This is a genomic window from Micromonospora fulviviridis, from assembly GCF_014648395.1.
Lineage (GTDB): Bacteria > Actinomycetota > Actinomycetes > Mycobacteriales > Micromonosporaceae > Micromonospora > Micromonospora fulviviridis.
Genome location: NZ_BMRA01000008.1, coordinates 1 through 115,343, shown reverse-complemented (window position 1 = coordinate 115,343; position 115,343 = coordinate 1). Strand labels below are relative to the sequence as shown.

Here is a 115,343-nt window from a genome sequence, read left to right as displayed (position 1 = left end):
CGGCTTGGGGCGGGCGACCTGGTCGCCGCCGAGGACGACCCCGAAACGGCCGAGCAGGCCGACCCGGTCGAGCAGGATCTCGGCCGCCCGGTGGCTCGCGCCGGTGAACAGGCCCACCGGCACCCGGGCGGCGACCTCGGCGAGCACCTCGGCGACCCCGGGGTAGACGGTGACCCGCTCGGCGAGCGACGCCAGGTGGGCGTGGTAGGCGGCCAGGTCCGCGTCGGTGGCCGGCCGCCCCAGCAGGTGGGTCAGCAGGTCGACGGGCGCGCCGAGCGAGTAGCCCGCGATGACCTCGGCGTCGGTGCGCTCCGGCCCGCCGCCGGCCCGCACGGCCGCGCGGTAGGCCGCCGGCACCACTTCGTGCGACTCGATCAGCGTGCCGTCCATGTCGAAGACGATCCCGGCCAGCGGCCCGGTCATCCGGCCTCCGCCCGGTGGGCCGCCGCCAGCCCCTTCGGGGCGCGCGCGTGCCAGGCCTCGGTGACCAGCTCGGTCAGCTCCTCTACCCCGATCCGGTCGAGCCGGACCAGCACCGCCGGGTAGCCGTCGAAGTGCGGCGTGGTGAAGTAGACCTCGGGGTCGTCGGCGAGCAGCGCCTCCTTGGCGCCCAGGTCGGGCACCCGGGCGCCCAGGATCGGGCCGTCGGGCGCGGCGTTGCCCAACGCGTCGAGGTCGGCGCGGCGCAGTGGCCGCTCCCAGACGAAGAGCTTGTCGCGCACCCGCCAGGCCGGCAGGTCGTCGTGCGAACCGCGCTCGGTGGTCTCCGGCAGGGCGAGCGCGATCCGCCGGACGTCGTCCCAGGTCGCCATGAGCCGACCCTACGCCGACCCACCGACACCGGCGCCGAGCTGGCCGCCGCCTTCGCCCGGCCCGGCCGCGCCGGGACCTGCGGGCCGGCCGCGACCGGGTCAGGCCGGGGTGGAGGCCACCGGTTCCGCGGCCGGCCGCTCGGCCGGCGGGCGGCTCAGCAGCAGCGGCGCCACGGTCAGCACCAGGCAGGCCGCCGCCATCACCAGCAGCGCCGGCGTCAGCCCGAGCACCGCCACCGACCAGCCGCCGAGCAGCGCCCCGATCGGCAGGCCGAGGAAGGCCACCGAGCCGGAGATGCCCAGCACCCGGGTCTGCAACGACTCCGGCACCCGCTCGTAGAGGGCCGCGCCGAGCAGCGGGTTCACCGCCGCGATGGCGATGCCCGACACGAACGTCACGACGAGCACCACCACGAGGTCGTCGCTGAGCGCCAGGGCGAGCAGCCGGGGCGTGCCGCTGAGCGCCAGCCCCAGCGCGAACGTCGCCCGCCGGGGCAGCCGGGTGCCGGCCACGGTGAAGAGCAGGTTGCCCAGCAGCGCGCCGGCCGAGAACACCCCCAGCAGCAGGCCGAACCCGGCCGGGTCGCCGAGCACCCGGTCCACCCAGAGCGGGATCCAGACGGCGACGCTGGCGTTGGCGAACATGTTCGACGCGCTGACCACGATCAGCATGGTCAGCAGCGTGCGGTCGGTGCGCAGGTAGGCGAAGCCACCGCGCAGCGCCCGCAGGTAGCTCTCCCGGGGCGCGGGCTGGGCCGGCGCGGGAGGGCGGACCAGAACGCCGATCAGCAGCGCGCAGGCCGCGAAGGTGGCCGCGTCGATCCAGATCGCCCGGGTCACCCCCACCCAGTCGATGAGCAGCCCGCCGAGCACCGCGCCGAAGAGCGTCATGCCCCGGGCCAGCCCGTCGTAGGCCGAGGTGAGCCGGATCAGCGGCACCCCGGCCCGCTCGGCGGCCGGCTTGAACAGCACGTGCTTGACCCGGTCACCGATCCCGCGCAGCCCGCCGGCCACCGCGACCAGCATCAGCAGCGTGCCGAACCCCAGCCAGGGCGCCAGCGCCACCACGGCCATCGCCGCCGCGCTGGCCGCGTCCACGGCGACCGAGGTACGGCGTACCCCGAACCGGTCCGCCCACGGGGTGGCCAGCGCGCTGGAGAGCATGTACGGCAGCGTCTCCGCCGCCGCCACCAGGCCCATCCGGGTCGGGCTGCCGGTGGTCTCCAACACCAGCCAGGGGATGGCCACCACGGAGATGCGGGTGCCCAGGTTGGACAGCAGGTCGGCGCCGACCAGGGTGTAGAGCTCCCGGCGCGGGGTCACGCCGGGCTGCCGATGGCCGTGCCCAGCGACTCGGCGTCGGCCGGGTGGGCGGCGGCGTACCGGGCGCGCAGGGCGCGCTTGTCGACCTTGGCGGAACGGTTCAGGGGCAGCGCGTCCAGGAACTCCACGGCGCCGGGCGCCCAGGTCTCGCTCAGCTCCCGAGTCACCAGTGCGATCAGCTCGTCTCCGGTGACCGTGGCGCCCGGCGCCGGCACCACGTACGCGTGCGGCAGTTCCCCGGCGACCGGGTCGGGCACGCCGATCACGGCGGCGGCGCGGACCTCGGGGTGGGCGGCGAGCACGTCCTCGATGGGCCGGGAGTAGATCGGCCAGCTGCGCTGGCGGGTGAGGATGCGGTCCTGGAGCCGGTCGACCAGGTAGAGGTAGCCGTCGGCGTCGAGGTGGCCGACGTCGCGGGTCCGCACCCAGCCGTCGACCAGCGTCTCGGCGGTCAGCTCGGGCTGGCCGTGGTATCCCGCGAAGCTCAGCTTCGTGCGCACCCACACCTCGCCGTCCGTGCCGGCCGGCAGCACCCGCCCCTCGGCGTCGCGGATCTCCACGGCCACGTCCCCGTACGGGCGGCCGCAGGAGCGCAGCCGCTCCGGGTGCTCCGGGTCCTCGGTGAGCCCGGGCAGGGCGCAGATCACCACGGCCTCGCTGAGCCCGTACACGATGCGCAGGCACGGCCCGAAGCGGGCGATCGCCTGGCGCAGCCGGGCCGGCGCGGCGGGCCCGGCGCCCACGTTGAACATGAACATGGCGGAGAAGTCGGCGCCGTCGAGGGCCGGGTGGTCGAGCACCTCGTAGAGCATCGGCGGGGTGACGAAGGTGGAGGTCAGCTTCTCGGCGTCGACGGTCCGGATGAACGCCGCCGGGTCCCACTGCTCGCGCAGGAACAGCACCCCGCCGGTGAACAGGTTGAACAGCGTGGTGATCTGGCCGCTGGCCAGCCACATCGGCGAGTGCGACAGGTGCCGCAGCAGCGGGAATCCGGCCGCCCGGAAGTCGGCGGCCAGGGCGAGGATCTGCCGGTAGAAGCTCTCCCGGTGGTGCACCAGCTTGGGGGTTCCGGTGGTGCCGCTGGTCTGCAGGAACGACTCCGGCGCGGGCGCCGCGGCGGGCAGGTCGGCGGACTCGCCGTCGGTGGCGGTGAGGTCCGTTCCCGCGCCGCCGGGCCCGAGGCACAGCACCGGTACGCCGGTCAGCCCGGCCGCGATCCGCGCGCCGAGCGGGTCGCGCGGGTCGTGCACGAAGGCGTCCGGGCCGGCCAGGGCGACGAACTCGTCGACCTCCCGCCGGGAGGTGACCGGGGCGACCCACATGCTCCGACAGCCGAGCAGGTGCAGCGCGAGCTGGAGCAGGGGCCCTTCCAGGGTGTTGCCGAGCATCACGAGCACCGCGGCCCCGGGGCGTACGCCGTGCCGCAGCAGCGCGCCGGCCAGGCCGCGCACCTCGGCGGCGACCTGGAGGTAGGTGAGCCGGCGGCCCCCGCCGACGAGCGCTTCCCGGTCGCCGAACCCGGCGAACAGGTCCAGCGCCTCGTGCACGTAGTTCGGCCGGTCGGTCATCGGGCAGCCCCCATCGTGGTCCGGGGACGGTCGACGGTGGCACCGGCGAGCGGGGCCACGACTACCGTCGGAAGCGGCGTCCGGGCAGGTCGGAGCCGGGACGCGACGGCAGGTGCCAGGGTCGGCGACCGCACCGCCGCCAGTGCCGAGCCTAGGCAGTCGGGGTCCTGAGAGGACAGCGCCCGAACGGCGTTCGGTGGCACCCCGAAGACATTCGATCATGTCGATCAGGTTGATTGACGCTCGTCACCGCCGACGGTTAGTTTCCGGTCCATCGCCCGGCGGCGTCGCCGACCGCGTCGCGCCCGGGGCTGCCAACGATGGAGGATCAATGCCGACCCCGAAGAGATGGCACGTCATAGCTTCCGCCGCGACACTGCTGATCGCCGGCACTCCCGCGGTCACCGCGAGCGCCGGCCCCACCGACACCGACGCCGCCCGGCACGGGCGCACGGAGTGGGCCGGCACCTGGGCGGCCGCGGTGACCCGCGGGAACACCGTCGGCCTGACCAACACCGGCCTGAACAACCAGAGCATCCGGATGCCCGTGCAGACCACGGTCGGCGGCGACCGGCTGCGGGTCCGGCTCACCAACCTCTACGGCGAGCAGGCCGTCAAGGTCGGTCACGCCACCGTCGCCCGGCCGAACACCGCCACGGCCGACGACCTGTCCGACATCGACCCGACAAGCGTCCGCGAGCTGACTTTCCAGGGCGCCTCGTCGGCCACCATCAACAAGGGTGCCGAGCTGCTCAGCGACCCGCTCTCCTACCCGGTGGCGGAGCAGGAGGACCTGGTGGTCACCCTGTACTTCCCGGTGCTCACCGGCCCCGTCACGTTCCACGGCCAGTCGCGGGTCACCAACTTCATCGGCGCCACCGACCTCACCACCGCGGCCGGCGGCGCCGGCTTCGCCATCAAGCCCAACTGCTGCTGGATGTTCCTCTCCGGCATCGACGTGGAGCGCCGGCTCAGCCCCGGCTCGGTGGTCGTGCTCGGCGACTCGATCGGCGACGGCAACGGCAGCACCGTCAACGCCGACCGGCGCTGGCCGGACCTGCTGGCCGAGCGGCTCATCGACGCCCGCCCCGAGGTGCGCACCCCGGGCGTGCTCAACCTGAGCCTCTCCGGCAACCGGCTCAACCACGAGGGCACCGAGCCCGGCGCGGGCGGCTTCCCCGGCTACTACGAGCTGGGCCCGAACGCCCTGGCCCGGCTCAACGAGGACGTCTTCCCGCAGACCGGGGTGCGGACCGTCATCACCCACCTGGGCATCAACGACATCTGGATGAACGGCGACAGCGCGGAGGCCATCATCGCCTCGCTGCGCCAGCTCAACCAGCAGGCCCGGGAGCGCGGCCTCACCAGCCTGGTCGGCACCATCACCCCGTACGAGGGCAACGGCGGTCCGGGGGTGTGGACCGAGGAGAAGGAGGCCACCCGGCAGGCGGTCAACACCTGGCTGCGCGGCGCCGGCGGCGCCGAGTTCGACGGGGTGATCGACTTCGACGCCGTGCTCCGTGACCCGACGCACCCGAGCCGGCTGCTGCCGGCGTACGACGCCGGGGACCACATCCACCCGAACGACGCCGGCGCGCAGGCGATGGCCGACGCCGTGCCATTGCGACTGCTCGGTCTGTGACACCGGTGGGGGCGGCGTCGGCACCACGCCGCCCCCACCGTCTTTCCTGGGGAGGAACTGTGGACGTCGACGAGATCCTGACCGGCCTGTACAGCGAGCAGGGCCGGCAGAACCCGTACCCGTGGTACGCGGCCCTGCACGAGCACGGGCCGATCAACGCGGTCCCGAAGCGGGCCGAACACAGCACGATCACCGCCGTGGCCGGCGGCTACGACCTGGTCGACCAGGTGCTGCGCGACCCGGGCTGGTACAAGGGCGCCCCGCCCGACTGGCAGGACCAGGAGATCCTGCGCACCTTCCTGACCTCGATGATGTTCGTCAACCCGCCGGACCACACCCGTATGCGGGCGGTCTTCGCCAAGACGTTCACCCCGCGCCGGCTGGGCGCGCTGGAGCCGGTGATCGTCCGGATCGTCGAGGACCGGCTGGACCGGATGGCCGAGGCCGGCGCGGACGGCGCCGAGGTCGACTTCGTGGCCGACTTCGCGTACCCGGTCCCGGCGCTGGTGATGGCCGAGTTCATCGGCCTGCCCGAGGCGGACCTGGCCTGGTACCGGCAGCGGGTCGACTGGATCGACGAGTACATGGACGTGGCCGGCAAGACCCCGGAGCGGCTGGCCCGGGCCAACCAGGCCGCCGACGAGCTACGCGGCTACTACCGCGAGCTGCTCGCCCACCGGCGGAAGCAGCCCGGTGAGGACCTGATCAGCGGGCTGGTCGAGGTGCTGGACGCGGGCGGCGTCGACCTCACCGAGGAGGAGCTGATCAGCAACCTCATCGTGCTGTTCAACGCCAGCTTCGTCACCACCGTCTACATGTTCAGCAACGGCCTCCCGCTGCTGCTGGCCCACCCGGACGTGGTCGCCGCGTTGCCCGGCGACGACGCGCTGGCCCGGGGCTGCGTGGACGAGGTCCTGCGGATGGAGAGCCCGGTGCACTTCCTGGCCCGCGCCGCCCCGCACGACACCGAGGTGGGCGGCGTGCCGGTCGGGCGCGACGAGAACGTGCTGCTGCTGATCGCCGCGGCCAACCGCGACCCGGCCCGCTTCCCCGACCCGGACCGCTTCGACCCGCACCGCGCGGGCCCCCCGTCACTGGCGTTCGGCGTCGGGCTGCACTTCTGCCTCGGCTCGGCCGTGTCCAGGCTGGAGGGTCGGCTCGCCCTGCCCCGGCTCTTCGCCCGCTTTCCCGGGCTGGCGGTCACCCAGCCCTACACGTACAGCGGCAGCCTCTTCCTGCGCGGCATCGACAAGCTCTTCGTGACCACCGGGGAGGCCCGATGACCCTCGATCCGCAGGTGGTCGCGTGGCGGGCCGCGCGCGCGGCCACCGGCACCGCGCCGCTCTACACCCAGACCCTGGCCGAGGCCCGCGCCGCCGACCTCGCCGCGATCCGCGCCGGCTCCGGCGCGGTCGAGCCGGTCGAGGAGGTACGCGACACGCAGGTCCCCGGCCCGGACGGGCCGCTGCCGGTGCGCATCCACCGGCCGCCGGGGGACGGCCCGCTGCCCACGCTGGTCTACTTCTTCGGCGGCGGCTGGACGCTCGGCAGCGTGGACACCGCCGACGGGATCTGCCGCCGGCTGGTCAACCTCGCCGGCTGCCAGACGGTGACCGTCGGCTACCGGCTGGCCCCCGAGCACCGCTTCCCGGCCGCCGTGGACGACTGCCACGCGGCGCTGCGCTGGCTGGCCGGGCACGCCGACGAGTTCCGCGTCGACCCGGACCGGCTGGCCGTCGGCGGGGACAGCGCCGGCGGCAACCTCGGCGCCGCCGTCACCCTGCTGGCCCGCGCCGACGGCGGCCCCCGGCTCGCCGCCCAGCTGCTCGTCTACCCGAACACCGACCAGCGGCCCGGCCGCGGGCCCACCGGCGCGGAGGACCCGCTGCTGTTCAACCGGCACTCGGTCGAGTGGTACCGGCGGCACTACCTCACCGACCCCGGCGACGCCGCCCACCCGCTCGCCTCGCCGCTGCTCGCCGAGGACCTCGCGGGCCTGCCCCCGGCGCTGGTCATCACGGCCGAGCACGACCCGCTGCGCGACGAGGGGGAGCGGTACGCCGAGCGGCTCGCCGAGGCCGGCGTCCCCACCGAGGCCACCCGCTACGACGGCATGGTCCACGGCTTCTTCGCCATGCCCGGGGTGTTCGACGCCGGGCGGCGGGCCCAGGAGCAGGCGGCCGCCTTCCTGCGGGCACGGTTCGGGCTCACCCCGGCCGTCGCCACGACCGGCACGGCGGCGGGCGGACCGGACCGTGGCTGACCTCCGGACGACCGCCCCGGAGCCGGCGACGCCTCACCCGCTCGACCCGCCGGACGCCACGCCGACCGGCCCTCCACCGGACGCCGTCGTCGACCCGGGCGTGCCGGGGCGGCACCCGCACGACCCGGCCGGCCCGATCGTGACGGACGCTCCGACGCCGGTCGGTCCGGCGGCCGGGCGGGGACTCGCTGAGCCCGGCGAACCCGCGTTCGTGCCGCCGGCCAGCCTGGCCGACTTCGCCGAGCTGGCCAGGGCCGCGCTCCCCGCCGAGGTGTGGGACTTCGTGGCCGGGGGCAGCGGCACCGAGACCACGCTCGCCGCGAACCGGGCCGCCCTCGACCGGGTGGCGGTGCTGCCCCGGATGCTGGCCGGGGTGGACGCCCCGTCCACCGAGGCGCCCCTGCCCGGCGGCCGGTACGCCCTGCCGGTGGCGGTGGCGCCCATGGCGTACCAGAAACTGCTGCACCCCGACGGCGAGGTGGGGCTCGCGGCGGCGGCCCGCGCGGCCGGCGTGCCCTATGTGGCGAGCACACTGGCCAGCACGCCCATCGAGGACGTCGCCGCGGTCGGCGGCACGGTGTGGTTCCAGCTCTACTGGCTGCGCGACCGCAGCATGGTGGCCGACCTGCTGGACCGGGCGCTGACCGCGGGCTGCGCCGGGCTGATGGTCACCGTCGACGTGCCGGTGCTCGGCCGGCGGCTGCGCGACGTGCGCAACGGCTTCGCCCTTCCGCCGCACGTCACCGCCGCGAACCTGCCCGGGGGGCGGAACGACCTGGCCCACCAGGGCACGCCCGGGGTCTCGGCGGTCGCCGCCCACACCGGCGCGGTGTTCGCCCCCGCGTTGAGCTGGGCCGACCTGGCCTGGCTGCGGGAGCGTACCCCGGTGCCGTTGCTCGTGAAGGGCATCCTGGACCCGCGCGACGCGGTCCGCGCGGCGGACCTCGGCGTGGACGCCGTGGTGGTCTCCAACCACGGCGGCCGGCAGTTCGACGGCGCCCCGGGCAGCGCGGCCGTGCTGCCCGAGGTGGTCGCCGCGGTGGGGGAGCGCTGCACGGTGCTGCTGGACAGCGGCGTGCGCGGCGGCACCGACGTGCTGCGCGCCCTCGCCCTCGGCGCGGCCGGCGTGCTGGTCGGCCGGCCGCTGCTCTGGGCCCTGGCGGCCGGCGGGCGGGCCGGCGCCGAGGCGGCCCTGGCGCTGCTCGCCGCCGAGTTGCGCGACGCGTTCATCCTCAGCGGCTGCGCCGACCCGGCCGCCGCCCGCGAGCTGCGCACCCTGATCGGAGGCTGACGTGGAGCCGGTGGACCTGGCCGTCACGGCCCTGCATCCGAGCGTGGACGACCCCGCGTTGAACTCGATGAACTTCCTCAACGAGGTGGCGCAGCACTACCCGGACGCGGTGTCGCTCGCCGCCGGCCGGCCGTACGAGGAGTTCTTCGACTCGGCGGTGCTGCACGAGCACCTGGACGCCTTCCGCCGCCACCTCGCCGACGACCTCGGCCTGAGCCCGGCGCAGGTCGACCGGACGCTGCTCCAGTACGGCCGGACCAAGGGCATCGTGCACCACCTGATCGCCCGCAACCTGGCCGTCGACGAGCAGCTCACCGTCGACCCGGAGGCGATCGTGGTGACCGTCGGCTGCCAGGAGGCGATGTTCCTGGTGCTGCGCGCGTTGCGGGCCGGGCCGCGCGACGTGCTGCTCGCCGTGGCCCCCACGTACGTCGGGCTGACCGGCGCGGCCCGCCTCGTGGACCTGCCGGTGCGCCCGGTCACCGGCGGCCCGGACGGCATCGACCTGGCCGACCTGCGCGACCAGGTGCACCGCGCCCGGGCCGAGGGGCTGCGCCCGCGCGCCTGCTACGTGATGCCCGACTTCGCCAACCCCTCCGGGGTCCGCATGGACCTGGCCCAGCGGCGGCGGCTGCTCGACCTGGCCGCCGAGGAGGAACTGCTGCTCATCGAGGACAACCCCTACGGTCTCTTCCCGGCCGCCGGCGCCGAGCGGCTGCCCACCCTCAAGGCGCTGGACACCCGCCGCCGGGTGGTCTACCTCGGCTCGTTCGCCAAGACCGTGCTGCCCGGCGCCCGGGTCGGCTACGTGGTCGCCGACCAGCGGGTGGCCGGCTCCGACGGCACGATCGGCCCGCTCGCCGACCAGCTCGCGAAGATCAAGAGCATGGTCACCGTGAACACCTCGCCCATCAGCCAGGCGGTGATCGGCGGCGCGCTGCTGGCCCACGACTGCTCGCTGGTCGCGGCCAACGTCCGCGAGCGGGCCGCGTACGCCCGCAACCTGCGGCACATGGTCGACGGGCTCGCCCGCCGCTTCCCGGCCGGCGGCCCGGTGCGCTGGAACGTCCCGGCCGGCGGCTTCTTCGTGGTGGTCACCGTGCCGTTCGGGGTGGACGACGCGCTGCTGCACCGCTCGGCCCGCGGGTACGGCGTGCTCTGGACCCCGATGGCGCACTTCTACGACGCGGGCGCCCCGGTGAACGCGCTGCGGCTGTCGGTCAGCGCGGTCACCCCGGAGCAGATCGACCTGGGCCTGGACCGGCTCGCCGCGCTGATCGCCGACGAACTGGCCACGGTGGGCGCGCCGGCCTGACACCGCACTGTCGTCGTTCCGCCACCACCCGTGTTCCCGGGCGGGACGGCCACCGTTGATAATGGACGGATGGTTGCCTGGGAGTACGCGTTGCTGGTCCGCCGCTATCAGGGGCAGGGCCGCAATTTCCACGTCTCGTTCGTCTGGTACGCCCCCGACGGGTCGCGCACCGACGTGACCGCGTACGGCGACACCGCGATCGCGCACCTCAACCGGGTCGGCCGGGAGGGCTGGGAACTGGTCTCCGCCGCCGAGGACGTGAACAACGTGCAGGGCAGCACCGAGGTGCACCGCTACCACCTCAAGCGCCCCCTGCGCTGACCGGCTAGCGTGATCCTCCCAGGTCGGGGGAGGAGCAGCGGGTGGGCCGGTACGTCGTCGGGGTGGACTTCGGCACGCTCTCCGGGCGGGCCGTGGTGGTCGACGTGGCCGACGGCGCGCAGCGGGGCAGCGCGGTGCACGCGTACCGGCACGGGGTGATCACCGCGCGGCTCCCCGGCGGGCGGGCGCTGCCGCCCGGCTGGGCGCTCCAGGACCCGGCCGACCACGTCGAGGTGCTGCGCACCGCCGTGCCCGCCGCCGTCCGCGCCGCCGGGATCGACCCGGCCGAGGTGGTCGGCGTCGGCCTCGACGCCACCTCCTCCACGGTGCTGCCCACCCGCGCCGACGGCACCCCGCTCGCCGAACTGCCGGAGTTCCGGGACCGGCCGCACGCCTGGCCGAAGCTCTGGAAGCACCACTCGGCGCAGCGGCAGGCCGACCGGATCAACGCGCTGGCAGCCGCCCGCGGCGAGCCCTGGCTGGCCCGCTACGGCGGGCGGGTCTCCGCCGAATGGCAGCTCGCCAAGGCCCTCGAACTGCTGGAGGAGGACCCGGAGGTCTTCCGCCGCGCCGAGCGCTGGGTCGAGACCGCCGACTGGCTGGTCCGCCGGCTCTGCGGCCGGGAGACCCGCAACGCCTCGGCCGCCGGCTTCAAGGGGCTCCGGCAGGACGGCAGCTACCCGACCCCGGACTTCCTGGCCGCGCTGCACCCGGACCTGCCGGACCTCCTGCCCAAGGTCGACGGGCCGCTGCTGCCGCCGGGCGCCCGGGCCGGCGGGCTGACCGCCGAGGCGGCCGACTGGACGGGGCTGCCCGCCGGTACCCCGGTGGCCGCCGGGGCCATCGACGCGCACGTCACCGCGGCGGCGGCCCGGTCGGTCGCGCCCGGCCGGATGCTCGCCGTGCTCGGCACCTCCACCTGCCTGATCATGAACGCGGAGACCTGCCACGAGGTGCCCGGCGTCTGCGGCGTCGTCGAGGACGGCGTCACCGCCGGCCGGTGGGGCTACGAGGCCGGCCAGAGCGGGGTCGGCGACATCTTCGCCTGGTACGTCGAACGCGCCCTGCCCGCGTCGTACGCCGAGGAGGCCGCCCGCCGCGGGGTGCCCGTGCCGGACCTGCTCGACTCGCTCGCCGCCGACCAGCCGGTGGGCGGGCACGGGCTGCTCGCGCTGGACTGGCACAGCGGCAACCGGTCGGTGCTCATGGACCACGAGCTGAGCGGGGTGCTCGTCGGGCTCACCCTGGCCACCCGGCCCGAGGAGATCTGGCGCGCCCTGCTGGAGGCGACCGCGTTCGGCGCCCGCACCGTGGTCGAGGCGTTCGAGGCCGCCGGCGTACCCGTCGACGAGCTGACCGCCGCCGGCGGGCTGACCGCCAACCGGCTGCTGCTGCGCATCTACGCCGACGTGCTGCGCCGCCCGCTGCACGTGGTCGACGCCGCGCACCCGGCGGCGTTGGGCGCGGCCATCCACGCGGCGGTGGCCGCCGGGGCGTACCCGGACGTGGAGACCGCGTCGGCGACCATGGGCGCGTCGCACCGCGAGACCTGGCACCCGGACCCGGCCCGCGCCGCCGCCTACGACGAGCTGTACGCCGAGTACCGCGCCCTGCACGACCACTTCGGCCGCGGCGGCACCAACGTCCTCCACCGCCTCCACGCCCTCCGCCACCGCACCCTGCACACCCCCTGACTCCCGCGCCCGCCCCCGCCCCCGCCCTCTCCCGGCCCATCCCGGCCTCGCCCCGCCTCGTTGATCAAGAAGTTTGCGTCGGGGAACGCGCTTGCCGCTGACGCAAACCTCTTGGTCAACGCTCTCGGAGGCTCACGCCCCTGCCGTCGCCCCGGTTGATCAAGGAGTTTGCGTCCGGGAACGTGCGTGCCGCTGACGCAAACCTCTTGATCAACCGCTCTCGGAGGCTCACGCCCCTGCCGTCGTCCCGGAGTTTACGTCCGGGAACGTGCTTGCCGCTGACGCAAACCTCTTGGTCAACGCATCTCGGATGCTCGCCCCTACCGTCGCGGCGGTTGATCAAGAAGTTTGCGTCGGGGAACGCGCTTGCCGCTGACGCAAACCTCTTGGTCAACGCTCTCGGAGGCTCGCGCTCCCTGTTCGCGCCCGTTGATCGCGCCAGCTCGCCGTTGATCATGAGGTTGGCGGCAACGAGAGCGCGTTCCAAGGCGACAACTTCATGATCAACGAGGCTGGGCGAGGCAGGGAGAGGCGAGGCGGGGCGAAGCGGGGCGGCGACAGGTCGAGGCGCAGTGCGGGGCCGAACGCGATGGAGGAGCGCGACGCCCCGCTCGGCCGGGGGCCGGGCGGGGCGTCGAGGGAGGCGGTTGGGTCAGCCGAGGTCGACGGCCGGGTAGAGGGGGAAGCCGGTGAGCAGGTCGCTGGCCTGCTTGCTCACCGTCTCGGCCAGGGCCGGGTCGAGGACGTACTTGGCCTTGGACGGGGTGCCGTCCGCGTTCGCGCCCGGGGTGGTCTGGCTCAGCACGGTGTGCATCAGCTCGGCGGTGGTGTCCATCTCGCTGCCGCCCAGCCCGCGGGTGGTCAGCGCCGGGGTGCCGATCCGGATGCCGGAGGTGTACCAGGCGCCGTTCGGGTCCTGCGGGACGGCGTTGCGGTTGGTCACGATGCCCGAGTCGAGCAGCGCCTGCTCGGCCTGCCGGCCGGTGAGGCCGTACCCGGACACGTCGATGAGGACCAGGTGGTTGTCGGTGCCGCCGGTGACCAGCTTCGCGCCGCGGCGCAGCAGCCCCTCGGCGAGGGCCTGGGCGTTGTCGACGATGCGCTGGGCGTAGTCGGCGAAGTCGGGGCGGCGGGCCTCGGCCAGGGCGACGGCCTTGGCGGCCATGACGTGCGGCAGCGGGCCGCCGAGCACCATGGGGCAGCCCCGGTCGACCTGGTCGGCCAGCTCCGGGCCGCAGAGCACCATGCCGCCGCGCGGACCGCGCAGCGACTTGTGCGTGGTGGTGGTGACGATGTGCGCGTGCGGCACCGGGTCGAAGTCGCCGGTGAAGACCTTGCCGGCGACCAGGCCGGCGAAGTGCGCCATGTCGACCATGAAGGTGGCGCCGACGGAGTCGGCGATCTCCCGCATGATCCGGAAGTTGACCTTCCGGGGGTACGCGGAGTAGCCGGCCACCAGGATCAGCGGCTTGAACTCGCGGGCCGCCGCGGCGACCTTGTCGTAGTCGATCAGGCCGGTGGCCGGGTCGGTGCCGTAGCTGCGCTGGTCGAACATCTTGCCGGAGATGTTCGGCCGGAAGCCGTGGGTGAGGTGGCCGCCGGCGTCGAGCGACATGCCGAGCATCCGCTGGTTGCCCAGCTCGCGGCGCAGCGCGAACCAGTCCGCCTCGGTGAGGTCGTTGACGTGGCGTACCTGGGCCTTCTTGAGGGCCGGGGACTCGACCCGGTCGGCCAGGATCGCCCAGAAGGCGACCAGGTTGGCGTCGATGCCGGAGTGCGGCTGCACGTACGCGTGGGCCGCGCCGAACAGCTCCTTGGCGTGCTCCGCGGCGAGCGCCTCGACGGTGTCGACGTTCTGGCAGCCGGCGTAGAAGCGGCGGCCGACGGTGCCCTCGGCGTACTTGTCGCTGAACCAGTTGCCCATGGCCAGCAGGGTGGCGGGGGAGGCGTAGTTCTCGCTGGCGATGAGCTTGAGCGATTCGCGCTGGTCGGCCAGTTCGGCCCCGATGGCGTCCGCCACCCGCGGCTCGACGGCCCGGATCACCTCCAGCGCGCTGCGGAAGGCGGTGGATTCGGCGTTCAGCGACATGCGACCTCCTGGTGACGTGCGGAAGGCCCAGGCGCTCGGCATGCGTCCTCATGACGGGGCCGCTCCCCGATGGTTCTCCATCCCCACGCGCCAGTCACGGCCCGCGCCGATCCTACCGGGTTGCGCCGGGGCCGGACCGGCGCACCTCCGCCGCGCGCCGGCGGGGTTGGGCCGTCCGGGGCTGGGCAAACCCCTCGGGTGTGGGGGCGGGGCCGCGCGGCCCGCGCCCGGGAAAGAGGAGGCACGAGGATGAGCACACCGACGACCGGCCGTCCGCTCGCCGTGGTGACCGGTGCGTCCAGCGGCATCGGGTACGAGTTGGCCGCGCAGTTCACCGGGCACGGGTACGACGTGGTGGTGGCCGCCGAGGACCCGGCGATCGCGACGGCGGCGCGGAACCTGCGCCGCGACAACGGCCCGGAGGCGTACCCGGTCCAGGTGGACCTCGCGACGCCCGAGGGGGCGGAGCAGCTGGCCGGGGCCGTGACGGAGCTGGGCCGCCCGGTCGACGCGCTGGCGCTCAACGCCGGCCGCGGCGCCGGCGGTGACTTCGTGGGCGGGACCGACCTGCGCGACGAGCTGACCGTCGTCGACCTGAACGTGCGCTCGACGGTGCACCTGGCCAAGCGGCTGCTGCCGGGCATGGTCGAGCGGGGCCGGGGGCGGGTGCTGTTCACGTCGTCGATCGCCTCGACCATGCCGGGGCCGTACCAGGCGGTCTACAACGCCTCGAAGTCGTTCGTGCAGTCGTTCGCCGAGGGGTTGCGCAACGAGCTGAAGGACAGCGGCGTCACCGTGACGTCCCTGATGCCCGGGCCGACCGACACCGAGTTCTTCGAGCGGGCCCACATGGAGGACACCCGGGTCGGCCAGGGGAGGAAGGACGACCCCCGCACGGTGGCCGAGGACGCCTTCGCGGCCCTCATGAAGGGGGAGCACAAGGTGGCCGCCGGCTCATTCGTGAACAAGCTGCAGACCGCGGCTGGCAAGATCGTCCCGGACCGGTTGAAGGCGGAGCAGCACCGGAAGATGGCCGAGCCGGGCTCGGGCAGCTGAGCGGCGGCACCGACGGCGGGACTCGGCCTCGGCCGGGTCCCGCCGTCACGTCGCGCCGGGTCAGGCGATCACGGCGTCCAGCGACTTCTTCAGCGCCTTCGGGGCGGTCGGGGCCTTCGGCGCCTTCGGGCGCAGGTCGATCATGCGCTGGCCGATCTCCTGGAGCTGGTTACGGCCGAGCGCCTCGCGCACCTTGGGGAACCACTCCTGCTCCTCCTCCTCGACGTGGTGCAGCACGTTCTCGATGAGCACCGTCGTCTTGGCGTTGTACCGCTCGTCGTCGGCGTCCATGGTGAAGAGTTCGAAGCAGAGCACGTCGGCGACGTGGTGCTCCTCGTACGACTCCAGGATGTCGTCCTCGACGTCCGGCACGAGCTTGCGGACCTCCGGGTACATGACCTCGTTCTCGAGGTAGGTGTGCACCGTCAACGCTTCGAGGATCTGCTTCACCAGCTTCTGCCGCTCGCTCGCCGGACCCTCCTCGGCGTCCTGGAAGGCCTTGAACAGGCGGCGCATCTCCTTGTGGTCCTCCTTGAGCAGGACGATCGCATCGGTGGACACCGGGGTACCTCCTAGAGTCGGTTGATGTCGCCCCCCTACCCCCGTCCCGACCAGGGCAAACGAATGGGGCCCGGCGACACCTCGCCGGGCCCCACTCGTCTGGCTGCTACTGCTACTTCACCGCGTTGTACGCGTCGACGATGCCGGCGCCGTAGAACCCGTTACGGGTTCCGCCGGAGCAGGTCGCGTCGTATGCGTGCGGACCGGCCGTCGGGTGCAGCGGGGCCGGGTTGTAGACACCCTCCGGGCAGGACTGCGCGACCGACGTGCGCTCCAGGAACGACGCCAGCTGGCCCGGGGTCATCCCGGGGTGCGCCGACAACGCCAGCGCCGCGACGCCGGTGGCGTGCGGGCCGGACATCGACGTGCCCTGCTTGTACCCCCACCCGTTGGTCCGGGTGGTGGTGTTGAAGGTCGTCGACAGGATCTGGTCCGCGGTGGTCGGGCTGGCGCCCAGCGTACGGATCCGGCTGTCGCCACCCGGCGCCGTCACGTCGATGACGCCCTGACCGTACGAGGAGTAGTAGCTCTTCGTACCGGTCGGGCCGACCGCGGAGACGGTCACCACGCCCGGCGCCTCGGCCGGCAGGTCGAGGCAGGCGTTGGTGAGGTTCTCACGCACCTCCGGCGTCCCGTTGTTCGGGCTGTCGGTGTCGGTGATCTTGTGCGCGAGGTCGTAGTTGGAGTTGCCCGCGGACGCCACGTTGAGCACGCCCTTGGACTGCGAGTAGCGGATGGCCCGCTGCACGGCCTGCCACACCGGACGCTGGCGCGCGTCGTTGCGGCAGTTCAGCTCCCACGGGTCGATGAAGTAGCTGTTGTTGGTCAGCTGCATCCCGTGGTCGGCGGCCCACATGAACCCGCAGACCGCGGCCTCCGGGAAGATGTAGCCGGCGTCGTTGACCACCTTGACGGCGGCGACCTTGACGCCCGGCGCGATGCCGGTCACGCCGACGCCGTTGACGGCGGCGGCGATGGTGCCGGCCACGTGGGTGCCGTGGTCGCTGGTGGTCGGGTTCCACGCCGACTCGGTGGTGTTGGTGACACCGCCGATGCAGGACGTGCTCTTGTCCTTGGCGATCTGGGTCGCCAGGTCCGGGTGGGTGCTGGAGATGCCGCTGTCCAGCACGCCGACGACGACGTTCGCGCTGCCGGTGGTCACCGCGTGGGCCTGGGGCAGGTGGATCATGTTCATGTCCCACTGCTGGCCGTAGAGCGGCTCCTTGGTCGGGTCGCCGGTGGCGCTGGCGACGTCGGCCGCGGAGACCTCGACGGTCTCGCCCTCGTCGAGGGCGGTGCCCAGACCGGCGGTGGACGCGACCGACTCGACGCCCGCGCCCGCCACCTGCGTGGCGAAGTCCGGGTTGGTCGAGCGGACGACGAGCACACCGATCTGGTCGTAGGTGGCCACGACGGTGCCCTTGGCGGCCGCCACGCGGGCGGCGGCCTGGCTGGTGTTGGCGCCCTGCGGGGCGAGGACCAGATACGAGGTGTCCGGTCCGGCGGCCGCCGCCGGTGCCAGCCCGCCGGTGAGGGCGAGGCCGACGCCGAGCGTCGCGGCGGACGCGGCGGCCAGTGTCTTGCGACGGAGGTTCTTCACACAGACTCCCAGGGGGCCGATCCGGCCGGGTCCCACTCCCTGGCGGGAAGCGGGCCGGCGGAAGACGAGCAGGCTGCTCGCCTTCGAGGGATCAGCGTAGGTAGCTGGTGTGGTGTTACACACACCCGAACGGACGAACAACAACCGTCAGACGGTGGCCAACGTGTAGGGGATCTCGTCGAGCAGCTCGCGGGCGAGGAAGCCGATCCGTCCGTACCGGGGGACCAGGCGTTGCCCGCTGACCGCGTGGGCGAACGCCGCCCAGCAGGCCGCCTGCGCGGGCTCGGCGCCCCGGGAGAGCAGCCCGGCGAGCAGCCCGGCCCGGACGTCGCCGCTGCCCGAGGTGCCCAGGCCGGCGTCACCGCTCTCCTCCCGCCAGGCCCGCCCGTCGGGGGTGGCGATGTGGCCGTAGAGGGAGACCACGGCGTCGTACCGGCGGGCCAGCTCGACCGCCTCGGTGTCGAGGTCGTCGCCGGGCTTCCGGTCGAGCAGGTGCCGGGCCTCGGTGAGGTTGGGAGTGAGCACCACCCTGCGCCCCGAGCCGACCAGCAGGTCCGGCTCGTGGCTGAGCGCGCCGAGGGCGTACGCGTCGAGCACCAGCGAGGTCTCCGGGCCGGCCGCGTCGAGGACCACGTGCAGCAGCGCCCGGGTGGCGTCGATGTCCTTGAGGCCGGGGCCGACCGCCACCACGTCCGCCTCGGCGACCAGGCCGCCGAGCAGGTCGCCCGGGTCGCCCTTGACCGCGCCGTCGGCGGTCTCCGGCAGGCCGACCACCAGCGCCTCGGGCACCTGGATGCTGAGCGCGGCGGCGGTCGACTCGGCGGCGGCCAGTTGCAGCACGCCGGCGCCGGCGCGCAGCGCGGCCACCCCGGCGAGCAGCACCGCGCCGGGGGTGAACCGGGCCCCGCCGACCACCAGCACCGTGCCGCGGGCCTCCTTGCCGCCGGTCGGCACCGGCAGCGCCCAGTCCCGCAGCAGCGCTGGGGTGATGACCTCAGACCGGCTCGGCATGGATCTCGTCCTCCCTGGTCGGCCGCGCCCCCTGCCGGTGCAGGTGGGCGACGTCGTTGAACACGTCCGGGGTCAGCCGGCCGGCGGCGTCGGCCGACCAGCCGGTGACCGAGCAGTTGGCGATCACGTACTCCCGGGTGAGCGCCATCAGCTCCTCCTCGGTGAGCCCTTCCACCAGGTAACGCAGCAGGAAGACCAGCGCGTCGTGGCCGAACAGCAGCACCCGGCCGCCGGCGTGGTCCCGGCGCAGGTCGCCGAGGAGGGCGCGCAGCCGCAGCGCCACGTCGGTCCAGGACTCGCCGCCGGGCGGCCGGTAGTAGAACTTGCCGAGCCGGGCCCGGCGCGCCGCCTCGTCGGGGTACTGCCGCTGGACCCCGTGGCCGGTCAACCCGTCGAGGATGCCCAGCTCCCGGTCGCGCAGCCGCTCGTCCCGGCTGGCCGGCACGCCGGTGCCGGCGAGGGCCAGCTCGGCGGTGCGCACCGCCCGCAGGTACGGCGACACCACGGCCACGTCCGGCCGCCGCGACTCGGGCAGCCCGGCCAGCCACCGGCCGGTCGCCCGGGCCTGCTCCTCGCCGGTGGGCGACAGCGGCACGTCGGCGTCCCGGTGGGTCAGGTCGATCAGCTCGGCGCCGGACGCCTCGGCCGCCGTCGCCGCGACGTTCGCCGTGCTCTCGCCGTGCCGGACGATCCAGAGCGCTGCCAGTTCCGCCATGCGGCCTCCGGTACCCGGGCCGTCCGGCGGGTAACCGTGCGGGTCGGCGGCGGCCTGGTGCACCGGCGGGCGTGAACGGCGGCTGGACGGGTATGCGCCGTCGGCTACTGGAAGCCGACACAGGGGAGGTGTGCCGTGGCGACGATGGTCCGAGAGCCGATGAGCCCGGTGAAGGACAAGAACTACGACCTGATCCACGCGGTGCAGATGTCACTCAAGCACGTCTGGCAGATGGAGACGTACATCGCCGACGCGCAGGACCGGGGCGACACCGAGCTCGCCACCTGGTTCCGCAAGATCCAGGAGAACAACCGCAAGGCCGCCGACCAGGGCAAGAAAATGCTCATGGACCGGTTCCAGAAGGAGAACGGCTGACCGTACGCCGGTGGCCGGGTGGGTGTGCGCCCACCCGGCCTCCGGCGTGTCCGGGGTGCGTCGGGGCGGCGCGGGGTGGCATCGACCGGGCACAATGTCGTCCGGCGTACCGGGGTGGGCCCGGTGGCCGGGGAGGCGACGCATGGCGACGGTCATCAGGGGTCTGCGGGAGGCTCTGGTCCTCTTCCTGATCGCGGTGGTGACGATCGGGATCGCGGTGGGCATCTGGGTCGCGCTCAGCGGCGGCGACTTCGTCCACCGGCTGGGTGTGGCGTTCATGCTGGTCGGCGCGCTGATCGGGATGACCGGTGACCTGACCCTGAGCCGGATCGGCATGCTGCCGGCCCGGTCCACCTTCGGCCTGGCTCCGGAGCGGGAGGACGCCGGCGGGGGACGGGTGCTCACCGGGGTCGGCATCTTCCTGTTCGTCTCGGTGCCGCTGATCGTCGTCGGGGTCCTGCTGATCACGTGACGTCCGTCCACTGCGCTGTCGGTGGGGCCGGTTATGGTCCCCGCACACTGCGGGTGATCAAGGAGACGGCGTGCGCAGATTCGACTTCGTCAGCGGTAACGCGGCCAAGTTCTGGGAGGTGGACCAGACCGGCAGCACGGTGACCGTCCGCTACGGACGGACCGGCGCCGAGGGGCGCACCCAGGCCCGGGAGTTCGGCACCGCCGCCGAGGCCGCCGCGCACGCCGACCGGCTGGTCGCCGAGAAGCTCCGCAAGGGATACGTCGAGTCCGGCACCGCGGCCGCCTCCACGGCCACCGCCGAGCCGGCCGGGCCGCCCGCCCCGGCCGCCGGTGAGCTGCCGGACGAGGAGACGTTCGTGGTGCCGGCCGGCTGGCGGCGGCTGCTGGTCCCGCGCCGCGGCGGGGTGACCGGTCCGACGCTGCCGGGCGCCGACACGGCGCGTGCCGGGCGGAAGGTGCTGGCGCCGGCGGCCGCCGAGTTGGAGGCGGTGGCCCGGCACGGTGAGGATCCGGAGCTGAGCGCGGCGCTGCGCGGGTACCTGGCCGGTGACCCGACCCCGCTGGGCGCGGCCGCGCTGGTGGTGGCCGCCGCGGCGGTGGTCGACTGGCGCGACCGCGACCGGCACGGGCAGGCGATCGCCGACCTGCTGGTCGCCGAACTCGGCCCGGCCGGTGCCGCGACGGCCCTGGCCGAGCACGCCACCGTCACCGTCGGCGCGGGCCACGCCGGCACCGGTGGGCTGCGCCGGGCGCGCACCGACAAGGCCGAGTGGGGCTACCGGAACCTCCGGCTGAACGTGCTGCGCCGGGTCCGCGCCCATCTCGCCGCCGCTACCGATGAGGAGTACGCCGCCGCCCGCACCGCCCTGGCCGGGTACCGGTCCGGGCCGCTGCCGGCGCGGGTGGTCACCTCCTTCCTCCTGCCGACCGAGCGGGACTGGGTCACCGATGACGTGGCCGCCGTGGACCGCAGCCCCGACTGGCTGCTGGTCGAGCTGCTGCTCTGCGCGGTCGACGACGCCGAGCGGTTCGCCACCCTGGTCGGTCACCTCTCCGTCTACTCGCTCATGTACGACCCGGCCGTGGTGATCACCGGCGCCGCCGCGATCGGCCCGGCGATCGCGCCGCTGCTGGTCGAGTGGTTCGACCGCGAGGGCATCGCCGCCGAGGGGCAGCAGCGGCTGGTGTCGCTGCTGGCGGCGCTGCCCACCGACGAGGCGATGACCCTGCTGCTGGCCCGCCTCGACCGCAAGTACGTGCAGGCCGGCGTGCTGGAGATGCTCCGCCGCTTCCCGGTGCGCGGGGTAAGCCTGCTGGCCCGGGCGGCCGGCGAGCGTACCGCCGCCGGTCGGGAGGCCGCCGCGCTGCTGCGCGGGCACGTGCTGACCAACCCGGCCGCGGTCGAGGTCGCGCTGCCCGGGCTCGACCCGGCGGAGCGGGAGCGGGTCGAGCGGGTCACCGGTGAGGACGCGGCCGTCCCGGTCGCGGGGCCGGACCGGCTGCCACCGGTGCTGGTCAGCCCGCCCTGGCTGGCGAAGCGCCGGCGGGCGGCGCCCCCGGTGGTGACCGGCCTGACCCGCCCCGGCGGTACCGCCCTGGCCTGGCAGCCGGGCGAGCGGGAGCGCTGGGCGGCGATCGTGCCGGGGTGGTCGGGCTACTGGCACGGTGACGACCTGACGGTGGTCGCCACGCGGGTGGCCGCCGGGACAGCCCGGGACTACGAGGGCGTCCACTTCTTCGTCCGGGCCAGCGAGGAGCTGGCCCGGCCGTTGCTGCCCGGGTGGCGGCCGACGGAGAGCTGGTGCGCCGACCAGTGGCTGCGCCGCCTGGTCGGCCGGTACGAGCTCGACGCGGTGCCGGCCGCGCTGCACCTGGCCCGCTCGACGCCGCAGAGTGCGGGCGAGGTGCTGCTGCCGGTCGCCGACGGCGACGTGGCAGAGCTGATGGCCGACTGGTTCGACCGGCTCAAGTCGGTCCGGTCCACCGCCCTGGCGTGGCTGCGGCGGCACCCGTCCGTCGCCGCGCGGGCGCTGCTGCCGGCCGCGGTCGGCGAGCCCGGGCCGCGTCGGCGCGCCGCCGAGCGGGCCCTGCGCCTGGTCGCCGGCGAGCACCGGGACCTGGTCCTCGCCGCGGCCCGCGAGTACGGCGAGGAGGCCCTGGTCGCGGCGACGGCGGTGCTCGACGCCGACCCGCTGGAGCAGCTGCCTGCCCGGATGCCGGCCCTGCCGCAGTGGCTGGATCCGGTGCTGCTGCCGCCGGTGCTGCTGCGCGACCGCTCGGCGGCGCTGCCCGTCGACGCGCTGCGGCACCTCTGCACCATGCTCGCACTCTCCAAGCCGGGGGAGGCCTACCCGGGGGTGGAGCTCGCCCGCGAGGCGTGCGATCCGCTCTCGCTGGCCGAGTTCGCCTGGGCGCTCTTCGAGCGCTGGCAGGCGGCCGGCGCCCCGTCGAAGGAGAGCTGGGCGTTCACGGCGCTCGGCCTGGTCGGCGACGACGGCACCGCCCGCCGGCTCGCCCCGCTGGTCCGGGCCTGGCCCGGCGAGGGCGGGCACGCCCGGGCGGTCACCGGCCTGGAGGTGCTCGCCGCCATCGGCACCGACGTGGCGCTGATGCACCTGTACGGCATCTCGCAGAAGGTGAAGTTCCGCGGGTTGCGGGAGCGGGCGGCGCAGAAGGTCACCGAGGTGGCCGCCGGGCTGGGCCTGGACTCCGAGCAGCTCGGCGACCGCCTGGTGCCCGACCTGGGGCTGGACGCCGACGGCAGCCTGACCCTCGACTACGGCCCGCGCCGGTTCACCGTCGGCTTCGACGAGCAGCTCAAGCCGTACGTGGTGGACGGTACCGGGGCCCGCCGCAAGGACCTGCCCAAGCCGGGCGTCCGCGACGACCAGGCGCTCGCACCGGCCGCGTACCAGCGGTTCGTCGGGTTGAAGAAGGACGTCCGTACCCTCGCGGCCGACCAGATCCGCCGCTTCGAGGCGGCCATGGTGGCCGGGCGGAGCTGGGCGGCCGCTGACTTTCGCCGCTACTTCCTGGAGCACCCGCTGCTCTGGCACGTCGTCCGGCGGCTGGTCTGGGCGACCCTGGACGCCTCCGGCGCGGTGGTCACGGCGTTCCGGGTCGCCGAGGACCGCACCCTCGCCGACGTCGACGACGAGACGTACGTGCTGCCGGACGACGCGGTCGTCACGATCGCGCACCCGCTGCACCTCGGCGCCGCCGTGCCGGCCTGGGCGGAGCTGTTCGCCGACTACGAGATCCTGCAGCCCTTCGCCCAGCTCGGCCGCGAGGTGCACCGGCTCACCGAGGCCGAGCGGGACGAGCGGCTGCTGCACCGGCACATGGGTGTCGCGGTGCCGGCGGGCCGGCTGCTCAGCCTGGAACGGCGGGGGTGGCGGCGCGGCGCGCCCCAGGACGCGGGCATGCAGGGCTGGCTGGAACGGGAACTGCCCGGCGGCCGCGCGCTGGTGATCGACCTCGATCCGGGCATCGCCGTCGGCGTGGTGGACATGTTCCCCGACCAGAAGATCAACGCGATCTGGGTCAACGACCGTCCCGAGGGCGACTGGTACGGCCGTGACGGCAAGGTCCGCTTCGGCGACCTGGACGACGTCACCGTCTCCGAGGTGCTGCGCGATCTGGCGGAGGTGACCCGGTGACCACGCTCGACCCCACCGCCGAGCGCGCCCAGCGGCCCCCGGCCGAGGTGCGTTACGCCGACGAGCTGGCGAAGCTGGCCGCCGACGACAGTGATCCCCGCCCGCCGGGCTGGGCGCTCAGCCTGCGGGCCGCCCGCCGGTTCATCCTCGGCGATCCCGCTGCCGGGATCCGGCGCAAGTTCGTCGGCGACCCGTCGCTGATCGACCGGGCCCTGGTGGCGCTGGCCACCAGTCGGGGGCTGATGCTGGTCGGCGAGCCGGGCACCGCGAAGTCGCTGCTGTCCGAGCTGCTGGCGGCCGCGATCAGCGGCGACTCCACGTTGACCATCCAGGGCGGTGCCGCCACCACCGAGGACCAGATCCGCTACTCCTGGAACTACGCCCTGCTGGTGGCCGACGGCCCGTCGCCGCGGGCGCTGGTGCCGGCGCCCCTGCTGCGCGGCATGGCGCAGGGGCGGGTGGTCCGCTTCGAGGAGATCACCCGCTGCCCCCTGGAGGTGCAGGACTGCCTGCTCTCCCCGCTGTCGGACCGGGTGCTCGCCATCCCGGAGCTGCCGGGCAGCGACGCGATGGTGTTCGCCCGCGAGGGGTTCAACGTGATCGCCACCGCGAACACCCGGGACCGGGGCGTCAACGAGATGAGCGCCGCGCTGAAGCGGCGCTTCAACTTCGAGACGGTCTTCCCGATCCCCGACCTGGCTACCGAGCTGGAACTGGTCGAGGCGGAGGCCGGCGAGCTGCTGCGCCGCTCCGGGGTGACCGTGCCGCCGCGCCGCGACCTGCTGGAGGTGCTGGTCACCACGTTCCGCGAACTGCGTACCGGGATCACCGAGCGCGGGGACGCGATGGAGCGCCTGTCGTCGGTGATGAGCACCGCGGAGGCCGTCTCGGTGGCGCACGCCGTCGGGCTGCGCGGCTGGTTCCTGCGCGGTGCGGCCGGCGACGCCGCCGACGTGGTGGCGTGCCTGGCCGGCACCGCCGCCAAGGACGACGCGGAGGACCTGGCCCGGCTGCGCCGCTACCTGGAGCAGCAGGTGTCCCGGCGCTCGGGCGCGCAGTGGCAGGCGTTGCACGACGCCCGGCACCTGCTGCCCGGCTGATGGCGGGCGACGCGCCGGACGGCCTCACCTTCCTCGGGGTCCGTCACCACAGCCCGGCCTGCGCCCGGCTGGTGGCGGCCACCGTGACCGCGCTGCGCCCGGCGTACGTGCTGGTGGAGGGGCCGGCCGACCTCAACGGGCGGCTGGACGAGCTGCTGCTCGACCACGAGCTGCCGATCGCGGTGTTCACCGCGTACCGGGACGCCGGCCGGCGGCACGCGTCGTGGAGCCCGTTCTGCGCGTACTCCCCGGAGTGGGTGGCGTTGACGGCCGGGCGGGCCGCCGGGGCGCAGGTCCGCTTCATCGACCTGCCCGCCTGGCACCCGGCGTTCGCCCACCGCGCCAACCGGTACGCCGACGCCGACCAGCGGTACACCGAGGCGGTGCGCCGGCTCTGCGCCACCCTGGCGGTGGACAACGTGGACGCGCTCTGGGACCACCTCTTCGAGATCGGCTCCGACGACGGGCTCGCCGAGCGGCTGGCCGCGTACTTCGACGTGCTGCGCGGCGAGTCGGCGGCGGGCGAGGACGACACGGCCCGGGAGGCGTACATGGCCCGCTGGGTGCGGGCGGCCCGCGCCCGCGCCGGTGGCCGGCCGGTGCTGGTCGTCACCGGCGGTTTCCACCGCCCGGCGCTGGTGCGTCTGGTGGCCGCCGGACCGGAGGACGAGAGCTGGCCGGCGGTGCCGGAGCCGGAGCCCGACGCGGTGGCCGGCAGCTATCTCGTGCCGTACTCGTTCAAGCGGCTGGACGCCTTCGACGGCTACCAGTCCGGGATGCCCTCCCCGGGCTACTACCAGCGGGTCTGGGAGGACGGCCCACAGCGGGCGGCGGAGGCCCTCACGGAGTCGGTGGCGGCCCGGCTGCGGGCCCGCCGGCAGCCGGTCTCCACCGCCGACCTGATCGCCGCCCGGACCATGGCCGGCGGGCTGGCCCGGCTGCGGGGCCACGCCCACCCGGGCCGGGTCGACGTGCTCGACGGCCTGGTCTCCGCCCTGGTCGGCGACGCCCTCGACCAGCCGCTGCCGTGGGCGTCGCGGGGCCGGCTGGCCGCCGGCACCCACCCGGCGGTGGTGGAGATGGTGGCCGCGCTCAGCGGCGACCGGGTCGGCCGGCTGCACCCGGACACGCCGCTGCCGCCGCTGGTGCACGACGTCGACGCCGAGCTGGACCGGCACCGCGTCGGCCCGGCCGACGTGGTCGAGCTGGACCTGACCGTCCCGGCCGACCTGGCGCGCAGCCGCCTGCTGCACCGCCTGCGGCTGCTGGACGTTCCCGGCCACCGGCGGGACAGTGGGCCCCGGGTGGGCGCCGACGCGGTGCTCAGCGAGCGGTGGTCGTCCGGCCCGGCTCCGGACCGGCTGGCCCGGATCATCGAGGCCGGCGGGTACGGCCCGACCGTCCTGGACGCGGTGACCGCCGTGGTCGAGGAGCGCGTCGTGCTGCTCGGCGGCGACGTGGACGGCCTGGCCACGCTGCTCTTCGACACCGCGCTGGCCGGGCTCCGTGAGCACTCGGCGCGGGCGCTCGCCGCGATCGCCCGGGCCACCGGCACGGTCACCGACCTGGGGGCGCTGGGCCGGGCCCTGGCGGTGGCGCTCGGCCTGTGGCGGCACGACGGGCTGCTCGGCAGCGCGGGCGCGGCCCCGCTCGGCGCGTTGATCGCGGCGGCGGTCCGCCGGGCGCTCTGGCTCGTCGAGGGCGTCCGTGCCGCCACCGCCCCCGCCGACCGGGGCCGGCTGGCCGCGCTGGTGGCGGTCCGCGACGCGCTCCGGTACGCCGGTCCCGCGCTGGGCCTCGACCCGGAGGCCGCGCTGGCGGTGGCCGGGCGGGTCGCCGCCGACCCGGCCGCCCCGCCGGACCTGCGCGGCGCGGCCCTCGGCCTGCGCTGGTCGCTCGGCGCCACCGCGGATGCCGGCCGGGCGGTCCGGGCGGTGGCCGCCCCGGGCACCCTCGGCGACTGGCTCTCCGGCCTGTTCGCCCTGGCCCGGGAGGAGGTGGTCGCCGGGGACGCGGCGCTGCTCGGCGTCCTCGACGATCTGCTCGCGGCGATGGACGCGCACGACTTCCTGGTCGCGCTGCCCGCGCTGCGGCAGGCCTTCGGCTGGTTCCCGCCGCGCGAGCGGGAGGCGGTGGCCCGGCACGTGCTGGCGCTGCGCGGCGCCGACGGGCCGGCCCGTGACCTGCTGCGGCTGGACGTCGACCCGGTGCTGGTGGCCGCGACTCGCGCGCTGGACGCGCGGGTCGACGCGGTGCTCGCCCGCGAAGGGCTGTGGGAAGGAGAACCGGCGTGACCGATCCGATGCTGGAGCGCTGGCGGCTCGTGCTCGGCGACGCGGCGCAGGACTGCCTGGGCGGCCTGTCCGGGGCGGCGGCCGGCCGGGACGCCGCGCTGGACTGGCTGTACGGCCGCGACGAGGAACTGAGCCGGCGCGACGTGCGCCGGGGCGGCTCCGGCCCGTCGCTGCTCACCACGGTGGACTGGCTGGACGGCATCACCCGGCTGTTCCCGAAGGAGACGGTGGAACGGCTGGAACGGGACGCGGTCGAACGGTACGAGATCCACGACGTGGTGACCGATCCGCAGGTGCTGGCCCGGGTGGAGCCGAACCCGGCGCTGCTGCGCGCGGTGCTGCGCACGAAGCACCTGATGGACCCGGAGGTGCTGCGGCTGGCCCGCCGACTGGTCGAGGCGGTGGTACGCCAGCTCGTCGAGCGGATGGCCAGCGAGGTGCGGCAGTCGTTCTCCGGTGCGCGGGCGCGGCGGCCGAGCCGGTTCCGGCAGGCCCGCAACTTCGACGTGCGGCGCACCATCCGCGCCAACCTGGCCCACTGGCGTCCCGACGAGCGCCGGCTGCACGTGCGTACCCCGCACTTCTTCTCCCGGACCCGGCGGCACCTGGACCGCTGGCAGGTGATCCTGCTGGTGGACCAGTCCGGTTCGATGGTCGGCTCGGTGATCCACGCCGCGGTCACCGCCGCCTGCCTGTGGGGGCTGCCCGGCGTCCGGACCCACCTGGTGGCCTTCGACACCGAGGTCGTCGACCTCAGCAGCGACGTGGACGACCCGGTGGAGCTGCTCATGAAGGTGCAGCTCGGCGGCGGCACCGACATCGCCCGGGCCGTGGCGTACGGGGCGCAGCTGGTGGAGAACCCGCGCCGCACGATCGTCGTGCTGGTCACCGACTTCTATGAGGGCGGCAGCGAGGCGCACCTGGTGCGCGCCGTGAAGCAGCTCGTCGAGCAGGGCACCCACGTGCTCGGGCTGGCTGCGCTGGACGAAAAGGCCAACCCGGCGTACGACCGGGCCACCGCGCAGAAGCTGGCCGACGTGGGCGCGGCCGTCGGCGCGATGACCCCGGGTGAGCTGGCCGCGTTCGTGGCCGAGCACGTGGGCCGTTAGGAGCGAGGCGTGATCCGTACCGACCTGCTGGCGCTCACCCCGGAGGTGCTCGCCGCGCTCAGCAACCGTGGCCTGGTGAGGCGGGCCGCCAAGGCGGTCGAGGGTGGCGAGGCGCCCACGCTCGCCGTGGACGACGACGGCGCCGTGCGCGCCGCGCATCCCGACGGGGTGACCAGCACCCTTCCCGCCGGCGCGCCGCTGGCCACCGGCGTCTGTTCCTGCGCGGCGCCGGGTGTCTGCCGTCACCTGCTGGCGCTCGTGCTGACCTACCAGCGGCAGCACGCCAACGACCCCGACCCGGCCTCGCCGCCTCCCGCGCCGGCCGACGAGCCGACCGGGGACGGTGGTCCGGCCACCGGAGCCGAGGCCGGGCGGGACACCGCCGGCGCGGGCGGTGCGGGACACGGCCCGTTCGCCGTCGGCGGGGACGAGCCGTGGCGCTGGTCGCCGGGGGATGTCAGCGACGAGGAGCTCGCGGCGGCGGTCGGCGCGCCCGCGCTCGCCGTGGCCGAGCGGCGGCGGCGGGGCGGCTACACCGCGGTGGTCCGCCGGCCCGGCCCCGAGGACCCGGTGCCGCAGGTGGAGCTGTCCACCGGCACGGTCCGCTTCCTGGTGCCCCGCCAGATCGGGTACGCCCGCAGCGACGCCGCGGGCGGCGACGGGGCGGCGGTGGCTCTGGCGGTGTGGGCGTGCCGGGCGGCCGACCGGGAGCAGCCGGACCGCCGGGAGGCCCAGGTGCGGGTCGGCGGGACGGTGTCCGTGGTGGACCGTCCGGCGCTGGACGCCGCGGTCACCCTGGCCGGGGAGGTGCTGCTGGCCGGGGCGGTGCACACCGGGGCCGGGGTGGCCGCCCGGCTGGCGGCGGTCCGGCGTGACCTCGACGCCGCCGGGCTGCGCTGGCCGCTGCTCGCCCTCGACGAGCTGGCCGGCCAGCTCGACGCGTACGACGCGCGCAGCGCCCGCTACCGGCCGGAGACCCTGGCCGAGGTGCTGGCCGAGCTGCCCGCGCGGCGGCGCGCCGTGGTCAACGGGGGCGCCACCCCGGCGCAGCGGGTGCTGGGCACGGACGAGCCGGCGGAGACCCCGCTGCGCCGGCTGCGGCTCACCGGCCTGGGCGCCCGGGTCCGCGAGACGGCCGGCGAGGTCGCCGTCGACGTCGTCCTCGCCCACCCGGCGGCCGCCGGGGTGCTGGTGCTGCGCCGCGAGTTCACCGCCGCCGAGGGGGACCCGCTCACCGGGCACACCCTGGCCGGGCGGCGGGTGGCCGGCAGCACGCTCGGCGCGCTGGCCGCCGGCAACGTCGTCTCGGAGTCGGCGGTCCGCAGCGCCGCGCACCGGCTGCGGTTCGCCGCCGGCCGGCTGGCCCGTACCGCCGTCACCCCCGGCACCGGGTCGTGGGCGGAGCTGCCGCCCGCCCTGCTGGCCCGGGACCTGGACGCGCTCGCCGCGACCCTGGCCGAGCGTCCGCCGCGGCTGCTGCGGCCGCGTACCGCCGCCGAGTCGGTGCGGGTGCTGGCGCTGGGCGAGGTCCGCGCGATCGGCTACGCCGCCGGCGAGCAGCGGCTGGAGGCGACGGTGACCGGGGCGGCCGGCGGGGTGGCGAAGGTGTCGGCGGTGCACCGCGCGGTCGCTCCCGGCGCGTTGGACGCCCTCGCGGCGGCGCTCGGCGGGACGCACGGCACGCCCCGGTACGTCAGCGGCACCGTCCGGCGCGGCGCGGGCGGCCTGGTCGTCGAGGCGCTGGCGGTGGTCGCCGACACGGTGGTCGTACCCGACCTGGCGGCCGGCGCGGGCGACGGCGAGCTGGCCGGCGCGGTGGCCGACCCGCCGGATCCGGTGGCGGGCGCGCTGCGGGCGGCGTCGTCGCTGCTCGCCCAGGCCGCGCACACGGGTCTGCGGCAGCTGCCGGGCGGCTTCCGCGACCGGCTGCGCGACGCCGGCGCCGGGCTGGCCCGGGTGGGCCTGGACCGCTGCGGCGCGGCCCTGACCGACCTGGCCGGCGCGCTCGGCGCCGACCCGGGCGACGCGGCGGTACGCGCCTGGGTGGACGCGCAGATCCGGCTGCTGGTGACCGCGGAGTCCCGGTGAGCCGGTCCCCGCGACCGGCCCCGGCGGCTACGGTGTGAGGCGTGGCGACCACGGCGGCGGAGGAGATCCGGGTGGGGGAGCGGCTGGTCCGCGTCTCCAGCCCCGACAAGCCCTACTTCCCGGAGCGCGGACTGACCAAGCTGGACGTGGTCCACTATTTCCTCGCCGTCGGCGACGGGATCCTGCGCGCGCTGCGCGACCGACCGACCATGCTGGAGCGCTGGCCGCGCGGCGTGTTCGAGGGCGCGAAGATCGCCACCCGGCAGACCAACAAGGGCGACGCGTTCTACCAGAAGCGGTTGCCCGCCGGTGCGCCCGACTGGGTGCGCACCGCGCACATCACCTTCCCCAGCGGCCGGACCGCCGACGAGGTGGCCCCGAGCGAGCTGGCCGTGGTGATCTGGGCGGCCAACCTGGGCACCCTGCGCTTCCACCCCTGGCCGGTCTCGGCGGGCGACGTGGAGCGCCCCGACCAGCTCCGCATCGACCTGGACCCGATGCCGGGGGTGGACTTCGCCCAGGTGGTCCCGGTCGCCCACGAGGTGCGCGCGTTCCTCGACGAGCTGGGTCTGGTGGGCTACCCGAAGACCACCGGTGGGCGGGGCATCCACGTCTACCTGTCGATCGAGCCGCGGTGGAGCTTCGGTGACTGCCGGCGCGCGGTGCTGGCGCTGGGCCGGGAGATGGAGCGCCGGCTGCCCGACCTGGTGACCACCACCTGGTGGCGGGAGCAGCGGGACCGGCCGGTCTTCGTCGACTACAACCAGATGGCCCGCGACCACACCGTGACCTCGGCGTACTCGATCCGGCCCACCCCGCGCGCGCTGGTCTCCGCGCCGCTGGACTGGGCGGAGCTGGACGACGCGCGGCCGGAGGACTTCGACGTGGTCAGCCTGCCGGCCCGGTTCGCCGAGCGGGGCGATCCGCACGCCGGCCTGGACGAGCGCCGGTTCTCCCTGGAGCCGCTGCTGGAGCTGGCCGACCGGGAGGGCATCGAGGCGCCGCCGGAGCGGTAGGGCGTCACTGCCAGGGGCTCAGCGTCCCGTCGAACTCCTCGAAGACCAGCCAGGTCCGGGTCGACAGCACCCCGGCGATGCTCTGCACCCGGTCCAGCACCACGTCCCGCAGCGTGGCGTTGTCCGGCGCGCGGACCAGGGCCAGCACGTCGTGCTCGCCGCTGAGCAGCGCCGCGTGCTCGATGTAGCGCACCCGGGCCAGCTCGGCGGAGACCTCGCGCCAGGTGTTCTGCTCGATGGTCAGCGCGATGTACGCCGAGGTGCCCAGCCCGGCCGGCTCGGGCGCCACCTGGGCCCGGAACCCGGTGATCACCCCGTCGCGCAGCAGCCGCTCCACCCGGGCGTACGCGTTGGTGCGCGAGACGTGCACCCGTTCGGCCAGCGTACGGATGGAGAGCCGGGCGTCCCCGGTCAGTTCGCGCAGGATCCGCCGGTCGACCTCGTCGAGCGGCCCGGCCGAACGTCCCGTTCCGCCCGCCGTGCCCGGTGTGGTTCCGGTCTCCTGGCTCATGAAGCCCGCCTCCCCGTGCCATTCGTCCCGCATTCACGCCGGATGTTGAGTCAATCATCCGACAGCGGAAGCATAGGGCCACCACACGTCCAGGAGGTCCCCGCCGTGACGACCACACCCCAGGCGGTCCGCAGGGCATCCCCGCGCACCCGCCGGCCGGCCACCCCGGCCGCTCCCGACCCCTCCGACGGCCTGCTGCCGAAGAGCGAGCCGGTCCGGCTCCTGAACCCGGACGGCACCCCGCTGCCGGCCCGGGACGACTACCCGGAGCCGCCGGTCGAGGCGCTGCGCGAGATGTACCGCCGGATGGTCGTCGGCCGTCGCTTCGACGCCCAGGCCACCGCGCTGACCAAGCAGGGTCGGCTCGCCGTCTACCCGTCCTCGCGTGGCCAGGAGGCCTGCCAGGTCGGCGGGGTGCTGGCGCTGCGCGACACCGACTGGGTGTTCCCCACCTACCGCGAGTCGATGGCGCTGACCGCGCGCGGCATCGACCCCGTCGAGGTGCTCACCCTGCTGCGCGGCGACTGGCACTGCGGGTACGACCCGACCGTCGTGCACACGGCGCCGCAGTGCACCCCGCTCGCCACCCAGTGCGTGCACGCCGCCGGGCTGGCCTACGGCGAGTCGTACCAGGGGCGGGACACCGTGGCGCTGGCCTTCATCGGCGACGGCGCCACCAGCGAGGGCGACTTCCACGAGGGCGTCAACTTCGCCGCCGTGTTCAAGGCCCCGGTCGTCTACTTCGTGCAGAACAACAAGTACGCGATCAGCGTGCCGCTGTCCCGGCAGACCGCCGCGCCGAGCCTGGCCTACAAGGGCGTCGGCTACGGCGTGCCCAGCGAGCAGGTCGACGGCAACGACCCGGTGGCCGTGCTCGCCGTGCTCAACCGGGCCGTCGCGCACGCCCGCGCCGGCAAGGGCCCGTACCTGGTGGAGGCGCACACCTACCGGATGGAGCCGCACACCAACGCCGACGACCAGACCCGCTACCGGGACGCCGAGGAGGTCGAGGCGTGGCGGGACCGCGACCCGATCGCCCGGCTGGAGGCGTACCTGCGGAACCGGGGCGTGCTGGACGACGCCGCGGTCGCCGCGATCGCCGAGGAGGCCGAGGCGTACGCCGCCGCGCTGCGCGACCGGATGAACGCACAGCCCGAGGTCGACCCGCTCAGCCTCTTCGACCACGTCTACGCCGAGCCGACCCCGCAACTGGTCGAGCAGCGCGAGCAGGTCCGGGCCGAGCTGGCCGCGACCCGCGCCGAGGAGGGGGACGCCTGATGGCCACCATGACCATGGCGAAGGCGCTCAACGCCGCGCTCGCCGACGCGATGCTGGACGACGAGCGGGTCGTCGTCTTCGGCGAGGACGTCGGGCAGCTCGGCGGCGTCTTCCGGATCACCGACGGGCTCCAGGCCCGGTTCGGCGACAAGCGCTGCTTCGACACCCCGCTCGCCGAGGCCGGCATCGTCGGCTTCGCCGTCGGCCTGGCCATGTCCGGGCTGCGCCCGGTGGTCGAGATGCAGTTCGACGCGTTCGCGTACCCGGCGTTCGAGCAGATCGCCTCGCACGTGGCGAAGCTGCGCAACCGGACCCGGGGCGCGCTCAGCGTGCCCATCGTCATCCGGGTGCCGTACGCCGGCGGCATCGGCGGCGTGGAGCACCACTGCGACTCCTCCGAGGCGTACTACGCCCACACCCCGGGCCTGAAGGTGGTCACCCCGGCCACCGTCGAGGACGCGTACTCGCTGCTGCGCGAGGCGATCGACGACCCGGACCCGGTCGTGTTCATGGAGCCGAAGAAGCTCTACTTCTCCAGCGCCGAGGCGGAGCTGCCGGCCCGGACCGCGCCGTTCGGCAAGGCCGTCGTGCGCCGCGCCGGCACCGACGCCACCCTCGTCGCGTACGGGCCGGCGGTGCCGGTCGCGCTGGAGGCCGCCGAGGCCGCCCGCGAGGAGGGCTGGGACCTGGAGGTGGTCGACGTGCGCACCATCGTGCCGTTCGACGACGCCACCGTGACCGCCTCGGTGCGGAAGACGGGCCGCTGCGTGGTGATCCAGGAGGCGCAGGGCTTCGCCGGTGTCGGCGCGGAGATCGCCGCCCGGGTGCAGGAGCGCTGCTTCCACGCCCTGCACGCCCCGGTGCTGCGGGTGTCCGGGCTGGACATCCCGTATCCGGCGCCGATGCTGGAGCACACCCACCTGCCCTCGGTCGACCGGGTGCTGGACACCGTGGCCCGGCTCCAGTGGGACGACCAGCCCGACGAGCGGTGGGTGGCGGCATGACCACCGCGACCGGGACCCGCGACTTCCTCCTGCCCGACCTGGGCGAGGGGCTGAGCGAGGCGGAGATCGTCGAGTGGCGGGTCGCCGTCGGCGACGTCGTCACCGTGGACCAGACGGTGGTGGAGGTGGAGACCGCCAAGGCCGTGGTCGACGTCCCCTGCCCGTACGCCGGCCGGGTCGTCGCCCTGCACGGCGCGGCGGGTGAGGTCCGCCCGGTGGGCCAGCCGCTGATCACGATCGCGCCGCTGGACGGCGGCGGCGACGACCCGCACGCCACCTACCGCGAGGAGGAGCGGGCCGGCTCCGGCAACGTCCTGATCGGGTACGGCACCGGCCACGGCGGCTCGGGCCGCCGGCGGCGCCGCCCGCGGCTGGCCGTGGCCCCCGAGCCCGCCGCCCCGGCGACCGCCCCGGCCACCGCCGCCCCCGCCCCGGCGGCGGACAGCCCGGAGGGGACACCCGCCGCCGCGCCGCTGGTTATCTCGCCGATCGTCCGGCGGCTGGCCCGGGAACGCGGGCTCGACCTGGCGGCCCTGCACGGCACCGGGCCGGGTGGGGTGATCCGCCGCGCCGACGTGGAGGCCGCGTCGGCCGCGCCGGCCGCGAAGCTCGCCGCCGTGCCGGACGCCCCGGCCGCGCACGTCGGGCTGGCCCCGGCCGCGGACGGCGACGTGGTCATCCCGCTCACCGGCATCCGCAAGGCCATCGCCGACAAGCTCTCCCGCAGCCGGCGGGAGATCCCCGAGGTGACCATCTGGGTGGACGTGGACGCCACCGGGCTGCTGGCCACCCGGGCCGCGATCAACGCCGCCACCCCGGACGCGCCGGTCAGCATCCTGGCCCTGCTGGCCCGGATCTGCCTCAGCGGCCTGCGGAGGTACCCGCAGCTCAACGCCCACGTGGACACCGAGGGGCAGCGGATCGTCCAGTCGGCCGGGGTGCACCTGGGCATCGCCGCGCAGACCGACCGGGGCCTGGTGGTCCCGGTGCTGCGCGACGCCCAGCGGATGACCACCCGGGAGCTGGCCGCCGCGCTCGCGGAGACCACGGCGGCGGCCCGCGCCGGCACCCTGCCCCCGGCGCGGCTGACCGGCGGCACCTTCACCCTCAACAACTACGGGGTGTTCGGGGTGGACGGCTCCACCCCGATCATCAACCACCCCGAGGCGGCGCTGCTCGGCGTCGGCCGGATCGTGGACAAGCCCTGGGTGGTCGACGGGCAGCTCGCCGTGCGCAAGGTGACCCAGCTCAGCCTCACCTTCGACCACCGGGTCTGCGACGGTGGCGTGGCCGGCGGGTTCCTGCGGCACGTGGCGGACTGCGTCGAGCAGCCCGCCCTGCTGGTGGCGAACGTCTGAGTCCCCGGCCCCGGCCACCCCCGGTGGCCGGGGCCGCACCCCTGTTTCTCCGCCGTCGGACCGGGAAGACGAGCCCGGTCGCCGACGGGGAGGGACGGATGACGTATCCGCGCATGCCCTCGGCCGGTGGGGTGCGCCCGCACCCGGTCGCCGGCGCGCCGCTGATGTGCGACGCGCGGGAGCACGGGCTGACCGGGGACGGGACGACAAACGACCAGCCGGCGTTCGCCGCGCTGGTGGACCTGCTGGGCGACGCGTACGCGGCCGACGGGCGGGCACGGGTGATCTACTGCCCGCCCGGGGTGTACTCGATCCGGGACGCCGGCACCGTCTGACGGACCGGCGTCTCGCTGGTCGGCGCGGGTCCCGGCGCCACCCGGTTCGTGCTCGGCAACCCGGGCAACCGGGCCGACCCGACCCCGCTGGCGTTTCACACCGCCGAGTTGCACGGCGCGAGCCGGGAACGCCACCTCGCGTACTGCACCTTCGCCGACTTCGAGATCGACGGGTCCGGGGTGGCGATGGCCGAGTACAACCCGCTCGCCAAGGGGCTGGGCCTCCAGTACGTGGTCCGGGGCATGTTCCGCAACCTCTACATCCACCACACCGCGGCGACCGGCCTGGGCTGCGACTTCCTCCAGGACTGCCTGATCGACGGGGTGCTGGTGGCCGGGTGCGGGCGGATGGACAACGGCACCGAGATGGGCGGCGCGGGGATCGGGATCGGGATCGGCGGCTGGGGCAGCGTCGAGCGGGTCAACGTGGTGAACTGCTCGGCGGTCGGCAACGCCACCAGCGGGATCTTCTTCGAGCTGCAGTTCGAGGGCGGGCTGCGCCCGCGCGGCATCCGGGTGGTCGGCTGCCACGCCGAGGGCAACCGCTTCGGCATCGCCGACTGGGGGGCCAACGGCCTCGTCGTGTCGGCGTGCACGCTGGTCGGCAACCTCGACGCGGGCTTCCAGGTCTCGGCCAAGGGCACCACCGGCACGGCGGGTCGAGGCGGCCTCCTCACCGACTGCGTGATCGACGCGAACCTGCGCGACGGGATCAGCATCGGCAACACCCCGGGGCCGTACACCGTGCGGGGTAACCGGATCAGCGGCAACGGCCGGTACGGCTACCACCAGCGCAGCCTGGGCGAGGCGGGGCATGAGTGCGCCCGGGAGATCGTCATCGAGAGCAACGACTTCTACGGCAACAGCCTGGACGCCGTCCGCTTCGACCGGCCGGTCCGGGACGCGTTCGTCGTCGACAACCGGATCCGGGCGAACGGCCGCCAGTGCGGTGCCGGCGACCGGAACGGCGGCGACACCGTGCGGTACACCGAGCGGTCGGTGGTCGACCGCCGGGCGAACTGGCGGGGCGACGCGCACCGGGGCAAGACCATCCGGGTGGGCGAGCGGGTCGCGGTGGTCGCCGCGAACGACGAGAACGAACTGCACCTGGCCCCGGTCCGGCCGGGCGCCTTCACGGGCTGGAGCGGGGACACCCCGAACCCCGGCACCCCCTACGAGCTACCGGGGCCGCCGGCGACCCGGGCCGGTATCACCGTCAACGCGGCGATGGACTCGGCCACCATCCGGGGCAACCGGGTCTGGGACAGCCACGAGCCGACGACCCAGACGCACGGGCTCTGGGTCACCGCGGAGGGCGGCTGCGTCGGCTGCCGGGTCGAGGACAACGACCTGGCCGGGAACGCCGAGGCGCCCATCCGGTTGGAAACGCCGCCGATCGGCGGTCGCTGGGAGCGCAATCACGGGGACGACGACTGGGGCTGAACCGGTCGTCCCGGCTCGCCGGGCGCAATCCGTCGCGGCCGTGACGCTTCCGCCCGTCGACGTCTCCAATTCCCATTTCTGTACGGCCGAGCCGAAATCGAAGTCGGCCGGCCAAAGCAATTCCGCCGAATATGCCAACGGCGTCCGGAGGGCTGTACAGAATGTGGGTCATGGGGGGAGTGGAAATGGGGTGCGGAATATGGACGTGAGGCGGCGAATGACGCTGCTGGCGGTGACCATCGCAGCCACACCGTTGGTGGTCGGCGGGTGCACCGCCGGCCAGCGGGAGGCCGTGAAGCCCGGCCACGGCAAGGCGGCCGCGCCGTCGGTGAACCTGACTCCGGCGGACCGGACGAAGAACGTGCCGGTCAGCGCCGAGGTGGGAACCACGGTCAGCGGCGGCAAGGTCACCGGGGTGAAGCTCACCGACGACAAGGGCCGGCCGGTGCCGGCGCAGCCACGGGAGGACGGGTCGGGCTGGGTGCCGGACCGGCCGTTGGAGAACTCGCGGACGTACACCGCGGAGGTCACCGCGACCGGCGATTCCGGTCGGACCACCACGCAGAAGACGACGTTCACCACGATGGCGAAATCCACCAAACCGACCGTCACCAGCGAGCTCTATTTCACCAGTAATCAGACGTACGGGACGGCGATGCCGGTGGTGGTCGCATTCGATCCGCCCATTCCGAAAGAGGCCAGAGCGGACGTGCAGCGCCGGTTGTTCGTGAAGACCGACCCGCCGCAGCCGGGCGCCTGGTCGTGGGAGTCAGACGGCAAGCAGGTCGAATACCGGGCGCCCGACCACTGGAAGTCCGGCACGAAGATCAGCGTACGGAGCGCCCTGCAGGGGCTGCCGATCGGCAAGGACGCCATCGGCGACGCCGACCACAGCGCGACCTCCAAGATCGGCCGGCAGGTCTCGCTCGACATCGACAACGCCACCAAGCAGATGTCCGTTTACCAGGACGGCAAGCTGCTCCGCAAGGTCCCGGTGAGCATGGGCAAGTCGAGCACGCCGACCTCCAGCGGCAAGATGGTGATCATGGAGAAGTTCGACCGGACCACCTTCGACACCCGGGGCTCGGCCGATCCTTACGTGGTCGACGTCGACGACGCCCAGCGGCTCACCTGGGGTGGCGAGTTCATCCACTCCGCGCCGTGGTCGGAGGGGGAGCAGGGCTTCAACAACACCTCACACGGCTGCACCAACGTCTCCGCGGCGGCCGCGGACTGGCTGATGGGCATCACCCAGGTCGGCGACCTGGTGACCATCAAGGGCACCGAGGTGAAGCTGGATCAGGGCAACGGCTTCACGGCCTGGAACGTCGGCTGGGACGAGTTCATCAAGGGCAGCGCGCTGCCCGTGCCGGCGGGACTGAAGCCTACGCACAGCGCCACGCCGCACCCGGGCGCGGTGGCCGGCGGATCGGCGCCCGCCCCGGCCCCGTCCAAGAGCAACACCGGCGGCTGACCACGGGGGAGGAACGGCCGGGGCCGGCCCGCGAAGAGCGCGGGCCGGCCCCGCGCCGGCTCGGTCCAGACCAACCGGACGAAGCGGGCCGGTCCCGCGCCGGTTCAGTCGAGGTCGACCCGGGCCACGCCCGTCGCGGTCAGGCTGCCCAGCCAGAGGCGCCGCCCGTGCTGCCGCACGCCGGTGACCATCGGGTACGCCCCGCTCGGGCCGTGCAGCGTGCGCAGCACCCGCCCGGCCCCGTCCACCAGCGCGACCAGCCCGTAGCGGCGGGGCTGCGGCTGCACCGCCCCGGGCAGCAGGGCGACGAGCTGGCGCACCCGGGGATGCGGCAGCAGCTTCTCCATGATCGGCAGCCGAGGGCTGGGCAGCGCGATCCAGTAGGTGCCGTCGCCCACCGGCGAGACGTTGTCCGGGTAGGCCGGCAGGTCGGCCAGCACGGTGGCCCGGCCGTCCGGCAGGTCCACCCGGAGCAGCCGGTGGGTGGCCGTCTCGACCAGCATCAGGCCGGACTCGTCGGGGGTGAGCGCCACCCCGTTGGGGAAGTAGAGACCGCTCGCCACCACCTCGGTGCGCCCGGTCCGCCGGTCGTACGCGAGCACCCGGCCGTTGGGCCGGTGCTCCAGCAGGTCCCGCTTCCAGTGCGAGAGCGGGAACCGGTCCGAGGAGTCGGTGAAGTAGATCGTGCCGTCGCGGGCCACCGCGGCGTTGTCGGCCAGGTGCACCGGCGGCCCCGTGCCGGTCAGCTCGTGCACCGCCCCGTCGGGCGTGACCCGCAGCAGACCCCGGTACGCGTCGCAGACCACCAGCCCACCGTCGACCGGGTCCAGCTCGATGCCGAGCGGCCGGCCGCCGGTCTCGGCGAGCAGCGTGGGGCGGGTGCCGGCCGGGGCGTCCGCCGGCCACCACCAGAGCCGGCCGTCCTCGTCGCCGCTGACCACCCGGCCGTCCGGGTCGACCAGCACGTCCTCCGGGCCGTGGGCGCCCTCGGGCAGCGGCAGCAGGTCGGCGCGGTCCAGCCGGACGTCGGTGGGTGCCCACGGCCCGTCCAGCGGCGGTGGCACGGTGGCCGGCTCGCGGACCGGCCGGATCAGCAGGGGCGCGCGCGGGCGGGGAACGACCATCCGGCCATTCTTCCCCGCCGATGCCCCGGCCGGGAGTACCCAGCGGCGTGTCCCGGCCGCGGGTTCGCCTGCGGCGCGCGTCCTGCGGGATGACCCGGAGGCCGCTCAGGGTCCCACCCGGGACCTACCCGGAACCCCGCCGCGGGCGGGCGGAACTGTCGGGGGTGGGGGATAGGTTCGGGGACATGGGAAGCAGCGGCGACCGGTTCCACGTGGCGATGAGCGTGAGCGACCACGTGGTGGACCTGCGGGCGGTCGGCGAGATCGACATCGCGACCGTGGCGTCGTTCCGGGCCGCGCTCTGGTCGGCCCCGGCGCGGCCGGTGCTGCGGCTGGACCTGTCCGGGGTCCGGCTGCTCTCCGCCGCCGGGGTGCGCGCGCTGGTCGCCGCCCACCTGCGGGTCCGGGCCCGCGGCGGCGAGCTGGTGCTGGTCGACCCCGACCCGGTGGTCGCCCGGGTGCTGCGCGTCACCGGCCTGCACCGGGTGCTGCCGGTCCGTGAGTCGGCCCGGGAGCTGGTCACCTGCGCCGCGGCCTGACCGGCCGGGCGCCCGGGGCGGGTCGTGACGCCCGCCAGGGCCGCCGGCGTGCCGCCGACGGCCCTGCCAACGGGCTGCGGGTCAGCGGACGCCGACCAGGTCCACCACGAAGACCAGCGTCTCGTTCGGCTTGATCACGCCGCCGGCGCCCCGGGCGCCGTAGCCCAGGTGCGGCGGGATGGTCAGCCGACGCCGGCCGCCGACCTTCATGCCGACGACGCCCTGGTCCCAGCCGGCGATGACCTGGCCGCCGCCGAGCGGGAACTCGAACGTGTCACCCCGGTTCCACGACGCGTCGAACTCGCGGCCGGTCGAGTGGGCCACGCCCACGTAGTGCACATTGGCCAGCTGGCCGGGGCGGGCCTCCGGGCCGTCGCCGACCGTGATGTCCTCGATGACGAGATCGGCGGGCGGCGCGCCCTCGATCGGGCCAACCTCGGGCTTCTCCATGAGCGGGTCTCCTCGGTGCTGACGGGTGCGGTCCCCGTCGATCCTGCCGGATCGCGGCCGGCCGATACGCGTCGGTCCCCGGCGCGGCGTGGCGGCGGGGACCGGTGGACGGGCACGAGAGTGGCGGGCGCCGCCTCTCGGTGACGCCCGCCCGGTGGGTACTGCCCGTGGTGACCTCACTTCAGCCAGGGCAGCCGCTGGACGATGGGGAGCTTCGCCCAGACCCGGCCGAGGCCGAGGGTGTCACCGGCGTTGACCAGGGCCAGGCCGGCCAGCAGACCCGCGTAGATGAGGTGGTCGTCCATGAACAGGTTGTTCTCGGGGGGCAGCACGGCCGTCCACATCATGACCAGCAGCAGCCCGCCGGCGACCGCGGCGACGCGGGTGCCGATGCCGAGCAGCAGGGCCACGCCGATGCCGAGCAGGCCGAGCATGAACAGCCAGTCCGCCCACGCCGCGCCGGCGATCTCGTTGTAGAACCCCTTGAACGGGCCGGCCGCGCCGAAGGTCAGGAACCCCTTGGTCGGGCTGCCGCCGTTGATCCAGGCGTTCTTCGCGACGGTCTCGTGGCCGAGGCCGAACATCTTGTCGAGGAAGGCCCAGAGGAACGTCCAGCCCAGGGCGATCCGCAGTCCGGCGAAGACGAACCGGGTGGCCTTCTGTCGGGTGGTCTCGGCGTCCCGGGTGGTCTCGGCCGCCGGAGCGATGGTGTTGGCGGTGATCCGCTCGATCGTCGCGGTCATGGTGTCCACGTCCCTTCCTTTGCCTCGCACCGCGCTTTTCCGGTGGCACATTCATTCCACCGCTGCGGGCGGTCCGCGAGCAGGGCCGACCGGTGCCCTCCTGACCGGGACCTTGGTCCCCTCCCGGCCCGGTCCGGTCGGCCCGCCGTGGCCTGCCGGCCGCCTCTGACCAGGGGCGCCGCCGCCGGCCTACCGTCGCCACAGGAGGGCCGGACAGAGGAGGCCGTGATGCGCACATGGCAGGTGGGCGACGTGATGACCAGGGACGTCGCGACGGTGGGGGAGGAGACCCCGTACCGCCGAATCGTCGACGTGCTGGTCCGCCGGGGCGTCAGCGGCGTGCCGGTGGTGGACTCGTTCCAGCGGGTGCTCGGGGTGGTCTCCGAGGCGGACCTGCTGCACAAGGTGGAGTGGGCCGGGCACCCGGACGAGCGGCGGGTGTTCGAGGGGCGGCGCCGGCGTACCGCCCGGGAGAAGGCGGGCGCGCTGGTGGCCCGGGACCTGATGACCGCTCCGGCGGTGACCACCCACGCGCGGGCCACGCTGCCCGCGGCGGCCCGGTTGATGGACCACGAGGCGGTCAAGCGGCTGCCGGTGCTGGACGACCTGGGCCGGCTGGTCGGCATCGTGACGCGCGGCGACCTGCTCCGGGTGCACCTGCGCACCGACGCGGAGATCCGCGAGGAGGTGGTGCGGGAGGTGCTGCGCCGGGTGCTCGCCGTCCGGGACGGCCTGGTCACCGTCCAGGTCCGCGCCGGTGAGGTCACCCTGGACGGACGGCTCGACCGGCGCAGCGCCGCCGAGCTGGCCGGCCGGCTCGCCGGGCAGGTCAGCGGCGTCGTCGCGGTGCACAACGCGATCGGGTACGACGTGGACGACACCACGCTCATGGAGCTGGACCCGGTGCACGCCACCCCGGTCGCCTGACCGGGCGACGGGCTCAGCCCGCCGCCGCGAGCTGGGCGGCGAGCAGTGCGGGAGCCTCGGCGAGCGAGGGCCCGTACCAGGTGAGGTGCCGGCCGGAGACCAGCGCGGCCGGCACGCCGGGGAACGCCTCCGGCCCGTCGCCGGCCGTGAACCGGTACGGCTCGTCCGGCAGCACCACCAGCTCCGGCTCCCGGGCGCGCAGCTCGTCGAGGCCCGGCCGGGGGTAGCGCTCCGGGTGGTCGGCGTACCGGTTGGTCACGCCGAGCCGGTGCAGCACGTCACCGGCGAAGGTGTCCCGGCCGAGCACCACCCAGGGGCGCCGCCACACCGGCACCACGGCCGCCCGCGGCCTGGCCGGCGCGGGCGGCGCGGCCCAGGCCCGGCGGGCGGCCCGCAGCCAGTCCGGCTCGCCGGCCACGCCGAGCGCGGCGACCAGCTCGCCGAGCTGGGTCAGCGCCTCCGGCACGGTACGCGGGAAGGTGACCCGTACCGGCACGCCGGCCGCCCGCAGCGCCTCGGCGTCGGCGAGGCGGTTCTCCTCCTCGTTGAGCAGCACCAGGTCGGGCCGGAGCGCGCGCACCCGGTCCAGGTCCGGGTACTTGCTCCCGCCCACCCGGGCGACGTCCAGCCCGGCCGGGTGGGTGCACCAGTCGGTGGCGCCCACCAGCACCTCGGGGCGGGTCAGCGCCACCGCCTCGGTCAACGACGGCACCAGCGACACCACCCGCACGACCGCTCCCTCCCTCGTCCCGGCCCATCGTCGCGTATCGACGGTCGCCGGTCCGCCGGCCGGCCCTGGGAGCGGGCGCTGATCGGACGGTCAGCCGGCCGTCTCGTCCACCAGCACGGTCACGTCCAGATGGGCGGGGCGGCAGCCGACCGTGGCGGCGAACCGGCGTACCGCCGCGTCGACGTGCGCCCGGGCCGCGCCGAGCCCGGCGGACGGGCTCAGGCGCACCTCCACCCACACGTCCGGCCCGGTGACCGGGCCGGTCAGCACCACCCGGGCCCGGCGGACCCCGGGCGCCCGGAGCAGGTCGCGTTCCAGCGCGCCGGTCAGCACGCCGCTCGCCACCCGGGTCCGGCCGGCGCCGTCGCCGGGGTGCGCGAACGTGCCGCCGAGCCGGTCCGGCACCCGCAGCCCGGCGGCGAGCAGCCGCTGCCCGAGCAGGGCGAACAGCAGCCCGCCGACGGCCACCGCGAGGGCGCTCCACGGGCCGCCGGCCCGCCACCAGCTCAGCGGCCCGGCCCCGAGCAGCGGTACGCCACCGCCGGGCAGCCGGCCCGCCCCGACCGCCGACGCGGCGCCGCCCGCCGCCACCAGCAGCAGGGCGAGCACCGTCCACAGCAGCCGGTGGGCGGCGTTGCTCACGGCGTCCGCCGGGCGGGGACGAGCCGCACCTCGATGGGGTCGCGGCGGGGCGCGGTCAGCCGGTCCAGCTCGCGGCGCAGCGCGAACTCGACGTCGGCCCGGGCCGCCGGGTCGCCGGTGGCGGTCACCCGGGGGCGCCAGGCGTCCCCGCGCCGGCGGACGCGCAGCCGGGCCCGGCGGACGCTCGGCACCGACCGGACCGCCCGGGCCAGCCGCCGCTCCACCGAGCGGCGGTGCAGGTGCCAGCCGTCGTCGGGGGCGAGCGGCAGCCGGGTCGGCCGCCAGCGGCGCAGCTCGGCGACCAGGAGCAGCAGGCCGAGCAGGGTCACGGTGGCAGCGACCGTCCGCACCGGGGCGTCCTGCCAGTGGACGGTGCTCAGGGTGGCCGACCACCGGGCCGGGAGGGGGCCCGGGCGGCCCAGCGCGGCGAGCAGCCCCGCGACGGCCACCAGCGCCCCGCCGGCCAGCAGGGCCACGGCCAGCAGCAGGGTGGCGACCCGGTTCACGGTGCGCACGTCGGGCTCCGGTCGCCGTACGGTGCGCTCACGTCGCCTCCCGCGTGTCCGCCCCGGTGCCCCGGGCGCCGTCGCGCCGCCCGGCCCCCGGGCGGTCCCCACCGGTCGGCGGGGTTGACTCGGCGGGCAGGCGCAGGTCCACCACCGTGACGGTGACCGACTCGACAGTCAGCCCGGCGTACGCCTCGATCCGGGCGGCGACCCGGCGGCGGACCGACTCGGCCACCGCGGTCAGCGCCGCGCCGTGCTCGGCCACGAGGTCCAGGTCGACCCGGACGGCGGCGCCGTCGACGCGGACCGTGGCGACCGGGTCGCTGACCGCCGGGGTACGCCGCGCCGCCTCCTCGGCGAGCCCGGCGGTCCGCTCCTCCGACCAGGGCGCCCGGTCCCGGTCGAGGCCGGCCTCGGGCGCGCCGGGGCGGTCGGGTGCCGGCCCGGGCGAGGCCGGTCGGTCGGGTGCCGGCGCGGGCGGGGCGGTGGCGCGGCGGGGCAGGATGCCGGTCATCGCGCACCGCCTCACCGGCGCCGGGCGGCGGTGGCTCGGTCGGCGATGCCGGGCATGGTGACGTCCCCGTCGCGTACCCGGACCAGCAGCCAGCCGACCAGGCCGGCCACGGTGGCGGTGGCCGCCGCCCCGGCGCCGCCCAGCGCCCAGACCGCGACCACCAGGAACCCGGCGAGGAAGCCGAACTGCCCGCGCGTCATGCCCCACCCCCGCTCCGCCGTGACCGACCGGACCGGCGGGGCGTACCCGTTTCCGGGCGGAGCACTCCTTTCGAGGGTCAGCCGGCCACGGCCGGAACGGGCGTGCGCTCCGAGGGCAGCGAGGCCACGGGTACGCCCTCCCGCACCGCCCACTCCACCGCGTGCCGCAGGTCGGCGAACGGCAGCGGCCGCCGGGCGGTCACGGTGACCGCCGCGTGCACCGCGTACGCGACGAACGGGTACGAGTGGGCCAACGCGCCCACCGCCTCCCGCAGCCGCCCCACCACGGCGAGCGCCGCCGCCTCGTCCCGCCCGGGCAGGATCAGCTGGAACTCGTTGTCGGCGAGGCGGACCGCCCGGTCGACCGGGCTCAGCACGCTGGTGACCGCGGCGAGCACGGCCTGGCCCTCGCGGGCCGCACCGCGCCGGCCGAAGCGTTCCGGCGCGTCGGCCGGCTCGTCCACCCGGAGGCCCACGAGCGCCACCGGCAGGGTGCCCGAGGCGGTCACCCCGTCCACGTCCGTCCAGCGGCGCAGCCCCGGCTCGTCGAGCAGGGCGTCCGCCGGCTCGACCGGGCGCGCCCGCTCGCTCCGCCGGGCGAGCAGCCGCAGCGCCGCCTCGGCACGGGACTCGCCCGGGGCGGCCGGGATGTCCCGGACCCGTGCCACCGCCTCGTCCAGGCCGGCCCGCGCCGGCCCGGGCAGCCGGTCGGCGAGCCGCCCGCACAGCCGGATCACGTCGTGCAGCGCCTCGTCCCGGCGGAAGCCCCAGCGCCCGTCGAAGAGGCGGCCGGCCTCCAGCGTCTCCGCCGGCGCCACCTCGGCCCGGTCGTACGCCACCAGGCTCGCCCCGAAGCGTGGCGTCAGCGCCACCACGCTCCACTCCCGAGCCAGGTCCTCGGTCTCCTCCAGCACCACCGGGTACGCCCCGGCCGGCAGGTCCGGCGGCAGCCCGCCGACCATCCCGACCACGGTGACCGCGGCCCGGGCGGCGATCCGCTGGTAGATCGCGCGTTCCCGGGCGAAGTACGGCAGCCGCTGGAAGAGGGCGAACACGATCAGTGGACCGTCCTCGGCCTCGGCCAGCGCGGCCCGTTCGATGGCGTGGGAGACGGTGACGAGACTGCGTTTGGTCAGCCGCTCCGGGATCCGTCCGCTGTGCACCCGGCCGAGCCTAGAGGCCGGGAACCCGGTGCGCACCGGGACGACGGGTCGGGATCCCTGGCCGGCCGGCGCGCCGCCCGGTCCACGCGGGTCAGCGCCTACCCCACCGGTCCCGGCGCCGGATTCCGCCGCACCACCGACGCGGCCGCCATGATCGACGCCCTAGACTCGGGCGTCGACCGAACGACGGATGGATCTGGCGAGATGACGAGCACCGGCAGCGTGGCCACCTCCTGGCTGCGTCCGATCCCGCCCGGGGTCGCGCCGCAGCTCACCCGCGCCGGCCAGGTCGGGTATCCGGCCCGGCGGCTCGGCGAGCTGGTGCAGGGCCGGCCGCCGGGCGTCACCGGGCACCAGTGGAGCACCGCCGGCCGGGAGAGCTTCGACCAGGTGGTCTGCGCCGCCGAGACCGGCCTGCCGCTGTTCGCCGTGCGGTTCGCCCCGCCCGCGCCCGCCGGGTCGCCCGAGCGCCGGGCCGAGCGGATGACCAGCGCGGTCTGCGCCGCCGTCGGCCTGCCGCTGCTGCGCGTGGAGTCGCCCACGCTGCGCGGCGCCGAACACGCCCGCCGCCTCGTCGAGTACGTCATCGACGCTCGTGGCTACGCCGCCGGCACCGACCCGGACACCGGCGACGCCGTCGGGTTCCGGGACATCGTCGGCCGGCTCCCGGACGGCCGCCGCGGACCGGTGAACGACCTCGGGGCGCTCACCCGGGCCGCCGCCGTCGAGGCGTACGTGGAGCGCCGGCTCGCCGACCCGATCGTCCGCGGGCTGCACGTGCGGTGGACGGACGGCCCGGCCGAGGGCTGGAGCTGGGTCGAGGTGCGGCCCGGCCGGTGCCTCGTGGAGCGGGTGTACCTCGCCGCCGAGCGCTTCTCCTGCGGGGTGGACCCGGGCCGGCTCGCCGAGGACCTGGCCGCCGTGGCGGTCGGGGAGCGGCTGCGCGACCTCGACGCCGCCGGACCGTCCCTGGTGGACCGGGACGAGTTGCGCGGGCAGATCCGGCGGCTCGCCGCCCGGCGCGACGAGTTCGACGGCGGCTTCGCCTTCGACCACCTCTGCGCCGACTGACCGGCGTTCCCGGCCCCTGGCCGGCCCCGCGGGTGTCCCCGCGAATTCTCCCGTTCCCCGGTTGAACCTTCGCCGCCCTCCCTCCGTACCTAAGCGGGAATGGACGCAGATCTTCCCCGCCGCGCCGGACGGCGCGGGGACGGTGCGGAAAGGGCATCGTCGGTCATCGACGTGCGACCGGAACGTCGCAGTGATCCTCACCCCGAATTCCATCGGTCCGCCGGGGTCACCAGTCAGCTACCGGATCGAGAAGGAGAGCAATTCGATGCGCAGGTCCACACGGGCGCGCCGGTCATCCGGTAACGCGCGGAGCAAGCGTCTGCTGGCCGTGGTCGGCACGCTCGCGGTCTTCGGCGGAATCGTCGCCGTCACCCAGATGTCGTCCGCCCAGGACCGGCGGACCACCGTCCGTACCGCCTCGGCGTCCTGCGTGGCCCCGAGCCCGGGCGCCACCGCGCCGGACGGCCGGGGCAGCACCACCCGGACCTGGCAGAACGGCCGGTGGGTACGCAACCACTGGGGTGACGGGCAGATGTCGTCCGCCGAGTGCCAGCAGACCAAGGGGGGCGGCGCGGGCGCCGGGACCCCGACCGTGGCCTGCCCGGACGTGCGGAGCAAGCTGCCGCAGGTGCCCGACCGGGCGCGCGCCGAGGTGGACCGCAACCTCGCCCTGCTGGACAGCCAGATCGCCGAGGCTAACCGGCGGCTCGCCGCGGACGGCGCCCGCAACGGCGGCGACTTCATCAACAACGCCATCCTGCGGCCGCTCGCCGACAAGCGGACCGCGACGTTGAACCGGATCGCCACGGCCATCGGCCGGGTCGCCGAGCGCCCGCAGGGCCTGGACCAGTTGGCCCAGTGCGCCCTCGCCGACAACGCCCAGAACGGCGGCCAGAACGGGAGCCAGAACGGGGGCCAGAACGGCGGCCAGAACGGCGGGCAGAACGGGGGCCAGACCGGCGGCGACAACAACGGCGGCCAGAATGGCGGCGACAACAACGGCGGACAGACCGGCGGGAACAACAACGGCGGCCAGAATGGCGGCAACAACAACGGCGGGAACAACAACGGGGGCAACAACGGCCTGGACGTGCTCGCCAAGGACTGCGCCAACAGCCGGCTCCAGGCGCACGACGGTTTCCAGAACGGCAACCGTTGCGTGAGCACCGCGTTCGGTGAGGTGGGCGCCGCCGCCAACAATCCCTCGCTGCTCATCACGCAGTTCCCGAACCGGGTCCAGCGCAACCAGCCGTTCACGCTCCGGGTCAGCACCCGCAACCTGGTCCGCGACCGCTTCCTCGCCGCCGGCCAGGGCGGCTACTACCTGGAGAGCTCGCTCCTCAACGACCAGGGCCTGGTGCGCGGCCACTTCCACACCGCGTGCCGGATGCTCGACAGCACCCGGCAGCCCCCGAACCCGCAGGACGTGCCGGCGTTCTTCGTCGCCACCGAGGACGGTCGGGGCAGCGCCCAGCCGGACGACGTGCTGATCCAGATCCCGGGCCTGCCGGAGTCGGGGCTGGCACAGTGCGCGGTCTGGGCCGGTGACGGCTCGCACCGCATCCCCATGATGGAGCGCGCCAACCAGACCCCCGCCTTCGACGTGGTGCGGATCCGGGTCAACTGAACACCGACGGCCGGTGCCGCCCGGGGCGTACGCCCCGGGCGGCACCAGCCGTCTCCCACCCCCCAACCCCCAGCGTTGATCATGAGGTTGGCCGCCGCGAACAGGGCGAAGCGCACCGCTAACCTCATGATCAACACGGGTCGGGGTCTTGGCGGGCGGTGGTTGTTGGGGGCCGTAGGTGGGTGCAGTGGGCGACTGTGGCGTCGTCGGGGGTGGCGAAGGCGGCTGCCTCGGCTTGTCGGACTCGGCGGATTACGCCGGCCGGGCCGTCGGTGGCGAGCAGGTCCAGCACGCCCGGCCAGTCGGTGAGGCCGTACGGGCTGACGATGCGGCTGGCGCCGTTGCTGAGCAGCGCCACGCCGTTCAGGTCGTACAGGGGCCGGCTGCCGGTCACCGCCTCCTGCGCCGCGTACGGGTCGTCCTTGGCGATCCAGTAGCCGCCCGGCTGGTTCCGGCGGGCCCGCAGCGCCTCGACGCAGGACGCCCGGACCCGGTCGTACTCCGGTGTTCCCGGCACGACGCCGTCCAGGGGTGCGGAGCAGATGCGCCTGCTGGTGACCTCACGCTCGTCGGTGACGACCTGCGGGCCGCCGCGGACCTCGTCGAGAACGAGGACGGAGTCCGCGAGCAGGAGATGTTCCAGGCGGCCCCGGTCGGCGCGGACGATCGCCACGGTCGCCTGCGGGCTGGCGGGGTGCGCGATGTCGCAGGTGCCCCGGTGAGCGGCCGCGATCTCGCCGATCGCGGCGGCGAGGACCGACACGAGGTCTCGCCCGTCGCCCCGCGACAGCCGGCCGAGCAGCGCGCCGCCGAGGCGGTGGGTGTACCAGGCGACACCGTGGGCGCAGATCGACTCGGTGCCCGGAATGCCGGCGCCGTCGAGCAGTACGGCGGCGCCGGGAACCGCGCCGAGGAAGTCCTCGTTGGGCCGGCCGGCCCTGCCGGCGCTGGTCGCCATGCTGACGCGCACCCGTGACCTCCTGGGGTCGGGATCGCGTGCCTCCGGGCGGGGCCGCGCGGGGTGAAGTTCGGTGCCGGGGCTCCCCGCCCGGCTGAAAATTGTTAACGGCGGGAAAAGCCGATCGGGGCCACGCCGATTTCTCAGCGTGACCCCGGGGTGCCCGACGGTGAACCGGGAGGGCTCAGCGGTTCTTGTAGGCCTCCACCACCGAGACGGGGATGCGACCCCGCTCGGAAATCTCGTAGCCGTTCTTGACGGCCCATTCCCGGATGGCGCGGTTCTGCTCGCGGTCCATTCCCGAGGTGCTCGGGCGGGTCGCGCCGCGCGCCGCGCGCCCGGCCTCCACCGGGCCGCGCCCGATCCGCCTGCCAGCGCTGATGTACGGGTCCAGCGCCTTGCGCAGAACGCCGGCGTTCTCGTCCGAGACGTCGATCGTGTACGCCACGCCGTCCAGGCTGAACTCGACGGTCCGATCGGCCTTTCCGCCGTCGAGGTCGTCGGTCAGAACGGTGATTACTTTCCTTGCCATCGCCATTACTCCCTGTGTCGGGCGGGGTGTGGCTAAGAGTTTGACGTATCTCGCGGCAATTTCGCAACAATACCCGTCCTTCGCCATTCGGCGGGTCGTCTTATCTCCGTGGCGCCAAATGGGCGTTCACGCTCGGTGGGACCGGCCGGGCGGGCGGTGGGAGTGGCGTGGGTCACAAGCCGGAACAAGGGAGACGGTTTGTTACTTGAGCCTGACACGCTCAACTCAACGTGATAGCAGGTGTTCGATGGCAACTCTTCCGGTACTTCCTCTGACCGACGCCGTCCTGCTGCCCGGCATGGTCATCCCGGTGACCCTCGACCCGACCACCCAGGCCGCGGTCGACGCGGCCCGCGCCACGGGCGACAAGACGCTGCTCGCCGTGCCCCGCCTCGACGGCGAGTACGGCTCGGTGGGTGTGGTCGCCACCATCGAGAAGGTGGGCCGGCTGCCCAGCGGCGAGCCGGCCGCCGTGGTCCGCGGCCTCGCCCGGGCCCGGATCGGCTCCGGCGTGCCCGGACCGGGCGCCGCCCTCTGGGTGGAGGCCACCACCCTCGACGAACCCGCCCCGGCCGGCCGCGCCCGGGAACTCGGCCGCGAGTACCGCGCGCTGATGACCTCGGTCCTCCAGGAGCGTGGCGCCTGGCAGGTCATCGACGCCATGGAGCGGATGACCGACCTCTCCGAGCTGGCCGACGCGGCCGGCTACGCGCCCTGGCTGACCCTGGCGCAGAAGACCGAGCTGCTCGCCGCCCCGGACGTCACCGCCCGGCTGGAGCTGCTGGTCGGCTGGGTGAAGGACCACCTGGCCGAGCAGGAGGTCACCGAGCGGATCAACAGCGACGTCCGCGAGGGGCTGGAGAAGTCGCAGCGCGAGTTCCTCCTCCGCCAGCAGCTCGCCGCCATCCGCAAGGAACTCGGCGAGGACGAGCCGGACGGCTCCGCGGACTACCGCTCCCGCGTCGAGTCCGCCGACCTGCCCGAGAAGGTCCGCGAGGCGGCCCTGCGCGAGGTCGGCAAGCTGGAGCGGGCCAGCGACGCCTCACCCGAGGCCGGCTGGATCCGGACCTGGCTCGACACCGTCCTCGAGATGCCGTGGAACACGCGTACCGAGGACAACACCGACCTTGCCGCGGCGCGTGCCGTGCTCGACGCCGACCACGCCGGCCTGGCCGACGTGAAGGACCGCATCCTGGAGTACCTCGCGGTGCGCAACCGGCGCGCCGAGCGCAACCTCGGCGTGGTCGGCGGCCGCGGCTCCGGCGCGGTTCTCGCCCTGGCCGGCCCGCCCGGCGTCGGCAAGACCAGCCTCGGCGAGTCCGTCGCAAGGGCCCTCGGCCGCAACTTCGTCCGGGTCTCCCTCGGCGGCGTCCGCGACGAGGCGGAGATCCGCGGCCACCGGCGCACCTACGTCGGCGCGCTGCCCGGCCGGATCGTCCGCGCGCTGCGCGAGGCCGGCTCGATGAACCCGGTGGTGCTCCTCGACGAGGTCGACAAGCTGGCCGTCGGCTACTCCGGCGACCCGGCCGCGGCCCTGCTCGAGGTGCTCGACCCGGCGCAGAACCACACCTTCCGGGACCACTACCTGGAGGTCGACCTCGACCTGTCCGACGTGCTCTTCCTGGCCACCGCCAACGTGGTGGAGACCGTCCCCGGCCCGCTGCTGGACCGGATGGAGCTGGTCACCCTGGACGGCTACACCGAGGACGAGAAGGTGGCCATCGCCCGGGACCACCTGCTGCCCCGGCAGCGGGAGCGGGCCGGGCTGACCGCCGAGGAGGTCACCGTCACCGACGGCGCGCTGGCCCTGATCGCGGGGGAGTACACCCGGGAGGCCGGCGTCCGGCAGCTCGAACGCGCCCTGGCGAAGATCCTGCGCAAGGTCACCGTGGCGCTGGCGTCCGACCCGTCACCGGTCCGTGTCGACACCGACAACCTCGCCCGCTACCTGGGCCGACCCAAGTTCACCCCGGAGTCGGCCGAGCGGACGGCGGTGCCCGGCGTGGCCACCGGCCTGGCGGTCACCGGCGCCGGCGGGGACGTGCTCTTCATCGAGGCCACCAGCATGGAGGGCGAGCCGGGGCTGACCCTCACCGGTCAGCTCGGCGACGTGATGAAGGAGTCGGCGCACATCGCGCTGTCCTACCTGCGCTCCAACGGGCGACGCCTCGGCATCGACCCGAACGCCCTCGCCGGGCGGCGGATCCACGTGCACTTCCCGGCGGGCGCGGTGCCCAAGGACGGCCCGAGTGCCGGCATCACCATGGTGACCGCGCTGGCGTCGCTGGTGACCGGCCGGCCGGTCCGCCCCGAGTTCGGGATGACCGGCGAGGTGACCCTCTCCGGCCGGGTGCTGCCCATCGGCGGCGTGAAGCAGAAGCTGCTCGCCGCCCACCGGGCCGGCCTGACCGAGGTGATCATCCCGAAGCGCAACGAGCCGGACCTGGACGACCTGCCCACCGAGGTACGCGAGGCGCTGACCATCCACACCCTCGCCGACGTCGCCGACGTGCTCGCCCTGGCGCTGCGCCCGGCCGAGGTCGACGCGGAGACGCTGGGCGGCCAGCCGCTCGCCGCGGCCTGACCGGAACGGAGGGGCCCCCTGTCAACGCCTCGCGCGTGACAGGGGGCCCCTCCGTGCGTCTCAGCGGCGTTCCCGGCGCTCCCGGTGGTCGCCGCCGTCGGAGTCCCGGTCCCGGTCGCGGCGCACGGTGGCCTTGCGGCCCTTGATGGTGCTGCCACGCAGCCCCTGGATCACCTCGTCGGCGACCCCGTACGGGACCTCGACCAGGGAGAACCGGTCGGCGATCTCGATCGAGCCGATGTCCCGGCCGCTGACCCCGGTCTCCCCGGTGATCGCCCCGACCAGGTCCTGCGGGCGCACCCCGGCGCGCCGGCCCAGCCCGATGAACACCTGCGTGGTGCCGCCGGCGCGGGGACGCGCGCCACCACGCCGGTCCCGGCCCTCGTACCCCGGTCGGGTCTCCCGGGGCGCGCGGACCGCGACCTGCGGGATCTCCTCCTCCTCGTCGGCCGTGCCGGGCAGGGTGGCCTCGTGGGCCAGCCGCACGGCGGCCAGCGCGACCTCCACCAGGTCGAACTCGTCGGTCAGCGACTCGACGATCGCCCGGAAGGGCTCCAGGTCGTCCTCCAGCAGCGACTCCCGCAGCGCCGCCTGGGTCAGCTCCAGCCGCCGGGTACGCAGGTCCGCCACCGTGGGGATCTTGTCGACCGCGATCCGCTGGCCGGTGACCCGTTCGATGGTCTTGAGCATCCGGTGCTCGCGCGGCTCGGCCAGGGTGATCGCGACACCCTCCCGGCCGGCCCGGCCCACCCGGCCGATCCGGTGCACGTACGACTCGGGCGCCGACGGGACGTCGTAGTTGACCACGTGGGTGAGCTGCTCCACGTCCAGCCCGCGGGCCGCCACGTCGGTGGCCACCAGCAGGTCGGCGGTGCCCGACCGCAGCCGGCCCATCACCCGGTCGCGCTGCTCCTGGCTCATCCCGCCGTGCAGCGCCTCGGCCCGGTAGCCCCGGCCGTTCATCGTCTCGGTGAGCCGGTCCACCTCCTCCCGGCTGCGGCAGAAGACGATCGCCGCGGTGGGCGACTCCACGTCCAGCACCCGGCCCAGCGCCGCCGGCTTGTGCCCCCGCGCGACGATGTACGCGCTCTGCCGCACCCGCGGCGCCGCGCCGGCCACCGGCTGCTCGCGCTCGATCCGGATGCGTACCGGGTCGGTCAGGTGCTTCCGGGCCAGCCCGTCGATCCGGGTCGGCAGGGTGGCCGAGAAGAGCACGGTCTGCCGGCCGGCCGGGGCGTGCTCCAGGATCGCCTCGATGTCCTCGGCGAAGCCCATGTCGAGCATCTCGTCCGCCTCGTCCAGCACCACGGTGGCCAGCGCGCCCAGCCGCAGGGTGCCCCGGGCGATGTGGTCCAGGGCCCGGCCCGGGGTCGCCACCACCACGTCCACGCCGGCGTCGAGAGCGCGCAGCTGCCGGCCGATCGGCTGGCCGCCGTAGATCGGCAGCACCCGGGCGCCCAGGTCCTTGCCGTAGCGGTGGAACGCCTCGGAGACCTGCACGGCCAGCTCCCGGGTGGGCACCAGCACCAGCGACACCGGGTCTCCGCCCGGCCGGTCGTCGGGCATCCGTTGCAGCAGCGGCAGGGCGAAGGCGGCGGTCTTGCCGGTGCCGGTCGCCGCCTGCCCCAGCAGATCCCGGCCGGCGAGCAGCGGTGGGATCGCCTCCCGCTGGATCGGGGTCGGCTCCTCGTAGCCGAGGACGGCCAGCGCGTTCAGCAGCTCGGTGCGCAGCCCGAGGTCGGCGAAGGCGGCGGCCTCGTCCTCGGCGGGGGTGGCGGGATCGGTCGGGGTTGGTGCGGAACTCATGGGGCAAGCCTTTCATCACCGCCACCCGGCCGTCGCGGCGACCGCCGCAAACCGTCGCCCCGGCCACGCCGGGGGTGGTCCGGCCGGGCCCCGTGCCCCGGCCGGATCACCCGGTCAGGACCGCCAGCAGGGTGGTCAGGCCCACGGCGACGTCCAGCACCCCGCACCACTCCGCGTACCCCCGGGGCACCACCCGGCCAGTGCGGTGGTGCGCCAGGTCCCAGGCGGCGTGCCCGAGCCAGCCGAGGCCGACGAGCACACCGGCGAGGCCGTCCGGCCCGAGCAGGGCGCCGACCGCCAGCCCGCCCCAGCCGGCCAGCCCGGCGAGCTGCCACGCCAGGTTCCGGCGGTCGCCCCACTGCCGCCGCCAGGTGCCGATGAGCAGGTAGCCGGCCGGCAGCACCAGCAGCGTCCACGGGGAGAACACGGTCGGCGCGATCCAGAGGTCCACGGTCATCAGCACCGCCAGCCCGGTCGGCCACCGGCGCGCCACGGCTGCGGCCACCGGATGGCGGCGGGCCGGCGCCGGGTGCGCGTGCCGGTGCCGCAGCGCCACGAGGGCCATCGCCGGCAGCATCAGCAGGTGGCCGCCGAGCATCAGCGCGTCGTCCCCGACCAGCCCGGCCCACCAGGGCGGGAGCAGCAGCAGGAACGGCACGTACATGACGGCCACCATCTCGGCGGTCGCGGCCCACCCGTGGCCCCGGTGCCACATCCAGGCCGCCATGCCCAGCCCCATGTCGGTCGCCATCACCAGCGCGCCGACGTCCGCCCGGGCCAGCACGTCGGTGCCGCCCAGCCGCTCGGCGCCGGCCCGCCACAGCGGGCCGAGCAGCAGCATGCCGACCACCATCGCCACGACCATGCCGGCCAGGTGGCCGGCCAGCCGTCGGGCGTCCTCCCGCAGGGTTACGCGTACCGTCGTCTCCGTCATGCCCCGAGCCTGCCGACGCCCGTCGCACGGGACCAGGCGCGTCCGTCACCGGAAAACCGTGCGTGACGCACGGGTGTCGCGTGACATTCCGCAGGGGTGAACCGGGCGGCAACCGGCCCTAGGATCGGCGGACATGACGGTCGACGCGGCGGACCGCCGGCTGCGGCGGGCCCGGCAGCTCACCCTGGTCTCGCTGGCCACGAGCGTCGGGACCACCCTGCTGCTGCCCGGCGTCGGGCTGGCCCGCGAGCCGGACCCGCTGCGGCTGGCGCTCGGCCTCGTGGGGCTCGCCGCCGTCACCGCTGCCCAGGCGGCGGTGCTGCACGCCGCGGTCACCCCCTGGCTCGCCGGGCGGGCCCGGCGCCGCCGGCACGTCGCGCTGGCGGTGGCCGCCCTGGTCAGCCTGCCGCTCGTCGGCCCGGTCGCCGCCGGTGCCTGGCCGACCTGGGCCTGGCTGGGCGCGTCGCTGGTCGGCATGTCCCCGCTGCTGTTCCGGCCGCTGCCGGCCCTGCTCGCGGCGGCGGCCGTGCTCGGTGCCTCGGTCGCGGTGACCCAGGCGACCGGCGGGTCCCCGCGCGTCGCCCTGCTCGTCACGGGCGGCGTCGGCGCCGGGATCGCCGCGGTCACCTGGCTCCAGGTCTGGTTCTGGGACCTGCTCGTCGAGGCGCGGCAGGGGCAGGCCGCCGCGACCCGGCTCGCCGCCGCCGAGGAGCGGCTGCGCTTCGCCCGCGACGTGCACGACCTGCTCGGCCACGACCTCACCGTGATCGCGCTGAAGGCGGAGCTGGCCGAGCGGCTGGCGCCCGTGGACGCCGCCCGGGCCGGGCGGGAGGCCGCCGAGGTGCGCCGGCTCGCCGGTTCCGCCCTGACCCGGGTACGCGAGGCCGTGCACGGCTACCGCGCCGTCGACCTGGCCGAGCAGTTGGCCGCGGTGGGGGAGGTGCTGCGCTCCAGCGGGGTGCGCTGCACGGTGGTGCCGCCGGCCGGCGAGCTGCCCGCGCCGGTGGCCGCCGACCTGGCCGCCGTGCTGCGCGAGGCCGGGACGAACGTGCTGCGGCACAGCCGGGCCGACTGGTGCCGGATCGAGCTGACCCGGGAGGACGGCCTGGTGACCATGACGGTACGCAACGACGGCGCCGGCGGCGCCGGCCCGGACGGGCTCAGCGGCGGCCTGCGCGGGCTGGCCGACCGGCTCGCCCCGGCCGGCGGCAGCGTCCGCGCGTACGCCGAGGACGGGGTGTTCCACCTGGTGGCGACCGTGCCGGTGGCCTCGTGATCCGGGTACTGCTGGCCGACGACGAGGAGCTGATCCGGCTCGCCCTCGCGGCACTGCTCGATCTGGAGCCGGACCTGGAGGTGGTGGCGCACGCCGCCGACGGCCGCGCCGCCCTGGCCGCCGCGCTGGCCCACCGGCCCGACGTCGCCGTGCTGGACCTGGAGATGCCGGCGCCCGGCGGGGTCCAGGTCGCCGCCGAGCTGGCCCGCGTGCTGCCCGGGTGCGCCACCGTGATCCTCACCGGGCACGGCCGGCCCGCCCACCTCCGGCCCGCGCTCACCGCGGGCGCGCGCGGGTTCCTGGCCAAGGGCGCGCCGGGCGGTGCGCTGGCCGACGTGATCCGCCGGGTGCACGCCGGCGCCCGGTACGTCGACCCGGCGCTCGCCGCCGAGGCGCTGACCCTGCCGGAGTGCCCGCTCACCCCGCGGGAGCTGGAGACGCTGCGCCTGGCCGAGCTGGGCACCCCGGTCGCGGTGATCGCCCGGCGGACCCACCTGGCGGCCGGGACGGTCCGCAACCACCTGGCCGCGTGCGTGCAGAAGCTCGGCGCGACGGATCGGGCCGGGGCGGTCCGTCGGGCCCGCGAGGCCGGCTGGCTCTGACCGGCCCGCGGCGTCGGCCGGTCCCGTCGACAGCCGGCGGGGTGGCGGCGTCATGCCCGAACAGCACCGCCGGGCGGCGAGGGGTCAGGCGCGGGCCGGGCCGCTGTCGCGGGAGGCGGGCGCGGCGAGGACGGCCGGGTCGAGCGCGAGGGCGGCGGCCAGGGCGGGGCGGCCGGCCGGGGTGAGGCGGACCGCCCGGCCGGTGCCGCGCGCGGTCCAGCCGAGGTCGAGGAAGCGGCGGCAGAGCGCGGCGCCGAGCGCGCCGGCCAGGTGGGGGCGGCGCTCGGTCCAGTCCAGACAGTCCCGGACCAGTGGGCGCCGTGCGGCGCGCAGCGGCTCGACGGGCACGCCGAGGTCGGTCAGCCAGGTGGTCCCGGCCGGGGTCAGCGCCAGGCCACCGGCGCGGTCGAGCACGCCCCGGGCCAGCAGGGCGTCGTGCAGCAGCACCCCGAGCCGGCCGGCCAGGTGGTCGTAGCAGGTCCGGGCGTACGCGAGGGACGCCTGGGCCGACGCGGCGCGCAGCGTGCGGGGCGGGGCCGCCGGGGTGGGCACCCGGCCGGCCAGGTCCTCGATGAGCTGGGCCACCGACGGGTCGGCCAGGCGGACGTACCGGTGCCGGCCCTGCCGCTCCTCGGTCAGCAGCCCGCCACGGACCAGGCGGGTGAGGTGGTCGCTCGCGGTGGACGGGGCGACCCCGGCGGACCGGGCCAACTCGCCCGCCGTCCAGGCCCGCCCGTCGAGCAGGGCGAGGCAGAAGCCGGCCCGGGTCGGGTCGGCGAGCAGCGCGGCGAGCGCGGCCAGCGTCTGTCCGTCGGTGCGGGTGGTCATGCGGGCAATGCTGGCACGGGAATCGTTCGGTCCCCACCGACAGGTGCGCGTCGCTCTTTACATCGTTGTCTCCAACGTTGTAGAAACGGGGGCACCGCAGTGACCTCCGTCTACCTCCAAGGCAGGCCTGATGGGACACCTCCACCGCGGCGGCGTGCTCGCCGCCGCACTCGCTCTGCTCCTGACCGCGACGACGGCCGCGGCCGCCGCACCGGCTGCCGCGGCCGACCGCTACCGGAACCCGGTCTCGGCCGGCTTCGCCGACACCTTCGCCGACCCGGCCGTCGTCCGCGGTGACGACGGCCTCTGGTACGCCTTCGGCACCTCCGACCCGCTGCGCGAGGGCGAACGCCAGGCGCACCGGGTGCCGATCGCCCGCTCGGCCGACCTCGTTGACTGGACCTACGTGGGCGACGCCTTCGCGCCTGACCAGCGGCCGTCCTTCGCCGCGGCCGGGGCCGCGTTCTGGGCGCCCGACGTGCGCCGGATCGGCGACCGCTGGGTGATGTACGTGACCGTCACCGACACCACCGTCTCCGGTGACACCTTCGACACCGCGATCGGGGCGGCCACCGCGCCCACCCCGGCCGGACCGTGGACGTTCGCCGACGCGCCCGTGGTCGCCCCACGACCCGGCGGAGGCGGCGGCTACCTCTGGACCATCGACCCCAGCCAGTTCACCGATACCGACGGCCGGTCCTACCTGTACTTCGGCAGCTACTACGGCGGCGTCTCGGTCACCGAGCTCTCGCCCGACGGGCTGCGCGCGGTCGGCACGCCGACCCTGGTCGCCATCGACAACAAGTTCGAGGGCAGCTACGTGTTGCGCCACGACGGCTGGTACTGGCTGTTCGCCTCCACGGCGAACTGCTGCGCCGGTCCGGCAACCGGCTACTCGGTGCAGGTCGGCCGGGCGCGTGACCCGCGCGGGCCGTTCGTGGACCGGGACGGCCAGCGGCTGGACGTGTCCCGGGCCGGCGGCACGCCGGTGCTCACCCAGAACGGCAACCGGTGGATCGGGACCGGGCACAACGCGGTGCTCACCGACCTGTCCGGGCAGGACTGGATCGCGTACCACGCGATCGACCGGGCCGACCCGTACCTGGACGAGCCGTTCGGGATCAACGAGCGGCCGATGCTGCTGGACCGCCTCGACTGGGTGGACGGGTGGCCGACCGTCAACGCCGGCGCCGGCCCCTCCGAGGGGGCCCGGCCCGCGCCGGTCACCACCGGCCGGATCGACGCCCGCTTCGACACCGCCGACCTCGGCGCCTGGCGGGGCGGCACGGGCGACTGGCGGGTGACCGGCGGCGTCCTGGCCGGCACCGGCACGCTGACCGCCCGGGCCGGGCTCGGCGGCGACGTACGGGCCGAGGCCGACCTGCGCCTGACCGGCGCGGACGCGGCCGGGCTGCGGCTCGGCCGGGTGGCGGTCACGGTCGGCGGCGGCCGGCTGACCGCCCGGGAGAGCGGTGGCGCGACGGCGAGCGTGCCGCTGCCCACCGGGCTCGACCTCACCGACCGGCACAACCTGGCCGTCGAGGTGCGCGGCCGGCACCTCGTCGCCGAACTGAGTCCGGCCCGCCTCGGCGACCAGCTCGCCGTGGTGGCGCTGACGCTCACCCGGCCGGCGGCCGGTCCGCTCGCGCTCGTCGCCGAGGGCGGCACGGCGGAGTTCGACAACGTCAGCGGGGCCGGGCTGTACCGCCCGGTCCGGCACCCGGTCGCCCCGCCCCGGGTCGGCCCGGTGCTGTCCGGGTACTCCGACGAGTTCACCGACGGGCTCGACCCGGCCTGGCAGTGGATCCGGCCCAACCCGGCCGCCACGGTGAGCGGCGGCGCGCTGCGCTGGCCGGTCGAGTCGACCGACCTGGTGGGCACCGGCAACACGGCCGGGGTGCTGCTGCGTGACGCGCCCGCGGGCGACTACGTGGCGGAGACGAAGGTGACCCTCGACCTCGGCGAGGACCTCGTCCGCAACTACCAGCAGGCGGGCCTCGTGGCGTACGTGGACGACGACCGGTTCGCCCGGCTCGCCCAGGTGGCCATCTGGAACACCCGCCAGGTCGAGTACGGCTACGAGCTGCCCTTCGCCGGCCAGCCCGTGTACGGCGGCAGCATCGTCGGCACCCCGGCCACCACCACGTGGCTGCGGCTGGCCCACCACGTAGACCGGGTCACCGGCGAGCACGAGTTCCGGGCCGCCTCCAGCCGGGACGGCACGCACTGGACGTGGGGGGCGGTGTGGACCTTCCCGGCCGGCACCACGCCCCGGATCGGTCTGGTCGCGCACGGCGGCGCCACCCCGGCGGTGACCGCGGAGTTCGACTACCTGCGGTTCTACCGCTGACCGGTGCGACCGGGGCCGTCCGGCGACGGGCGGCCCCGGTCGGCCGTGGCCACCCCGGCTGCGGGCGGTCCCGGTCAGGCGCCGGGGCGCGGGCAGGCCGGGGCCAACTCGTGGACCGTCCGGGTGTCGCTGTCGTAGCTGCGGGCGGCCACGAACTCCCCGCCCGGCCGGTCCGGCCCGGCGACCGCCCGGGCCCGGCGGCGGTCGGCGTCGCGGAACCGCAGCGCCAGGCTCAGGTGCGGCACCCAGCGCCCGGGCAGGTGCCACGGCTGCGGCCCGGGCGCCTGGGCGAGCACGTCCCAGACCGCGCCGTGCAGGGCGACCAGCTGCGGCGTGGGGCGGACCAGCCAGACCAGGGGGGCGCTGCCGTCCAGGACCGCCACCCGGTCCAGCCGGGCCGGCAGCGGCAGCGCCGCGTCGCAGAGGTCGGCGAGGCGCTGCTCGGCGCCGGGCGGGAACTCGTCGACCGCGGCGAGGGTCAGGTGCGGCCGGTTCGTCGGGTGCGGGTGGCGGGCCAGGCTGGGCAGGCCGGCGGCGGCGAGCCGGTCCCAGGCCGCCCGTACCGCCTCGTCCAGCTCCGGCGAGCAGAGCAGTTCGACCGTACGCACGCCGTCAGGCTATCCGCCGGCGGTGTGCGGCGGCGTCCGGTGGGGAATGCCGGCACGAGCCGGCGCCGCGATCGTTCGGTCCGGGCCGAAAGGTCCCGGCCATACGGTCGAGCCATGAGTTGGCCGATGATCCCGCCCGCCCCGGACACGCCGCCCTGCGGCCCGCCGCTACCCGTCGACGACACCTGGGTGGTCACCCGGCACGCCGACGTCGTCGCCGTGCTGACCGACCCCGGGTACGTCGTGCCCGTCGCGCCCGGCGGGCCGCCGGGCACCCTGGCCTGGCTGCGCGGGACGGTCAGCCGGTTCAGCGCCCCGGACCGGCATCCCGGCCGGCGCGCGCTCGGGATGGCGGCGCTCCGCGACCTCGGCCCGGACGCGCTGCGCGAGGCGGCCGCCCGGCTGACCGGAGGGACGCTGGACCGGCTCGCCCCCGGGCGGGCCGGTGCCACGGGCGGCGGCGCGGGGGAACGCGGCAGCTCCGGGCCGGGGCACGCGGAGACCCGGGTGGAGGTGATGGGCGCGCTGGCGCGGCGCGTACCCGTGGAGGTGCTGGCGGAACGGCTCGGCCTGGCGGACCAGGCGGCGGAGGTGCCGGCGGTGACCGCGGTGGCCGCCGCCTACCACCCGGGCGCCGACCCCGCGGCGGTGGCCCGCGCCGACCGGGCGGTGGCCACGCTGCTGGCGATGTCGCCGCCGGCCCCGGCCGAGGCCGCCGCGAACCGGATCGGGCTGCTCGTGCAGGCCGCCGACGCCACCGCCGGGTTGATCGGCGCCGCCGTCCGGCACGGGCTCGCGGCGCCGGCCGCGCTCGGCACGGCCGACCTGCTGGCCGAGGTGCTGCGCCTGGACCCGCCGGTCCGCGCCACCCGCCGGGTCGCCACCGGCGCGCTGCGCCTGGGCGGCCGGGAGATCGGTCCGGACGCCACGCTGCTGCTCCGCTTCGACGCGGCCAACCGGGACCCGGCCGTCCATCCGGACCCGGACCGCTTCCGTCCCGGCGGCTCCGACCACGCCGGCCCCGCAGGCGCCGGCCACCTGGCTCTCGCCCACCGTCCCGTGCGGGCACTGACCTTCGGCGCCGGGCCCCGGGGCTGCCCGGGGGAGCGGCACGCCCTGGCCCTCGCCGCCGGCGTGGTCGACGTGCTCCGCGACCGGTGCCGGCCCGCCGGGGCCCCCGCCCGCTACGCCCCGCACCCCACCCTGCGTGTCCCGACCAACCTTGAGGTGACCTTCCGATGACCGACCGCGCCGCCGCCTTCCACGCCCTGCACCGCCCGGGCCGCCCTCTCCTGCTGCCCAACGCCTGGGACCACGCCTCCGCCGCGGCGCTGGCCGCCCGGGGCCACCCGGCCGTCGGCACGACCAGCCTCGGGGTGGCCGCGGCCGCCGGCCGGCCGGACGGGACCGGGGAGACCCGGAGCGAAACCCTCGACCTGGCCCGCCGGCTGCGGGACCTGCCGGTGCTGCTCACCGTCGACATCGAGGACGGCTTCGCTGACGACCCGGCGGCGGTGGCCGGGTACGTCGCCGAGCTGGCCGCGCTCGGCGCGGTCGGGGTGAACCTGGAGGACGGGCGCCCGGACGGCACCCTCGCGCCCGTCGAGCTCGCCGCCGCCAAGATCGCGGCGGTGCGGGCGGCCGTGCCCGGGTTGTTCGTCAACGCCCGCACCGACGCCTGGTGGCTGGGCGTGCCCGACCCGCTGCCGGCGGCGCTGGACCGGGCCGCGACGTACCGGGCGGCCGGCGCGGACGGGCTGTTCGTCCCGGGCGCGCCGGACGACACGCTCGGGTTGCTGGTGGCTGAGGCGGGCCTGCCGCTCAACGTGCTGCACCGCCCGGGCGGGCCGGACCTGGCCGCGCTGGGCCGGCTCGGGGTGGCCCGGGTCAGCACCGGCTCGCTGCTGTTCCGCGCCGCCCTGGGCGCCGCCCTGCACCTGGCCGACGCGGTCCGCACCGGCCGCGACGCCGGCCTCCCGGCGGCACCGGATTACGCCTGGGTGCAGGACCTCTCGGCCGGATGAGCACCTTACGGGGGAGATAGGAGGATTGTTCGGGGAGCTGCCGATCCTGGTAATTACGGTGTTTTCAGGTTCGACTACGCCGTGTCCTGCCCGGAGAGGGGCCGACCATGCGAGTGCCCAGCCGAAGCCAAGGCCACCAGCCCGGATCCGCCGTCGCGTCCGCCGCCCCCGCCCGCCGACTGCCCCCGGCCGTCGGCCGGCGTCCCGCGCCCGAGCAGCCGGACCTGGCCGCGTACCGGGTCGCGGTGGCGGAGCTGCTGGTCGAGGTGGGCGCCCTGGCGGACGCGCCGTCCACCACGGCCCGCCAGGTGCTGCTCGACCAGCGGCTGCGGGAGCCGGCCATCGCCGCCGTCCTCGACGCCACCCCGCAGGGCTTCGTCGGCGCCCGGGAGACCCTGCTGCTGGAGATGGCCCGTTACCAGCCCAACACCCGCAGCTCGGCGCACGACCTGACCGCGCTGGTGCGGATCTACCTGCTCTCCCGGATCGACGTGATGTGGTGGCGGGACAGCCCGACCTTCCTCACCGACGGCCAGGTCGACACCAGCACCGACCTGGTCGACCTGGAGTGGCTGCGCCGGCGCGGGCTGCTCGCCTTCCGCTACCAGGAGCAGCCCGCCACCGTCCTCGGTCGCGGGCTGCGGGCGGTCCGGCGGCGGCTGCGCCCCGACGCCACCCCGCGTACCGCCGGGCTGCGGTTCCGCCGGGCCCGGCGCGAGATGATCGCGCTGCTCAACGACGTGGGCCGGGAGTTCGCCGCGGCCGCCGGGCGGGGCATCCCGCCGCTCTGGGTCACCAGCCTGGCCCGCAGCGCCGAGCACCAGTACCGGCTGCGCCGTCTGGGCTACGCCGCCATGGTCCCCAGCGGGCACTGCCTCGGCTGGTCGGCCGACGTGGAGCTGGCCTGGTACGGGCGGTTCGGCGCCCGGGACCTCCTCGCCGACCTGCTGCTGGCCCGGCAGGAGGCCGGCGAGCTCAACGTGGTCGACGAGGGCCAGGTCTGGCACCTCTGCCTCGCGCCCGCCGCCCAGCGCCGGTTCCGGCGGGCGTACGAGGCCGAGATGGGGGTCTGAGCGGATGTGCGGGATCGCGCTGAGCATCGGCCCCGACGCCGACCCGGCCACCTTCCGCCGGATGCTGGCCGTGCTCGCCCCGCGCGGCGAGGTGACCGAGACCCGGCAGGAGGACGGCCTGCTCACCGGCGTACGGCGGTTGCGGGTGGTGGACCGCGAGCGGGCGGTGCAGCCGTGGGTCTCGCCCGACGAGCGGCACGTGCTCTGCTACAACGGCGAGGTCTTCAACCACCACGAGCTGCGCGCGGAGCTGACGCGGCTCGGGTACGGGTTCCGCACCGCCGGCGACACCGAGGTGGTGCTCGCCGCCTTCCGGCACTGGGGCGAGGAGGCGGTGCGCCGGCTGCGCGGCGAGTACGCCTTCGCGGTGGTGGAGCGGGCCACCGGCCGGGCCTACCTGGCCCGGGACCCGCTCGGCGTGAAGCCGCTCTACTGGTCCCGCGGCCCCGGCTGCCTGCACCTCGCCTCCGAGGTCAAGGCGCTGGTCGGGCACGGCGCGCCGATCAGCGAGGTGCCGCCCGGGCACCACGGCTGGGCCGAGCCCGACGGGCCGGTCCGGCTGCGCCCGTACGTCGACCTGCTCACCCTCGGCGCCGGGCTGCCGGTGATCGACGACCCGGACGAGGCCGCCCTCCTTGTCCGTGTCGCGCTCACCGACAGCATCCGGGTACGGCTGGACACCGACCTCACCGTCGGCGTGGTGCTCTCCGGCGGCCTGGACAGCTCGCTGGCCCTGCTGCACGCCCGGCAGCTGCACCCCGACTGCGTGGCGGTCACGGTCGGCGTGCCGGACAGCCCCGACGTGGCGTACGCCCGGCGGCTCGCCGCCGACCTGGGCGTGCCGCACGAGGTGATCGAGCTGCGCCCGCGCGACATCCGGCTGGCCGACGTGCGCGAGGCGATCCGGATCTCCGAGCTGACCGAGTACGGCGACATCATCAACGCGGTGGTCTCGGTGCCGATCTTCCGGCGGCTGCGCGAGCTGGGCGTCAAGGTGGTGCTCACCGGCGACGGCTCGGACGAGCTGTTCGGCGGGTACCCGATGTACCACCAGGTCGGCCCGGAGCGGTCCCGCCGGCTCTTCCTCCACAAGATCCGCAACCTGTGCCGGACCGAGCTGCAGCGGGTGGACCGGGCCAGCATGGGTCACGGCGTGGAGGCCCGGGTGCCCTTCCTCGACCTCAGCGTCGTCGAGCTGGCCATGCGGCTGCCGCTGGACCTGAAGCTGCGCGACGGGCAGGAGAAGTGGATCGTCCGGCGTGCCTTCGCGGACCTGCTGCCCGACTACGTCCGGCGGCGGCCGAAGAACCCGATGTCGTACTCGGCGGGGCTGCACGAGCGGGCCCGGCTCTACAAGCCGCTCTTCGCCCGGCTGCACCGCTCCTTCGGCTACCAGCTGCTCGAACCCGTCCGGCGGGACTTCGACAGCGTGCTGACCCGGTGCGGCAACGACCTGGACCGGGCCATCGCCGACGGGCTGGCGCGGCCGGACTACACCGTGCTGGAGCACGCCCGGGACCTGGTCGGCGCGGCCAGGTGGAACGCCGTGCCGGTGGTCCGGCGGCTGGTCGGCCCGCGCGCCGTCCGGCGCGTCGCGTCCCGTCCGTGACCCCGGCGCTGACCCGCGCGGACGGGCCGCCGCGCGCGCGGCGGCCCGTCCCCGCCACGCGAGGTCCGATCGCCGCCAGCCACCGACCGCGCGTTCGGCCAGGCTGGACGGCATGACGACGACGCGCACCAGGTACGTGATCGAACCCGTGCCCGCCGAGGTGCTGGCCGACGTGCGGCGCACCGGCCGCGACGCCTCCGGCCAGCCGACCGAGCGGTGCTGCGCCGAGGGCGGCGAGCCGCTGCGCTGCTGCCTCCGCGACGCCACCCGGGGCGAGTCGCTGCTGCTCTTCGGGTACGCCCCGCCGCTGCCGCCCGGCCCGTACCGGGAGGTGGGGCCGATCTTCGCGCACGCGGTCGACTGCCCCGGTCCGGCGGACGTGACGGCGTATCCGCCGGACTGGCGGGGGCGGCCCCAGGTGCTCCGGGCGTACGACCGGCGGGGCCGGATCGTCGGCGGCCGGCGGCACGACGGCGACGACCCGGAGGCGGTCGTCGCCGAGCTGCTGGCCGACCCGGCGGTGGACCGCCTGCACAGCCGCAACGTGGTGTACGGCTGCTACATGTTCACCGTGGTCCGCGGCTGAGCGCGTGACCGGCGGTGGCCGGGGTATCAGGCCGGGATGACCGGACTGGACGCGATCGTGGTGGGGCAGGTGGCCCGGGACCTCGTGCTGCTGGTGGACGAGGTGCCCGGCCCGTCCGGGACGGCCCCGGTGCGGTGCCGGCGGGAACTGCTCGGCGGCAAGGGGGCCAACCAGGCCGTCGGGCTGGCCCAGCTCGGCGTCCGGGTCGGGCTGCTCGGCGTGGTGGGCGAGGACGGGGTCGGCGACCGGCTGCTGGGCCGGGCCCGCAGCGACGGCATCGACGTCGCTCCGGTGCTGCGCCGGCCGGACACGCCGAGCGCGCTGATCGTGGACGTGGTGGACGCCCGGGGCCGCTGGCGGTACCTGGAGGACATTCCCGAGGCCACCCTGCTGAGCGAGGCGGACGTGACGGGCGCGGCCGAGGCGCTGCGGGCCGCCCGGGCGGTGGTGGTCCAGCTCCAGCAGCCGCTGCCCGCGGCGCTCGCGGCGACGCGGCAGGCCCGCGACGCCGGCCGGCTCGTCGTGCTCGACGGTGCGCCGGACGACCCGGACGGGTCGGTGGAGCTGCTGTCCCGGGCCGACGTGCTGCGGGCCGACGCGCGGGAGGCCGGCCTGCTGCTCGGCGGCGACCCGCCGAAGGACGCCGAGGCGGGGCTGCGCGCCGGCCGGGAGCTGGCCGCCCGGGGACCGGCGCTGGTCGCGGTCGAGGTGGCGGGGGAGGGGAACGCCTTCGTCTGGCCCGGCGGGGAGGTGTTCGTGCCGCTGAGCGAGACGCCCACGGTGGACAGCACGGGCGCCGGGGACGCCTTCGTGGCCGCCGTCACGGCCGGCCTGCTCCGCGACGAGCCGTATCCCCGGCTCGCCCGGTACGCGGTAGCGGCGGCCGGCGCGACGGTCGGCCACCCCGGTGGCCGGCCCGCCCTCACCGCCGAGGCGATCGAGGCGCAGTTGGCCCGGATCCCGGACCGCTGACGTCCCGGATGGACATCCGTCGCCGCCTCTTCTAGCGTCGCGGGCATGCGGAGGACCCTGCTCGCCACCGGGCTCGCCCTGCTCCTCGTGACCACCGGCTGCGGCGGGAGCGGCCGGCCCGCCGAGCCGGCCGGGGCCGGCACGCCGACGGCCTCCCGGCAGGACGCCGGCCAGGTCGAGCGGACCCTGGCCAGCCTGCGCCGGGTCGACGACCTGCCGTTGTACGAGATGACCTACGACGGTGACTACGACCCGACCGTCGGCGTCGCGGGCACCCCGCAGGCGACCCCGTTCGGCTGCTCCCTGTTCGCCGCCCGGGGCGACCGGAGCCGGCCGCTGTTCGCGCGCAACTTCGACTGGGACGCGAACCCGGCGCTGGTGCTGCGCACCGACCCGCCCGACGGGTACGCCTCGATCTCCCTGGTGGACATCTCCTACCTGGGGGTCGCCGCCGACCCGGCCGGCGACCGCCGGCTGCTGAACGCGCCGCTGCTGCCCTTCGACGGGATGAACGAGCGGGGCCTGGCCGTGGGCCTGGCCGCCGACGACGGCGCCACGGCGGAGCCGGTCCCCGGCCGGCCCACCGTGGGCTCGGTGCGCATCCTGCGCCTGGTGCTGGACTCGGCCGCCACGGTCGACGAGGCGATCGCCGTGTTCGGGCGCTACAACCTGGACTTCGACGGCGGTCCGCCGCTGCACTACCTGATCGCCGACGCGACCGGCGCGTCCGCGGTGATCGAGTTCGTGGACGGCGCGATGCGGGCCGAGAAGGGCCGGGGCGCCTGGCAGGCGCTGACCAACGTGCCGGCCGTCGGGGTGGCCGACCGCGACCTGCGCAACGACCACCGGTACGGGGTGCTGGCCGAGGCGCTGGACCGGGCCGGCGGGGCGGTGGACCCCCCGGCCGCGCTGCGCCTGCTCGACGCCGTACGGCAGGCGCACACCCGCTGGTCGGTGACGTACGGACTGCGCACCGGCGAGGTGCGGCTGGTCACCGCGGGCGGCGGCGAGCGCGACTACCGGCTGCGGATGGGCTGAGCCGGGCCCGACCCCGCCACGGGGGCCGGACCCGGCCGGCGGGTCACCAGCTCAGGTAGCCCGTCTGGGTCTGCACGTTCAGCTCGGGCACCTGGATCAGCCGCGCCACCCAGGTACGCGGGTCCCGCAGCTCCAGCACGTCCAGTCCCTTCTGGATGTCGCTGGAGTAGATGTGGCCGTTGTACCAGTAGGCCGACCAGGAGCCGCCGGTGCGCAGCCGCTCGGCGTCCAGCGGACCCCGCTCCCAGTAGGCGATCTCCTTGGGGTGCCGGGAGTCGGTGAAGTCCCAGACCGAGATACCGCCCTGGTACCAGGCCTGGACCATGATGTCCCGCCCGGGCACCGGCACCAGCGAACCGTTGTGCGCCACGCAGTTCTCGGTGTCGGCGTTGGCCCGGGGAATCTTGTAGTAGCTGCGGAACGCCAACCGGCGATCGTCGCCGCGGCCGGTGATGTCGTAGATGGCGTCCGCGCCGCGGCTCGGCCCGGTGGCCTCGTTGCAGGTCGCCGCGCCGCCCCCGCCCAGCTCGTCGGTGAAGACCACCTTGGTGCCGGAGTTGTTGAAGGTCGCCGAGTGCCAGAACGCGAAGTTCTCGGTGTCCCGGACCCGCTCGATGACCCGCGGCGCCTCCCGGTCGGCGATGTCGAGCAGGATGCCGTCGCCCATGCAGGCGCCGGCGGCCAGGTCCTTCGCCGGGTACGCGGTGATGTCGTGGCAGCCGGTGGTCGCCGACTTCTCACCCGGGATGCCCGGGTAGCCGCCGTCCGGGAAGAGGTTCGGGGTGGCCACCACGGCGGCGTCGGTCGGCGACCGCAGCGGCACCTTCACGATGGAGATCGAGTCGTGCGGCGGCTGGCAGTCCGGGAACTCGGCCCGCGGGCTGTACGACGAGACGTACAGGTAGACGGTCCGCTGGTCCTTGCCGGGCACGAGCGTGTGGGTGTGCGAGCCGCAGGCGGTCTCCACCGACTTGACGTACCGCGGGCCGCGCTTGTCGCTGATGTCGAAGACCTTGATGCCCTCCCACGACCCCTTCTCGGAGGCGGGCTGGGCGACGCTGCTGCAGGAGTCGTCGCTGCGGGAGGAGTCGGTGGAGAGGAAGAGGAGGTCGCCGTGGACGGAGATGTCGTTCTGCGAGCCGGGGCAGAGCACCTGCGACACGACGGTCGGCGCGCTCGGCCGGGAGACGTCGTAGATGACGAAGCCGTCGTAGTTGCCGACGAAGGCGTACCGGCCCTGGAACGCGATGTCGGTGCCGAACGCCGTGGAGGTGTCGAACGGCGCCTGCTTCGGCAGGTTGGCGACCTGGCGCAGGTTGGGGCTGCTGGAGATCTCGTCGACCCCGGGGACGGCGCTGTCCACGGTGGCCGGTGCGGTCGCCGCCCGGGGGGTCTCCTGGGCGCTGCTGGGTGGGGCCGTGACGACGCCGGCGAGGAGCAGGCCGGCGGCGGCGAGGCTGACGATCCGGGTTCGGGACGTGCGGATACTGATCATCGGCGGCACCCTCCGAAAGGGGATGATGATTTTCCACACCTTACCGGCCGATCACATACATCAATGTGACGCCGGTCACATCTAAGCGGGATTGTCTATGGATAGGATCGCTGCCACCTCGACCGGAGGGAGTGCCGTATGACCGGCCGGCAGGGACGTGTCTGGCTCGCCGTCACAGCGCTGGTGGTGCTCCTGGTCGGAGCCGGCGTGGCGCTGACCGGGCGGGGTGACGAGCCCGCGGCGGCGCCGGCGAGCCCGTCCGCCACCGGAACCGCGCCGGTGGCCGCGCCGCCGGTCGTCGTGCCCGGCCGGCCGGGGGAGCCGGCGGCCACCCGGGCCGCCCAGGAGGTCCGCGACGCCGCCCCGCCCCGCTACAACGGCCTCGACGTCTGGTACGTCCGGATGATGATCCCGCACCACCAGCAGGCCGTGGAGATGGCCACCCTCGCCCCCGAACGGGCCGCCGACCCCCGGGTACGCGCCGTCGCCGACCGGATCCGGGCCGCCCAGGGGCCGGAGATCGGGGTGCTGCGCGGCTGGCTCGACACCCGCGGGCTGGACGCCGAGGTGCCCGGTCACGACCACGGCGCGATGCGCGGGATGCAGTCCGCCGAGGCCATGCGGCAGCTCGCCGCCGCCCGGGGCGCGGAGTTCGACCGGCTCTTCGTGCGGATGATGACCGCGCACCACGAGGGCGCGGTCATCATGTCCACCGACCTGCTCAAGGTCGGCGCGGACCAGACCCTCCAGGAGTTCGCCAACGCCGTCGCCAGCGAGCAGTCCGCCGAGATCGCCCGCCTCCGCGAGCTGATCGCCCCCTGAGCCGCCGAATCTTGGACACTTTCCGTTCGCTACGCACGGCAAGTGTCCAAGATCGGAGATGGTTCACCCGCCGCAGCGACGTGCGCGGTAGCCCGTACGCTGGGTGATCGTGGACCGCATCGTCTTCGGCCGCCCGCTGCGCAGCGTCGCGTTCGACGCCGCCGTCTCCGGGGTGGTGGCCGTCTTCGCCGTGCTGGGGATCTTCGCCCAGCCGGGCGGGCTGGCGGCCACCGCCGTGGGCCTCGTGATGGCGGCGGTCCTGCTCTTCCGGCGGATCCACCCGTCGGCGGTGGCGGCCGGGGTGGCCGTGCTGGCGCTGCTCCAGGTCGTCGCCGGCTGGGGCCCGCTGGCCTACGACGTCGGGGTGCTCATCGCCCTCTACAGCGTGGTCAAGTACGCCGACCGGCTGCGCGACGGCATCCTGGCCGGGATCGTCGCCGCGATCGGCGTGCTGCTCGCCGCCGTCCAGATGCCCGGGCCGGCGCCGTGGTGGGCCGGTGCGATCTACTACGGCCTGGTCACCGGCGCGGTCTGGCTGGTCGGGCTGAACGTGCGGACCCGCCGGCTCTACGTGCTGACCCTGGAGGAGCGCGCCGCCACCCTGGAACGGGAACGGGAGGCCGAGTCCCGGGCGGCGGTCGCCGAGGAGCGCACCCGGATCGCCCGCGAGCTGCACGACGTGGTCGCGCACAGCATGGCCGTGATGATCGTGCAGGCCGACGGGGTCCGGTTCACCATCGACCGGGACCCGGCCACGGCCCGGGAGGCGGCCAAGGTGGTGGCGGACACCGGCCGGCAGGCGCTGGAGGAGATGCGGCGGCTGGTGGGCGTACTCCGGGAACCGAGCCGGCCGGAGCCGGCGGCCGCGCCCGACGGCACGCTCGACGCGGTGCCGGCGCACCGGCGGCCGGCCCTGGTCGAGCTGCCCGACCTGCTGGACCGCTTCCGCGCCGCCGGCCTGCGGATCACCGACACCGCCACCGGCACGCCGGTCGCCCTGCCGCCCGGCCTGGAGCTGACCGTCTACCGGGTGGTGCAGGAGAGCCTCACCAACGCGCTCAAGCACGCCGGGGTGGGCGCGGCGGTCGAGCTGCGCCTCGACTGGTCCGCGGACGCCGTCGTGGTCCGGGCGGTCGACGACGGGCGCGGCCGTCCGGTGGTCCGGCCGGCGCCGTCCGGCGGGCACGGCCTGGTCGGCATGCGGGAGCGGGTCGGGGTGTACGACGGCAGCCTCGCCGCCGGCCCGACCCTGGGCGGGGGCTGGCGGGTCGAGGCGCGGCTGCCGCTACCGTCGGCGCCGGGCACCGAGGAAGGGAAGGCGGCGGCATGACCGTCCGGGTGGTGATCGTGGACGACCAGGCGCTGGTGCGTGCCGGGTTCCGGATGGTGCTCGACTCCCAGCCCGACCTCGTGGTGGTCGGCGAGGCGATCGACGGCGCGGACGCGCTGCGGGTGCTGGACCGGGTCGAGGCCGACGTGGTGGTGATGGACCTGCGGATGCCGACCATGGACGGCGTGGAGGCGACGAAGCGGATCTGCGCCCGCCCGGCCGGTGGCCGGCCCCGGGTGCTGGTGCTGACCACCTTCGACACCGAGGCGGACGCGTTCGCCGCGCTGCGCGCCGGGGCGAGCGGCTTCCTGCTCAAGAACGTCCCGCCGGAGGACCTGCTCGCCGCGATCCGGGTGGTCGCCGAGGGCGACTCGGTGGTGGCGCCCTCGATCACGCGGCGGCTGCTGGACCGGTTCGCCGGGCAGCTCGGGCCGGCGCCCACCGAGGACCCGCGACTGGCCCAGCTCACCGAGCGGGAGCGGGAGGTGCTGCTGCTCGTGGCGCAGGGGCTCTCCAACGCCGAGATCGCCGCCCGGGTGCACGTCGCCGAGGCGACGGTGAAGACCCACGTCGGGCGGATCCTGGCCAAGCTCCAGCTCCGCGACCGGGTCCAGGCCGTGGTGCTCGCGTACGAGAGCGGGCTGGTCACCCCGGGCGGCTGACCCGGCGTACGACCTGGGTCGTACGGGTCCACCCGGTCGGGGGCGACCACCGGCGTACCGAGGTCGAGCGCGCAGGTGGAGATCATCGGCAGGGTGCCGCGCATAGCGTCGGACGGGTCAGATGACCCTGTCCGACAGGAGCACCACGTTGTCCGCAACCCCGACCACCGGCGTCGCCGTCACCGCCCGTGAGCTGCGCAAGGAGTACGGCGCCGGGCTGTCCCGGGTCGTCGCCCTCGACGGCGTCGACCTCGACCTGGCCGCCGCCCGGTTCACCGCCGTGATGGGCCCGTCCGGCTCCGGCAAGTCCACCCTGCTGCACTGCCTCGCCGGCCTGGACCGGCCGTCCGCCGGCAGCGTGCGCATCGGCGACGCCGACCTCGCCCGACTGGACGACCGCCGGTTGACGCGGCTGCGCCGGGACCGGATCGGCTTCGTCTTCCAGAAGTTCAACCTGCTGCCCACCCTCACGGCCGAGGAGAACATCGTGCTGCCGCTGGCCATCGCCGGCCGGCGGCCCGACCCGGAGTGGCTGCGGCGGGTGGTGGCCGCGGTCGGCCTCACCGACCGCCTCGGGCACCGGCCCGCCGAGCTCTCCGGCGGCCAGCAGCAGCGGGTCGCCGTGGCCCGGGCCGTGGTCACCCGACCGTGGGTGATCTTCGCCGACGAACCCACCGGCAACCTGGACTCCCGCTCCGGCGCGGAGGTGCTGCGCCTGCTGCGCGAGGCGGTGGACACCCTCGGCCAGACCGTGGTCATGGTGACCCACGACCCGAAGGCCGCCGCCCACGCCGACCGGGTGGTCTTCCTCGCCGACGGTCGGCTGGTCGACGAGCTGCACGCCCCGACCGCCGGCCAGGTCCTCGACGCGCTCACCCGGCTCGAGGCCGGCGCGCAGCCGGTGGGGCGGTGACCGGGATGCTGCGGCTGACCCTGCGCCAGGTCCGCGCCGACGGGCTGCGCCTGCTGCTGTCCTCGCTGGCGATCGTCCTCGGCGTCGCCTTCGTCGCCGGCACCCTGATGTTCACCGACGGCATGCGCGCCGGGGCGTACGAGCGGGCCGGCGCCTTCGACCGGCACACCGACCTGGCCGCGTACGCCGGCAAGGACCCGCTGCCGCCCGCCCTGGTCGACCGGGTGCGCGCGGTCGACGGGGTGGCCGCCGCCGAGGGGGAGCTGACCGGCACCGCCGGGGTGGTGGGCGCCGACGGGCGGCCGGTGCTCGGCTACGCCGTGCTCGCCGCGATCCCCACCGACCCGGCCCTCCAGTCCTACGACGTGGTCGCCGGGCGGCTGCCGCAGCGGGCCGGCGAGCTGGTGCTCGACGAGGAGACCGCCGCCGACCAGCGCTTCGCCCTGGGCAGCCCGGTGCGGGTCGGCGGGAACGGCGGGCCGGCCCACCCGTACACCCTGGTCGGCACCGTCGACGTGGCCGGCAGTTCCCGGGACGTCGGCGGCCCGTTCATCGGCCTGGCCGGCGCGGACGCCCTCGCCGTGAGCGGCGAGCGCGGCTACGGCCGGATCATGGTGGCCGCCCGGCCGGGCGTGGACCGGGCGGCGCTCGCCGACCGGGTCCGCGCGGCGGTCGGGCCGGACGTCGCGGTCCGCGACCGCGCGGCGATCCTCGACGAGGCCGTCGCCGACGCGGTCCGCGACCGGCGGCAGTTCGAGCTGTTCCTGGGCACCTTCGCCGCGGTGGCCGTGGTGGTGGCCGGCTTCGTCATCGCCAACACCTTCGCCATCGTGCTCGCCCAGCGGTCCCGGCGGACCGCGCTGCTGCGGCTGGTCGGCGCCACCCGGGGACAGGTCTACCGGGCCACCCTCGGCGAGGCGGCGCTGACCGGGCTGCTCGCCTCGGCGGTCGGGGTGCTGGCCGGGGTGGGGCTGGCCGCCGGCCTCGGCGCGCTGCTGTCCACGCTGGACGCGCCGGTCGCCGGCACGATCACCGTCACGGCCCGTACGGTGCTGCTCTCCCTCGGCCTCGGCACGCTGCTGACCGTGGTGGCCGCCGCCGTGCCCTCCTGGCAGGGCACCCGGGTCGCGCCCGTGGCCGCGCTGACCGACGCCGCCGTGCGGCCCGCCCAGCGGGCCGGCCGGGTCCGGCTCGCGGCCGGCACGCTGGTCCTCGCCGCCGGGGTGGCCGCCCTGGCCGGGGCCGGCGCCACCGGCCAGGTGCCGCTGGTCGCCGCGGGCGGGATCCTGGCCTTCCTGGGCATCGTGCTGTTCGGCCCGGTGCTGGTGCCGGCGCTGGTCCGGGTGCTCGGCTGGCCGGCCCGCCGGCTGCTCGGCGTCCCGGCCGGGCTGGCCGTGGCCAACGCCGTGCGCAACCCGCGGCGGGTGGCGGCCACCGCCACCGCCATGGTCATCGGCATCGGCCTGGTCTCCGCGTTCGTGGTCGGCGCGGGCAGTGCGAAGGCCGGCATCGAGCGCGCCGTGGACGCGCAGGTCGGGGTGGACTTCCTGGTCACCGGGATCGGCGGGGACCTGCCGGCGCCGCTGGTCGCTGAGCTGGCCGCCCGGCCGGAGCTGGGCGTGGTGCACGAGCAGCGCAGCCGGGTGGTGGACGGGATCGAGGTGCGCGCCGCCCACCCGGCGCTGGTCCGGCGGACGCTGTCCGCTGTGGACGCCGGTGACCCGGCTGCCCTGGGGCCGGGCGCGGTGCTCGTGCACCGGGAGCTGGCCGCGGAACGCGGCTGGTCGGTGGGCAGCAGCGTCCCGCTGGCCGGCCGGTCGTTCCGGGTGGCTGCCGTGGTGGCCGACGACAGCCCGACCCTGGCCGGCAGTCCGGTGCCCGCCGGGCACGTGGTGGACGTCGCCGACGCCGATTTCACCCGCCTCTTCCCGGCCGAGCGCGGCCACCTGGCCGAGGTGGACCCCGCCGACGGGGTCTCCGCCGACGCCGCCCGGGTCGCCGTCGAGTCGGTGCTCACCCGCTATCCGACGGTCAACCTGCTGGACCAGGCCGCCTACAAGAAGATGCTCACCGGCACCGTGGACCTGGTGCTGGGCTTCGTCACCGCGCTGCTCGGCCTGGCCGTGGTGATCGCGCTGGTCGGCGTGGCGAACACGCTCACCCTCTCGGTGGTGGAGCGGACGCGGGAGAACGCGGTGTTGCGCGCCGTCGGGTTGAGCCGCGGCGGGATGCGGGCGGTGCTCGTCGTCGAGGCGGTGCTCACCGCGCTGGTCGGCACCCTGCTCGGCATCGCCCTGGGCACCGGGGTGGCCGCCGGCGGGATGGCCGTGCTGGCCCGGATCGGCGGGGACTTCACCCTGGTGCTGCCGTGGGGGCGGCTCGGCCTGATCGTCGCGGTGGCGGTGGTCGCCGCGCTGGCCGCCTCGGTCCTGCCGGCCCGCCGGGCGCTGTCCCGGCCGATCGTGGCGGCCCTCGGCGCGGACTGAGCCCTGGGCGCCCGGAACGCGATTCGAGCCGGTCCCGCGACAGCTGCGGGGCCGGCTCGACCGGCTCCGGGCGCCGCCGGTTCCGGGTGCGGGTGGGTCCGGGTGCCGCCGGGGTCAGCGGTCGGACGCGGGCTGAGCCCCGCCGCCGCCGTCCGTGGGCTCGGTGGCGGTCGAGGTGGTCTCGGTCGGTGTGGTGGTCACCGGCGACGGTGAGGTGCTGCTCGGCGCCGTGGTCGGCGCGGTCGGCAGGGTCGACGGGATGCTCGACGGGGTCGGCTGGACCGACGCGCTCGGGGAGCCGCTCGGCGTCGCCGAGGGAGAGGTCGACGGCCGGCCGGTCGGGCCCACCGGCCGGTAGCTGCGGCCGCCCCCTTCCGTCGGCGACGCCTCGGTGACCGCGGCGTCCGCCACGGAGTTGCTCGGGGCAACCGCCGGCGCGGTGGAGTCGATCTGGGTGGCCGGCGCCTCGGCGTTCTTCGCCGCGCCGAGGGCGGCGCCCAGCGCGGTCAGCGCCACCAGCACGGCGGCCGCCGCGCCGACCAGCGTGCCACGCCGGCCCGCCCGGCGGGCCGGGGCCACGAGGGCCCCCGGCGCGGTTGCGGTCAGGTCGTCGCGGGTGCGGCTCGCCCCGGTCGCGCCGCGCAGCGCCACCGGCACCATCGCGGTGGGCGCCTCGGAGCCGGCCGCGCGGGCGGCCTCGGCCATCGCCGCGGCGGTGGGGAAACGGTCCGCCGGATCCTTGGCCAGGGCCCGGGCAACCAGGTCACGGACCTGGTGCGGGATCTCCACCGGCAGCTCCGGCGGCTCGTCGTCGAGGTGTCGGACCGCCACCTGGAGCGGGTTGTCGCCGGTGAACGGCGGGCTGCCGGTGAGGCAGCAGTAGGCGACCGCACCGAGCGCGTAGACGTCGGTGGCGCCGGAGACCGGACGCCCGGCGGCCTGCTCGGGGGCCATGTAGAGGGCGGTGCCGGGCACCGCGTTCGTGCTGGTGATGCTGGTCACATTGGTCGACCGGGCCACGCCGAAGTCGACCAGCACCACGGTGCCGTCGTCCTGCACGAGCAGGTTGCTCGGCTTGACGTCACGGTGGACGATGCCCCGGGTGTGCGCCGCGTGCAGCGCCTGGGCGACCTGCGCCACGATCGACATGGTCTCGCCGACCTCGAGCTGCCCGGCCGCCTCGATCCGGCGGGAGAGCGGCTCGCCCGCCACGAACTCCATGACCAGGTAGTCGGCGCGGCTGCCGTCGGGCAGGTCGTCCTCGCCGCAGTCGAAGACCTGGACCACGCCCGGGTTGCGCAGCGACGCCATGATCCGCGCCTCGGCGCGGAAGCGGGCGATGAAGTCGGGGTCGGAGACCAGCGCGGGCAGCAGGACCTTCACCGCGACCGGACGGCCGAGCACCAGGTCCGTGGCACGCCAGACGTCGCCCATGCCGCCGGTGGCGACACGGTCATCAAGGCGGTACCGACCGCTGAGTACGACGTCTGAGGACAGCACCTCCATACCGTACCCAGAGTGGCGGCGGAGTATTTCCCGCGATCTCTCCCGTCACGACCGGCGGGCGGCCTGACGCGGCTCGGCCGAACGGTCGGCCGACCCCACGCCGAATGGCTGACGGTGACGACTCGCGTACGATCGGCCAGGAATGAGCGCTGGACAGTTCGTGTGTCCGGGTTCCGGTCTGCTGTTCACCGGCGCGTAGCGCGATTGCGGTGGCGTTCGTTACATCGACCCGCCGTGATCACGCGTAGAGAATTCTCACTCTTTTTCCGCTGGGTGATGCCTTGTCGAACCCACCCTGCGCTCCTAGCGTTGGCCGGGCTCCCGGCCGCCCCAGGACGCCGGTACGGTATGTCCGCCGACGGCCGTCCTGTGCGGCGGTGTCCAACGGCGCGCCCGCACCTCCCCGTGCTGGTGCGGATCAGGCCAGCGGGGGGCTGATGGTGCGGGTGGAGGTCCGGTCGTCCGACCGGGCGGGCGTCGGGCACACCGGCACCGGCGTGCGCCGGTCCGGGGAGTCGGCACGTCGGGAACGGCGGAACAATGACCGGTGAGCTGAACGAGGCGGTCGTCGCCGCGCAGGCGGGCGACGAGGCGGCGTTCCGCTTCCTCTACCGCAGCCTCCAGCCCGGCCTGCTGCGCTACCTCACCGCCCTGGTCGGCGCCGACGCCGAGGACGTGGCCTCCGAGGCGTGGCTCCAGATCTCCCGTGACCTGCCCAGTTTCACCGGCGGCGAGTTCCGCGCCTGGACGGTCACCATCGCCCGCAACCGGGCCATGGACCACCTGCGCCGGCAGCGGCGGCGGCCGGCCCTGCCGGTGCCCGTGCAGGCGCTCAGCGAACTGGCCGGGGACGCCGACACCGCCGAGCGGGCCGGCGAGACCATCGGCACCGAGAGCGCCCTGGCGCTGATCGCCAGCCTGCCGCCCCGCGAGGCGGAGGCGGTGCTGCTGCGCGCCGTGATCGGGCTCGACGCGGAGACCGCCGGTCGGGTGCTCGGCCGGCGGGCCGGCGCCGTGCGTACCGCCGCGCACCGGGGGCTGCGCCGGCTGGCCGGGATGCTGGAGCGCGCCGACCCCGACGGGTCGCCGGACCGGGCCGGGGAAGCGACGCCGCCCCGCCCCCGTACCGGGCGCGGACGGCAGGCGCCGCAGGCGCCCAAGGCCGAGCCGGCGGACGGTTGACGTGGAGGGAAACGGGATGAGCTTTCGCCGGTCCGACAGGCCCGCCGACCGGGCGGAGTCGGAGCGCCTCCTCGACGCGGCCCGCGCCGGCACACCGCCGGAGCCGGGAGGCGACCCGCTGGCGCACCTGCTCGCCGCGGCGGCCGCCCCGGGTGCCCCGGGCGAGCTGGCCGGCGGGGAGCAGGCCCTCGCCGCGTTCCGCCCCGCCCGGGCGGCGCCGGCCCCGGTCCCGGCCGTGGCGCCACGGCCGCGCCACCGCTTCCGGCTCGGCGCGGCGCTGGCCGGGCTCGCCGCCACCGCCACCGCCGGGGTCGCGTTCGCCGCGGTGAGCCTCGACCGCGGCCCGGAACCGGCGCCCCCGCAGCCGACCACCTCGGGCAGCACCGGTGCCGGCAGCACCGGCGCGACCGGCCCGGGCACCCCGACCGACTCCGGATCCGGGAGCGCCGGCCCGTCCGGGGGCGTCCCGTCCACCGCGCCGACGTCCGGCGCCTCGGGCGGACCGGGCCGGCCGCCGACCGCCGGACAGTTGGCCGGGCTGTGCCGCGGCTACCTGGCGAAGTCCGACCGGCAGCGGGCCCAGGCGCTGGAGACCCCGGCGTTCGCCGACCTGGTCACCGCCGCCGGTGGCGCCGACCGGGTCGAGGGCTACTGCCTGGCCCTGGTGCCGGAGAAGTCACCGGAGCCCGCGCCGAAGCCGTCGGCCGACGCCGGCGGGAAGACGCCGTCGACCGATGACCGCAGGGCGACGCCGTCCACGCCCGCGGCCCCGACCCCGCGGACCGGAAAGCCGACCACCGCCCCCGGCCGCTGAGCCGGTGCGGCCCGCAACCGGATTCCGGACAAAAATTCATCTCCTAGGGCGCGCGGACTCCGTCTGCTAGACAGAAGATGGTGGGACCCGCGGGACACCCGGCCGGAACGGCAGGGTGCCCGCCGACAGCGTGGTCGCCCGCCCCGGGGAGAGGAGCCGTCTCTTGGTGATGTCGCCGGAGCTGGACCGGACCACCGTCCTGGGAGACGAGGCGGCGGCCCGCGGGCACATGGCCAGGATCTGCTTCAAGACCGGGCCACCCACCCTGACCGGCGTCGAGCTGGAATGGACGGTGCACGACGCCGCGGACCCGACCCGCCCGGTCGACCGCGAGCGACTGCGCCGGGCGCTGGGACGGCACAGCCCCGTCACCATCGACCCCACCAGCCCGGCCGCCGGGCTCCGGCGCGGTGGCACCGTGACCGTGGAGCCGGGCGGGCAGGTGGAGATCTCCTCCGCGCCGCGACCCTCGGTCGCCGCGCTCATCCTGGCCACCGAGGCCGACCTCGCCGAGTTGCGGGCCCTCCTGGACGCCGCCGGCCTCGTCCTGGGCCGCACCGGCATGGACCCCTGGCGGCCCCCGCGCCCCGTCGTGGAGACCCCGCGCTACCGGGCCATGCGCTGCGTCTTCGACCGGCACGGGCCGGCCGGCCGGGCGATGATGTACAGCACCGCCGGGCTCCAGGTCTGCCTGGACGCGGGCGAGCCGGACCGGGTGGCCGAGCGGTGGGCCGCCGTCCACGCCGTCGGGCCGCCGCTGCTGGCCGCCTTCGCCACCGCCGACCGGCACGCCGGCCGCCGCACCGGCTGGGCCTCCACCCGGATGGCCGCCTGGCTGGCCATCGACCCGGCGCGCACCCGACCGGTCTGGTCACCGGCCCGCGCCCACCTCGACCCGGTCGCCGCCTGGACCGAGTACGCGCTCGCCGCGCCGCTGCTCTGCGTCCGGGGCGACGGTCCGGACTGGACGCCGCCCCCGGGCGTCACCTTCGCCGACTGGCTCGCCGGGGCACTGCCGTACCCGCCGAGCACCGACGACCTGGAATACCACCTCAGCACACTCTTCCCGCCGGTCCGCCCACGCGGCTACCTGGAGGTCCGCTACCTGGACGCCCAACCCGGTCGGGAGTGGACGGTGCCGCTGGCGGTGCTGGCCGCGCTTCTCGCCGACCCGGCCACCACCCGGGACGCGCTGGCCGTCGCCTCCCCGGTCGCCGACCGCTGGTCCGTCGCGGCCCGGCGCGGGCTGGCCGAGCGACCGCTGGCCACCGCCGCGGCGGCCCTGTTCGACCTGGCCCTGGCGGCCCTGCCCCGGCTGGACCTGCCGGCCGGGATCCACGACGAGACGAGCCGAGCGATCCGGCGGCGCCGCGCCGCCGCGGAGAGGGGACACCGGTGACCACGACCGAGCGACCGGCCACGGACGGCGGGCAGTTGCGCAGCCGGATCGCCGCCGAGCTGGAGCGCACCCGCGCCCGCACCGCGCTGCTGACCGACGTGGTGGACGACGACGACCTGGTGCGGCAGCACTCCACGCTGATGTCCCCGCTGGTCTGGGACCTGGCACACGTCGGCAACCAGGAGGAGCTGTGGCTGGTCCGCGACGTCGGCGGGCGCGAACCGGTGCGCCACGACATCGACGACCTGTACGACGCCTTCAAACAGCCCCGCAAGGATCGCCCGGCGCTGCCGCTGCTGCCCCCGGCCGAGGCGCGGGCCTACGTGCGTACCGTCCGGGACAAGGTGTACGACCTGCTGGACGGGATCCGGTTCACCGAGCGGAAGCTGGTCGAGGACGGTTTCGCCTTCGGCATGATCGTCCAGCACGAGCAGCAGCACGACGAGACCATGCTCGCCACCCACCAGCTGCGCGCCGGCAGCCCGGTGCTGGAGGCCCCGCCGCCGCCCGAGCCGCGGGTCCGGGTCGGCGGCGAGGTGCTGGTGCCGGCCGGTCCGTTCACCATGGGCACCTCCACCGACCCGTGGGCGCTGGACAACGAGCGCCCCGCGCACACCGTCGACCTGCCGGCGTACGCCATCGACGCGGCGCCGGTCACCAACGGGCAGTACCGGGCGTTCATCGCCGACGGCGGCTACGACGAGCCGCGCTGGTGGAGCGAGGACGGCTGGCGGCACCGGGTCGAGGCCGGGCTGAGCGCCCCGATGCACTGGCGGCGGGACGGCGACGGCTGGGCGTACCGCCGGTTCGGCCGCTGGTCGCCGGTGCGCGACGACGAACCGGTGGTGCACGTCTGCTTCCACGAGGCGGCGGCGTACGCGGCCTGGGCCGGCCGGCGGCTGCCCACCGAGGCGGAGTGGGAGAAGGCGGCCCGCTGGGACCCGGCGACCGGCCGGTCCCGCCGCTACCCGTGGGGCGACGCGGACCCGACCGGCGCGCACGCGAACCTCGGGCAGCGGCACCTGTGGCCGGCGCCGGTGGGCGCGTACCCGGAGGGCGCCTCCCCGCTCGGGGTGCACCAGCTCATCGGCGACGTCTGGGAGTGGACCTCGACCGCCTTCCGGGGCCATCCGGGCTTCGTGGCGTTCCCCTACCGCGAATACTCGGAGGTCTTCTTCGGCGACGACCACCGGGTGCTGCGCGGCGGCTCGTTCGGCACCGACCGGTCGGCCTGCCGGGGCACCTTCCGCAACTGGGACTACCCGATCCGGCGGCAGATCTTCAGCGGTTTCCGCTGCGCCCGCGACGCCCGCCCCGAGGAGTCGCACGCGTGATCGGTGGTGCGGCCTGATGTGCCGCCATCTGGCGTACCTCGGCCCGCCGGTCGGCCTGAGCAGCCTGCTCTTCGACCCGCCGTACGGGCTGCTGCGGCAGTCCTGGGCGCCGCGCGACATGCGGGGCGGCGGCACCATCAACGCCGACGGCTTCGGGGTCGGCTGGTACCCGGGCGACGGCGACCCGGTCCGCTACCGGCGGGCCCAGCCGATGTGGAGCGACACCACCCTGCCGGAGCTGGCCGCCGTGACGGTCGCGGGCGCGGTGCTGGCCGCCGTCCGGTCCGCCACGGTCGGCATGCCGCTGCACGAGACGGCGGCCGCGCCGTTCGCCGAGGGGCGCTGGCTGTTCAGCCACAACGGGGTGGTCCGGGGCTGGCCGGACAGCCTGGTGCCGCTCGCCGCCGGGCTGCCCGTCCGGGACCTGCTGACCCTGGAGGTGCCGAGCGACTCGGCGCTGCTCTGGGCGCTGGTCCGGCACCGGCTGCGGGCCGGCGCGGCGCCCGGCGACGCGCTGGCCGAGACCGTCGCGGCCGTCTCCGCCGCCGCCCCGGGGTCCCGGCTGAACCTGCTGCTCACCGACGGGGCGACGGTGGCGGCCAGCGTGGCCGGGCACGCGCTGTCGGTACGCCGTACCCCGGACTCGGTGCTGCTGGCCTCCGAGCCCTTCGACGACGACCCCGGCTGGCGGGCGGTGCCGGACGGCCGGCTCGTGGTGGCCACCGCCGACAGGCTGGACAGCCGGGAGCTGACGGTCGCCTGAACCCGTTTCCCACACCCGTAGGAACAGGAAGGACTGCTGATGAGCGCGGAGCCACTGGAGATCCACCTGGAGGAGCAGGACCTCGACCGCAGCCTGCGGGAGGACGTGCGGGTCGGGCTGACCGCGGCGCGGAAGTGGCTGCCACCGAAATGGTTCTACGACGCCCGGGGCAGTGCGCTCTTCGAGGAGATCACCCGGCTGCCGGAGTACTACCCGACCCGGGCCGAGCGGGCGGTGCTGGCCGCGCACGCCGACGACATCGCCGGGTTGACCGGCGCGAAGACCCTGATCGAGCTGGGCTCCGGGTCGTCGGAGAAGACCCGGCTGCTGCTGGACGCCTTCACCCGCCACGGCGACCTGGGCACCTTCGTCCCGCTGGACGTCTCGGTCAGCGCGCTGCGCCACTCCACCGAGCGGATCGCGGCCGCGTACCCCGGGCTGCGGGTGCGGGGCATCGTCGGCGACTTCACCCGGCACCTCGACCGGCTGCCCACCGGCGGCCGGCGGCTGGTCCTGTTCCTCGGCGGGACCATCGGCAACCTGCTGCCGGCGGAACGGGCGGAGTTCCTCACCGCGATGCGCGCGGCGCTGGAGTGCGGCGACTGGCTGCTGATCGGCACCGACCTGGTGAAGGACCCGTCGGTGATCGTCCCCGCCTACGACGACGCGGCCGGGGTGACCGCCGAGTTCAACCGCAACGTGCTCCGGGTGATCAACCGGGAGCTGGGGGCGGACTTCGACCCGACGGCGTTCCGGCACGTGGCGGTCTGGGATCCGGAGCACGAGTGGATCGAGATGCGGCTGCGCGCCGAGCGACCGGTCCGGGTCCACGTGCTCGACCTGGAGGTCGGGTTCGCCGCCGGCGAGGAACTGCGGACCGAGGTCTCGGCCAAGTTCCGCCCCGAGGGGATCGCCCGGGAACTGGCCGCCGCCGGGTTCGTCCGGCAGGAGTTCTGGACCGACCCGGACGGCCTCTTCGGGGTCAGCCTGGCCCGGGCCGACTGAGCCGCCGGGCCGCCGCGGGTGAGCCTGTTCACCCGCGGCGGCCCGTCCCGCCGTGATCAGCTAGGCTGGGCGGCGCGAAGGGGAGTAGCCCCCAATGTCGTGGTCGACATACTGGTGCGTTCCGCATCCGGCCACGCGGCCCCGGTCCCCGGGGCGGGCGAGACCTTCGACTCAGGCTGTCGCAGCCGGGTCGAGGGCGCCCCGTACCTCCTCCCGGCTTTGATCGGGAAGGTTCTCATGGACGGTTTCCTCGTCGCGCTGGTGGTCAGCTTCGGCGTCATCTTCGTCGCCGAGCTGGGCGACAAGTCCCAGCTCATGGCCCTGACGTTCGCCACCCGGTTCCGGCCCCTGCCGGTGCTCATCGGCATCACGGTCGCCACCGCGATCGTGCACCTGGCCTCGGTCGCCATCGGGTACGGCCTCAACGCGGCGCTGCCCACCGGCTGGATCTCGCTCATCGCCGGCCTGGCGTTCCTCGGCTTCGGCGCCTGGACGCTGCGCGGCGACAAGCTGACCGAGGAGGAGAAGCGCAAGGCGGAGAAGAGCAGCCGACACGCCGTCGTCGCGGTCGGCGTGGCGTTCTTCCTGGCCGAGCTGGGCGACAAGACCATGCTCGCCACCATCACCCTGGCCACCAAGTACGGCTGGTTCGGCACCTGGCTGGGCTCGACCCTGGGCATGGTGGCCGCCGACGCCCTGGCGATCCTGGTGGGCCGCCTGCTCGGCCGGCACCTGCCGGAGAAGGCCATCCGGTACGGCGCGGCCGTGCTCTTCGCCATCTGCGGCCTCTGGCTGGTCCTCGAGGCGGTCGCCGAGCTGACCTGAGTCGTTCCGCCGTCGCGGCCAGTGAGCGGTCGCGGCGGCGGAATCCCGGTTCCGGATGATCGTGGGCGGCGTCCCTGGGTATGAACATCTGGGCCGAGCCGGGGCGGAGTGACCACCGCCGGGCTGGTGCCACCGAAGCAGATGGGACGACCGGGAGGTTCCGCGCATGAGCAGACACGACGAGCCCAACGAGTTCGGTTTCGCCGGGGAGGGCACCGCTCCGGAGCCTCCGCCCGGCGGGCGCGCGGACGAGCAGGACCGGGCCGAGGAGGTCGCGGTGCCGGGCGACGACCTCCTCGACCCGTACGCCGACGCGGTGGAGGAGGAGACCGACGGGACGGAGGAGGAGAAGGCCCGCCGGCGGTGACCCCAGCGCGGCGTGCCGGGCCGGTTGCCGCGCTACGCGGTCTCGTCCTGATAGACGTCCGGCACGCCGTCGCCGTCGCTGTCCCGGCTCTCCCGTTCGGAGATCCGCCGGTAGACCCGGTTGCGCCGGACCAGGACCGTCGTGGCCAGCCCGGCCGAGAGCAGCGAGCCGAGCAGCACGGCGGCCTTCACCCGCTCGTCCTCGGGACTGCCCGGCCCGAACGCCAGCTCGCCGATGAGCAGCGAGACGGTGAACCCGATGCCGGCCAGGAGGGCCAGCCCGGCCAGGTCGGCCCAGGTGATCTCCTCGTCGAGTTCCGCGCGGGTGAACCGGGCGAGCAGGAACGTCGAGCCGAACACTCCGACGGCCTTGCCGAGCACAAGCCCGGCGGCCACGCCGAGCACCACCGGGTCGGTGAGTACCCCGGCCAGGTCGACGTCGACCAGGGTCACCCCGGCGGCGAAGAACGCGAAGACCGGCACCGCGAGGCCCGCCGAGACGGGCCGCCACCGGTGCTCCAGCCGCTCGGCCAGCCCCGGCCCGCGGCCCCGGGTGGCGAGCACGGGCACGGTGAAGCCGAGCAGCACCCCGGCCACCGTGGCGTGCACGCCGGAGGCGTGCACCAGCGCCCAGGCGGTCACCGCGAGCGGGATCAGCGCCCACCACCAGGTCCGCCGGCGCTGCACCAGCAGAGCGAAGGCGGCGATCGGCAGCAGCGCGGCGAGCAGCGGCAGCGGGTGGAAGTCGGCGGTGTAGAAGACCGCGATGATGATGATCGCGAAGAGGTCGTCGACCACCGCGAGGGTGAGCAGGAAGGCCCGCAGGCCCTGCGGCAGGTGCGAGCTGACCACGGCGAGCACGGCGAGCGCGAAGGCGATGTCGGTGGCGGTGGGGATCGCCCAGCCGCGCAGTCCCTCCCCGCCGGCGCTGAGCGTCACCGCGAGGTAGACCAGCGCCGGCACGAGCATGCCGCCCATCGCGGCCACCACCGGCAGCGCCGCCCGCCGGGGGTCGCGCAGGTCGCCGGCCACGAACTCCCGCTTGAGCTCCAGGCCGACCACGAAGAAGAAGATCGCCAGCAGGCCGTCGGCGGCCCAGGTGGCCAGGTTCAGGTCCAGGTGCAGCGCCGCGCCGCCGGGCCAGGGCACCCAGTCGCCCAGGTCCGCGTACGCCGAGCGCCAGGGGGAGTTGGCCCAGACCAGGGCGATGACCGCGCCGAGCAGCAACAGCCCGCCGCCGACCGTCTCGGTGCGCAGCACGTCGGCCAGGAACCGGGCTTCCGGCCAGGACCGGCGGGACAGCAGGCGGGGGAACTGCGGGGTGGGGTCGGTCATGCGGTGTCCGTTCCGGGAGCAGGGGTCGGCGAGGAAACGCCGACCAGACTTCCCGGCACACCGCCTCCGACCCTATCCGGCCGGGCGGCGCACGGCGACCGGAGCGGGTGGGATGCTCCGCTCACCAGATGGGCGGAGCGTCCCACCGCACGGGTTCAGCGCTGCCCGGGCAGCACCGGCAGCGACGCGTCGACCGTCTCGCAGAGCGCGGCCAGCCGCTTGATCAGCTCGTCCGGGTCGGCGTACGGGTCCAGGTCGCGCACCTCGTCGGGGTCGAGCGCGGGCACCCGGACGTGCGAGATCAGCGGGTGCAACGGGCGGCTGTCCGCCTCGTCGGCGCCGAACAGGTGCTCGTGCAGCTTCTCGCCCGGCCGCAGCCCGGTGTAGACGATGTCGACCGGGCGGTCGGCCTCGGCGGCCAGCCGGCGCGCCACGTCCGCGATCCGGACCGGCTCGCCCATGTCGAGCACCAGTGCCTCGCCACCGCGGCCCACGACGGCCGCCTGGAGCACGAGGTGCACCGCCTCCTGCACGGTCATGAAGTAGCGGGTGACGTCCGGGTGCGTCACGGTGATCGGCACCCCGGCCCGGATCTGCGCCTGGAACGCGGTGAGCACCGACCCCCGGCTGCTCAGCACGTTGCCGAACCGCACGCTCAGGTACGTCCCGCCGAGCCGCTCCGCGTGGTACGCGGTGAGCCGCTCGGTGATCCGCTTCGAGTAGCCGAGCACGCTGGTCGGGTTGGCCGCCTTGTCGGTGGAGATGTTGACGAACTGGGCGACGTCCCGGCACGCCTCCAGCACGTTGAGGGTGCCCCAGATGTTGGTCTTGATGGCCTCGCCGGGGTGCCGCTGGAGCATGGTGAGGTGCTTGAGGGCGGCGGCGTGGAACACCACGTCGGGCTGCCGGTCGGCGATCACCCGGGCGATGCCCTCGGCGTCCCGGATGTCGGCCAGGATCAGCTCGGGGCCGTCCAGCAGAGCTCGGCCGTGCAGCGACATCTGCAGGGCGTGCAGCGCCGACTCGTCGCGGTCGAGCATCATCAGCTCGCCGGGCTCGCAGCGGGCGATCTGCCGGCACAGCTCCGAGCCGATCGAGCCGCCCGCGCCCGTGACCAGCACCCGGCGGCCGGCCAGCCCGCCGCGTTCGACGGCCAGCTCGGCCACCCGCTGCGCCCGGCCGAGCAGGTCGTTGAGCTGCAGGTCCCGCACGTCGGTCACCGCGACCGGGCGGTCGAGCAGCTCGCGGACGGGGGGCAGCACCTTGAACGCGGCGCCGGCCTCCAGCGTCCGGGCTCGGACGTCGCGCAGGAGCCCCGGCTCCGAGCCGCTCATCGAGAAGATGACCGTGCGCGCTCCGGTGCCGCGCACCGCCGCGCCGATCTGCTTCCGGCCACCGAGCACCCGCAGTCCCTCCAGGCGCAGCCCCCGGCTCTCCGGGTCGTCGTCGAGCAGGCCGACGGGCCGGTAGCGGCTCTGCGGGTCGCGCAGCAGCGCCCGGACCAGCCGCTCGCTGGCCGCGTCCACCCCGTAGACCAGGCACCGCTCGGCGTCCGGCACCGGCCGGTGGTGCCGGTCCTGGCGGGCCCGCCAGACGCCCCGGGCCGCCGCCATCAGCACGAGCGCGACCGCGCCGCCGAGCAGCGGGGTGCTGGCGGGCACCGGCCGGTCCGCCCACGGCAGCACGCCGACGAGCGTGGCCAGCGTGGCGATCGCCGCCGTGCCGGCCAGCCCGCGGGCCTCCCCGGCGCTGCCGATCGGGTGCCGGCCGTGCGTCCGCAGTCGCACCAGGGTGAGCACCGCGTACACCGCGGCGCAGCCGAGCGCCACGGTGAGCACGCGGGCGCCGGCGCCGGGGGTCAGCGCGAATTCGTACCGGGTCCAGGCCGCGCCGAGAAATCCGCCGCACCACGCGGCCGTGTCCAGCGTTAACAGGGAGAGGGTGGCCACCCGGCGGGTGACCCGACCCCGTGGTCGTACGGCGTCTTCGGCGGCGGTGGCTTCACGATCCATGGGTTGCCCTCTGCGTCCGATACGGGAATGGAAGGATTTAGACCGTCTGTGCGGTTCTGATCGTTTACATTCGTCGAGTCACTTACCGTCATGTATAGGTGTTTTCAATCCTGGCACGTGTAGTGGGGTTTTTAGGGGGCTTTCGTGCAGTTTCATCGGCAGACCGGCGTGTCGCGAGGGGGAGCGTGATGGACGTTCTCAGCTACCTGCGCCTGGTCCGACGCCACTGGTGGATCGTGCTGGTCACGGTCATGATCGCCCTGGGCGCCGCCGCTCTCGTAACGGTCCGTACGGCGCCCCGTTACGAGGCGTCGGTGACCTTCTTCGTCACCACGCCGAGCCAGGGCGTCACCGACGCCTACCAGGGCAGCCTCTTTCTCCAGCAGCGGGTGAAGTCCTACGGCGACCTGCTCACCAGTGACCGGCTGGCGCAGAGCGTGGTCGCCGAGGCCCCGCTCGGGCTCACCGCCGACCAGGTGCAGCGCCGGATCACCACCTCCACCGAGGCCGGCACCGTGCTGCTGAGGGCCACCGTCACCGACACCGACCAGACCCGGGCGCTGAAGACCACCGAGACGCTCTCGGCCAAGTTCATCGAGCTGGTGCAGAAGGTGGAGACCCCACCGGACGGCAAGGCGCCGCCGATCAAGCTCGAGGTGGTCAGCGGACCCCGGGTGACCTCCAGCCCGGTCTCGCCGCAGCCGGTGCGGAACCTGGTCATCGGCGGCCTGCTGGGGCTGCTGCTCGGGGCGGGGCTGGCCGTGCTGCGCGGGCTCGCCGACGTCCGGATGCGGGACGCCGCCGCGCTCCAGCGGGTGACCGGCAGCCCGCTGCTCGGCGAGATCCCGTTCGAGTCCGGCGCCAAGGCGGCGCCGCTGATCGTCGGCGAGGCGGCCAACTCCCGGCGCGCCGAGGCGGTTCGCAAGCTCCGGACCAACCTGCGCTTCGTCGACGTGCACGAACCGGCACGGGTCATCGCGGTCACCAGCGCCCTCCAGGGCGAGGGGAAGACCACCATGGCCTGCAACACGGCCATCGCGCTGGCCGAGGCCGGCTGGCGGGTGCTGCTCATCGACGCCGACCTGCGCCGGCCCAAGGTCGCCGACTACCTCGGCCTGGACGGCGGGGTCGGGCTCACCGACGTGCTGGTCGGCGACGTCCAGGTCGGCGACGTGGTGCAGCGGTGGGGCGACAAGTCGCTGCTGGTGCTGCCCAGCGGCGCCACCCCGCCCAACCCCAGCGAGCTGCTCGGCTCCAAGGCGATGGCCGACCTGCTGGTGGCGCTGCGCGAGTCGGCGGACATCGTGATCATCGACACCGCGCCGCTGCTCGCGGTCACCGACGGTGTCGTGGTGGCCGTGCAGGCCGACGGCGCGCTGCTGGTCACCCAGCAGGGGCGGACCTCGCGCAGCCAGGTGGCGGCCGCGGCCCACGCGCTGCACTCGGTCTCCGTGCGCCTGCTCGGCTGCGTGCTGAACATGGCCAAGGTGGCCAAGGCGGACGCCTACCAGTACGAGGCGTACAAGGTGGTCGTGCCGGCCGCCGCGCCGTCCGTGCCCACCGACCGGGCCGGGGTGGCCCGGCGGGGGGAGCAGGCCGCCGTGGGCGACCACACCCAGGAACTCACCCGGCTGTCCCGATGAGCACGAGTACCGGTCGGATGGACCGCTCGATCTCCTCGGCGCAGCGCCGGAAGTCGGCGGGGGAGCCGCCGATCGGGTCACGGAGGTCGTCCGCGTCGGGGGTGGCGGGTTGCAGCCGCCCCCGGACGCGGGCGGCCGCCGCCACCGCCGCGCGCAGCGGGGAACTCCCGCGCGGGGCGGCGGGCTCGGTCGCCTCGGTGGTCCCGGGCTCCTCGGCCGCCGCGGCGGCCAGCCGGGCGAACTGGCGCAGTGTGAAGGTCCGGGGCAGCGCGGCCGGCGCCAGTGCGGTGCAGATCGAGCGCTGCCGCCGGGTCGCGGTCAGCACGAGGCCGGCCCGGGTCAGGTGCTCGGGGCGGAGCCTGCGGGTGCGGAACGCCGCCGGGTCCGCCCCGGTCCCGGCGGCCACCTCGACCGCGTACGGGTGCATGGCCGCCCCGTCCGGGGCGTCGGTGCCCGCGCTCGCCACCGCGACCGGCAGGTCGCGCAGCAGCCGGCGGGCGATGAACTCCGCCATCGGTGACCGGCACATGTTGGCGTGGCAGACGAAGAGCACCCCGTCGACCATCTGCACCCCTCTCGTCGGCACGGTCGCGGGACGTGGTGCCGCGACGGCGGTGTTCCGGCGGTCGCGGCCGGACGCAGAGGGGATGCGGGCATCGTACGGGGTGCCGGGGCCCGCGCGTCGGGAAGCCGCGCCGGGAGCGCGGCCATGAAGATCGGCATCCTGTCGTACCACTTCCCGCCGGAGCCCGCGTTCATCCCGGGCAGCCTCGCCGAGGAGCTGGCCGCCCGCGGCCACGAGGTGCGGGTGCTCACCGGCTTCCCGGACTACCCCGGCGGGCACGTCTATCCGGGCTGGCGGCAGCGCTGGCGGCACCAGACGCACAGCGAGCGGCTGACCGTCCGCCGGGTGCCCCGGTACGCCGGCGGTGACGGCTCCGCCGGTGCCCGGATGGCCAGCTGGCTCTCCTTCGCCGGCAGCGTGGCGCTGACCGGCCGGCGCTACCTCGGCGACGTCGACGCCCTGTACGTCTTCCAGCTCCCGGCGGTCACCTTCGCCGCGGCCGGCCTGCTGCGGCTGCTCGGCCGGGTGCCGACCGTGCTGCACGTGCAGGACGTCTGGCCGGAGGAGGAGCCGTCCCGGGCGGGGGAGGCCCGCCGGTGGTCCGGCCGGCTGGACGCCACCCTGCGGCGGATCTACCAGGAGGCGGGCGCCGTCGCGGTCACCGCACCCTCCATGCGGGACCTGGTGGTCGCCGGGGGCGCCGACCCGGACCGGGTGCGGGTGGTGCTGAACTGGACCGACGAGCGGATCTTCCACCCGACCGAGCCCAGCCGGGCGGCCCGGGGGCTGATCCGCCGGGACGACCGCTGCGTGGTGATGCACGCCGGGACGATCGGCGTACGGCAGGGGCTGGAGACCGCGGTGCGCGCGGCGGCCACGCTGGACGGCCGGATGGACCTGGTCCTGGTCGGCTCGGGAGCCGAGGAGCGGCGGGTGCGGGGGCTCGCCGCCGAGCTCCGGGCCGACAACGTCCGGTTCGTCGACCGACGGTCCCCGTTGGACATGCCGGAGCTGTACGCGGCCGCCGACTACCAGCTCGTCATGCTCCGCGACCTGCCGGAGCTGCGGGGCATGGTGCCCGGCAAGCTCCAGGCCGCGCTCTCCTGCGCCGCGCCGGTGGTCGCCTCGGCCGCCGGTGACACGGTGGCGCTGGTGGAGCGGGCCCGGGCCGGGCTGTCCTGCCCGCCCGAGGACTGGGCCGCGCTGGCGGACCGGTTCTGGCTCGCCTCGGCGATCCCACCGCCGGCCCGGCTGGACATGGGCCGCCGCGGGCGCGACGCCTACCTGCGGGAGATGTCGCAGCGGGCCGGCGTCGACCGGATCGAGCGGCTGCTGCACGAGGTCTCGGCACGCGCTGCCGGCGCCCGCCGCTGATCGGAACGATCCTCACGAAACCGCCACGCGGCGGCAAAGTGCGCCATAACGCCACGAACCAGTGAAGATTCGTGCTAGAAAGCGATCAATCGTCATTGGTGTCCGATTTCAACTCGGGGAGAGTGGTGTGACGGAAAGCGGTGGGCCGCCCCGCCGGCGGCGGCGCTCCCGGCGCCGCAGCCGGGCCCGCGTACGCCGGGTCCTGCTCGTCGGGCTCGTCGTCGTCTCGGTCCTGCTGGCCGGCGGCGGGTGGGTCGGGTTCCGCGGCTGGCAGGCCCGGGCGCACCTGCTCAACGCGGCCGGGCTGGCCCAGGAGCTCAGCACGCTGGTGGTCGGCGGCGACGTGGCCCGCGCCCAGCGCACGCTCGCTGCCCTGCAGGAGCAGGCCGCCGCCGCCCGCGGCGCCACCGGCGACCCGGGTTGGTGGCTCGGCCAGCAGGCCCCGTACGCGGGCGACGACCTGGCCGCGGTGCGCCAGATCGCGGTGGCCGTGGACGACCTGGCGCGCCTGGCCTTTCCCACCCTGCTCCGGGTCGACCTCGCCTCGCTGGTGCCGAAGGAGGGGCGGCTCGACCTGGGCCGGCTGCGCGCCGTCTCGGCCGAGGTCTCCGCCGCCGACCGGGCGGTGCGGCAGACCGGTGCGCGGTTGCGCGCGGTGTCCACCGAGGACCTCGTCGAGCAGGTCCGGGACGCGGTCGCCGGGTTGCGGACCGAGCTGGACCGGCTGGGCGAACTCACCGCCGCCGCGGACCAGGGCGCCCGCCTGCTGCCGGCCCTGCTCGGCGCCGACGGCCCGCGCAGCTACCTGCTCGTCTCCCAGAACCCGGCCGAGTTGCGTGCCACCGGGGGCATGTTCGGCGCGCACGCGGTGCTGCGCGCCGAGGGCGGCCGGATCCGGATGTCCGGCCAGGCCAGCGCGAGCAGCCTGCGGTCGTTCACCCCGCCGCTGCCGGTGAGCCAGGAGATGCGGCGCCTCTGGAAGGACCTGCCCGGAACCTTCCCGGCAGACGTCAACCTCAGCCCGGACTTCCCGACCGCGGCCGCGCTCTACCGGGAGATGGTCCGCCGGCGCACCGGCACGGCGGTGGACGGCGTGCTCGCCGTGGACCCGCTGGTGCTGTCGTACCTGCTCGGCGTGCTCGGGCCGGTCACCGTGCCGGGCCGGCCGAGCCTGGCCGGCAGCAGCGTGGTCCGGACCCTGCTGAGCGACACCTACCGGACGCTCGACACGAAGGCGCAGGACACCTACTTCGCGCAGGCCGCGTCCGCGGTGTTCGACGCGCTTTTCTCCAGGGCGGTGAATCCGCGGGCTCTTTTGACCGTTTTCAACCGTTCTATCACCGAACGACGGATATTGTTCTGGAGTGTCCATCCTGCGGAACAGAGCGTCCTCGGCGACAGCCAGTTGTCCGGGAAGCTCCGCGAGAAGGACACCGTGCCCACTGTCGGCGTGTTCCTCAACGACGGCAGCGGCGCGAAGCTCGGCTACTACCTGAGGTTCTCGGCAACCGTGACGGTCGGCGACTGCCAGCCGGACGGGCGCCGAGAGCTGCGGCTACGGGTCACGGTCCACTCCACCGCCCCGCAGTCGGGCCTGGCCGAGTCGGTCACCGGCCTCGCGCTCTCCGGCGATCCGTACACCGCCCGCACCTTCGTGTCGGTGTACACGCCGACCGGAGGGGCGGTGCTCGGCGGGCGGCTGGACGGCCGGGACACCGCGATGGGCAGCGGGACCGCCGGTAGTCGCCAGGTGACCGTGGCGAACGTGGAGGTCAAGCCGGGTCGTACCCGGACCCTCGACGTCGCCCTGCTCACCGGCAAGACGAGCGCCGGCACGGCCGAGCTGGTGCTCACACCCACCGTCACCCCATGGACCACCCAAGTTGTTTCCGCACCAAGCTGTGATCAGTAGGAGGGAATCCATCATGCGGCTATCCCGCATCTTCATGGCGCTCACGGTCGGCCTGGCCGTGGCGGCCGTGCCGACGGCGGCCGGCGCGGCACAGCCGCAGCCACCCGTGTACACGCCGGGTGAGGCGTTGCTGACCGTCACACCGACGACCATCCGTCTCGGCGGGACCTTCACCCTGGAGGGCGCGGGCTTCGCGCCCGGGACGGTCACGATCAACGTGGCGATCACCGGCAACCCCAACGCGGCGCCCGCCCAGGGGTCGGTCCGCCGGAGCGACGGCAGCGCCGTCGCGATGACCGCGGTGGCCTACCAGCAGCCGCAGTCGGCGCCGACCACGTTCACCGTGACGGCGGACGGCGACGGCAACTTCACCGTCACCTACAAGCCCAGCCGGACCGGGCGGCACGTCTTCACCGCCACCCAGGGGACGCAGGAGGACAGTGCCACGGGCATCGTCCTCCCGGCGCGGCCGGACCGGCCGGGGCGGCCGGGCGGCGGCAACCTACCGGTGACCGGTGACAGCATCGGCACGCCGCTGAAGCTCGGTGGCGGCCTGGCCGGCGCCGGCGCGGTGCTGGTGCTGCTCTCCCTGGCCTGGCGCCGGCGCGGTCGCTTCGGGATCGGTTCCCGCTGACCCGAGGCGTGCCGGGCAGGGCCCGGACCGATCTCCGAGGGTGCCCGCCGGATCCCGGCGGGCACCTTCGTGTCGGCGCGGCCCGCCGGGACCGCACAATGACCGGATGGACGCGACGCGGCCGTGGACGGACCGGACCGGACTGCTGGCGCTGCCCGGCGGCGCCACCGTACGCGGGCGGCGGATCGCCGCGGCCGCCTCGCCCGCCGACTTCGCTCTGCTGCTGGCGCCCGGGCCGGCTCCGGCCTGGCCGGCCCGCCGGATCCGCTGGCCCGACTTCTGGCTGCCGCTGGATCGCGCCGACGCCCTCGACGCGCTGCGGGAGGCGTGGCGCCGGGCGTACGCGGGGGAGCGGATCGAGGTCGCCTGCCACGGCGGCGTCGGCCGGACCGGCACGGCCCTGGCCGCGCTGGCCGTCCTGGACGGGCTCGATCCCGCGCAGGCGGTGGCCTTGGTCCGCGCGCACTACCACCCGCGGGCCGTGGAGACCCCGTGGCAGCGCCGGTGGCTGCGCGGGGTCGGCTGACCCGCTCCCGACCGGCGCGCCCAGCGGGGTGAGCCGCGACGACCCCGGAACGGGGCTGGGTAGGGTGCCTCTCCATGAGAGCCCGGGTCCTGGCCGCCGCCACCACCGTCGTCGCCCTGCTCGTCACCGGGGCCCCGGCCCCGGCGAACGCCGCGCCGCCGGTGACCGCCGCGGGGGCGACGGTGCCCTGTCCCCGGCTGCCGGCGCCGAAGGTGACCCGGCCCCCGCGCCCCACCCCGCCGCCGTCGGTGCCCGAACAGCAGGCCGTCGGCGGGGACGCGCTGGCCACCGCGGGCCTGGCGACCCCACCCGGTAGCCCGGCGCCGCCGGCCGTCACGGCCACCACCTGGCTGGTCGCCGACCTGGACACCGGCGCCGTGCTCGGCGCCTGCGGCCCGCACGAGTACGGCACCCCGGCGAGCACCCAGAAGCTGCTGCTGGCCGCAACCCTGCTGAACCGGATCGACCCGAAGCAGGTGGCCACCGCGACCCGGGCCGACCTGGACATCGAGCGGGGCAGCTCGGCCGTCGGCCTGCTCGTCGGCGGCCGCTACGCCGTGGAGACGCTCTGGTTGGGGCTGCTGCTCCAGTCCGGCAACGACGCGGCGAACATGCTGGCCCGGCTCGGCGCCGGCAGCGCCAGCGCCGGCGTGGCCGAGATGAACGCCGAGGCGCACCGGCTGGGCGCCCTGCAGACCCACGCCGTGACCCCGTCCGGGCTGGACGGTCCCGGGCAGTTCACCAGCGCGTACGACCTGGCGCTGATCGCCCGCGCCTGCTTCGCCGACGCGCGGTTCCGCCGGTACGCGCTCACCGAGCGGGCCCAGATCCCGGCCCAGCCCGCGCTCAAGGCCGGCGGTTTCCAGATCCAGAACGAGAACCAGCTGATCTACCGCTACCCCGGCGCGCTCGGCGGCAAGACCGGCTTCACCGAGCTGGCCCGGCACAGCTACGTCGGCGCGGCCCAGCGCGGTGGCCGGCGGCTCGTGGTCACCCTGCTCGGCGCCGAGGCCCGTCCGGTACGCGGCTGGCAGCAGGGCGCCCAGCTACTCGACTGGGGCTTCTCCCTGCCCCGGGACGCCTCGGTCGGCCGGCTGGTCGGGCCCGGCGAACTGGACGCCGAGCCGCCCGCCCCCAGCGGCTCCCCGGCAGCGGCCCGCCCGTCGCCGCCCCCGCAGTGGCGCGGGCCGGCCGGCACCGCGCTGCGCCGGATGGCCGACGGCGACTGGCAGGTCATCGCGGCCACCGCCGGCCTGCTCGCCCTCGTCGTCGGCGGGCTGGCGGCGGTGCTGGCCGCCCGCCGGGGCCGGTCCCGCCGGGCCGGCCGCCGCCGCGCCTGACCCGGTCGCGCACGCACCGGGCGGACGGATCGCCGCGATGCCGCCCGCCCCGGCAGCCCGTCCCCCTATGGTCGGGTCATGCGGGACAGCCGACCAGCGGACGGAACCTCGCCGGACGCGCCCGTAGCCGGGCACGCGCGCCCGGAAACCGGCCGCTGACCCCGCCGATGCGCCGGCGTCACCCGCCCTCCGGCCGCCTGGCGCGAGCCGTGCGGATCACCCCGCGGGACGTGTTCCTGCTGGTCATGCTCGGCCTGCTGGTGCATGTCCTGCTGCCGCAGCTCGGCCAGGTACGCGCTGCCCTGCACGCGGTGCGGCACGCCGAACCGGTCGCGGTGGCCGGCTCGCTGCTCGCCGCGGCCGCCACCTACCTGCTGAGCGCGTACGCGCTGCGCCTCGCCGTCGCCACCCCGGTGCCGCTCGGCCGCACGGTCACCGTCCAGGTGGCCGCCGCCTTCGTCAACCGGCTCGCGCCCGGCGCGCTCGGCGGCGCCGCGCTGAGCCTGCGCTACCTGCACCGGCAGGGACTGACCGTCCCCGCGGCGGCCACCGCGGTCGCCGTGAGTCGGGTCGCCGGGGTGCTCGGCGTCGCCCTGCTGCTGCCGGTCCTGCTGCCGTTCACCCGGGGAACCCGGCGGCACCTGGCCGACGCCGCCGCCGGTCGCGGGCTGGCCGTGCTGCTCACCGTCCTCGCGGTGCTGCTGGCCGCCGCCGCGGCGCTCGCCGTACCCCGGTGGCGGACCCGGCTCCGGGCGGCCCGGCGCCAGGTCGTGGACGCCCTGCGCGCGCTGGTCCGGGGTGGCCGGCTCCTGCCGCTGCTGGCCGTGAGCGTGGCGCTCACCCTGGCCTACGCGGCCGCGCTCTGGCTGGCCCTGCTCGCCGTCGGGCTGCCCGGCGAGCCGCGGCTGCTGGCACCGGTGGTGCTGGTGTGTGTGGTGGGAGAGGGGGTGGCCACGGCCGCGCCGACCCCCGGCGGGCTCGGCGCCACCGAGGCCGCCCTGGTTTCCGGTCTGCTCCTCTACGGCGTCCCGACCGAGACCGCGGTGGCCGGGGTGCTCGTCTACCGGCTGGCCACCTTCTGGCTGCCGGTGCTGCCCGGCTACGTGGCGTTACGCCTGCTCGTGCGGCGTGGCGCCGTCTGACGGACCGCGCGTGGACGCCGCGACCACGGGTATCCGCCCGGGCATGGAGCACCCCGGGCGGATGGTGGTGGACCGCCGGACGCTGCTGCCCCGGCGGCTACGCCGGGCGTTCCGGAGCGTGCTGCACCGGCTGCTGGACGCGGTCGGCGACGCGATGGCCGTGGTCGCCGCGCTGCTTCAGTCCACCGGCGGCCTCCGCTGAGGGTCGCCGCCGGACCTCGAACGGTCAGGGTCGGGGCTCGACGTCCTCCCTCCGGGCTACCCCACGCGTGGAACGCCGACACCTCAGAACGTGCGGCGCCCGCTGCCGCGGTGGTCAGGCGACCGGCTGCCCGGCGGACTCCGGACGGACCGGTTCGCCGCGCGCCGGGCCCGGTTCGGGCACCCGCAGCCCGACCCGGGCGCCCCCGTCCGGACCGGCGCCGATGGTGAGCCGGCCGCCGAGCGCACCGACCACCGCCCGCACGCTGGCCAGGCCGAGCCCGGTGCCGGTGGCGGTCGGGCGCCCCGGCCGCCCGGCGAGCAGGTCGGCGACCGTCTCCGGCCGGATGCCCGTCCCCGAGTCGACCACCTCGACCGTCCACCCGGTGGCGTCCCGGTGGCCCCGCAGCGCGATCCGGTCCCCGGGGCCGGTGAACTTCACCGCGTTCTCGATCAGGCAGTCCAGCGCGGTCTCCAGCCGCTCCGGGCTGACCCGGGTCAACCCGATCGCCGACCGGCAGGACCAGTCCCGGTCCGCCGCGGGCGTCCAGCGGCGCACGATCCGGGCCAGCTCGGCGTCCAGGTCGACCGGGCGGACCGGGTGCTGCTCCTCCAGCTGCATCAGGGTGACCAGCCGGTGCGCGATCCGGGTCGCCTTGTCCAGCTCGTCGAGGACCACCGCGGTGTCCTCCACAGTGGTCGGGTCGTCGTGGGTGCTGCGCAGCAGCTCGGTGTAGCCGCGGGCGATGGTCAGCGGCGTCCGCAGCTCGTGCGAGGCGAGCCGCACCAGCAGTTCCTGCCGGTGCGCCCGGTCCCGCTCGGCGGCGCCGATGCGGCGCATCTCCTGCAGCAGCACGTGCCGGCGGTGCACGTGCCAGGCCATCACGATGAAGATCGTCGCCATCAGCGGCTCCTCGGCGGTCTCCTCCCAGCGGATCTCGCCGGCCGCCGCGTGGTGGGCCAGGATCACGCCCGTGGTGGTGGTCACCGCGAGCAGCGCCGCCACCATCCGGGACAACCGCCAGGTGGTGAAGCCGTAGACCAGGGCCAGGCTGATCCAGACCAGGTGGAACGGCACCGTCTCCTGCCCGGGCAGGAACCACATCAACGCCACGTTGACCGTGGCGAAGAGGATCCAGACGAGGGCCAGCAGCCGCTCAGTCGACGGCGTACGCATAGCCCACGCCGCGTACGGTCTCGATCCGGTCGGGCCGGCCCAGCCGGCCGCGCAGCCGGCGGACGGACACGTCGACCACGTTGCTGCCCGGGTCGAAGTGCAGGCCCCACACGTCGGCCAGCAGCTCCTCGCGGCTGCACGGCCGGCCCGCCCGGCTCATCAGGTGCTGCAGCAGCAGGAACTCCCGCAGTGGCAGGTCCACGTGCACCCCGCGCACGGTGGTCCGTCGCCGGTGCAGGTCCAGTTGCACCGGACCGACCCGCAGCCACCGCGCGGCGTCGCCGCCCGGTGCCCCGCGCATCCGGGCGCGTACCCGGGCCAGCAGTTCGGCCACCGCGAACGGCTTGCCCAGGAAGTCCGCCGCGCCCGCCTCCAGCACCGCGACGCGGGTGCTGATCTCGGGCACCGCGGACAGCACCAGCACCCGCTGGTCGGGCCGCTGCTCCAGCAGCCGGTCCAGCACCTGGCGACCGTCCAACCCGGGCAGCATGAGGTCCAGCACGACCAGGTCGAAGTCCCGGCGCAGCGCGGCGTCCAGGCCGGCCGACCCGGACGCCGCGCGTTCGGTCAGCAGGCCACCGCCCTCCAGCGCGCGGGTGACCAGCCGGCCGATCCGTTCATCGTCCTCGATCACCAGTACTCGTCCCACCGTGCCCCCACAGACCTCGGCGACTTTCTGGTGCCTTTATGAAGCCCCTTCCTCCTGACTCACGCCACAGCCGAACGGGGTGCATTGCTGTCGCCGTTCCGACACGCCGGGTGGCCGGCCGGATGACGGTCGGATGACGGCGTTGTCATAAACGGTCGTCAGCGCCCCGGCGCCACCCATGCTCGGCACCAGCCCGGCTGCGTACCGCACGCGGCCGTTCTCCGCTGACCGAGGGGGTGAGGGCATGCCGCGTCGTTCCGTCTGGCCGCGCTGGTTCGTGTCCGCCAGTTGCCTGCTGCTCGTCGGGTTCGTGGTGCCACCGGGCCCGGCCGCCGCCGAGCCGACCACGGGCGCCGTCACCCTGGCGGTGGTCAGCGCCCGCACCGTCGGTCCGGCGCCGCAGATCCAGCAGGGCGACCCGGTGACCGACTACCGCTGGATGATCACCGCGGACGACACCGGCGACCCGCACGACCCGCTCGAGCACTGCCTGCCCGCCCGGGCCGGGGTGGCCAGCGCGGCCGACTTCGCCGACCACTGCCGCTGGCCGTCCATCCGCAACACCCCGGGCGCCGTCCCGGTGGTCGCCCAGGGCGACCAGGACACCCTCTCCCCGGGTACGGCGCTGGACGGCCTGCCCGCCGGCCGCTACCTGATCTCGGTGACCGCCGACGGCTACAAGATCGACGGTGAGCACTTCACGGTCACGGCGGGGCAGACCCGGGCGGTGACCGTCGGCATGCAGCCGTACCCGCTGCCGCTCGGCACGGTCCGGCTGCGGATCTTCGAGGACAGCGTCCCGGTCGACGGCACCTACGAGGTGGGCGCCGAACGCGGGCTCGCCGGCTTCACCGCCCACCTGGCCGACGTGATGGGCGAGGTGACGGTCGACTACTACGGCAACCCGCTCTGCACCGAGTACCGGCACACCGCGCCGGACGCCACCCACCCGGCCGGTCAGGTCGTCTTCGCCGACGGCCGGCCCGTCGTCGCCCGGGAGTCCACCGGCTGCCGCAGCGACGCGGCGGGCGACATCGTCATCCCCAACCTCGGCCCCGACCGGTACGCGGCCTCGGTGGTCGCGCCGAGCGGACAGACCTGGGTGCAGACCACCACCCTGGAGGGCGGCCACGACTGGGACGTCTGGGTGCAGGAGGCCGACACCGGCTACGACACCGAGCAGAGCCTGGGCGGCGAGCCCGTGCCGTACGTCGACTTCGGCTTCGTCGCCCCGAAGGCGCTCACCGGCACCGCCGCCGGCGCGGTCACCGGCACGGTCGTGCAGGCGTACACCTACGTGGGTGGTCAGGGCGGGGTGACGCTGCCGGCCGACGGCGTGGCCGGGGCGAAGATCGCCGGCCCGGTCGCCCGGCCCTGGGTGGCCCTGTCCGACCTGGGCGACGGCGACCGGATGATCTACCTGGACCGGGGCGCCGCCGACGGCTCGTTCCGGATCCCGCACGTCCCCGACGGCGACTACCAGCTGACCCTCTGGGACGGCCCGCAGGAGATGCTGCTCGACTCGTTCAACGTCACGGTCAGCGGCGGGAAGACCGTCGACATCGGCGCGAAGCCGCTGGTCGGCTGGTTCACCGAGATCACCGGCACGGTCTTCGTCGACACCAACGGCAACGGCAGGCAGGACCCGGGGGAGAGCGGCGTACCGCGCTTCCCCGTGGTGCTCAAGGAACGCGACAACTCCCTGATGGACCAGGCCACCAACAGCGTGGTCACCGACAGCGCCGGCCACTACGCCATCAAGGAGGCGTACCCGCTGACCAAGTGGCTGGTGCTGGAGGCGTTCAACACCCGCTACAAGACGACCGGCATCACCTACCAGGCGCCGAACGAGCCCGAACCCACCACCCTGCTCGGCGCGGCCGTCGACGTGGACGTGCTGCCCATCATCGGGCTCTCCGGCCGGGTCGACTGGGGCGTGCAGCCCTACCAGGGCGCGGAGAACGGCGGCATCGCGGGCACCGTCACCTACGACACCACGCGCAACGAGCTGGACCCGGCGAACGCGGCCACCGAGCCGTACCAGCCGGGCATCCCCGGCATCAAGGTCCACCTGTACGCGGTGGTCCGGGACGCCGACGGCAACCCGGTACGCGACGAGGACGGCTCGCTGAGGAAGGGCCCGGAGCTCAACGACGCGTACACCTCGGAGACCTGGCAGCCGGGGCGGGGCTGCACCGCCCGGATGTTCGACGGGCGCCCGCTCACCGACCAGCTCGCCCTGCCGGACTTCGGCACGGAGGCGGACCAGATGTGCGTCGAGGCCCCGATGATGGGCTTCCAGACCGCCCCGACCGACAACGACCCGACCAACTTCGGGCAGACCGTCAACGGCAACTACGCGTTCGCCGACTCCAAGCTCAACCTGATCCCGCCGGGTGACCCGGCGAACCCCGGCGCGGACCACGACCTGCCGCTGTACGCGCCGCTGCCCGACGGGCAGACCCAGCCGCTGGTGCCGGACGACTATCTGGTCAGCGTGGAGAGCCCGGACAACCCGGTCGGCGGCGGCCCGATGTACCAACCCACCCGCGAGGAGGACGTCAACGTCTTCGACGGCGACGGCTTCCTGCCCCAGGAGAACTTCCCGCCCGCGCCCGACCAGGCCACCGACCAGCCGGCGCCGCCCGACCCGCAGCCCGACCCGGGCGAGCCGCCGTCGCAGGGCAACGGCATCACCTCGTCCTGCGCGGGGGCGCTGCACACCGTGCACGTCACCGACCCCGGCTTCCTCGACGGCGGCGGCAGCCCGTTCGAGGGCCAGCGGCGCCCGCTCTGCGACACCAAGCTCGTCGAGGTCCGCGGCGGGCAGGCCAGCGCCCCCAACTTCAACCTGTTCACCCCGGTGCCGCTGCCCACTCACTTCTGGGGCCTGGTGATCAACGACCTCGGGCTGACCCACGACCGGCGCAGCGCCAACTACGGCGAGGCCGAGGGCATCCCGAACATCCCCGTCGGCCTGTACGACTGGGCCGGCCGCCTGGTGGACACCGTGGACACCGACTTCAACGGCATGTACGAGGCCATCGAGCCGTCCACCAGCACCTACAACTGCCCGCTGCCGGCCGGCCCGTGCCCGAACATGTACCGCTTCGTCGGCAACGACCCCGGCCAGCCGGGCCACCTCAACGGCAACTACAACCCCCGCTACCGGACCATCGCCACCAACTTCCAGGCCTGGCCCGGCCTCTACACGGTCACCGACACCGCGCCCACCGCGGTCGCGGCCGTCGGCATCGCACCCGGCTCCGGCCAGCTCGGCGCGGTGCAGTGCGACCCGGCCGGGGACGTCCCCCAGCTCTTCGCGGTCTCCCGGCCGTTCCTGCGCAGCACCGACACCGACCGCCGGGTCACCATCACCGGCACCGGGTTCGGCACCCGCGGCCCGGGCAGCGCGGTCGTCCTCGACTCCGCCGGCACCGACCCGACGGTGACCGTCACCTCCTGGTCCGACCGGAAGATCGAGGTCACCCTGACCGGCGGCTCGGTCGGCCCGGCCGAGCTGCGGGTGACCGCCGCCAACGGCCGGACGACCACCAACGGCCTCACCTTCCAGCTCCTCGGCGCCACCACCGGCACCGGCGTCGGAGGCGCGGCCAACCCGCGGCTGTTCCAGGTCAAGCCGCCCGCGTGGGCGGTCCGCGCCGGGGAGACCACCTACGGCACCGTGCAGTCGGCGCTGGAGGCGGCGGCCGCCGCCGGAGGGATCGCGGTGGTCGCGGTCTGGCCGAACACCCCCGGGCCGGACAACCCCGCCGGCGCCTACTACGAGAACGTGGTCGTGCACTCCTCGGTCCGGCTCCAGGGCGTCGGCCCGGGCGGCCGGTACGCCGACAACACCACGGTCGCCGGGTCCGTCCTCGACGGCCGGGCGTTCGGCATCGACAACCCGGCCGGCACGGCCTGGCTGAACATGGTCGGCTCCCTGCCGCACCTCGGCCCGGCGTCGGTGCCCGACGGCGCGGTGGTGACCGTGCTGGCCCGGTCGGGCCAGTTCGGCGCCGGTAACCCCGTCACGATCGACGGCTTCCGGATCACCGGCGGCAACCAGTCGGACTTCGCGGGCAACGTCAACGACGTCACCGGTGGCGTGACGACGCCGTACGGGGCGCCCGGCGCGGTGGTCACCCAGGGCGGCGGCGTATACCTGCACGCCGGCGCGGACTACACCCGGATCACCGACAACGTCATCGTCGCCAACAGCGGCTCCTACGGCGGCGCGATCCGGGTCGGGACCCCGTACCTGAACACCAGCAACGACCACGTGAGCATCTCCCGCAACCAGATCCGCGACAACGGCGGCACCAACCTGGCCGGCGGGATCGGCATCTTCGCCGGCAGCAACGCGTACTCGGTGGACCACAACGCCATCTGCGGCAACTTCTCGGCCGAGTACGGCGGCGGGATCAGCCACTACGGCCTGTCCTACAACGGCCGGATCGCCGCCAACCGGATCTGGCTCAACCAGTCGTACGACGAGGCCGGCGGCATCATGGTGGCCGGGGAACTGCCGTCGGACCCGACGGGGCTGTCGCCCGGCTCCGGGGCCGTGGAGATCGACGCCAACGTGGTGGAGGCGAACCTCGCCAACGACGACGGCGGCGGCGTCCGGCTGCTCCAGGCCGGCAACGTGCCGATCTCGGTGACGAACAACATGGTGGTGGACAACATCTCCACCCACGAGGGCGCGGGTGTGGCGCTCGACGACGCCCCGGACGTCCGGATGGTCAACAACACGGTGGCCGGCAACATCACCACGGCTACCGCCGCCACCAGCAACGGCCGGGCCGCTCCCGCCGGCCTCTCCACCACCGCGAACAGCGACCAGCTCCAGGCCACGCTCCCGGACGGCTCGCCGACCTTCAGCAAGCCGAAGCTGTTCAACAACATCTTCTGGGACAACCGGGCCGGGGACTGGAACGGCGTCCGGGTCACCGGCATCGGGGCCGCCGACGCACCCGCCGGGGAACCGGTGCGGCACTGGGACATGGGCTCCGCCGACGGGGTGGGCCCGCTGACCCCGACCAACTCGGTGCTCCAGGACACCACCGGCACCACGCCGAGCAGCACCAACCGGGTGGGCCTCGACCCGGCGTTCCGCACCCCGTTTGCGGTGTCGGTGCAGGTCCTGACCTCGCGCACCTTCCCGTCGTTCCGCCAGGCGGTGATCGTGCTCCAGCAGGTCCCGCTCACGCAGATGGGCGACTGGCACCTGGCCGGGGCCGGCTCGTCGGCCAGCGGCCTCGGCGTGGTCTCCCGCACCTACGGCACCTTCACCCTCACCGCCCCGACGGTCGACATCGACGGCCAGTCGCGCAGCACCACGCGGCCGGACGCCGGCGCCGACGAACTGCCCTGACCGTCCGCGGGCGGCCGGCCCACACCGGCCGCCCGCGGATCCCGCCCGTCCCACCCACCGAGGAGGAGATCGTGACCGATCCCGTACGGCAGCCGAGCATCAGCCGGCGCGCCCTGCTGGCCGGCGTCACCGGTCTGGGCACCTGGGCGGTCCTGCCGGAGCGCGGCTCCGACGCCCAGCTCCGCCGCCCGGCCGCGGTGCTGCCCCGCGCGGTCCCGAACCCGACCGCGACCCTGCACCTGGCCGCCACCGACGGCTGGGTCTCGATGCCGCAGGGCGCCCCGCCGATCAGCCCGTTCTGGCCCGATCCGCTCGCCCCGCCCGGCGCCGACCTCTACGTCTTCGGCTTCCGCGACGTCACCGGCCGGTCCGCCACCGAGGTCACCGCCCAGCGCGGCAAGGCGCAGATCAGCGCCCCGCTGCTCGGCTTCGACCAGGAGACCGACATCAGGATCACGCTGACCAATCTCGGCCTGTCGGTCCGCCCCGACCTCACCGACGGGCACACCGTGCACTGGCACGGCTTCCGCAACGCCATCCCGCTCTTCGACGGCGTGCCGGAGCTGTCCATCTCGGTGCCGATCGGCCGCGACTTCACCTACTTCTACCGCCCGCACGACGCCGGCACCTACATGTACCACTGCCACTTCGAGGACGTCGAGCACGTGCAGATGGGCATGACCGGGATCGTCTACGTCCGCCCGGCGCAGAACGCCGGCACCGCCGACGTGCCGCCCGGGAGGTACGCCTACAACGACGGCGACGGCACCACCCGGTACGACCGGGAGTTCGCGCTGATGCTCACCGAGGTGTGGGCCGAGGCGCACTACCGGGACGCGCACATCCAGACGACCGACTGGACCGACTACAAGCCGTCCTTCTTCGCCTTCAACGGCCGCTGCCACCCGGACACCCTGGCCCCGAACGGCGACCCGATGAGCGCCGCCGCCGGCCGGCTGCGCTACCAGCCGATCTCCTCGCTGATCACCGCGAACGCGGGGGAGCGGGTGCTGCTGCGGCTGGCCAACCTCGGCTACCGGAACCACACCGTCACCGTGGACGGCGTCGACCTGCTGGTGGTCGGCAAGGACGCCGCGCTCCTGCGCGGCCGCGACGGCAGCGCCGAGTACCAGGTGACCAACACCGTCCAGATCGGGCCGGGGGAGAGCCGGGACGTCATCTTCACCGCGCCCGACCCCGGCACGTACCTGCTCTACGACCGCGACCTGATGTCGCTGGCCAACGCCGGCGGCGGACGGGGCGGGCAGCTGACCGAGATCCGGGTCTCGCCGCCGGGCACGCTGCCGGCACAGACCCGGGCGAACGCCTGAGATGGGGGTTCCGATGCTTCGTCTCGACCGCGGCCGGTGGAAGCGGCTCAGCGCGGTGCCGCTCGTCGCGGCCATCGTCGCCGTGCTCGTCGTCCCCGGACCGAGCCAGTCGGCCGCCAGCCCGCCCGCCGGCCTGGAGTGCCTCACCGCCGGCGACAACGCCTTCGACCTGACGGCCACCGGCGGGTACGCGGCCATGCCGGACGGCAACACCATCTACATGTGGAGCTACGCGGCCGGCGGCGGCGCCTTCCAGCTCCCCGGCCCGACGCTGTGCGTCACCGCCGGGGTGAAGGTGACCGTGGTGCTGCACAACAGCCTGCCCGAGCCCACCTCGATCACCTTCCCCGGCCAGGTCCAGGTGCTCGCCGACGGCCAGCCCGCCCAGCCGGAGACCGACGCCGCCGGCACCCTCACCTCGCTGACCACCACGGCCGCCGCCAACACCGGCTCGGTCACCTACACCTTCACGGCCGGCCCGCCGGGCACCTACCTCTACCAGTCCGGCACGGACGCCCAGAAGCAGCTGCAGATGGGCCTCTACGGCGCCCTCGTGGTCCGCCCGGCCGGCCACCCCGAGCGGGAGAACGACCGGGCTGACTCGGCGTTCGACCCCGACCGCGAATACCTCTACCTGCTCGGTGAGATCGACCCGGACCTGCACCTCGCCGTCGAGCGGAAGCGGGCCTACGACTTCACCCGCTACAAGGCCCGCTACTTCACCATCAACGGGCGCAGCATGCCGGACACCATCGCGCCCAACCACGCCGACTGGCTGCCCGCCCAGCCGTACGGGGCGCTGATCCACATCCGCCCGTACGACCCGGTGGGCAACCCGAAGCCGGCGCTGATCCGCTACCTCAACGCCGGCTCGGTGAGCTACCCGTTCCACCCGCACGGCAGCGACGAGCAGCTCATCGCCCGGGACGGCCGGCCCGCGCAGGGCCCCGGCGGGCAGGACCTGTCGTACTCCAGCTTTCTCATCGACGTGGCGCCCGGCCAGACCGTGGACACGCTGATGATCTGGAAGGACGCCGAGCACTGGGACCCGCAGGGCAACCCGATCCCGGTGCCGCTGCCGTCGTTGCAGGACCAGATCGTCGGCCCCGGCCCGGAGACCTGGTTCGCGGAGAACCCGTACCTCGGCGGCGAGCCGGGCGAACTGCCGCCCGGCGTGGTGCAGAACAACCAGTGCGGCGAGTACTACCACGTCGCGCACAGCCACGCGCTGGAACAGGCCACCAACTACGGGGCGAGCTTCGGCGGAATGATGACGCTGATCCGCATCGACCCGCCCGCCGGATGCCCGGCGTGATCAGGCAGGGGAGGGCGACGATGACACTGACCCGTACGCCTCGGCTGGTCGCCGGGATCGCGGCCGCGCTGCTGGCCCTCGGCCCGGCCCCGGCGAACGCCGCGGCCCCGCACACGGCTCCCGCCGGGCGGGCGCCGGCCACCCTCGCCGGGGAGCCGGCCCCGCCGCAGGGCCCGCTGCCGCAGACCGGCTGCCAGCTCGCCGGCGGCACGGCCAGCTGCGAACTGTGGGCCAAGCCGGGTTCGGTGGTGCTGCCCGGCGCCGCCACGCCGGTGCCGATCTGGGGCTTCGCCTCGACCGACGCCGCCCCGGCCACCCTGCCCGGGCCGGTGCTCGTGGTCGACCAGGGCGACCGGGTGACGATCACCGTGCACAACGGACTCGCCGACGACCTGGCGCTGGCCCTCCCGGCGGTCACCGGGCTCGCCCCGGACCGCACCGGCGCCGCACCCGGCGGCACCCGCAGCTACACGTTCACCGCGTCCCGCCCCGGCACCTACCTCTACGAGGCCGGGCACACCGCGCTCGGCCCGAGGCAGGTCGCCATGGGCCTGGTCGGCGCGCTGGTGGTCCGCGCTCCCGCCGTCGGCGGCCGGCCCAGCGGGTACGGGGACGGCGCCTCGGTCTACGACGACGAGGCGGTGCTGGTGCTCACCGAGGTCGACCCGGCCTTCAACGCGGCCCCGCGCACCTACGACATGCGCGCCTACGCGCCGGCGTACCGGCTGATCAACGGCAAGGCGTTCCCGGAAACCGATGTGGTCGCCACCGACGTCGGCCGCCGGGTGCTGCTGCGCTACGTCGCCGCCGGGCTCCAGCCGCACCCGATGACCCTGCTCGGGCTGGACCAGTCGGTGGTCGGCCAGGACGCCCGGCCGGCCGCGTACCCGGAGGCGGCGGTGACCGTGCCGCTGCAACCGGGGCAGGCGGTCGACGCGGTGGTCGCCGTGCCGGCCGGCCCGGACGGGCGGCGCTTCGCGCTGCTGGAGTCCGGCGGGCGGCTCAACAACGCCGGCCAGCGCTACGGCGCCACGGTCACCGGGGTCAGCCCCCAGCAGGCGTTCGGCGGCATGCTCACCTTCCTGGACACCAACCCGCCGCCGGTCAGCGGCGACCACGTCGGCCCGACCGCGGCCAACGTCCGGGCCGCCCCGAACCCGGCCAGCGTGCGCGACGCCGTGACCGTCACCGCCGACTTCACCGACGCCCGCAACGGCAACTCGGTGGTGGACCGGGCCGAGGCGGTCGTCGACGACCTGCGGGTCGCCGAGGGCACCGGCATCCCGTTCTCCGCCGCCGGCTTCGGCGCCGGTCCCACCGTCACCGGGGCCACCGCCGCCCTTCCCGCCGACCTGCTCACCACGCTGGCCCAGGGCCGGCACACCATCTGGGTACGCGGCCACGACGCGGCCGGCAACTGGGGCGTGGTGGGCAGCACGACGCTGAACCTCGCGGTCACCGGGGCGGTGACCACCGGGGTCACCCTCAGCCCCAACCCGACCGCCGGCACGGGCGACATCGCGGTCTCCGCCACCGGCGACGACCGCGGCCTCGGCGGCACGGTCACCGGGGCCGAGTACTTCCTGGACACCACCGGGGCCAACGGCACCGGCACCCCGCTCACCCTGGGCAGCCCGGGCGCGGCGGTCAGCGCCGAGTCCGGCATGGTGCCCGCCGTGGTGGCCGCGGCACTCGCCGAGGGCCGGCACACCGTGTGGGTGCACACCCGGGACTCCTTCGGGCTCTGGGGCCCGTACGCCACCGCCGACCTGGTGGTGGACCGCACGGTGCCGACGCTGCTCTCGGCGGCGGTCGACCCGGCCGCCACCGACGGCCGCACCGGATCGGCGTCCGACCCGACCGACCTGCGGATCAACGCCGCCTTCACCGACCCGGCCGGCGGCGGGACGCACTCCGTCATCGCCGGTGCGGAGGGCTTCCTCGACGCCGGCGGCGCGGACGGCACCGGCTTCACCTTCGTGGCCCTCGACGGGTCGTTCAACGGCGGCACGGAGAACACATACGGGCTGCTGCCGCTGAGTGAGCTGACCGGGCTCGCCGACGGCGCCCACCAGGTGCTGGTGCACGCCCGGGACTCGGCCGGCAACTGGGGCCCGCTCGCCGCGGTCGGCTTCGTGCTGGACCGGACCGGGCCGGTGGTCAGCGCGGTCACCGCCACCCCGAACCCGACCGCCCGCGCGGCGACGCTCACCCTGAGCGCCACCGCCACCGACGCGGCCTCCGCCGTCGCCGCCGCCGAGTGGTACGAGGGCGCCGACCCCGGCGCCGGCCACGGCCACCCCATGACGGTCAGCGGCACCGCCGTCTCCGCCACGGTGGCCCTCAACGGGTTCAGCCGGGGCGCCCACACCCTGCGGGTCCGGGCCCGCGACGCGCTGGGCAACTGGGGCGCGGCCGGCAGCGTGTCGGTCACCGTGGACCCGCCGAACGCGATCTTCGCCGACGCCTTCACCGGCGGCACGAGCGCCTGGTCGCAGGTCAGCGGCACGGTGTCGGTCAGCGGTGGGGAGCTGGTCGCCGGCACCGTCGGGTACGTCGTGGACAACACCCCGGCCGCCGAGCGGACCGTCCACGCCAGGGCCGACGTCATCCTCGGCACCGTCAACCCGCAGACCGCCGTGGTCACCGTCTACCAGCTCCGCAACGCCTCCGGCGGGGCCCTGGCGGTGGCGCAGTACCGGCGCAGCAACGGCGTCAACCAGTTCCGGCTGGGGCTGCTGCGGCCGGCGGGCTGGGCGTACACCGGCTGGGTCGCCGCGAGCGGCGGAACCGTACGGCTCGACTGGGCCTCGGCCACCGCGGGCTCGGCCACGCTCAAGGTCGGCGCCGTCACCGTCGGCACGCTGACCGGCGACACCAGCGGCTACACGGTCGAGTCGGCGGCGCTGGGCCTGGTCGCCCGTACCGCCACCACCAGCGGGTCGCTGCGCTTCGACAACTACGCCGCCACCCGCTACACCGCACCCTGACGCCCGGGGGCCGGGCACCCGCCCGGCCCCCATCCTCCCCGAGGAGTCCTGACCATGGTCGCGATCCCGTTCCGCATCCCGCGCCCCCGCCTCGGCCGGCTGGTCCTCGCGCTGCTCGTGCTGGCGCTGGTCGCGGTGTCGATCGTCCGCTTCGGCGGGTACGCCGACGCCCGGCAGGGCTACGCCGTCCCGCACGACGGGCAGCTGGAGGCCACCCTCGGCATCCGCTTCACCCAGGCCGCCGTCGTCGGCGACGGCGGCCTGGTGGAGCTGCGCTACGTGGTGCTGGACACCCAGAAGGCGTCGGCCTTCCAGAACGACACGAAGCATCCGCCGCGGCTGCGCAACGAGCGCTCCGGCAAGCTGGCCTGGCGGGCGGCGCTGATGAAGCAGGGCCACGAGCTGCGCCCCGGGCAGAGCTACTACCTGCTCTATCTGAACAACGGCGGCGCGATCAAGCGCGGCGACAAGATCGAGATCACGTCGGGGCAGCGCCGGCTGGCCCACGTGCCGGTGCGGTGACCGTCGTGCGCCGCCGGCTCGGCCGCCTCCTCGCCGCCCTCGCCGTGGCGGGCCTGACCGTGCTGGTCGGGCCCGCGCCGGCGCGGGCGCACGCGTACCTGGCGAGCAGCGCGCCCGCTGACGGCGCGGTGCTCGACCGGGCGCCCGAGACGCTGACCCTGGCCTTCACCGAGCACGTCGAGCTCTCCGCCGCCCGGGTCGCCCTGGTCGACGGGGATGGCCGGCACTGGGCGGTGACCGGGCTGGCGTTGCGCGGTGCGGACGGGGAGCCCGCCCCCGAGGACGCCGACACCGAGGAGCCGGTCACCCTGGTCGCCGGCCTGCCCGCCCTCCCGCCGAACACCTACCACGTCTCCTGGCGCACCCTGTCCAGCGACGACCTGCACACCACGAGCGGGACCCTGGTCTTCGGCGTCGGCCGGCAGGTCACCGCCGTCGGCGCCGCCGGCCCGGTCGGCCCCGGCCCCCGGGAGACCGCCGCCCGCGCCGCCGGCCTGCTCCGCTTCGCCGTGCTGCTCGGCGGCGCGGCCCTCACCCTCCTCGCCGGCCGCCGCCGGTCGCCGGGACCGACCATGGACCGCGCGCTCCGGCGGCGGTTGCTCGTGGTGTCCGGGTACGGGGGAGCGCTGGCGCTGCTCGCCGCGCCGCTGCAACTGGCCATCCAGCTCGCCGGAGCGGCCGGCGGGTGGCGACTGCTGGCCGACCAGCTCACCGGCGGTCGCTGGCTGCTCCGCGAGGCAGGCACCGCGACCCTGCTCGCGGTCGTGCTCCGCGCCGCCCACCGGCTCCGCACGGCGCCCGACGCGCGGATCGCTCCCGCGGGCGTCGCCGTCGGCCTGGCCGGTGCGCTCGCCGCGGCGGCCGGCACCGCGCTGCTCGGCCACCCGGCGGGCGGCCCGGTCCGCACCGCGCTTGTCGGCGGCGCGCACCGCCGCGCGGCCGGGGGCTGGGCCGGCACCGTGCTGGCCGCCGCGGCCGCCCTGCTTCCCGTGGCTCGCCGCACGGCGGAACGCGCCGCCCAGCTCCGTGCCCTGCTGCGGGGGTTCGCCGTCCTCGCGGTCGGCTGCGTCACCCTGCTCGTGCTGACCGGGCTGTTGCTCACCGGCCCCCAGGTGGCCACGGTGGACGCGCTGCTCGGCTCCCCGTACGGGGTGCTGCTGCTGGCCAAGGCCGGGGTTGCCGGGCTGGCCGGCCTGCTGGGGCTGCGGACCGCCCGTCGGCTGCGCCGGGCCGACCTGCCCCGCCGGGCCCTGCTCGCCGAGGCCGGGGCGCTCGCGGTCGTCCTCGGCCTGGCCGGGGCGTTGGCCGCCGCCGGGCCGGCCCGGGGGCCAGCCTTCCCGGCGGCCGGCGCCGCCCGGACCGAACCGCAGGTGAGCGGCCAGGTGGCCGACCTCGTCGACACCGTGGCCGTCCGCCCCAACCGCCCCGGGCGCAACATCGTCAGCATCGCCGTCGGGGACACCCGGCGCCCGGCGCCCGCCCCGGTGACCGGGGTGTCGCTCCTGCTCACCGGCCCGAACGGGGAGCGGGCCGTGCATCCGGTGACCCGGACCGCCGACGGCTGGGTGGTGGCGGTGGACGACATCCGTACCCCGGGCGCCTGGCGGGTGGGGGTGACCGTGCTCCGCGACGGCCTGCCCCCGGTCACCGACACCCACCCCTGGCTGGTGCCGGCGGGGGAGAGCGCCGCCACCCCGGTACACGTCTCGGCGGCCCCGCTGCGACCGGCGCTGGACCGGTCGGCGCTGGCCCTCGGCGGGGTGGCCGTGGCCGGGCTGGTGCTCGTGGCGGCCCGGTGGTGGCGACGCCGGCGGACGGAGGGGCGGGATCGCCAGCAGCCGCTGCCCGCCGGCGTCCCGGGACCGGCCGAACGGCCCGGCGAACCGGTCGGGGCCGGCGCCGAGGCGGTCAGGTCCGGGTGACGACCGCGCCGGGGTCGGGAAGCCTACCCCGCCCCGCCGTCGGCGTGACGCGAATCCCCGAGCCGGCGACCCGTTCGGGTCGGCGTGGCTAGCCTCCGGCCATGAGGACCTGGGGACCGTCCGCGGTGCTGGCCGCCCTGCTCGTGCCGGCGTCGATGCTGCCCACGCCCGCGGTGGCGGGCACCCGGACGGGCGGGGCGCCCGTCCGCCGGCTGCCGGCGGGGGCGCCGCCCTGCCCGAACGTGCCCGCCCCGACGATCCGGCCGCCGCAGCCGCCACCCGCGGCGGACCCCGTCGCGCGGGCGGTCGGCGGCGCCGCCCTGGCCACCGCCGGCCTGGCCCTGCCGCCGGCCGCGCCCGCTCCGCCGGCCGTGACCGCGACCTCGTGGGTGGTCGCCGACCTGGACACCGGCGCGGTGCTCGGCGGCTGCGGCCCGCACGAGTACGGCGTACCGGCCAGTGTGCAGAAACTGCTGCTGGCGGCCACCGTGCTGCCGAGGCTGGACCCGGACCGCGAGGTCACCGTGACGGCCGAGGACCTGGCCATCGAGCCGGGCAGCTCGGCGGTTGGGCTGGTCGCGGGCGGCCGGTACCGGATCGAGACGATCTGGCTGGGCCTGCTGCTGAAGTCCGGCAACGAGGCGGCCAACGCCCTGGCCCGGCTGGGCGGCGGGGCGGACGGGACGGCCGGCGGCATCCGCGCGATGAACGAGGAGGCCCGGCGGCTCGGCGCGTTGCAGACCCACGCCGTCACGCCGTCCGGGCTGGACGGCCCGGGCCAGTTCACCAGCGCGTACGACCTCGCGTTGATCGCCCGGGCGTGCTTCGCCGACCCGGCGTTCCGCCGGTACGCCGCCACCCGGACCGCGAGGGTTCCCGCCCAGCCGGCGCTGCGCGCGAAGGCGTTCCAGATTTCGAACGACAACATGCTGCTCGACCACTACCCGGGCGCGATCGGCGGCAAGACCGGCTTCACCGACCTGGCCCGGCACACCTACGTGGGCGCGGCCGAGCGGGGCGGCCGCCGGCTGGTGGTGACCCTGCTCGGCGCGGAGATCCCCACCCAGCGCGGCTGGCAGCAGGGGGCCGCCCTGCTGGACTGGGGCTTCGGCCTGCCCCGGGACGCGGCAGTCGGCCGGCTCGTCCGCCCCGGCGAACTGGATCGGGCCGGCGCGTCGCCGACCGGTGCGGCGTCGGCGCTCGCCGGGGGCGCGGGGCTGGGCGGCGCCGGCGCCACGGCCACCGGCGCCTGGCCGGGCACCGGCCCCTCGGTGGCGGTCGGGGTGGTGCTGGTGGCCGGGGGAGCGGTGCTGCTGGCCCGGCGTCGCCGGCACGCCGCCCTCGCCGCGCTGCCACCCGGGTCGGTGTCGCGGGTGGCGGCGCCGGAGGACGACTGAGCCGGCCGCGGCCTACCCGGCGGCCGGGCGGGCGCTGCTGTCCCGGACCACGAGTTCGGTGGCCAGTTCGACCCGGGGCGACTCGATCTCCTCGCCCTGGGTCAGGCGGAGCACGGTGCGGGCGGCGAGCCGGCCCATCTCCACGAGCGGCTGCCGGACCGTGGTCAGTGGCGGGGAGGCCCAGCGGGCTTCGGGCAGGTCGTCGAAGCCGACGATGCTGATGTCGTCGGCGACGCGCAGTCCGCGGCGGCGGACCGCCTCGTAGACGCCGAAGGCCATCTG

General features: G+C 75.4%; 96 protein-coding genes, 1 pseudogene and 1 riboswitch (1 of these 98 running past the window's edge). Of the genes and pseudogenes, 64 read left to right on the top strand and 33 right to left on the bottom strand.

The features are described from left to right. The 4 genes from IEY96_RS21630 to IEY96_RS21615 all read right to left on the bottom strand — a co-directional run. A protein-coding gene (locus tag IEY96_RS21630; RefSeq protein WP_189196638.1) for an HAD family hydrolase crosses the window boundary here: on the bottom strand, nt 1-423 show its 5' portion. The gene continues 210 nt to the left of window position 1, outside the view; 423 of the gene's 633 nt are visible here — the first part of the coding sequence; the start codon lies at nt 421-423; the stop codon falls past the left edge of the window. After that, nucleotides 420-812 (bottom strand): MmcQ/YjbR family DNA-binding protein, encoded by a 393-nt coding sequence (locus IEY96_RS21625; protein WP_189196637.1) that lies wholly within the window; start codon nt 810-812, stop codon nt 420-422. Before IEY96_RS21625 ends, IEY96_RS21630 begins: the two co-directional genes overlap by 4 nt. A gap of 99 nt (nt 813-911) precedes the next feature. Beyond that, on the bottom strand, nt 912-2,135 hold the full coding sequence (locus IEY96_RS21620; protein ID WP_189196636.1) for an MFS transporter: 1,224 nt from the start codon (nt 2,133-2,135) through the stop codon (nt 912-914). Continuing rightward, on the bottom strand, nt 2,132-3,703 hold the full coding sequence (locus IEY96_RS21615) for a class I adenylate-forming enzyme family protein (RefSeq protein ID WP_189196635.1): 1,572 nt from the start codon (nt 3,701-3,703) through the stop codon (nt 2,132-2,134). Before IEY96_RS21615 ends, IEY96_RS21620 begins: the two co-directional genes overlap by 4 nt. A 358-nt stretch (nt 3,704-4,061) precedes the next feature. On the opposite strand from IEY96_RS21615, the gene IEY96_RS21610 reads away from it, so the two are divergent. The 7 genes from IEY96_RS21610 (at nt 4,062) to IEY96_RS21580 (ending at nt 12,229) form a co-directional block, all read left to right on the top strand. Continuing rightward, nucleotides 4,062-5,345 carry an SGNH/GDSL hydrolase family protein gene (locus tag IEY96_RS21610; RefSeq protein ID WP_189196812.1) on the top strand — a complete coding sequence of 428 codons (1,284 nt, stop codon included), beginning with the start codon at nt 4,062-4,064 and terminating at the stop codon, nt 5,343-5,345. 59 nt (nt 5,346-5,404) lie between these two features. Then, entirely contained in the window at nt 5,405-6,628 is a 1,224-nt protein-coding gene (locus IEY96_RS21605; protein WP_189196634.1) for a cytochrome P450, read from the top strand. After that, entirely contained in the window at nt 6,625-7,608 is a 984-nt protein-coding gene (lipP1, locus tag IEY96_RS21600; RefSeq protein ID WP_189196633.1) for a LipP1 family hormone-sensitive lipase, read from the top strand. Before IEY96_RS21605 ends, lipP1 begins: the two co-directional genes overlap by 4 nt. A 211-nt stretch (nt 7,609-7,819) precedes the next feature. Then, complete coding sequence (locus tag IEY96_RS21595) at nt 7,820-8,899, top strand: alpha-hydroxy acid oxidase (RefSeq protein ID WP_189196811.1); 1,080 nt, start codon at nt 7,820-7,822, stop codon at nt 8,897-8,899. Between the two features lies 1 nt (nt 8,900). Further along, nucleotides 8,901-10,214, top strand: a complete 1,314-nt coding sequence (locus IEY96_RS21590) for an aminotransferase-like domain-containing protein (protein WP_229791767.1) — start codon at nt 8,901-8,903, stop codon at nt 10,212-10,214. Between the two features lie 69 nt (nt 10,215-10,283). Then, complete coding sequence (locus IEY96_RS21585) at nt 10,284-10,535, top strand: hypothetical protein (RefSeq protein ID WP_091658185.1); 252 nt, start codon at nt 10,284-10,286, stop codon at nt 10,533-10,535. 41 nt (nt 10,536-10,576) lie between these two features. After that, a complete protein-coding gene (locus tag IEY96_RS21580) occupies nt 10,577-12,229 on the top strand; it encodes a ribulokinase (RefSeq protein ID WP_189196632.1) in 1,653 nt (550 codons plus the stop codon). A gap of 652 nt (nt 12,230-12,881) precedes the next feature. On the opposite strand, the gene IEY96_RS21575 is transcribed toward IEY96_RS21580, so the two are convergent. Further along, complete coding sequence (locus IEY96_RS21575; RefSeq protein WP_189196631.1) at nt 12,882-14,318, bottom strand: glycine hydroxymethyltransferase; 1,437 nt, start codon at nt 14,316-14,318, stop codon at nt 12,882-12,884. A gap of 18 nt (nt 14,319-14,336) precedes the next feature. After that, nucleotides 14,337-14,426, bottom strand: a riboswitch (ZMP/ZTP riboswitch). A gap of 141 nt (nt 14,427-14,567) precedes the next feature. On the opposite strand from IEY96_RS21575, the gene IEY96_RS21570 reads away from it, so the two are divergent. Next, complete coding sequence (locus IEY96_RS21570) at nt 14,568-15,374, top strand: SDR family NAD(P)-dependent oxidoreductase (RefSeq protein WP_189196630.1); 807 nt, start codon at nt 14,568-14,570, stop codon at nt 15,372-15,374. A gap of 60 nt (nt 15,375-15,434) precedes the next feature. On the opposite strand, the gene IEY96_RS21565 is transcribed toward IEY96_RS21570, so the two are convergent. The 4 genes from IEY96_RS21565 to IEY96_RS21550 form a co-directional block, all read right to left on the bottom strand. Then, nucleotides 15,435-15,935 (bottom strand): hemerythrin domain-containing protein, encoded by a 501-nt coding sequence (locus tag IEY96_RS21565; RefSeq protein WP_189196629.1) that lies wholly within the window; start codon nt 15,933-15,935, stop codon nt 15,435-15,437. A 112-nt stretch (nt 15,936-16,047) separates the two neighbouring features. Further along, on the bottom strand, nt 16,048-17,535 hold the full coding sequence (locus tag IEY96_RS21560; RefSeq protein WP_189196628.1) for a S8 family peptidase: 1,488 nt from the start codon (nt 17,533-17,535) through the stop codon (nt 16,048-16,050). Nucleotides 17,536-17,682: 147 nt separating this feature from the next. Then, on the bottom strand, nt 17,683-18,546 hold the full coding sequence (locus tag IEY96_RS21555; RefSeq protein WP_189196627.1) for an NAD(P)H-hydrate dehydratase: 864 nt from the start codon (nt 18,544-18,546) through the stop codon (nt 17,683-17,685). Beyond that, nucleotides 18,530-19,261, bottom strand: coding sequence for a histidine phosphatase family protein (locus tag IEY96_RS21550; protein ID WP_189196626.1), 732 nt, complete (start codon nt 19,259-19,261; stop codon nt 18,530-18,532). Before IEY96_RS21550 ends, IEY96_RS21555 begins: the two co-directional genes overlap by 17 nt. Before the next feature lie 144 nt (nt 19,262-19,405). Here IEY96_RS21550 and IEY96_RS21545 point away from each other — a divergent pair, with 144 nt between their 5' ends. From IEY96_RS21545 to IEY96_RS21510, 8 genes are all read left to right on the top strand, one after another. Next, nucleotides 19,406-19,636: a hypothetical protein gene (locus IEY96_RS21545; RefSeq protein WP_189196809.1), complete on the top strand. Its 231-nt coding sequence runs from the start codon at nt 19,406-19,408 to the stop codon at nt 19,634-19,636. A 142-nt stretch (nt 19,637-19,778) separates the two neighbouring features. Beyond that, entirely contained in the window at nt 19,779-20,108 is a 330-nt protein-coding gene (locus tag IEY96_RS21540) for a hypothetical protein (protein WP_189196625.1), read from the top strand. A 70-nt stretch (nt 20,109-20,178) separates the two neighbouring features. Further along, entirely contained in the window at nt 20,179-23,769 is a 3,591-nt protein-coding gene (locus IEY96_RS21535) for a DUF4132 domain-containing protein (protein WP_189196624.1), read from the top strand. Beyond that, complete coding sequence (locus IEY96_RS21530; protein ID WP_189196623.1) at nt 23,766-24,869, top strand: ATP-binding protein; 1,104 nt, start codon at nt 23,766-23,768, stop codon at nt 24,867-24,869. The genes IEY96_RS21535 and IEY96_RS21530 overlap by 4 nt, the downstream gene beginning before the upstream one ends. Further along, nucleotides 24,869-27,163, top strand: a complete 2,295-nt coding sequence (locus IEY96_RS21525; RefSeq protein WP_189196622.1) for a DUF5682 family protein — start codon at nt 24,869-24,871, stop codon at nt 27,161-27,163. Before IEY96_RS21530 ends, IEY96_RS21525 begins: the two co-directional genes overlap by 1 nt. Beyond that, complete coding sequence (locus IEY96_RS21520; protein WP_189196621.1) at nt 27,160-28,272, top strand: VWA domain-containing protein; 1,113 nt, start codon at nt 27,160-27,162, stop codon at nt 28,270-28,272. Before IEY96_RS21525 ends, IEY96_RS21520 begins: the two co-directional genes overlap by 4 nt. Before the next feature lie 9 nt (nt 28,273-28,281). Beyond that, the gene (locus IEY96_RS21515) at nt 28,282-30,360 is read left to right on the top strand and encodes a YehQ family protein (RefSeq protein WP_189196620.1); all 2,079 of its coding nucleotides are present in this window, start codon (nt 28,282-28,284) and stop codon (nt 30,358-30,360) included. A gap of 41 nt (nt 30,361-30,401) precedes the next feature. Continuing rightward, nucleotides 30,402-31,376, top strand: a complete 975-nt coding sequence (locus tag IEY96_RS21510; RefSeq protein ID WP_189196619.1) for a DNA polymerase domain-containing protein — start codon at nt 30,402-30,404, stop codon at nt 31,374-31,376. A gap of 4 nt (nt 31,377-31,380) precedes the next feature. Here IEY96_RS21510 and IEY96_RS21505 read toward each other — a convergent pair whose 3' ends face one another. Continuing rightward, nucleotides 31,381-31,887, bottom strand: a complete 507-nt coding sequence (locus IEY96_RS21505; protein ID WP_189196618.1) for an Lrp/AsnC family transcriptional regulator — start codon at nt 31,885-31,887, stop codon at nt 31,381-31,383. 72 nt (nt 31,888-31,959) lie between these two features. Between IEY96_RS21505 and pdhA the strand changes: the two genes are divergently transcribed. From pdhA to IEY96_RS21480, 5 genes and pseudogenes are all read left to right on the top strand, one after another. Then, the gene (gene pdhA, locus IEY96_RS21500) at nt 31,960-33,165 is read left to right on the top strand and encodes a pyruvate dehydrogenase (acetyl-transferring) E1 component subunit alpha (protein ID WP_189196808.1); all 1,206 of its coding nucleotides are present in this window, start codon (nt 31,960-31,962) and stop codon (nt 33,163-33,165) included. Beyond that, entirely contained in the window at nt 33,165-34,169 is a 1,005-nt protein-coding gene (locus tag IEY96_RS21495) for an alpha-ketoacid dehydrogenase subunit beta (protein ID WP_107079570.1), read from the top strand. The genes pdhA and IEY96_RS21495 overlap by 1 nt, the downstream gene beginning before the upstream one ends. Then, nucleotides 34,166-35,527 carry a dihydrolipoamide acetyltransferase family protein gene (locus IEY96_RS21490; protein ID WP_373293618.1) on the top strand — a complete coding sequence of 454 codons (1,362 nt, stop codon included), beginning with the start codon at nt 34,166-34,168 and terminating at the stop codon, nt 35,525-35,527. The genes IEY96_RS21495 and IEY96_RS21490 overlap by 4 nt, the downstream gene beginning before the upstream one ends. 98 nt (nt 35,528-35,625) lie before the next feature. Further along, nucleotides 35,626-37,305, top strand: a pseudogene (locus IEY96_RS21485) (right-handed parallel beta-helix repeat-containing protein). A gap of 199 nt (nt 37,306-37,504) precedes the next feature. Beyond that, entirely contained in the window at nt 37,505-38,779 is a 1,275-nt protein-coding gene (locus tag IEY96_RS21480; protein ID WP_189196807.1) for a L,D-transpeptidase, read from the top strand. Nucleotides 38,780-38,883: 104 nt separating this feature from the next. Here the strand turns inward: IEY96_RS21480 and IEY96_RS21475 are convergent, their stop codons facing one another. Next, a complete protein-coding gene (locus IEY96_RS21475) occupies nt 38,884-39,903 on the bottom strand; it encodes an SMP-30/gluconolactonase/LRE family protein (protein WP_189196616.1) in 1,020 nt (339 codons plus the stop codon). Nucleotides 39,904-40,088: 185 nt separating this feature from the next. Here IEY96_RS21475 and IEY96_RS21470 point away from each other — a divergent pair, with 185 nt between their 5' ends. Further along, nucleotides 40,089-40,442, top strand: coding sequence for an STAS domain-containing protein (locus tag IEY96_RS21470; RefSeq protein WP_189196615.1), 354 nt, complete (start codon nt 40,089-40,091; stop codon nt 40,440-40,442). Between the two features lie 81 nt (nt 40,443-40,523). On the opposite strand, the gene IEY96_RS21465 is transcribed toward IEY96_RS21470, so the two are convergent. Both IEY96_RS21465 and IEY96_RS21460 read right to left on the bottom strand, forming a co-directional pair. Beyond that, the gene (locus tag IEY96_RS21465) at nt 40,524-40,892 is read right to left on the bottom strand and encodes an FKBP-type peptidyl-prolyl cis-trans isomerase (protein WP_107079232.1); all 369 of its coding nucleotides are present in this window, start codon (nt 40,890-40,892) and stop codon (nt 40,524-40,526) included. A gap of 176 nt (nt 40,893-41,068) precedes the next feature. Next, nucleotides 41,069-41,635, bottom strand: coding sequence for a DoxX family membrane protein (locus IEY96_RS21460; RefSeq protein ID WP_189196806.1), 567 nt, complete (start codon nt 41,633-41,635; stop codon nt 41,069-41,071). 228 nt (nt 41,636-41,863) lie between these two features. On the opposite strand from IEY96_RS21460, the gene IEY96_RS21455 reads away from it, so the two are divergent. Then, entirely contained in the window at nt 41,864-42,562 is a 699-nt protein-coding gene (locus tag IEY96_RS21455) for a CBS domain-containing protein (protein ID WP_189196614.1), read from the top strand. Nucleotides 42,563-42,575: 13 nt separating this feature from the next. Here IEY96_RS21455 and IEY96_RS21450 read toward each other — a convergent pair whose 3' ends face one another. The 6 genes from IEY96_RS21450 to IEY96_RS21425 all read right to left on the bottom strand — a co-directional run bounded on the left by IEY96_RS21450 (nt 42,576) and on the right by IEY96_RS21425 (nt 46,317). After that, entirely contained in the window at nt 42,576-43,292 is a 717-nt protein-coding gene (locus tag IEY96_RS21450) for a helical backbone metal receptor (RefSeq protein WP_189196613.1), read from the bottom strand. Nucleotides 43,293-43,382: 90 nt separating this feature from the next. Then, entirely contained in the window at nt 43,383-43,934 is a 552-nt protein-coding gene (locus IEY96_RS21445; RefSeq protein ID WP_189196612.1) for a hypothetical protein, read from the bottom strand. Continuing rightward, complete coding sequence (locus IEY96_RS21440; protein WP_189196611.1) at nt 43,931-44,449, bottom strand: DUF6286 domain-containing protein; 519 nt, start codon at nt 44,447-44,449, stop codon at nt 43,931-43,933. The genes IEY96_RS21445 and IEY96_RS21440 overlap by 4 nt, the downstream gene beginning before the upstream one ends. Nucleotides 44,450-44,477: 28 nt before the next feature. Continuing rightward, on the bottom strand, nt 44,478-44,954 hold the full coding sequence (locus tag IEY96_RS21435; RefSeq protein ID WP_189196610.1) for an Asp23/Gls24 family envelope stress response protein: 477 nt from the start codon (nt 44,952-44,954) through the stop codon (nt 44,478-44,480). An 11-nt stretch (nt 44,955-44,965) separates the two neighbouring features. After that, nucleotides 44,966-45,154, bottom strand: coding sequence for a hypothetical protein (locus IEY96_RS21430; protein WP_189196609.1), 189 nt, complete (start codon nt 45,152-45,154; stop codon nt 44,966-44,968). Between the two features lie 77 nt (nt 45,155-45,231). Next, entirely contained in the window at nt 45,232-46,317 is a 1,086-nt protein-coding gene (locus IEY96_RS21425; RefSeq protein ID WP_189196608.1) for a DICT sensory domain-containing protein, read from the bottom strand. Between the two features lie 204 nt (nt 46,318-46,521). Here IEY96_RS21425 and IEY96_RS21420 point away from each other — a divergent pair, with 204 nt between their 5' ends. After that, complete coding sequence (locus IEY96_RS21420; protein WP_189196607.1) at nt 46,522-47,388, top strand: PDDEXK family nuclease; 867 nt, start codon at nt 46,522-46,524, stop codon at nt 47,386-47,388. A gap of 265 nt (nt 47,389-47,653) precedes the next feature. Continuing rightward, complete coding sequence (locus tag IEY96_RS21415; RefSeq protein ID WP_189196606.1) at nt 47,654-49,015, top strand: hypothetical protein; 1,362 nt, start codon at nt 47,654-47,656, stop codon at nt 49,013-49,015. A gap of 130 nt (nt 49,016-49,145) precedes the next feature. Here IEY96_RS21415 and IEY96_RS21410 read toward each other — a convergent pair whose 3' ends face one another. Both IEY96_RS21410 and IEY96_RS21405 read right to left on the bottom strand, forming a co-directional pair. Then, nucleotides 49,146-49,985 carry a hypothetical protein gene (locus IEY96_RS21410; RefSeq protein ID WP_229791764.1) on the bottom strand — a complete coding sequence of 280 codons (840 nt, stop codon included), beginning with the start codon at nt 49,983-49,985 and terminating at the stop codon, nt 49,146-49,148. Between the two features lie 172 nt (nt 49,986-50,157). After that, a complete protein-coding gene (locus IEY96_RS21405) occupies nt 50,158-50,505 on the bottom strand; it encodes a histone-like nucleoid-structuring protein Lsr2 (protein ID WP_189196805.1) in 348 nt (115 codons plus the stop codon). A 247-nt stretch (nt 50,506-50,752) separates the two neighbouring features. Between IEY96_RS21405 and lon the strand changes: the two genes are divergently transcribed. Beyond that, nucleotides 50,753-53,089 carry an endopeptidase La gene (lon, locus tag IEY96_RS21400; protein WP_189196605.1) on the top strand — a complete coding sequence of 779 codons (2,337 nt, stop codon included), beginning with the start codon at nt 50,753-50,755 and terminating at the stop codon, nt 53,087-53,089. Nucleotides 53,090-53,149: 60 nt separating this feature from the next. Here the strand turns inward: lon and IEY96_RS21395 are convergent, their stop codons facing one another. Then, entirely contained in the window at nt 53,150-54,895 is a 1,746-nt protein-coding gene (locus IEY96_RS21395; protein WP_189196604.1) for a DEAD/DEAH box helicase, read from the bottom strand. A gap of 106 nt (nt 54,896-55,001) precedes the next feature. Continuing rightward, a complete protein-coding gene (locus tag IEY96_RS21390; RefSeq protein WP_189196603.1) occupies nt 55,002-55,829 on the bottom strand; it encodes a hypothetical protein in 828 nt (275 codons plus the stop codon). Between the two features lie 133 nt (nt 55,830-55,962). Here IEY96_RS21390 and IEY96_RS21385 point away from each other — a divergent pair, with 133 nt between their 5' ends. After that, entirely contained in the window at nt 55,963-57,105 is a 1,143-nt protein-coding gene (locus IEY96_RS21385; RefSeq protein WP_189196602.1) for a sensor histidine kinase, read from the top strand. Then, nucleotides 57,102-57,707: a response regulator transcription factor gene (locus IEY96_RS21380; protein WP_189196601.1), complete on the top strand. Its 606-nt coding sequence runs from the start codon at nt 57,102-57,104 to the stop codon at nt 57,705-57,707. The genes IEY96_RS21385 and IEY96_RS21380 overlap by 4 nt, the downstream gene beginning before the upstream one ends. Nucleotides 57,708-57,791: 84 nt before the next feature. Here IEY96_RS21380 and IEY96_RS21375 read toward each other — a convergent pair whose 3' ends face one another. Then, complete coding sequence (locus tag IEY96_RS21375; RefSeq protein ID WP_189196600.1) at nt 57,792-58,535, bottom strand: ArsR/SmtB family transcription factor; 744 nt, start codon at nt 58,533-58,535, stop codon at nt 57,792-57,794. Nucleotides 58,536-58,665: 130 nt separating this feature from the next. Between IEY96_RS21375 and IEY96_RS21370 the strand changes: the two genes are divergently transcribed. Beyond that, a complete protein-coding gene (locus tag IEY96_RS21370) occupies nt 58,666-60,885 on the top strand; it encodes a glycoside hydrolase family 43 protein (RefSeq protein ID WP_189196599.1) in 2,220 nt (739 codons plus the stop codon). Between the two features lie 74 nt (nt 60,886-60,959). Here IEY96_RS21370 and IEY96_RS21365 read toward each other — a convergent pair whose 3' ends face one another. After that, on the bottom strand, nt 60,960-61,493 hold the full coding sequence (locus IEY96_RS21365) for a 2'-5' RNA ligase family protein (protein ID WP_189196598.1): 534 nt from the start codon (nt 61,491-61,493) through the stop codon (nt 60,960-60,962). 114 nt (nt 61,494-61,607) lie between these two features. Between IEY96_RS21365 and IEY96_RS21360 the strand changes: the two genes are divergently transcribed. The 7 genes from IEY96_RS21360 (at nt 61,608) to IEY96_RS21330 (ending at nt 68,795) form a co-directional block, all read left to right on the top strand. After that, complete coding sequence (locus tag IEY96_RS21360; protein WP_229791763.1) at nt 61,608-62,735, top strand: cytochrome P450; 1,128 nt, start codon at nt 61,608-61,610, stop codon at nt 62,733-62,735. Then, entirely contained in the window at nt 62,732-63,517 is a 786-nt protein-coding gene (locus IEY96_RS21355) for an isocitrate lyase/PEP mutase family protein (RefSeq protein ID WP_189196597.1), read from the top strand. Before IEY96_RS21360 ends, IEY96_RS21355 begins: the two co-directional genes overlap by 4 nt. 107 nt (nt 63,518-63,624) lie before the next feature. Beyond that, nucleotides 63,625-64,590 carry a hypothetical protein gene (locus tag IEY96_RS21350; protein WP_189196596.1) on the top strand — a complete coding sequence of 322 codons (966 nt, stop codon included), beginning with the start codon at nt 63,625-63,627 and terminating at the stop codon, nt 64,588-64,590. 4 nt (nt 64,591-64,594) lie between these two features. Beyond that, on the top strand, nt 64,595-66,199 hold the full coding sequence (locus IEY96_RS21345; RefSeq protein WP_189196595.1) for an asparagine synthetase B family protein: 1,605 nt from the start codon (nt 64,595-64,597) through the stop codon (nt 66,197-66,199). Between the two features lie 112 nt (nt 66,200-66,311). Further along, nucleotides 66,312-66,785 carry a DUF1203 domain-containing protein gene (locus IEY96_RS21340; RefSeq protein ID WP_189196594.1) on the top strand — a complete coding sequence of 158 codons (474 nt, stop codon included), beginning with the start codon at nt 66,312-66,314 and terminating at the stop codon, nt 66,783-66,785. Between the two features lie 36 nt (nt 66,786-66,821). Next, the gene (locus tag IEY96_RS21335; RefSeq protein ID WP_189196593.1) at nt 66,822-67,757 is read left to right on the top strand and encodes a PfkB family carbohydrate kinase; all 936 of its coding nucleotides are present in this window, start codon (nt 66,822-66,824) and stop codon (nt 67,755-67,757) included. 45 nt (nt 67,758-67,802) lie between these two features. Next, nucleotides 67,803-68,795 (top strand): linear amide C-N hydrolase, encoded by a 993-nt coding sequence (locus IEY96_RS21330; RefSeq protein ID WP_189196592.1) that lies wholly within the window; start codon nt 67,803-67,805, stop codon nt 68,793-68,795. A 43-nt stretch (nt 68,796-68,838) separates the two neighbouring features. On the opposite strand, the gene IEY96_RS21325 is transcribed toward IEY96_RS21330, so the two are convergent. Beyond that, nucleotides 68,839-70,290, bottom strand: a complete 1,452-nt coding sequence (locus tag IEY96_RS21325) for an LVIVD repeat-containing protein (RefSeq protein WP_189196591.1) — start codon at nt 70,288-70,290, stop codon at nt 68,839-68,841. 138 nt (nt 70,291-70,428) lie between these two features. Here IEY96_RS21325 and IEY96_RS21320 point away from each other — a divergent pair, with 138 nt between their 5' ends. From IEY96_RS21320 to IEY96_RS21300, 5 genes are all read left to right on the top strand, one after another. Next, on the top strand, nt 70,429-71,112 hold the full coding sequence (locus IEY96_RS21320) for a DUF305 domain-containing protein (RefSeq protein WP_189196590.1): 684 nt from the start codon (nt 70,429-70,431) through the stop codon (nt 71,110-71,112). Nucleotides 71,113-71,215: 103 nt separating this feature from the next. Next, complete coding sequence (locus tag IEY96_RS21315; RefSeq protein ID WP_189196589.1) at nt 71,216-72,442, top strand: sensor histidine kinase; 1,227 nt, start codon at nt 71,216-71,218, stop codon at nt 72,440-72,442. Beyond that, nucleotides 72,439-73,104 (top strand): response regulator, encoded by a 666-nt coding sequence (locus IEY96_RS21310; protein ID WP_189196588.1) that lies wholly within the window; start codon nt 72,439-72,441, stop codon nt 73,102-73,104. Before IEY96_RS21315 ends, IEY96_RS21310 begins: the two co-directional genes overlap by 4 nt. A gap of 148 nt (nt 73,105-73,252) precedes the next feature. Next, nucleotides 73,253-74,017 carry an ABC transporter ATP-binding protein gene (locus tag IEY96_RS21305; RefSeq protein ID WP_189196587.1) on the top strand — a complete coding sequence of 255 codons (765 nt, stop codon included), beginning with the start codon at nt 73,253-73,255 and terminating at the stop codon, nt 74,015-74,017. 5 nt (nt 74,018-74,022) lie between these two features. Next, nucleotides 74,023-76,503: an ABC transporter permease gene (locus IEY96_RS21300; protein WP_189196803.1), complete on the top strand. Its 2,481-nt coding sequence runs from the start codon at nt 74,023-74,025 to the stop codon at nt 76,501-76,503. Between the two features lie 114 nt (nt 76,504-76,617). On the opposite strand, the gene IEY96_RS21295 is transcribed toward IEY96_RS21300, so the two are convergent. Beyond that, nucleotides 76,618-78,003, bottom strand: coding sequence for a serine/threonine-protein kinase (locus IEY96_RS21295; RefSeq protein WP_189196586.1), 1,386 nt, complete (start codon nt 78,001-78,003; stop codon nt 76,618-76,620). 546 nt (nt 78,004-78,549) lie between these two features. On the opposite strand from IEY96_RS21295, the gene IEY96_RS21290 reads away from it, so the two are divergent. The 8 genes from IEY96_RS21290 (at nt 78,550) to IEY96_RS21255 (ending at nt 85,698) form a co-directional block, all read left to right on the top strand. Beyond that, the gene (locus tag IEY96_RS21290; protein WP_189196585.1) at nt 78,550-79,191 is read left to right on the top strand and encodes an RNA polymerase sigma factor; all 642 of its coding nucleotides are present in this window, start codon (nt 78,550-78,552) and stop codon (nt 79,189-79,191) included. A gap of 16 nt (nt 79,192-79,207) precedes the next feature. Continuing rightward, a complete protein-coding gene (locus IEY96_RS21285; RefSeq protein ID WP_189196584.1) occupies nt 79,208-80,005 on the top strand; it encodes a prolipoprotein diacylglyceryl transferase in 798 nt (265 codons plus the stop codon). A gap of 163 nt (nt 80,006-80,168) precedes the next feature. Continuing rightward, nucleotides 80,169-81,404: an ergothioneine biosynthesis glutamate--cysteine ligase EgtA gene (gene egtA, locus IEY96_RS21280; protein WP_189196583.1), complete on the top strand. Its 1,236-nt coding sequence runs from the start codon at nt 80,169-80,171 to the stop codon at nt 81,402-81,404. Further along, on the top strand, nt 81,401-82,738 hold the full coding sequence (gene egtB / locus IEY96_RS21275) for an ergothioneine biosynthesis protein EgtB (protein WP_189196582.1): 1,338 nt from the start codon (nt 81,401-81,403) through the stop codon (nt 82,736-82,738). Before egtA ends, egtB begins: the two co-directional genes overlap by 4 nt. Before the next feature lie 16 nt (nt 82,739-82,754). Then, entirely contained in the window at nt 82,755-83,501 is a 747-nt protein-coding gene (egtC, locus tag IEY96_RS21270; RefSeq protein WP_189196581.1) for an ergothioneine biosynthesis protein EgtC, read from the top strand. 39 nt (nt 83,502-83,540) lie between these two features. Continuing rightward, entirely contained in the window at nt 83,541-84,506 is a 966-nt protein-coding gene (gene egtD / locus IEY96_RS21265) for an L-histidine N(alpha)-methyltransferase (protein ID WP_189196580.1), read from the top strand. Nucleotides 84,507-84,743: 237 nt separating this feature from the next. After that, nucleotides 84,744-85,331, top strand: a complete 588-nt coding sequence (locus IEY96_RS21260) for a TMEM165/GDT1 family protein (RefSeq protein WP_189196579.1) — start codon at nt 84,744-84,746, stop codon at nt 85,329-85,331. A gap of 166 nt (nt 85,332-85,497) precedes the next feature. Beyond that, nucleotides 85,498-85,698 (top strand): hypothetical protein, encoded by a 201-nt coding sequence (locus IEY96_RS21255; RefSeq protein ID WP_189196578.1) that lies wholly within the window; start codon nt 85,498-85,500, stop codon nt 85,696-85,698. Between the two features lie 32 nt (nt 85,699-85,730). Here IEY96_RS21255 and nhaA read toward each other — a convergent pair whose 3' ends face one another. Together nhaA and IEY96_RS21245 are read right to left on the bottom strand one after the other, a co-directional pair. Beyond that, the gene (gene nhaA / locus IEY96_RS21250) at nt 85,731-87,032 is read right to left on the bottom strand and encodes a Na+/H+ antiporter NhaA (protein WP_189196577.1); all 1,302 of its coding nucleotides are present in this window, start codon (nt 87,030-87,032) and stop codon (nt 85,731-85,733) included. 155 nt (nt 87,033-87,187) lie between these two features. Then, nucleotides 87,188-89,044 carry a polysaccharide biosynthesis protein gene (locus tag IEY96_RS21245; protein ID WP_189196576.1) on the bottom strand — a complete coding sequence of 619 codons (1,857 nt, stop codon included), beginning with the start codon at nt 89,042-89,044 and terminating at the stop codon, nt 87,188-87,190. Between the two features lie 188 nt (nt 89,045-89,232). Here IEY96_RS21245 and IEY96_RS21240 point away from each other — a divergent pair, with 188 nt between their 5' ends. Continuing rightward, complete coding sequence (locus tag IEY96_RS21240) at nt 89,233-90,687, top strand: tyrosine-protein kinase domain-containing protein (protein ID WP_189196575.1); 1,455 nt, start codon at nt 89,233-89,235, stop codon at nt 90,685-90,687. On the opposite strand, the gene IEY96_RS21235 is transcribed toward IEY96_RS21240, so the two are convergent. After that, nucleotides 90,668-91,252: an arsenate reductase/protein-tyrosine-phosphatase family protein gene (locus IEY96_RS21235; protein WP_189196802.1), complete on the bottom strand. Its 585-nt coding sequence runs from the start codon at nt 91,250-91,252 to the stop codon at nt 90,668-90,670. The genes IEY96_RS21240 and IEY96_RS21235 overlap by 20 nt on opposite strands. Before the next feature lie 144 nt (nt 91,253-91,396). Here IEY96_RS21235 and IEY96_RS21230 point away from each other — a divergent pair, with 144 nt between their 5' ends. The 7 genes from IEY96_RS21230 to IEY96_RS21200 all read left to right on the top strand — a co-directional run bounded on the left by IEY96_RS21230 (nt 91,397) and on the right by IEY96_RS21200 (nt 98,382). Next, nucleotides 91,397-92,626, top strand: coding sequence for a glycosyltransferase family 4 protein (locus IEY96_RS21230; RefSeq protein ID WP_189196574.1), 1,230 nt, complete (start codon nt 91,397-91,399; stop codon nt 92,624-92,626). A 127-nt stretch (nt 92,627-92,753) separates the two neighbouring features. After that, nucleotides 92,754-94,538 (top strand): DUF4012 domain-containing protein, encoded by a 1,785-nt coding sequence (locus IEY96_RS21225; RefSeq protein ID WP_189196573.1) that lies wholly within the window; start codon nt 92,754-92,756, stop codon nt 94,536-94,538. A gap of 13 nt (nt 94,539-94,551) precedes the next feature. Then, nucleotides 94,552-95,172: a hypothetical protein gene (locus IEY96_RS21220; RefSeq protein WP_189196572.1), complete on the top strand. Its 621-nt coding sequence runs from the start codon at nt 94,552-94,554 to the stop codon at nt 95,170-95,172. A 106-nt stretch (nt 95,173-95,278) separates the two neighbouring features. Beyond that, nucleotides 95,279-95,698: a protein-tyrosine phosphatase family protein gene (locus IEY96_RS21215; RefSeq protein ID WP_189196571.1), complete on the top strand. Its 420-nt coding sequence runs from the start codon at nt 95,279-95,281 to the stop codon at nt 95,696-95,698. A 74-nt stretch (nt 95,699-95,772) separates the two neighbouring features. Beyond that, a complete protein-coding gene (locus IEY96_RS21210) occupies nt 95,773-97,038 on the top strand; it encodes a D-alanyl-D-alanine carboxypeptidase family protein (RefSeq protein WP_189196570.1) in 1,266 nt (421 codons plus the stop codon). A gap of 209 nt (nt 97,039-97,247) precedes the next feature. Next, nucleotides 97,248-98,180: a lysylphosphatidylglycerol synthase transmembrane domain-containing protein gene (locus IEY96_RS21205; RefSeq protein WP_229791762.1), complete on the top strand. Its 933-nt coding sequence runs from the start codon at nt 97,248-97,250 to the stop codon at nt 98,178-98,180. Between the two features lie 10 nt (nt 98,181-98,190). Further along, nucleotides 98,191-98,382, top strand: a complete 192-nt coding sequence (locus IEY96_RS21200) for a hypothetical protein (RefSeq protein ID WP_189196829.1) — start codon at nt 98,191-98,193, stop codon at nt 98,380-98,382. A gap of 114 nt (nt 98,383-98,496) precedes the next feature. Here the strand turns inward: IEY96_RS21200 and IEY96_RS21195 are convergent, their stop codons facing one another. Both IEY96_RS21195 and IEY96_RS21190 read right to left on the bottom strand, forming a co-directional pair. Beyond that, complete coding sequence (locus tag IEY96_RS21195; protein ID WP_189196568.1) at nt 98,497-99,558, bottom strand: sensor histidine kinase; 1,062 nt, start codon at nt 99,556-99,558, stop codon at nt 98,497-98,499. Next, complete coding sequence (locus IEY96_RS21190) at nt 99,539-100,192, bottom strand: response regulator transcription factor (protein ID WP_229791761.1); 654 nt, start codon at nt 100,190-100,192, stop codon at nt 99,539-99,541. The genes IEY96_RS21195 and IEY96_RS21190 overlap by 20 nt, the downstream gene beginning before the upstream one ends. Nucleotides 100,193-100,451: 259 nt before the next feature. Here IEY96_RS21190 and IEY96_RS21185 point away from each other — a divergent pair, with 259 nt between their 5' ends. From IEY96_RS21185 to IEY96_RS21155, 7 genes are all read left to right on the top strand, one after another. Next, entirely contained in the window at nt 100,452-105,584 is a 5,133-nt protein-coding gene (locus IEY96_RS21185) for an IPT/TIG domain-containing protein (RefSeq protein ID WP_189196566.1), read from the top strand. 71 nt (nt 105,585-105,655) lie between these two features. After that, on the top strand, nt 105,656-106,915 hold the full coding sequence (locus IEY96_RS21180) for a multicopper oxidase domain-containing protein (RefSeq protein WP_229791760.1): 1,260 nt from the start codon (nt 105,656-105,658) through the stop codon (nt 106,913-106,915). 13 nt (nt 106,916-106,928) lie between these two features. Then, on the top strand, nt 106,929-108,230 hold the full coding sequence (locus tag IEY96_RS21175; RefSeq protein WP_189196565.1) for a multicopper oxidase domain-containing protein: 1,302 nt from the start codon (nt 106,929-106,931) through the stop codon (nt 108,228-108,230). 20 nt (nt 108,231-108,250) lie between these two features. Further along, nucleotides 108,251-111,220 carry a multicopper oxidase domain-containing protein gene (locus IEY96_RS21170; protein ID WP_189196564.1) on the top strand — a complete coding sequence of 990 codons (2,970 nt, stop codon included), beginning with the start codon at nt 108,251-108,253 and terminating at the stop codon, nt 111,218-111,220. Nucleotides 111,221-111,274: 54 nt separating this feature from the next. Next, nucleotides 111,275-111,742, top strand: coding sequence for a hypothetical protein (locus IEY96_RS21165; protein ID WP_189196563.1), 468 nt, complete (start codon nt 111,275-111,277; stop codon nt 111,740-111,742). After that, nucleotides 111,739-113,664, top strand: a complete 1,926-nt coding sequence (locus IEY96_RS21160) for a copper resistance CopC family protein (protein WP_189196562.1) — start codon at nt 111,739-111,741, stop codon at nt 113,662-113,664. Before IEY96_RS21165 ends, IEY96_RS21160 begins: the two co-directional genes overlap by 4 nt. Before the next feature lie 101 nt (nt 113,665-113,765). Further along, the gene (locus IEY96_RS21155; RefSeq protein ID WP_189196561.1) at nt 113,766-115,061 is read left to right on the top strand and encodes a D-alanyl-D-alanine carboxypeptidase family protein; all 1,296 of its coding nucleotides are present in this window, start codon (nt 113,766-113,768) and stop codon (nt 115,059-115,061) included. A 12-nt stretch (nt 115,062-115,073) separates the two neighbouring features. Here the strand turns inward: IEY96_RS21155 and IEY96_RS21150 are convergent. Then, a partial coding sequence (locus IEY96_RS21150; RefSeq protein WP_189196560.1) for a substrate-binding domain-containing protein occupies nt 115,074-115,343 on the bottom strand: 270 nt, incomplete at its 5' end.

What these genes read in the sequence shown, in the direction of transcription:
- IEY96_RS21625 (WP_189196637.1), bottom strand. Translation starts at nt 812, where the DNA reads ATGGCGACCTGGGACGACGTCCGGCGGATCGCGCTCGCCCTGCCGGAG.
- IEY96_RS21615 (WP_189196635.1), bottom strand. Translation starts at nt 3,703, where the DNA reads ATGACCGACCGGCCGAACTACGTGCACGAGGCGCTGGACCTGTTCGCC.
- lipP1 (WP_189196633.1), top strand. Translation starts at nt 6,625, where the DNA reads ATGACCCTCGATCCGCAGGTGGTCGCGTGGCGGGCCGCGCGCGCGGCC.
- IEY96_RS21585 (WP_091658185.1), top strand. Translation starts at nt 10,284, where the DNA reads ATGGTTGCCTGGGAGTACGCGTTGCTGGTCCGCCGCTATCAGGGGCAG.
- IEY96_RS21575 (WP_189196631.1), bottom strand. Translation starts at nt 14,318, where the DNA reads ATGTCGCTGAACGCCGAATCCACCGCCTTCCGCAGCGCGCTGGAGGTG.
- IEY96_RS21570 (WP_189196630.1), top strand. Translation starts at nt 14,568, where the DNA reads ATGAGCACACCGACGACCGGCCGTCCGCTCGCCGTGGTGACCGGTGCG.
- IEY96_RS21555 (WP_189196627.1), bottom strand. Translation starts at nt 18,546, where the DNA reads ATGCCGAGCCGGTCTGAGGTCATCACCCCAGCGCTGCTGCGGGACTGG.
- IEY96_RS21550 (WP_189196626.1), bottom strand. Translation starts at nt 19,261, where the DNA reads ATGGCGGAACTGGCAGCGCTCTGGATCGTCCGGCACGGCGAGAGCACG.
- IEY96_RS21545 (WP_189196809.1), top strand. Translation starts at nt 19,406, where the DNA reads ATGGTCCGAGAGCCGATGAGCCCGGTGAAGGACAAGAACTACGACCTG.
- IEY96_RS21540 (WP_189196625.1), top strand. Translation starts at nt 19,779, where the DNA reads ATGGCGACGGTCATCAGGGGTCTGCGGGAGGCTCTGGTCCTCTTCCTG.
- IEY96_RS21525 (WP_189196622.1), top strand. Translation starts at nt 24,869, where the DNA reads ATGGCGGGCGACGCGCCGGACGGCCTCACCTTCCTCGGGGTCCGTCAC.
- IEY96_RS21505 (WP_189196618.1), bottom strand. Translation starts at nt 31,887, where the DNA reads ATGAGCCAGGAGACCGGAACCACACCGGGCACGGCGGGCGGAACGGGA.
- IEY96_RS21495 (WP_107079570.1), top strand. Translation starts at nt 33,165, where the DNA reads ATGGCCACCATGACCATGGCGAAGGCGCTCAACGCCGCGCTCGCCGAC.
- IEY96_RS21490 (WP_373293618.1), top strand. Translation starts at nt 34,166, where the DNA reads ATGACCACCGCGACCGGGACCCGCGACTTCCTCCTGCCCGACCTGGGC.
- IEY96_RS21480 (WP_189196807.1), top strand. Translation starts at nt 37,505, where the DNA reads ATGGACGTGAGGCGGCGAATGACGCTGCTGGCGGTGACCATCGCAGCC.
- IEY96_RS21475 (WP_189196616.1), bottom strand. Translation starts at nt 39,903, where the DNA reads ATGGTCGTTCCCCGCCCGCGCGCGCCCCTGCTGATCCGGCCGGTCCGC.
- IEY96_RS21470 (WP_189196615.1), top strand. Translation starts at nt 40,089, where the DNA reads ATGGGAAGCAGCGGCGACCGGTTCCACGTGGCGATGAGCGTGAGCGAC.
- IEY96_RS21465 (WP_107079232.1), bottom strand. Translation starts at nt 40,892, where the DNA reads ATGGAGAAGCCCGAGGTTGGCCCGATCGAGGGCGCGCCGCCCGCCGAT.
- IEY96_RS21460 (WP_189196806.1), bottom strand. Translation starts at nt 41,635, where the DNA reads ATGACCGCGACGATCGAGCGGATCACCGCCAACACCATCGCTCCGGCG.
- IEY96_RS21455 (WP_189196614.1), top strand. Translation starts at nt 41,864, where the DNA reads ATGCGCACATGGCAGGTGGGCGACGTGATGACCAGGGACGTCGCGACG.
- IEY96_RS21435 (WP_189196610.1), bottom strand. Translation starts at nt 44,954, where the DNA reads ATGACCGGCATCCTGCCCCGCCGCGCCACCGCCCCGCCCGCGCCGGCA.
- IEY96_RS21430 (WP_189196609.1), bottom strand. Translation starts at nt 45,154, where the DNA reads ATGACGCGCGGGCAGTTCGGCTTCCTCGCCGGGTTCCTGGTGGTCGCG.
- IEY96_RS21420 (WP_189196607.1), top strand. Translation starts at nt 46,522, where the DNA reads ATGACGAGCACCGGCAGCGTGGCCACCTCCTGGCTGCGTCCGATCCCG.
- IEY96_RS21415 (WP_189196606.1), top strand. Translation starts at nt 47,654, where the DNA reads ATGCGCAGGTCCACACGGGCGCGCCGGTCATCCGGTAACGCGCGGAGC.
- IEY96_RS21405 (WP_189196805.1), bottom strand. Translation starts at nt 50,505, where the DNA reads ATGGCAAGGAAAGTAATCACCGTTCTGACCGACGACCTCGACGGCGGA.
- lon (WP_189196605.1), top strand. Translation starts at nt 50,753, where the DNA reads ATGGCAACTCTTCCGGTACTTCCTCTGACCGACGCCGTCCTGCTGCCC.
- IEY96_RS21395 (WP_189196604.1), bottom strand. Translation starts at nt 54,895, where the DNA reads ATGAGTTCCGCACCAACCCCGACCGATCCCGCCACCCCCGCCGAGGAC.
- IEY96_RS21390 (WP_189196603.1), bottom strand. Translation starts at nt 55,829, where the DNA reads ATGACGGAGACGACGGTACGCGTAACCCTGCGGGAGGACGCCCGACGG.
- IEY96_RS21385 (WP_189196602.1), top strand. Translation starts at nt 55,963, where the DNA reads ATGACGGTCGACGCGGCGGACCGCCGGCTGCGGCGGGCCCGGCAGCTC.
- IEY96_RS21375 (WP_189196600.1), bottom strand. Translation starts at nt 58,535, where the DNA reads ATGACCACCCGCACCGACGGACAGACGCTGGCCGCGCTCGCCGCGCTG.
- IEY96_RS21370 (WP_189196599.1), top strand. Translation starts at nt 58,666, where the DNA reads ATGGGACACCTCCACCGCGGCGGCGTGCTCGCCGCCGCACTCGCTCTG.
- IEY96_RS21360 (WP_229791763.1), top strand. Translation starts at nt 61,608, where the DNA reads ATGAGTTGGCCGATGATCCCGCCCGCCCCGGACACGCCGCCCTGCGGC.
- IEY96_RS21355 (WP_189196597.1), top strand. Translation starts at nt 62,732, where the DNA reads ATGACCGACCGCGCCGCCGCCTTCCACGCCCTGCACCGCCCGGGCCGC.
- IEY96_RS21350 (WP_189196596.1), top strand. Translation starts at nt 63,625, where the DNA reads ATGCGAGTGCCCAGCCGAAGCCAAGGCCACCAGCCCGGATCCGCCGTC.
- IEY96_RS21345 (WP_189196595.1), top strand. Translation starts at nt 64,595, where the DNA reads ATGTGCGGGATCGCGCTGAGCATCGGCCCCGACGCCGACCCGGCCACC.
- IEY96_RS21340 (WP_189196594.1), top strand. Translation starts at nt 66,312, where the DNA reads ATGACGACGACGCGCACCAGGTACGTGATCGAACCCGTGCCCGCCGAG.
- IEY96_RS21335 (WP_189196593.1), top strand. Translation starts at nt 66,822, where the DNA reads ATGACCGGACTGGACGCGATCGTGGTGGGGCAGGTGGCCCGGGACCTC.
- IEY96_RS21330 (WP_189196592.1), top strand. Translation starts at nt 67,803, where the DNA reads ATGCGGAGGACCCTGCTCGCCACCGGGCTCGCCCTGCTCCTCGTGACC.
- IEY96_RS21325 (WP_189196591.1), bottom strand. Translation starts at nt 70,290, where the DNA reads ATGATCAGTATCCGCACGTCCCGAACCCGGATCGTCAGCCTCGCCGCC.
- IEY96_RS21320 (WP_189196590.1), top strand. Translation starts at nt 70,429, where the DNA reads ATGACCGGCCGGCAGGGACGTGTCTGGCTCGCCGTCACAGCGCTGGTG.
- IEY96_RS21310 (WP_189196588.1), top strand. Translation starts at nt 72,439, where the DNA reads ATGACCGTCCGGGTGGTGATCGTGGACGACCAGGCGCTGGTGCGTGCC.
- IEY96_RS21300 (WP_189196803.1), top strand. Translation starts at nt 74,023, where the DNA reads ATGCTGCGGCTGACCCTGCGCCAGGTCCGCGCCGACGGGCTGCGCCTG.
- IEY96_RS21290 (WP_189196585.1), top strand. Translation starts at nt 78,550, where the DNA reads ATGACCGGTGAGCTGAACGAGGCGGTCGTCGCCGCGCAGGCGGGCGAC.
- IEY96_RS21285 (WP_189196584.1), top strand. Translation starts at nt 79,208, where the DNA reads ATGAGCTTTCGCCGGTCCGACAGGCCCGCCGACCGGGCGGAGTCGGAG.
- egtC (WP_189196581.1), top strand. Translation starts at nt 82,755, where the DNA reads ATGTGCCGCCATCTGGCGTACCTCGGCCCGCCGGTCGGCCTGAGCAGC.
- egtD (WP_189196580.1), top strand. Translation starts at nt 83,541, where the DNA reads ATGAGCGCGGAGCCACTGGAGATCCACCTGGAGGAGCAGGACCTCGAC.
- IEY96_RS21260 (WP_189196579.1), top strand. Translation starts at nt 84,744, where the DNA reads ATGGACGGTTTCCTCGTCGCGCTGGTGGTCAGCTTCGGCGTCATCTTC.
- IEY96_RS21255 (WP_189196578.1), top strand. Translation starts at nt 85,498, where the DNA reads ATGAGCAGACACGACGAGCCCAACGAGTTCGGTTTCGCCGGGGAGGGC.
- nhaA (WP_189196577.1), bottom strand. Translation starts at nt 87,032, where the DNA reads ATGACCGACCCCACCCCGCAGTTCCCCCGCCTGCTGTCCCGCCGGTCC.
- IEY96_RS21245 (WP_189196576.1), bottom strand. Translation starts at nt 89,044, where the DNA reads ATGGATCGTGAAGCCACCGCCGCCGAAGACGCCGTACGACCACGGGGT.
- IEY96_RS21240 (WP_189196575.1), top strand. Translation starts at nt 89,233, where the DNA reads ATGGACGTTCTCAGCTACCTGCGCCTGGTCCGACGCCACTGGTGGATC.
- IEY96_RS21235 (WP_189196802.1), bottom strand. Translation starts at nt 91,252, where the DNA reads ATGGTCGACGGGGTGCTCTTCGTCTGCCACGCCAACATGTGCCGGTCA.
- IEY96_RS21230 (WP_189196574.1), top strand. Translation starts at nt 91,397, where the DNA reads ATGAAGATCGGCATCCTGTCGTACCACTTCCCGCCGGAGCCCGCGTTC.
- IEY96_RS21220 (WP_189196572.1), top strand. Translation starts at nt 94,552, where the DNA reads ATGCGGCTATCCCGCATCTTCATGGCGCTCACGGTCGGCCTGGCCGTG.
- IEY96_RS21215 (WP_189196571.1), top strand. Translation starts at nt 95,279, where the DNA reads ATGGACGCGACGCGGCCGTGGACGGACCGGACCGGACTGCTGGCGCTG.
- IEY96_RS21210 (WP_189196570.1), top strand. Translation starts at nt 95,773, where the DNA reads ATGAGAGCCCGGGTCCTGGCCGCCGCCACCACCGTCGTCGCCCTGCTC.
- IEY96_RS21195 (WP_189196568.1), bottom strand. Translation starts at nt 99,558, where the DNA reads ATGCGTACGCCGTCGACTGAGCGGCTGCTGGCCCTCGTCTGGATCCTC.
- IEY96_RS21185 (WP_189196566.1), top strand. Translation starts at nt 100,452, where the DNA reads ATGCCGCGTCGTTCCGTCTGGCCGCGCTGGTTCGTGTCCGCCAGTTGC.
- IEY96_RS21175 (WP_189196565.1), top strand. Translation starts at nt 106,929, where the DNA reads ATGCTTCGTCTCGACCGCGGCCGGTGGAAGCGGCTCAGCGCGGTGCCG.
- IEY96_RS21170 (WP_189196564.1), top strand. Translation starts at nt 108,251, where the DNA reads ATGACACTGACCCGTACGCCTCGGCTGGTCGCCGGGATCGCGGCCGCG.
- IEY96_RS21165 (WP_189196563.1), top strand. Translation starts at nt 111,275, where the DNA reads ATGGTCGCGATCCCGTTCCGCATCCCGCGCCCCCGCCTCGGCCGGCTG.
- IEY96_RS21155 (WP_189196561.1), top strand. Translation starts at nt 113,766, where the DNA reads ATGAGGACCTGGGGACCGTCCGCGGTGCTGGCCGCCCTGCTCGTGCCG.